Below are 115,343 nucleotides of genomic sequence, written 5' to 3'. Positions count from 1 at the left end.
ATCACCATGGCGTTCAATGCCATCGCCGGGTCGAACTACGGTTTCCTCAACCAGAAACCGGCAACCAAAAGTCTTCTCGACGTGATGGGACCGTGGCCGTGGTACATCGTTACGGCGACTGTGCTGGTGCTTACGGTCTGGGCGTTGATGACCTGGCCATGGGAACGTTCGGCGATGGAGTCTCAGACAACGCCGAGATAGGCATTGCGAATGCTCTCGTCCTGCAACAGTTCTCGGCCGGAACCGGATCGGACGACCGATCCCGTCTCCAGAATGTAGGCGTGATCGGAACGACTCAGCGCCTGCTGCGCATTCTGCTCGACCAGCACCACCGTCGTCCCAGCGGCGTTGATCTCTTCGATGATGTTGAAGATCTTCGTGATCAACAGCGGTGCCAATCCCATCGACGGCTCATCGAGCAACAGGATCTTGGGCCTCGCCATCAGCGCACGTCCGATGGACAGCATCTGCTGCTCGCCGCCGGAGAGCGTGCCGCCCTCTTGGCCACGGCGTTCGGCGAGCCGTGGAAACAAAGCGTTGATCCAGTCGAGACGTTCCCGGCGCTCCGCCCGCGATTTGAATGTTCTTCCATAACAACCCATTTCGAGGTTGTCCGCGACGGTCATGCCGGGGAAGATTCCCCGTCCTTCGGGCGCCTGGACGATCCCGGCTTTGACGCGTTTGTGGGCCTTCATCTTGGAGATGTCCTGACCTTCAAAGAAGATCGAACCGGAGCTGAGCGGGCACAATCCGGAAATGGCGCGCATCGTGGTGGACTTCCCGGCGCCGTTGGAACCGAGCAGGGTGACCAGCTCACCCTCGCGGACGTCGAGCGATAACGTACTGACCGCCTGGATTGGTCCGTAATGGACCCCGATGTTGTTGAGTTTCAGCTGTACAGGAGGCACTTACCCCTCGCTTTCCCTGTCAGGAACAGCAGAGTCGAGCCAACCGGGTCCATGGAACTCCTCCTCGGCCACTCCTAGGTACGCCTCGATCACTGCGGGGTCATTCCGGACCTCGACGGGCAGGCCGTCGGCGATCTTCCTGCCGAATTCGAGCACAACGATGCGGTCGGTGACCCCCATGACCAGCTTCATATCGTGTTCGATGAGCAGCACGGTGTACCCATAATCGCGGATGCGCTGGATGAGCTCGATGAGCGAATCCTTCTCGCTGGGGGTGAAGCCGGCGGCCGGCTCATCCAGGCACAGCAGCTTGGGTTCGGTAGCCAACGCCCGCGCGATCTCGAGTCTGCGCTGACTGCCGTACGGAAGGTTCTTCGCCTTGATGTCGGCGACATCACCTATGCCGACGAAGTCGAGCAGGCCCATCCCCACGTCGACGGCATAGTGTTCCTCGCGTCGGTGCCGAGGTATGCGCAACAGAGCGCCCAGGACCGAAGTCTTATGGCGGGCATCGGTTCCCACTGCAACGTTTTCCAACGCCGTCATCTCACCGAAGAGCCGAATGTTCTGGAAGGTCCGGGCGATCCCGCGGCGGGTGATCTGGTGCCGCCGCAATCTGCGTAAGGGCTTCCCGTCGAACACGATGCTGCCCGATGTCGGCTTATACACACCGGTGATGGCGTTGAAGCAGGTGGTCTTGCCCGCACCGTTCGGGCCGACGAGGCCGAGGATCTCCCCGCGACGAATGTCGAAGCTGACCCCATCGAGCGCCTGTAGACCGCCGAATTTCAGCGTAAGTTCCTTGACCTCAAGCAGTACCTCGGGCTCGGCGGCGCCGGTCTCGCCATCGACGGCCTCGGTCAGTTCGACGGCGGCGGACTTCTCTTCGGAGGTGGTGTCCACGCGTTCGGTCATGCCGGTGCCTCGGCTTCCTCTGACTTCTTGGCGCCGATACGCTCAGATGCCTTGCGCCAGTAAGCCATCAGCTTCTGTTGCGCCGGGAATAGGCCCTGCGGGCGGAAGACCATCAGCACGACCAGCGCCAACCCGAAGAACAGATACTTCAGATTGCCCAGGTCGACGCCCTGCACCTGCACGCCGAGAAGCCGGTTCGGCAGGTAGACGATGATGAACGCGCCGAAGATCACACCGAGCTTGTTGCCTTGGCCACCCAACACGACGGCACATAGGAACAACATCGAGTTGATGATGTTGAAGGTCGGCGATGCCACGTATTGGACCTGACCTGCATACAGGGCACCGGACAGCCCTCCGATGCCCGCGCCAATTACGAAGGCCCACAGCTTGAACCGAAAGGTCGGGACGCCCATCATCTCGGCGGCGTCCTCATCCTCGCGAATGGCCACCCACGAGCGGCCCACCCGGCTGCGCTCGAGATTGCCCATCAAAACCAGCACCACGGCGATCAGACACAGCCCCAGCCAGTACCACCACACGCCATAGTTCAGATGACCGCCCGCATTGCCGCTGGAGAAGACTCCGCCATGTACGTACTGCTCCCCCACATGCGGGTAAGCGATCTTGTGCAGACCGCGGGGACCGTTCGTGACTTCCAGGTTGTCTGCGAGCAATCGGATGATCTCGCCGAATCCCAGCGTGACGATGGCCAGATAGTCACCCCGAAGCCGCAGCGTGGGCGTGCCGAGCACGAGACCGAAGAAGGCTGTGATCGCGACGGCGATCGGCAAGCAGGACAACCATGCCCAGCTCGAACTGAAGAATGCCGAGGTGCCCATCCGGTTCCACGGACTGTCGGGGCTGGTGAGCAAGGCCACCGTGTACGCGCCGATCGCATAGAACCCGACATATCCCAGATCGAGTAACCCCGCTTGCCCCACAACGACATTGAGGCCGACCGCAATGAGGGCCACCATTGCGAACTGGGCCATCACTCCGCCGAAGCTCGTGTTGGGAGTGTCCAGGAACGGAATCTTCCACACCGGCAGCAGCGCCATGAGCGCAAACCCGATGATTCCGTAGACCCATTGCACAGGACGGGCAAGCTCCGACCACCACCGGCGCACCGAATCGCCGGGCGCCAACGCGCGCGCGGCGGTCACGCCTTCGCCCTTCCCAGACTTTCGCCGAGAATGCCGGTGGGCCGGAACATGAGCACCAGCACGAGCAGTACGAATGCCACGACATCGCGCCATTGGGTGCCGAATACCGCTTGGCCGTAGTTCTCCATCACTCCGAGGAGCAGACCGCCCAGCAGTGCGCCGCGAAGATTACCGATACCGCCGAGCACCGCGGCCGAGAATGCCTTGATACCCAAAAGGAATCCGCCGGAGTAGATGATGCCCTGTGGCACCTTCAGCGTGTACAGCAGCGCCGCCGCCCCAGCGAGGAGCCCGCCGATGACGAACGTGGTCATGATGATGCGCTCGCGAGACACGCCCATCAGCGTCGCCGTCGTCGGATCCTGCGCCACCGCCCGAATACCGCGTCCGAACTTGGTGTGATTGATCGCGATATCCGTTATGAAGGCCAGCACCAACGCCGCCGCCACGACGACGATGGTGACATTGGTGAGCGTGGCCTGGAACGGGATTCGGTGACCGCCCACGTCGAAAGGACCGAAGCTCCACACCGGTCTGGGCGTCACCAGCCGGATCGGCTGCTGTGCATTGCTGCCCCCGTAGCCCTTCAGGATCTTCGGCAGTACGAAGTGCACGAATTCCTGGATGACGAAGGACATCCCGATGGCGGTGATGAGGAAGGTCAGTGGACGTGCGCCGCGACGGCGCAGCGGGCGATACGCCACCGTTTCAAGTCCCAGCGCCGTGGCGGCCGACACCGCCATGGCGATGAGCATCGCAACGCCGAGATACAGCACCGTCAGCGATACGCCCTTGTTGTAGGCATTACCGCCGGGCGCAAAGCCGAGCACCACGTCCAGAGCGAAGTACGCCCCGAACATGCCCAACATGAAGACCTCGGAGTGCGCGAAGTTGATGAGTCGCAACACCCCGAAGACCAGCGTGTATCCAACCGCGACCAACGCATAGATGGCGCCCCACGCCAAACCGTCGATCGTCAGCTGACCGATGCTGCTCCACAGTCCATGCAGATCGAATGAAATTGTGCTGGCCTGCACACCAGTCTGTGCCATCCACCCCGAAACCATTTGCGGCTGAGCCTAGTCCCTCGCTTGTTCCTTGTGATCTTTTACGTGACCTTATATACCCAGATAAGTGTTGACGTTAGCTCACCGGTCTCGGTCCACTTGTATTCGCGCGCAACGCCCTGCCCCTGGTAGGTCCGAACCCAATCGAGCAATCCGGCCCGCGTGGTCTTTCCCGCGTCAATCCCCTTGACCAGGATCGTCCCTAGGTCATACCCCTCGGTGCTGTACGTCCCGGGTTCCTGATTGAACTTGGCTGTGTACTCCTTGGCGAAGGTATCCGAGGCAGGACCGCACGGGCAGGACAACAGCGCGTCCTTCGAGGAATCGCCCGCCTGCTTGACGAACTCGATGTCCTTGGTGCCGTCCGCGGATACGAACGTCGCGTTCACTCCGGCGTTGCGGAGCTGCTGCACCAGGGGCGCAGCCTCGGCGTAGTAGCCGCCGAAGAACACCGCGTCCGGAGTGGCGTTCTTGAGTTGTGTGACCGCCGCCGAAAAGTCCTTGTCGCCCTTCTTGACCGAGGCGTTGCAGTCGTTTCCGAGCGTCCCGCGTACCGCGTTGGCCAACCCCGAGCCGTAGTCGGTGCTGTCGTCGACGACACAGACCTTGTGGTACCCGAGGGTTTTCTTGAGGTAGTTGGCGACGGCGGGGCCCTGTACCCCGTCGTTGGCCAGGCCGCGGAAGAAGGTTTTCCAGCCCTGCTGCGTGAGCGTCACGTTCGTGGCCGAGGCGGTCGTGGAAACCAATCCGGCCTCGCTGAAGATCTGCCCGGTCGATTTGGTTTCCCCAGAGAATCCCGGACCGATGAGCCCGATGATGGCCGGGTCCCCGATGATCTGTGGGGCGATATTGCTCGCGTTCTGCGGCAGCCCCTCGGTGTCGAACTCGCGGAGTCTGATCTGGCATCCGGGATTGGCGGCGTTGTGCTTGTCGACGGCCAGCTTCGCCCCGTTGAGGATATTGATTCCCAGGGCCGCGTCGGGACCGTTGAGCGCACCGGCCATGGCCAGAGAAACGTTGTCGCACTGCGCTTTTCCGTCGCCAGCGGGATCGGCCGGCGATTTCGCGTTGGACGCGGGTACCTCGGTCCCGTCCTGAGCGATCTGCACCAACGGCGAGATCTTCAGGTTGGTCTGATTGGACTCGTCCGACTGAGAGCCGTTATGACAACCGGCGAGGGCGAGGGTTACCGCGCCCAGCATGATCACACTCGCGCGTACACGCACGATTACCTCCGGATGAGTTGGGCGAACCAGGTTGATCAGAAAACATAGCCAACTGGGAGGCAACGCGCAGTGCTTACCCGACTTTCAACTCGTAGTGTCGGTATCGAGTGTTTCCAGTACCACTTCGGCAACGCGTTTCATGGTGGTGCGACGGTCCATCGCGGCCCGCTGAATCCACTTGAACGCGTCGGGTTCGGTGAGTCCCTGGGTGGACTGCAGGACACCCTTGGCGCGCTCGACGAGCTTGCGGGTCTCCAGCCGGTCGGACAGGGTCTGCACTTCCTTCTCCAGCGCTGCGAGCTCGCCGAACCGGCTGACCGCCACCTCGATGGCCGGGACGAGGTCGGTCTTGGAGAACGGCTTGACCAGGTAGGCCATGGCACCGGCATCGCGGGCCTTCTCCACCAGATCACGCTGGCTGAAAGCGGTGAGGATGACGATCGGGGCGATGCGCTTGGCGGCGATCTCGGACGCGGCGTCGATACCGTCACGGCGCGGCATCTTGACGTCCATGATCACGAGATCGGGTTTGAGCTGCACGGCGAGATCCACAGCCTCCTGCCCGTCCCCGGCCTGACCCACCACGTCGTAGCCCTCCTCCTGGAGCATTTCCACCAGGTCGAGGCGGATCAGGGCTTCGTCTTCGGCGACGAGCACGCGGTGCGCGTGCGCCGCCGGTTCGGGGTTCTGTGGGCCGGTCATGGCGACCATTGTGACGTATGAGGTGGTGTGAACGGCGTTACCCTGGTGAAAGTGACGGATGTGATCCTTTAAGGTAGGAATCCGACGGCAGGCCCCGGGCCGCCGAAACGCCAGGCCCTCGTATCCCAACTGGCAGAGGAAACGGATTCAAAACCCGTGCAGTGTGAGTTCGAATCTCACCGAGGGCACCACGTACCAGCCTCCCGTCGACGGTGAGGCGTGTTTCTATCTACGGATGACTCGAACCTGTACGGGTGCATTGGCGCTCATGGCATGCGCCGTGGTCGTGGCCGGCTGCCAGAGTGGTCCAGGCATCACCCGGATCTCAGAGACATCCGCCGCCGCGTCGAGTTCGCGTCCGTCGACGTCGCGGTCCACCGCGGCGAACACGCCCCCCCCCACATCGAAGCCCAGTAGTGCCGACTCATCAGCGGGGTCTGAGGACGCGGTCACGCGCCTACATGACGGCCTCGGCGCCCTCAAGGATCCCGTTGTCGCCGCCACCAAGGACGGCACCGGAAGGTATGAGGTGAAGGTGCCGCCGCAGCCGAAGACGACCGTTCACGGCGGGTTCATTGCGGCGCTCTGCACCGGCGGTCCCGACCTGCCGATGGACCTTGACGGGCACACCGTGAAATACACGGCCATATGTGGGGACACTCCGGGAAAACCGGGGATCATTGTCGCCCTGCTGCCGTTCAACGTCGATCCCGCTGTTGAGCACACCTTGAAGATCAACGGTGCCGACGGCCAGCACAGTTGGGTGTCACTGGCATACGGCGAGATGTATTAACCGACGTCGGTGCAGGTGACTCCGGGGTTCTCGCAGTCGGCACCGGTCTCACCGGGTGCGCTGACCCAGCCACCAGCATCATCATGTCCGGGGGCGATGTTGGATTCGGGTGGGTTGTTATCGGAACCGCAGACCACCCAGGCGTTCTCACACTGAGAGCCCGCACCGCCCGGCAGGTAGCCCCAGCCGCTGTTGCCGTCGTTGCTCGGCTGATCGACCAAGGATCCATGCGAAGGCGAGTTCGGGGCACCCGGGACAGGAGGCGGCGGGGTCGGCTCAGCGGAGGCCACCACTCCTCCGAATCCGACGAAGGCAGCCGCTACGACGCCAACGGCGGGCGCCACGACAAGACGAGTGATTGTGTTCATGGGGCACCTTTTCGGCAGCGGCGGACAATACCGGACAAATGTACTCCCACGTACAGCATCCTCGGATGATCTTGAAAGGAAGCGCGCATGTTCTGCGCGTGCACATTTGGCAACACCGCGCGGGCGACGTGCTAACAATGGCTTCATGGAACGCCCCACCCCCGCCACCCTCGTCGACATCCACGAAATCACCGAGCTCAAGTACCGCTACGCACGCACCCTCGACAACAAATTGTGGGATGAGTTCGCCGACACCCTCACCGAAGACGTCCAGGCGACATACGGCACCGCGGTGCACGGTGCACCGCTTGAGTTCACCTCGCGCGCAGGCGTGGTCGACTACATGCGGTCGTCACTGACGACCGATATCACCAGCGTGCACACCATGAGCCATCCGGAGATCCAGGTCGATGGTGATACGGCGACCGGCAGCTGGGCCATGAGCGATGTCGTGATCGTGCCCGCGCACAGCGTCCTGATCACCGGAACGTCCTACTACACGGACCGGTACCGCCGAGATGCGGACGGAAAATGGCGTATCAGCTACATCTCGTACTACCGCCTGTATGAGGCCATGCAGAACACCAAGGACATCGGTTTGAACCTGATCGCCAACCGCTGGTCGCAGTAGACGTCAGAACCGGGTAGCCTATCGCCGGGTTTGGGGAACACATGTCTCCACATAGCTGGCCAAGGAGTATCCGGTGCGCTGTCGACTATGTCACGCAACACAGCTGTTCAGCGTGGTCGACCTGGGTGCGACGCCACCCTGCCAGAAGTTTCTCCGTGCGGACGAGCTCGATCTGCCGGAGGCCACGTATCCCCTGCACCTGAGGCTCTGCCAGAGTTGCATGTTGCTGCAGATTCCGGCGCTGATTAGCCCCGAAGACAACTTCACCGAGTACGCATACTTTTCGTCGTATTCGGACAGCTGGGTAGATCACGCTCGTGAGTACATCAGCGATTCCGTTGCGCGACTCGGGCTTTCCCCGGACAACCCCGAGGACTTCATCGTGGAGGTGGCCAGCAACGACGGCTACCTGCTCCAGCACGCCGTCGCCGCAGGTATCCGCTGCCTCGGCATCGAACCGTCGGTGAATGTCGGACAAGCCGCCCGCGACAAGGGAGTTCCGACCCTGACGGCCTTCCTCGACGAGGACACCGCCGCCCGCGTCCGAGCGGAGCACGGTCCCGCGCGTTTGGTCGCCGCGAACAACGTGTACGCCCACATCCCCGACCTACGCGGGTTCACGCATGCGCTTCGGGAGCTGGTCTCCGATGACGGCTGGGTGAGCATCGAGGTGCATCACGCACTCAACCTCATCGAGCTCGGCCAGTTCGACACCATTTACCACGAACATTTCCAGTACTACACCGTGCTGGCAGCTCAAAAAGCCCTCGCCGTAGGTGATCTGGAGGTTGTCGACGTCGAGCTCCTTGAGACGCACGGTGGCTCGATCAGGCTTTGGGCACGACCACGGGAATGCCGGCCCGAGATCGCGCACTCGGTGGCCGAGGTCTTGGAACTGGAACGACGCGCAGGTTTGCACGAACTCTCCGGATACGAAAGATTCCGCGCGAAGACCGAACGAATCCGCTTGGAACTCCTACAGTTTCTGCTCACCTGCAAGGCAGAGGGCAAGACCGTCGTCGGCTACGGCGCGCCCGGCAAGGGCAATACCCTGCTGAACTACTGCGGTATCCGTACCGACCTGATGGCGTACACCGTCGATCGGAATCCCTACAAACAGGGCATGTTCAGCCCGGGCACCAGGATTCCGGTGCACTCTCCCGACCGCATCGACGAGGACAAACCCGATGTGGTGCTGGTGTTGCCATGGAACCTGGAAACCGAGATCACGCAGCAATTGCGGCATATCGGAGAGTGGGGCGGCAGGCTCGTCTATCCCCTCCCGCGGCTGCATGTCGTTGAACCTCACGTTGAGCCCGAAGGAGCATCGGTATGAAGGTCGTGCTGTTCTGCGGGGGCTTCGGCATGCGCATGCGCAATGATGCCGGCGATGTGATCCCCAAACCCCTACAGATGGTCGGACCACGTCCGCTCATCTGGCACGTGATGAAATACTATGCGTACCACGGTCATAAGGAGTTCATCCTGTGTCTGGGCTACGGTGCCGAAGCCATCAAGGACTTCTTTCTCAGCTACAACGAGGCGCAGTCCAATGATTTCATCCTGGCCGACGGCAAGGTGCGGTTGTTGAAATCCGATATTGCCGATTGGACCATCACTTTTGCGGACACCGGGACCGAATCGCCCATCGGCGAGCGGTTGCGTCGCGTCCGCCACCATCTCGGAGACGACCCCCACTTCCTGGCCAACTACGCCGACGTTCTCACCAACGCTCCCCTGGACGATCTGGTGACCAAGTTCCACGATTCCGGCGCCGCCGCGTCCATGCTGCTGGTTCCTCCGCAATCGTCGTTCCACACGGTGGACGTGGACGACGGCGGGTCCGTTACCGAGATCACCGCGGTCTCCAAACTCGATATGTGGGAGAACGGCGGCTATTTCGTGCTCTCCCAAGACGTATTCGACTATCTGCCCGCCGGAGGGGACCTCGTCGAGGATGCCTGCGGCTCATTGGCCAAGGAGGGCAGGATGTTCGGCTACAAGTTCAGCGGATTCTGGAAGCCCGCCGACACCTTTAAGGAACGCGCCGAGCTCGATGAGGGTTACCGCAAGGGCGTGCGCCCGTGGATGGTCTGGGAGCAGGAGTCGGTCACCACGTGATTGAGCTAGGCACCGGATCCGTCGACGAAATCGCGCTGCTGGCAGCACATTGCGACGATATCGCCATCGGCATGGGTGGCACACTGCTGACCATAGCCCGCGGCCGACCCGGTCTGCGAGTGCGAGCACTCGTGCTCAGCGGCGGTGGTACCGAACGTGAGGCCGAGGAGCGAGCGGCGTTGGCAGCCCTGTGCCCCGGAGCTGACCTCGCTGTCGACGTCCTCGACTTCCCCGACGGACGGGCACCCGCACACTGGAACGAGATCAAGGAAGCGCTGGTGGCCTTTCGTCGTGATTCGGCGGCCACCGTGGTGTTCGGCCCTCAGCGCCACGACGCTCATCAAGACCACCGAATGCTGGCGACGTTGGCGCCCACCGAGTTTCGCGATCACCTGATCCTCGGCTACGAGATTGTCAAATGGGAGACCGACACCCCGACCCCCACTGTCTTTCAGCCACTAGGCGATGACATCGCCTGCAGCAAGGCCGATCTCATCTACACGCATTATCCGTCGCAGCAGGCGCACGATTGGTTCGACAAGGAGACCTTTCTCGCCTTGGCGCGGGTGCGCGGTGTGCAATGCCGTCACCGGTACGCGGAGGCATTCGTGCTGGAAAAGGCCACCATCGCTCTCGGAGCCGCACCGTCGGCGACATCGCATCTAGGAGCAACGCAGTGAAGGTTCTGATCACCGGCCATCAGGGGTATCTCGGCACTGTGATGTCCCAGATGGCAGCGGAGGCCGGCCACGAGGTCGTGGGTCTGGACTCGGGTCTATTCGCCGACTGCGTCCTGGGTCCGCCGCTTGTGGATCCCCCGTCGATTGCCGTCGACCTTCGTGACGTGACGATCGATCAGCTGGCCGGATTCGATGCGGTGATCCACTTGGCGGCCTTGTCAAATGACCCGCTCGGCGCGCTGGCGCCCGATCTCACCTACGACATCAATCACCACGCCTCCGTACGGTTGGCTCAGCTGGCCAAGGATGCAGGAGTAAGCCGGTACCTGTACGCCTCGACATGCTCTGTGTACGGGTCCGCGGGCGAAGACCTGGTCAGCGAGAGCGCTCCACTCAAACCCTTGACCCCGTACGCGGAAAGCAAGGTTCGCGTCGAGGACGATGTCGCGGCCATCGCCGACTCCGGGTTCTCGCCGGTCTTCCTGCGTAACGCCACTGCATTCGGATACTCGCCCCGGCTCCGCGCCGATATCGTGCTGAACAACCTTGTCGGCCACGCGGTTCTCACCGGAGAGGTCCGGGTTCTCTCCGACGGAACGCCGTGGCGCCCATTGGTGCACGCCCGGGATATCGCGGGCGCCTTCCTCGAATGTCTCACGGCACCACAGGAGGTGATTCATTGCGCGGCGTTCAACGTCGGCACCGAGGAGAACAACCAGACGGTGGCACAGATCGCAGAGTCCGCCGTAGCCGCGGTTCCCGACTCCACCCTGACCATCACCGGGGAAACGGGTGCCGATCCACGCTCCTACCGGGTCGACTTTTCCGCGATCCGTGAAGCACTACCGGGATACCGCGCCGAATGGTCGATCGCGGCGGGCGCCAAGGAGCTCTACGAGCAGTGCGTCGCCGGAAGTCTCACCGAATCGATGTTCCGCCAATCCTTCACCCGGCTCGCCCACCTGAAGAAACTGCGCGAATCCGGGGCCGTAGACGACAGTCTGCGACCGGTCGCGCGGTGAGCCCGTCACCGTCCGGTCAACGCCGCCCAACTGCCCGCGGCGGCGTCCTTGGCACTGATGGCGGCGACCGCAAGCGGCCAGTCGATACCGAGATCGGGATCGTCATGGGCGACCGAGACATCCTCGGCGGGGTCGTGGGGCCGGTCGATGCGGTAGCAGAGGTCGGCCCACTCTGTCAGCGCTTGATGGCCATGCAGTATGCCGGCCGGTACGAATAGGTGCCCAAAGGTGGAATCGTCGAGAGTGAAGCTCTGCCAACGCCCAAAGGTCGGTGATCCGGGGCGCGCGTCGACCAGCACATCGAAGACGGAGCCGCGCGCACACCTGATGAGCTTGCTTTCGCCGCGCCCCGAACGGCCGTGCAGACCGCGCAATACGCCCTGGCGCGACCGCGATTGGGAGTCCTGCAGGAAGTCGGCGGCGCGCACCGCACCGTCCGCTGTGCGGTGGTACTCGTCGAATAGCGCGGAATCGAATGTCCGGGTGAAGAACCCACGGTCGTCATGGTGTGGTGTGGGTTCCATCAACAGCACGCCGTCGATTTCGGTGGTGTGGATGCGCACGACGCCATCCTGCCGTACCGCGGAACGATTGGGGCGCCAACGGTGATCACATGCCGGTATTGCCGTGGCCACAGGTTGTCTCGGGTGCTGGATCTGGGCGCCGTACCCGCGGCCGATCACTTCCCCACCGCTGGCGGCCCGCCCACCGCGGATGCGGTGCACCCCCTGGCGATGACGGTATGTGCGGACTGTGCGCTTGCGCAGCTCGAGGTCGACGACACCGAGACCGACGAGCCGCGCGCGGTGGAGCCGCAGGCCCTGCGCGACCAGGCCGCCGATGCGGTTGCCCGAGTGGAAGGTGCCGGGCTCCTCATCGGACGCACCGTGTACGAGTTCACCAGTCCGCACGGTGGCAGCTGGCTGAACCTCGTTGTTTCCAAGGGTTTTCAGAGTACTGAGCAGACCCTGGACGCTCCCGCGGACCTGGTACTGGACAGCTTCGGCATGATGCACGACCCTGATCAGGCCGAAGCGATCAGGACACGCGCCCGCCGCACCGCTGCCGACGGGGTACTACTTCTTCAATTCCACTCGATCGCAACGATCCTGGCGCTGGGCCAGTGGAACTCGCTGCGGCATGGGCATTTTGCCTACTATTCCCTGACGGCTTTGCGTCGAATGCTCGCCGATGTGGGTATGTCCGTGGTCGCGGTATGGGAGTTCGACCTCTACGGTGGCACCCTGCTTCTCGCCGCACGCCATGGTGATCACCCCGAGCCGCCGCCGGTGGAGCAGCTGATCGAACGTGAGAAGGCAAGCGGCGCCGTGGATGCCGAAGGATTCGTGCGGCTGCAGCATGCGGTGGACGAGCAGGTGCAGCGCCTCACCCAATGGCTGAGCGACAGGCGTTCATCCGGACAAACCGTGTACGCCTACGGCGCACCCTCGCGCGCAGTGGCACTGTTCGCCCGCGCGGGGCTGACGACGGAATCGGTGGTGGCCGTCGCCGATGCCTCTCCCGCCAAACAGGGCCGACGCATGCCCGGCACAGATATCCCTATCATCGCGCCTGCCGATCTCGTGACCGCCGACCCGGACCAGGTTCTGCTCACCCTGCCCGATCTGTACCCGGAGGTTCGTCAACGCTTTCCGGAGTTGGAAGGTCGTTGGATGACGGGGCTCTGCTAACGCAGGAGCGCGGTCGCGAGAGCTGGGCTGAACTCTCCACCGGGCGCATCGGGGGCGACGCCACAGGGGCCGTTGGAGGCGCCCGGCGCAAGAATCCACAGGTTCATATCCAGCCCGTCGGACTGGCCCAGTACGGTAGGCGGCATACCGAGCATGCGCCCCGAGGGGTTGCACCAGTCGAAGTTCCATGTCGGGCTGCCGTTCTGCGACGTATCGACGATGTAGCGAGGATCGGATACGCCGAACCACTGTTGCAATGACGCCCTGATGCGTTGGGCGTACGCGGTGATCTCGTAAGTCGGGGCGAACGACGACACGTTGACGGCGTATCCCACTCGATCGGACACACCCGCCATGGCAAGGAGCGCCGCCATCCGCTCGGGAGTCACCGAGCCGGACGAGGTTCCGGCCTCGAGGTAAACGCGGGCATTGACGTTCCGCGCCGAGAAGGTGTCCACCGCGTAGCGAATAGATCCGATGCGACCGTCGAAATCAGTGCCCTCCAAGGATTGCCGGTCGGCGAACCACAAGGCGTCGGGTTCGACGATCACCACCATCCGGGTGTCCCCCACCAGTGCTGACACCCGGTCGATCCACGCTCGGTACACGGCGGGGGTGACCACGTGGTTGGGCCCGGAGAAACCGTCGTCCCGGTCCGGAACGTTGTACAGCACCAACTGCGCGGTGCCGTCGGCGCGCCGCGCCCGCTGGACGATATCGGAGATATTGCGGCTGTCGTCCTCATCGCTACCGGTGGCCCACATCGCAATCGGGTACCGCGCGATCTGGTCCCGGATGGCTGCCGCGCGTGGGTCATCGGGGTGATCTCGCACCCACCACTCGACGACAAGGGCACCGGCTACCAGCGGCCCGGTGTCGAGCCGGTGCGATGCGGTCTCTGCGGCATGGAGGTGGACGAACTTGCTGGAGTCGCGTGCCAGCACCATCGCAGCTATCAACGCCAGCCCGGCGAGCGCTATCGCACCTACCACCGCCGGATGACGCTGTCTCACGGCTTGCGCACCGGTCACAGCGCGCAACGATACCCAGCCACTGAGCTCTACACTTGGCGCGTGCCCCACTCCGTCCCCACGCCGACGCCTGTGCGCGTGTTGGCGATAGGACCGGCCCCGGCAGGTCCCGAAAGCCGCGGCGGCATGGCAACCGTCATGTCGCATATGGCGGCGTTGACTGACTCGTCCGTGACAGTGCATGTGGTGCCCACCTATGTGGACGCCTCCCGGTGGCGCTGGTTGTGGGTCGGCGTCCGCGGAATGCTGGTGTCGTCGTGGTTGGTCCTCGCGGGACGGGTCGACGTCCTGCACGTCCATCTTGGTCACGGTGGGAGCGTGGCCCGCAAGGCGCTGCCCTTATGGGCTGCGCGCATCCGCGGGGTGCCCGCACTTATCCATGCCCACAGCTTCGATTTCGCCGGGTGGTACCGGGAACAGCGGCCCACAGTGCAGCGCGGTGTGCGGTGGGGATTGCGTGCCAACCGGTGGATCATCTTGGGGCGCAACCTCGCCGACGAGTACATCGTCTGTCTGCGACTCGACCCGAATCGGGTGGCGGTGCTGCAGAATCCGGTTCGCATCCCCGAGCGGACGGCTTCCTCTCATGGCGACACCCTTACGGTGATCAGCCTGGGCCGGCTCGGACGCCGCAAGGGCACATACGACATCATCCGGGCGGCATCCGCACTCACACCGGAGATTCGCACGATGCTGCATATCCACCTTGCCGGTGATGGCGAGGTGGAACAGGCACGCGCCGCCGTCGTTTCGGCCGACGTCGCCGATGTGATCACCGTGCACGGTTGGCTGGATGCGGCCGCAAGTTCCCAATTGCTCAGCGGTGCAGATATTTTCGTGCTCCCAAGCTACGCCGAGGGCCTTCCGATGGCACTACTGGAGGCCATGGCCTCGGCGGTCGCGGTGATCACCGCACCCGTCGGGTCCATCGCCGAGGTGGTGCGTGACGGCGAGAACGGTGTGTTGATCGCACCCGGCGATATCGACGCGCTGGTAGCGGCCCTTACCCGGCTGACCACCGATCACGACGAACGCCGCCGACTGGGGACCGCCGGACGGGAGACGGTGCGCGGCCTTGACATCGCCGAGTGGGAGGCACAGCTAGTGCGGACGTGGAAGTCGCTCGCAGATCGTTAGCAGCCGGCCGGCTGCGTGATCGGCGGTGAAGTTCTGCAGATAATGCTCGCGTGCCACCGCACCGAAGCTCGCCGCGGCGACGGGGTCGGCATGCCGATCGAAAGCCGCGGTCAGCCCAGCCACATCGTCGCGGCCCAAGGCGATCTCCCCGTGCGGCTGAAACTCCGGCAATGCCCCCTCGGTTGAGACGATGACGTTCACCCCGAGCTGCATCGACAATGTCTGTACGCCGCTCTGCGAGGCCTGCCGGTAATGCACGACTGAGGCCTTGGCGGTGGAAAGTGGTTGCAGCACGTCGTCATAGCTGTATGGCCCACGAATCCACCGCACCGACTCCGGCAGTGCACCCCTGAATTCGCCGCTACCGATGAGCACCAGATGGTCTCCGTGCCAGGCCGGACCCGCAACGTGCGCCTCCCACGCACGCAGGATGACGTCAACGTTCTTGTAGCCGTTGAGTCGCCCGACCAGGACGAAGTCACGACGACCGCTTGCGGGCACGAAGGGCGGCACCCGCTGCGGGTCGAGGTCACTCGTCAGCGGAACCACTCCGACCGGCGATAACGCGTGCGGGGCGATCTGTCGCGCGACGTAATCGCTGAACGCCACGCGTTGAACTGCGCCCGACTCCCATCGACGGAACGCGATGTCTTTCCACCGCGGCCGTTCTTCGGAGGCGTCGTGCGGTCGATCATCGTGGACGAGCAGCACGCGCGGACGGCCCGCCCCGAATGCCTGCCAACGCGGATCGCGGACCAGCTCGGTGATCACCACATCGGGCCGGAACGCACGGACTTTCGGTACAGCACGTGCCCATGACGCCCAACCGGCAGGATGTTTGAGCGAGGGCTCCAGGACCAGCTCATGGTCCCGTGCCGGACCAGACTCGGGGTGCTGGTCGGTGGTCACTAACAACACCGAAGCGCCTCGGCCCATCAATGCTTCGGTGTGCACGCGAGCAAGCGGACGCATCCAGGGTGACAACCAGAGAATTCTCATCGCAGACATCAGCCCTTGAGCACCGCGGTGAAGGCTTCCTCGTACGAGTCCGCCATCGTCTCGATCGTATAGAGATCACGCATCCGCTTAAACCCATTGCACCCCAAAGCCGTCAAGCGCTCAGGGGCGAACAGGGCATCCTTGAGCGCGTCGCGCCAGGACTGCACATCTATCGGATCCACCACGACACCGCTGCCGTCGTCGAGCATGTCCGGTACCGAGCAGACCGCCGACCCGATGACCGGTACGGCACGTGCCATCGCCTCGAGGATCACCAGCGGGAAGGCCTCGCTGCGGCTCGGCACACAGAGCACATCGCAGTCGGCCAGCGCATGATCCGGACCGGGCGACCAACCGCGCCAGTGCACCCGGTCACGCACCGAATCGGGCGTAAGAGCCTCCAGTCGTTGGCGGTCGGGCCCGTCTCCGAAGATGGAGAGCCGCCAGTCGTATTCGGCCAATCCGCTCAGCGCTTCCACCAGCAGATGTGGATTCTTGTGCTCGACAATGCGCGACAGCATCACGAAATGCAATGGGCCACTCTGATCACGGCGGCGCGGCACAGTCTCGGGTAGATCGCGTCGGCTCACCACCCCATTAGGGGCGGTGAAGAATCGTGTGCCGACGCGCTGATGCGCCGAAACCTCGTCCCAGTGGCGTCGCGATAGCGCAATAAAGCCGTCGGCCCGGCTCATCGCCGCCGCGAGCGGCGCCGAGTAGGTTCCCGTGTTCAGTTCGGGTGGGATATGTGCCGCCACCAGCCATCTGCGATGTCGTCCGGATGCGCGCCACAGTGTCCCGCAACCGGTCTCGGTGTTGGTGTCCCCCGACACGAGGATTGTGGGACCGTCGCCGATTTCGAATGTGGGGCACCACCAGGGCTGACGCACCACCCGCACCGTCGCGGGGATCTCGGCAACCAACGGGCCGAAACGCTGCATGCACGCGATGGTCACGGCATATCCGCGCCGATCCAATTCGGTTGCCAACAAGACGTGTTGGCGTTCGGCACCCCCGTACACCAGCCGGTTGGTGGTCAGGATTATCTGTGGGCGCCCGGTGCCCGGCCTGAGTCGCGTCTTGCGGACGCGGCGAGCCGAACGCTGCACGCGGTCCAGCGCGGATGTCCCGGCCAGATAGAGGTCGGCGGTGCGCGCACCTTTCGAATGTTCGAGGGTGAGGGCGATATTGGCTCTCAGTAGATCGTCGGAGCGGATAGCGCGCTGGTGATCTCCGGTGACAGTCCCCTTGGCACTGTGCGCGACACCGGGCTCGTCGATGAAAACCAGCCGCCGGCCCGCCGCCCGGGCACGCAGCTGCCAGTCGGCTTCCTCGCCGTACAGGAAGAACTCCTCGTCGAAACCACCGATCTCATTCCAGACCTGCCGGTTGATCAATAGGCAGGCGCCGGTGAGGTACCCGTCCACTTCGGTGGGCGCTGTCCGGTACAGCTCCGAGATCGCGCGGCCGCGTAGCGCAGGCGCGTAGCCCGCGTGCGACACCAGCGCCCGGAGCATATTCGGGGCGCGATGTCCGTTGTCCCAGGGGAGCTCGCCGGGATGCGGTGTGGCCGGGTCTATCTGTGGCGCCGCCGCGGCCACCATGGGATCGATAGCCATCTGGGCGCGTGTCCGCGTGAGTGGGCTCTTCACGATCGCATCGGGGTTCACGAGCAGCAGGTGCGCACCCGCCACGAGATCCGCCAATCTGTTGACGGCCGCGGCGAATCCGAGATTGTCCCCCGTACCGTGCCAGCTCACGTCAGGAAATGACGCTCGAACTGCGCCCATCCCCGGATAGTCCGGTCCCGAGTTGTCCCACACGTGTACCGGCAGATCGCCGAGGTGCTCGTGGCACGACCGCAGACAGTCGGCGAGCAGATCCGGACGTCCGTACGCGACGACGAACACCGCGATACCCCCATGTACCTCACCGCCCTGAGGTGACGGGAGATAGGCCCTGTTCAGCTCCTTGAGCCTATTGCTACCCACCAGAATCCTCCTTGCGGAGTACGTCCCGGACGTCCCGCAGATGCACCGGGCCCGCCCAAAGATTCACCCCCACATACACACCGGCAGCGATCGCCGCCGCCATCAACTGCGGCATCCACTGTTCGGCAAGAAGGAGCGCGCCGACAGCCGCCAATGTCGGTATGGCCAAGCGCAGGAGGAACATCCAGGGCGTGCGATAGGCGCTACAGGTGGTCAACTTGGTGGCGGCGATGGTCAAGCCCACCACCTCGCTGGCCACCAGCGCGATCGCCGCGCCCAGTGCGCCCAGGTGCGGGATCAGCAGTACGTTGAGAACGATATTGCCGACGAGATTGCACACATTGAGCCGCAACAGAAATACCTGGCGATGCGCGGCAAACAGAGCCTGGCTCACGATGCCGGTCAGGAAGGTGAGGCCAACCGCGACGAGCAGCAACGGCATCACCAGGTTCGACTTGTCCACGAACTCTTCGGAACCCAAAAGCGCGATGAGATCGCGGCCCACAAAGAAGCCGACCACGGAGATCGGTACTGCCACCGCGAGCATGAGCCCGACGGATCGCTGAATGAAGTAGCCGAACCGCGCTGAATCGGTGGCATAAAGCGTCGACATGGTGGACAGCGTCGCCCACAGGAAGAAGCTGCCCATGACCGACAAGGTGAATGCCGTCTGATACGCCAGCCCATAATGGCCGACCTCGACCGGTGTGCTCAGCAGACTCAGGATCACGCCGTCGATTCGCCAGTACAAAACACCGACTACCAGAACCGCTGTCTGCGGCAGGCTTTCGCGTACCAGGTCCCATGACTCGCGTGTGGACATCACGATGCGTAGCGGAATGATCCGATGTGCGGCAATACCTTGCACGAGAAGCAATACCGCCGGCGGTATGAGCTGCGCCACCGCGTACCAGACCGGTGTGGCATCGACCGTGACGAGAATCCACGTGAAGCCCAGAACCGCCACGCGCGACATGACGTCCGCGATCGCCACCGCCGGGAAGCGGACCGATTGGACGAACACAGGGCCAAGGCAGCTCGCCAAAGTGCTCAGCGTGAGGCTCCCGCTCATGATAAGCAACATCGAGTCGACTTCAGGCTGGTCGCGATAGACCAACAAACCCGACACCGCGGCGAGCACGGTGAGGGGCACGCAATAGGCAATGGAGAGACCAAGGTTGACCCCGACCAACCGTTCGAGACTGCCGCTGCCGCTGGAGACGCGTCTGACGATGACCGCGCCGATGCCGAGTTCGGTCAAACTCGTCCACAGCCCGATGAAGAAGAGCGCGGTATTGAGATGCCCGTAGGCCAGCGGACCGACAGCACGTGTGGTCAGCGCGATCGCCGCTATGGAAGCGACTACTCCCAGGACACGACCGCCTAGTTGCCAGGCCACGGCGTTGGCAATCCGTCGTCCGGATGCCGGTTGGGCACCCGCGGAACCGTCGGCACGCTCCGAGGTCATGTGCTACCTTGCGCCGATATGGGATGGGAATAATGCAACCGAGTCAACAACTGCACGCGTATGTGGCCTTGCCGCATGGCGTTTCGGCCTCGCAATGGGAGATCAGGAACCGCGCTGATGAGGTGCCGGATCGGGCACCCTACGGTCTGCATCGGTTGTCGCGCTACGGCGTGACACCCGCATTCAGCGAGTTTTCGTTCGGCCGCCGCGCTGCGCGAATCGCCGGTCACATTCGTTATCGCACGGGGGATCTCGAAATTCTGGAGACCGTTGCTGACAGAGCGGCTCGACGCGCGAGCGATATCGTGTTCTGCTACGACGAACGCACTGGAGTGCCGGCAGCGGTTGCGACGGCAATCCGGATGAGTCCGCCGGTGGTGACCGGAATCGGTTGGCTTACCGAGCCCGCCGAGTCTCCCCCGGTGCCGCGCGGACTCGCCCGCTACGCATTGGCCCGCAGCGCAGCGGTCTTTTCGCAGTCCCCTCCCCAGGTCGAACTGCTGTCGCGCGCCTGGGGTGTCGAGGACTCGCGGCTGCATTTCGCTCCGGTGGGAATCGATACCGATTTCTACCGGGTGCAGCCGTGGGCGAATGCTGGCACTCCGTTGGTGGTCAGCGCCGGCGAGGATGTCCACCGGGACCACGCGCTTCTCGTCCAGGCCGTTCTTACCGCCCGCGAACAATGCCACGGCCTCACACTCGAACTGGCTACTGCGCTGCCGGTCAGCTCGCCACCCGGTGTTGTCACCCTGCACACTGAACGGCTCTACGGACGAATGCGGGATCTGTATCGCCGATCCACGCTCGTGGCGATCGCGGTGCGCCCCAACGTAATTACCGGTTCGGGACTTACGGTCGCGCTGGAGGCAATGGCCAGTGGGCGCCCGGTGGTCATGACCGACAATCCGGGGATTGCGCACTACATCCGCCATGATGTCGACGGCGTGTTGGTTCCACCCGGCGACCCCGACGCCTTCGCCCGCGCGATCGCCGAGCTGGCGCGCGACCCCGATCGCGCCCGCGCCCTCGGACAGTCTGGGGCGCAGCGGGTGCGGGCGGAGTTCAGCTCCGAACGAATGGCTGAGCATTTCGCGAGCATTATGCATGGGGTTTAGCTGACTGTGCCGGCCCAACCTCGGCCTTACGTAACCGCGCCAGGGACGCCGGCCCCTGTATCAGGTACCGCCGGGCCATTCGCCGCGGTTCGCGACCCAATCGGTACGACCATTCCAGTCCGCTGCGTTGCATCCATTCCGGAGCGCGCGTTGCGGCACCGGCAAGGAAGTCGGCGGACGCACCGAAAGCCAGCAGCACCATGGCGCCGGTAGCGACCCCGTGGCGCGCAATCCATAACTCCTGTAATGGTTTTCCTAGGCCAACTACCAGAATATGGGCGCCGGCGGCGGCAATCTCGCGTGCGAGGGCATCGCTGCGGGTCGGGTCGGTGATATCGCTACGATCGGGCGCCCACAGACCGACGACCTGCAGGCCGGGATAGCGTTCGCCGAGAATCGTGCGCAGCTGGTCATGCACCTTCGGCAGTCCGCCCAAGAACCCGACCCGGCGACCGGTCCTGGTTGCCAGCTCGAGAACCTGCGGTAGCAGGTCCGCGCCGGTGATCCGTGGCCAGTTTTGCCGCGTCTTGAGCCGGGCACGCGCCGCGATCGGCGCCCCGTCGGCGAGCATCAACCAATCCAGCTGTGGCCCCAGCTCGGCGCAGTCCCGATACGCGCGCCCCTTGCCGAAATGGTGCAAATGGTCCAAGTTCACCGAGCCGATAACAAGCGGGCACTCATCGGCCGCTGCCGGGCGCCGCGCGACCGCATCGAGCACGTCCTGCACGCAGCAAAGGTCAACCACCACCTGGGAGATCGTCACCCGAACCGGCGGGCCCAGCGATTCTGTCGACACGGCGGTTAGCCTAGCCATCGTTCATTCTCTGGGGCGAGCAAGTGTGGGTTATGCTCGTGACCAATAAGGCTGGTTATGGGACGGCGCGCCTATCGCGAATAGTCCGGACGATAGCAAGAGTCGGAGCACCCGTGAACGTCAACGACCTGGTCAAGCGGATCTTGAACCGGCGGATTGCGCTTGTCCTCGTGGCCCTGATGGTGTGCAGCGCAGGCGCATACGGCTACACCAAGGGTGTCACCATCCGGGCATCTACGGCCTCTGCAGTGGTTGTCCCACCTCCCACTTTCTCCTCGACCGGTGACACGCTGGGCGCCAACCCGATGTTGAACTTGTCGCCGCAAATGGCGCAGCTCGTCGGCATCCTCGCCACCTCGATATCCAGCCAGCCCGCACAGACTTCGATTGCCGCGGCCGCGCCCGGTGTGGACTACACGGTCTCCAACAGCATTGACCTGGGACCCAACAATCAACAACCGTCCTCTCAGCTGTCGATTCTGGTGCTCTGCGGCGAGACTTCGGACTGCAAGGCAGGAGCGGCAGCAGTCCTTGACGTCGCACGCGACAACCTGGTGAAACTGCAGGTGGGGGCCTCGGTAGCACCCGAGAACTGGGCAACTCTCACTATCCTCCAGGAACCCACAGCCCCCGTCGTAATGTCCAACAGCGCGGTGAAATCCGCGGGTTCCATGGCCGTCGCGGCGCTGCTGGCCGCGACCATCCTGCTGCTGGCCTACGACGCACTCGCGATGCGGCGCCGCAAAGAAAGGCGCGCCGATCGACAGCCTGGGAACAAGGTCAAGGCTAAAACCGAGACTCCACGCGTAGCCAATGAGCCATCGGCGGCCGCCGAGGCCCCCACCGATCCGGTTGAGGCAGACGCGGGCGGCAATGGCCAGATCCTGGCAAAGAATTCGGCAACCAATGGACGCCAAGCCTCCGGTGCCGCGGACGCTCCCACCATCGTCGACGACGACCTGGACAATCTCGAGATCGACGACGAGGCGCTGGCCCAAGCGGTATTGAACTGGACCCCGCCCCGCCTGACCGATTTCCGTACCTGGCCTGGCGACAAGCCTGCTCCAGACCGGTAGTCGGGCACTGTGATGACCGACCGCGGTCTGGGTACCGTCAAGTTCGCCGCGCTCGCATGCATCGTGCTGTTGAGCACCCGGCAGGTCTACGCGGTGTATGCCCTGAAAGGGCTCAGCCCCGCTCAGGTCGCCTTGATCATCGTCGGTGTGCTGGGCGGATATTGGGTGCTGTCGGGGCACCGGCTCTCGCTCGGAGCGCGCGGAGTCACCCTCGTGATCCTCGCCTCTGTGCTGGCAACCGTGGTGTCCTTCAATGCCGTCACCACCCGTCTCCTGCCGCATATCGCCGTGGTGCAGGCCGGGCAGGGCATGTCCGCATACGCGGTGACGGTGGCCGCGCTCATCGGATTCGTCTTTCTGTTCGCCGCCCATCCCGAAAGCTCCGCGCGAATCATTGAGATCTTCTTGAAGGCGCTTCTCATTGGCGGTGCCATCACAGCGATCCTCGCCCTGGCGCAATTCGCCACCGGCGTCGACATCGCGGCGATGATCCGGATTCCCGGGCTCATGAAATTCGGCGATACGGGTGTCGCTCATGGGATTGTTCGTGAAGGCGTCGTCCGAGCACAGGGCGCCGCAGCGCATGCCCTGGAACTGAGCGCGGTATTGACCACGATCGCACCTATCGGCGTCGCGCTCGTGTACAACGCCAAGGCCTCGAATAGCGGGGCCGACGCGACTGCCAGAAAGATATGGCCATGGGCAGTGCTGACCGGCATTGTGATGGCGGGCTCGGTGGTGACTGTTTCTCGATCGGCGTTCGTGGGATTCGCGGCGGCAATCCTCGTGATGTCGTGGCGCTGGCCGGTGCGTCGGCTTGCCGGGTTGTTATGCGCCGCGCTCGGTGCTGCGGCAGTCGCCGCGGTGAGTGGACTGGGTGTTTTCGAGGCGATCATCAAAACCTTTATGGGTAGCTCGGACGACCCGTCGCTGCAATCCCGTGCGCGTGGAATCGACTACGTGATGTCGCATTGGACCGAGAACTTTTGGTTGGGGCAGGGATCATTCACCTATCCACTAGGACCGGAACAGCCGGTTCTCGACAACGAATACCTCAGCCGCCTCATCGAAGGCGGCATCGTGGGCCTGTTGACCTTGGTGGTCCTGATGATCACAGCGATCGTGTACGCGGGTAACGCGCGCAATCGCTGCGAGGATGCGGCCACCACGGAGCTGATCAATGGCGTGCTCGGCGGGCTCGTCGCGCTCACCGTCGTCAGTTCTGTGCTGGATGTCTCCGCTTTCCAACAGATTTCGATGATTCGGTGGCTCTTGATCGTGCTTGCGGGTGCGGCGTGGGCACTGGTCAGACGCGACCAGAACCCGTCACCTGCCGCAGCTCCGCTCCTTCGTGAGGAAGCGCGAACATGACACATCGGGGTTTTGAACAGTCGAATACCTGGCAGGCCCGGCTCCACGACGCGGTGCCCGGCGGGGCGCATACCTACGCGCGCGGCGCCGACCAGTACCCGCTAGGCATGGCGCCGGTGCTGACGCACGGGTCGGGCGCGCGGGTGTGGGATGTTGACGACAACTGCTATGTGGAATACGGCATGGGGCTGCGTGCGATTACCCTCGGCCATGCATACGGGCCCGTCGTCGAGGCCGTCCGCGACACGCTGGGCCGAGGGGTAAGTTTCAGTCGCCCAACGGTATTAGAAGCCGAAGCCGCCGAGGATTTCCTGCGGACCGTGCCGACCGCCGAGATGGTCAAGTTCGCCAAGAACGGATCGGATGTCACCACCGCCGCCATTCGCCTCGCCCGCGCCGTGACCGGACGCACGATGGTCGCGGCCTGTCGGCAGCCGTTCTTCTCCACCGACGACTGGTTCATCGGCACCACCGAGATGAACGCGGGTATCCCGAAAACCGCAACCGAGGACGTGGCCAGGTTCAACTACAACGATCTCCATTCTCTGACAACGCTTTTTGATCATTACCCCGGCGAAATCGCTTGTGTCATCATGGAGGTCGCCAGCGCGGCCGCCGAGCCCGAATCCGGATTCCTCGAATCCGTGAGGGCGCTGTGCACCCGTCATGGTGCGCTACTGGTTTTCGACGAGATCATCACCGGATTTCGGTGGTCCTGCGCGGGTGCCCAGGCCGTGTACGGGGTGACCCCGGATCTGTCGTGCTGGGGCAAGGCGATGGGCAATGGTTTCGCGATCGCCGCGCTTGCGGGCAAGCGGGACTACATGGAACGCGGCGGCCTGCGCACCGACGATCCGCGGACGTTTCTGCTGTCCACCACAAACGGGCCGGAAGCGGTGGGATTGGCGGCCTTCCGCGCAGTGGTGCAGGCCTATCGAGATGATGCCCCGGTACGGGCCATGGAGGCCTCGGGCCGGGATCTCGCCGACGGCATTGCCGCCATTACCGCGGAACTAGGCGTGGGCGAACATATCCAGACCATAGGCCGACCATCGTGTCTCACCTTTACCAGTCTCGGCCCAGACGGGCAGCCCTCGCAGGCCTACCGTGCACTGCTGCTGCAGGAACTGCTGCGTCGCGGTGTGCTGGGACAGTCTTTCGTGATCTCCGCGGCACACACGCCCACCGATATCGAATTGACCATCGACGCACTGCGAGGTGCCGCCGAGGTATACCGACGCGCCATCGACGCCGGAACCACCGACGGATTCCTCACGGGCCCTCCCGTCGCGCCGGCACTGCGCTCGTCGGCCGCGCCCCGACGCATCCCCTGACGCGGTCCACTTTCTGGGTTCACGCGTTTACCGCGCCACGTTCGCACTGTTGGCGTATTAGTAAATGTGGCCCGTATCGCGTTGAACTTAGCGTGCAACTACTACTACGCTGCGTCGTAGGAGGTGGCGATGAACGCCCTGGACGTATCTCGTTGGCAATTCGGGATCACCACCGTGTACCACTTCGTCCTGGTGCCGTTGACCATTGGGCTAGCACCTCTGCTGGCCATCATGCAGACGGCCTGGGTCATCACCGGAAACAACTCCTGGTACCGGCTCACCCGATTCTTCGGAAAGCTCTTTCTCATCAATTTCGCACTGGGCGTGGCCACCGGCATCGTGCAGGAATTCCAGTTCGGGATGAACTGGAGCGAATACTCCCGGTTCGTCGGCGACGTGTTCGGCGCTCCCCTGGCTCTCGAAGGGCTTGTAGCGTTCTTCCTGGAGTCAACCTTCCTGGGCCTGTGGATATTTGGGTGGACCCGTCTGCACAAGCTGGTGCACCTGGCGTGCATCTGGGTGGTCGCGATCGGTGTCAATGCCTCGGCCTTCTTCATCGTCGCCGCCAACTCGTTCATGCAGCACCCGGTCGGTGCCATCTACAACCCGGAAAACGGCCGCGCAGAGCTGACCAGCATCACCGAGCTCCTCACCAACAACACGGCATTGGCCGCCTTCCCGCACACCGTTGCCGGATCCTTGCTCACTGCAGGCACATTCGTTGCCGGTATCTGCGGCTGGTGGATGGTCCGCTCTCACAAACTTGGCACCCTCGAAGACGCGCGCACGATGTATCGCCCGGCCGCCATCGGCGCCTGCGCCGTGATGATCCTCGCCGGGGGCGCCCTGGCGGCGACTGGTGACGTTCAGGGCAAGCTGATGTTTCAGCAACAGCCGATGAAAATGGCGTCGGCCGAATCCCTGTGTCATACCGAGAAAGACCCCAAGTTCTCGGTGCTGACGGTGGGGACCCACAATGACTGCGGCAGCGTCACGCATGCGATTTCGGTGCCCTATGTGCTGCCCTTCCTGGCCGAGGGCAAGTTCACCGATGTCACCCTCAAGGGCGTCGAGGACCTCCAGAAGGAGTACGAGCAGAAGTTCGGTCCGCGTAACTACCGGCCCAACCTCTTCGTCACCTACTGGTCCTTTCGCGCCATGATCGGACTCGCCGCTGGATCTGCCCTGCTGGCGTTGGCGGGGCTGTGGGTGACACGGCGCGGACGAATTCCTTCTCGGCGCTGGTTCGCCTGGCTCTCAATCCTGGCCATCCCCACGCCCTTCCTGGCGAACAGCGCCGGGTGGGTGTTCACCGAGATGGGCCGACAACCCTGGGTGGTTGCCCCCAATCCCACAGGAGTGGAACAGATTCGGCTCTCCGTGGACATGGCGGTCTCGCACCACTCCGCCGCAACGGTATGGGTGTCGCTCATCACCTTCACGCTGCTGTACGGCGCGCTGGGCGTGGTGTGGTTCTGGCTCATCCGCCGCTACACCATCGAAGGGCCTCTCGAACACGACACCGAACCCGCACCAGTTCTCACCGATGAGGACAGCCCCAAGCCGCTGTCCTTCGCCTACTAATAGCCCTATCTATCAGCCTGCAAGGAGGTCCGAACATGAATCCGACGACATTGCAACAGCTCTGGTTCATCGTCGTAGCGGCGCTGTTCCTCGGCTTCCTCGTGCTCGAAGGCTTCGACTTCGGTGTCGGGATGCTGATGCATCCACTCGGCCGCGGCGACGACCGCAGGCGACGAGCGGTGCTCAACACCATCGGGCCCGTATGGGACGGCAACGAGGTCTGGCTCATCACCGCGGGCGGCGCCATGTTCGCGGCATTCCCCCACTGGTATGCCACGGTGTTTTCCGGCCTATACCTTCCGCTGCTACTGATCCTGGTCGCCATGATCCTGCGGATCGTGGCCATTGAGTGGCGCGGCAAGATCAACGACCCCCGCTGGCGTGCCCGCTGCGATCTGGGAATCGGCATCGGATCCTGGATTCCCGCGCTGCTGTGGGGTGTGGCGTTCTCGTCGCTCTTGGCCGGGCTCCCGGTCGATTCCGCCAAACAGCTCAGTCTGGGTATCGGGGATGTGCTGCGACCGTACGTACTTCTTGGCGGCGTGGTCTTCGTGGGACTCTTCGCATTCCACGGTGCACTGTTCATCGCTCTGAAGACCGCGGGAGTGGTCCGCGAGGACGCCGTCTCGATAGCGCACAAGCTGGCGATTCCGGTCATCATCGCTGCCGGCGGATACGGACTGTGGACGCAGCTTGCCTATGGCAAGGGATGGACCTGGATCGCGCTCGCGGTGGCCGCTTTGTCCTTGGTCGGTGCCGCCGCCGCGTCACGGATATCCCGTGACGGATGGGCATTTGCCTGCACCTGTCTGACGGTGGTCGCCGTGGTGGCCCTGCTGTTCGGCTCCCTGTATCCCAATCTGGTTGTGTCCAGCTTGAATCCGGCCTACAACTTGACGATTGTCAACGCCTCATCCAGTCCCTACACACTACGCATCATGAGCTGGGCCGCGGCGATTACCGCCCCGCTGGTGCTGCTCTACCAGGGCTGGACGTATTGGGTATTCCGGCAACGCATCTCGGCCGATCAGATCCCCGAACCCGTCGGGCTGCCCGTGCGATGACACGATCGCGCAGCGCCCCGGTCGATCCGCGGTTGTGGCGCCGCAGCGCACCCGCCCGTCGCTACTTGATGCTGACAGTGCTCTGCGAGTTGGTGATCACGGCGGCCACACTGCTTATCGCCATAGTGCTGGCGCATACACTCGCCCGGCTCATCACCGATCCGGCCGCACGCGACATTGTCCATATGGGACAGCCGCTGGCTGTTCTTGCCGCGCTCTGGATTGTTCGGGCGGGTGCCCAAGGTGTGCAGGTCCGCTTCAGTGAGCGCGGCGCGACAGGAGTCATCGCCGACCTCGACGACCAACTGTTGTCGACCATCGCGCAGGCACAGCCTCGCGACCTTGCACAGAGTCGGGAATCGGCCACGACGATATTGACCCGGGGACTGGACGACCTGCGCCCCTACTTCGCCGGGTATCTGCCCGCGGTGCTCAGTGCCGCGATCGTGACACCTACCGCGGCCTTGGTGATCGCGGTATCCGATATCCGATCGGCCGTGATCGTCGTGGCAACCCTGCCACTGATACCCATCTTCATGATCCTCATCGGTCTTCTCACCCGGGATCGCGCGGCGGCCGCATTGAATGCCTCGACCGTGGTCACCGGTCAGATTCTCGATTTGATCGCGGGTATTCCCACCCTCCGCGCGCTGGGACGTACCGCGACACCGCTTCGTCGGATAACCGAACTCGGGACCGCCCAGCGGCGTTCGGTCATGGCCACGCTGCGGGTCGCGTTCCTGTCGGCCATGGTGCTGGAAATGATCGCAACGCTCAGTGTCGCGCTCATCGCGGTGAGTATCGGTATGCGGCTGGTGTTCGGGCACCTCGATCTCATCACCGCACTGACGGTCCTGATTCTGGCCCCTGAGGTCTATTGGCCGTTGCGTCGCGTCGGGATTCAGTTCCACAGCGCCGCCGATGGAAAAGCGGCTGCGGACAAGGCCTTCGAACTCCTCGACGCCATCAGCGCTCAAGCAGCCCCCACCGCCGTCGGTGGGACGCTACCTCCGCCCCGACAGCCGACGATCCAGCTGGACGCGATCAGCGTGCCGGATCGAAGCGGTTACGCACCATGGGAATTGACGGCGACAATCCGGCCCGGCGCAGTCACCGTGCTCACCGGCCACAACGGTGCAGGGAAGTCGACGGCACTGCACGCGATAACCGGCCTCACCACGCCAACGGAAGGCCTGGTTCTCGTGGACGGGGTGGGTCTGGACCAGATCCACCGCGACAGTTGGTGGTCAATGATCGGATGGCTGCCCCAACGACCTGTATTGGTGCCGGGCACCATCCGCGAGAACCTCGAAATGTTCGGGCCGCTGGACGATCTCGAAGCGGCGCTGGCCGAGAGCCAGTTCGATAGTACGGTGTCGACGTTGCAGGACGGGTTGGATACCCGCCTCGGTGCCGGTGGCGCCGGGCTTTCACTGGGTGAAAGGCAGCGACTGTGCCTGGCACGTGTGCTCGCTACCAATCGCCCGATCTTGCTTCTCGACGAGCCCACGGCACACCTCGATGGCGATACCGAGGCCGCCGCGCTGGCCGCACTGGTCACGCGGGCCCGTCGTGGCGCCACGGTGGTGCTGGTGGGGCACCGTGCCCCGGTACTGGCTGCCGCCGACGCGATATTCACCGTTGAGGCCAGACATGCTGCGCACTTCTGACCCGCTGCAGCACTGGCTGATCGCGCTTCGTGTGCGGCCGGCACGGCTGGCTTTGGCCGTGGCGTGTGGAGTGCTGGCATTGGGAAGTGCACTGGCGTTGGCCGGTCTGTCGGCGTGGCTCATCACCCGGGCCTGGCAGATGCCACCGGTTCTCGATCTGTCCGTTGCCGTGGTTGCCGTACGCGCACTGGGTATTTCGCGCGGCATCTGGCGGTACTGCGAACGGCTCGCCAGTCACGAAATCGCACTACGCGGGGCTGCCGCCGTCCGTGCGCAGGTGTACGCACGTCTGGTCGGCGGCTCGGTCGGAGCGCTCCGCAGGGGCGCGGTGCTGGATCGCATCGGAACAGACATTGACGAGCTCGCCGAGACCGTCGTACGCAGCGTCATTCCCGCTGCGGTCGCCGCGGTGCTCGGGGTCGCGGCCACGGTGACCATCGCGCTGATATCGCTACCTGCCGCAGCCATGCTGGCGTGTGCGTTGCTGGTTGCCGATGTGCTGGCGCCCGTGTTGGCGGCCCGCGCATCCAGGTCGCGGGAGACGCACGGCGCGCAGGCGCGCGCCCTGCAAGCGGAAACGGCCGTTGAGATCCTCGACCACGCTCCGGAGCTCCGGGTGGGAGGCTGTCTACCGCATCAGCTCGAGATGGCGCGGCGACGACGCCGTGACTGGGCGCTGGCTCAGGACGCTGCCGCCGGTCCCGCCGCATGGGCGGCCGCGGCCCCCACCTTGGCGGTAGGAGCCGCGGTGGTCGGCGCCTTGGCAGCCGCTGTCGAGCTCGCCGGACATATCGCACCCACGACCCTTGCCGTCCTGGTGTTGTTGCCGCTTGCCGCCTTCGAGGCCTCCACAGCTCTGCCCGCTGCGGCCATCGGCATCGCCCGCTCACGGGCATCGGCGCGGCACTTGGAGCAGCTTGCGGGCGGAGGTGTCGAAGTTCCCGCTCCGGCCGACGTGATGCCGAACGGCGAGGTTTCCGCCGTGACGCTCGAATGTTCCGAACTGTATTGGCGGACCGGCCGTTCGATATCGGGTCCGCTGTCGTTCCGGCTGCCGGCGGGTGCACGGATGGCCATTACCGGTGCCAGTGGTATAGGCAAGACATCACTGCTGATGGCGCTCGCCGGGCTCGCACCACCGGTCGCCGGCAGCATCCGACTCGACGATGACGCACCCGCCGAGAACCAGACCGCCGAGATGACTTCACCCATCAGGTTTTTCGCCGAGGACGCACACCTATTCGCCACCACGGTGCGCGACAACCTTCTTGTCGCGCGGGGTGACGCCACCGATGGCAAACTGGCCGACGCGTTATCGGAAGTCGGTCTCGGTCCTTGGATCGAATCGCTACCGCAGGGGCTGGACACGGTGTTGACCGCGGGTGCGGCCTCGGTATCGGGCGGCCAGCGCCGACGGCTCCTGCTTGCGCGAGCGCTGCTGTCCGAGGTACCCGTGTTACTGCTCGACGAGCCGACCGAACACCTCGATGGCCACGCTGCGGAGACGATCCTTCGGGAATTGTTGGACAGCAACAGTCCACTGTTGGCTGGGCGAACTGTTCTGGTGGCGACCCACCATCTGCCGGAATCGGTGAACTGCCTTCGCGTCCAACTCGGCGATACAGTGCAGGTATGACGGAAACACCCCCGCCGTACCAACCGCCCGGCGGGTACCCGGCCTACCCCGCTTACCCATACCCGTACGGCGCTCCCGGCGCCCCACTTCCTCCGCCGGTCCGAAAGAACGGCGTCGGCGTGGGCGCGCTTATCGTCGGAATCATTGCGATTCTGTTGTCGTGCACAGTCTTTGGTGGATTTATCGGCGGCATCGTGGCGATCATCCTCGGTGTCGTGGGCTTGCGCAGGGCCAAGCGAGCCGAGGCCGACAATCGTGGCGTGGCGATCTCGGGCATCGCGCTCGGCGGCTTGGCCGTGCTGCTGTCCACGCTCATTCTCGTGTTCATGCTGGTTTTCATGAAGTCAGCCGGTTTGACCGATTTCATCACCTGCATGTCCGATGTCAAGGGTGATCAAGCCAAGGCCACCCAATGCCAGAACGATTTCGAGAAGCGGATGAACGAGAAGGCCGGTAACCCCGCGCCCTGATCCCTACCGAGTGGGCGGGTCGGCGGGCAACACGTGCTCACCGGTCCGGTCGGTTGCCAGGCTGAGCGATGAGATGTACTGCTTCTCACCGTCGGGACCGGGCTTGGCCGAGGCGATCATGTCGGGACGCTCGAACTCGATTCCACTGACCGCGCACCGAAGCAACTCATCCGACGGGTTTCCGTACTCGTCGTACATGGGCAGATCGATACCGTCATCGGTGCGGCGCAGGTAGTACTTGCCACGAGTGGCCACGGCCAGGATCGGCGGCATCACAAACGCAATGGCGACGGCCACGATCGGCGAGTAGGGGCGGAGAGCCTCCCCGAACACTCCGAAGAACACCAGGATCGAGATGCCCGCCGAAAGCAGCATCGAGACGAATCCGACCGGGTTGACGTTGTAGAGCATGCCGCGGCGGAATTCGGGTTCCATGGGCGACAGTTTGAGCAGGTACTTGTTGACCGCGATATCGGTCGCCACCGTCACCACCCATGCCATACCGCAGTTGGCGTAGAACCCCAGGATCGTGTTCAGGAAGTCGAACATGTTGGCTTCCATGAGCACAAGCGCGATCAGCAGATTGAACAGCACGAAGATCAAACGGCCCGGGTAGTGCGTGGTGATGCGGGTGAAGGAGTTGGTCCACGCCAACGAGCCCGAGTAGGCATTGGTGACGTTGATCTTGATTTGGCTGATCACCACCAGGATCACGGCCAAGGTGATGGCCAGCCAATGCGGCATCATGTTCTGGTAGATCTCCAGGAACTGGTGCACCGGTTGGTTGGCCACCGCGGCACCGTCTGCCACATTGGCGATGAGATACACCGCCAGGAAGAGCCCGATAACCTGTTTGATGGCTCCGAACAGCACCCAGCCGGGCCCCGCCAGCAGCATCGCGGTCCACCAGCGGCGGCTGTTCTCGGGGGTCTTGGGCGGCATGAACCGCAGGTAGTCGATCTGCTCGGCGATCTGTGCGATCAACGACAGACACACACCCGCGGCGAGCATGATCGACCCGAGGTTTACGCCCTGCGCGTCCTTGCCTCCGTAGGCAAAGAAGGTTCCTATTGAATCGGGATGGCGCACAACCAGATAGACGAACGGGATGACCATCATGACGAGCCACAACGGGGTGGTCCACACCTGGAGCACCGATAACGCCTTCATCCCGTAGATGACCAACGGAATGATGATGATGGTGGATGCCGCATATCCGATGGGTACGGGTACGCCGAGCCCGAGTTTAAGTCCCTGGGCCATGATTGAGCCCTCGAGCGCAAAGAATATGAACGTGAACGTCGCGTAGATGATGTTCGTGACGATGCTGCCGTAATACCCGAATCCACTACCGCGCGTGATCAAGTCCAGATCGATGTTGTAGCGGGCCGCGTAGTAGGACAACGGGATTCCGGTGAGGATAATGATGACTGCGAAAACCGCTATACCCCAGAGCGCATTTCCGGTGCCGTAGGAGATACCGATATTCGCTCCGATTGCGAAGTCCGCGAGGTAGGCGATACCGCCCAGTGCAGTCACACCGACGACAGCGGGACTCCACCGCCGAAAACGCCTGGGGGCGAATCGGAGGGTGTAGTCCTCCAGCGTCTCCCGCAGTGCCGCGCTCTCCGTGGCATCGTGTGCGGATGGGTCGACGGGAACGCGCGCGGCAGCAGTTGTGTCGAGGGTGTCGGTCACGCCCACAGACTGGCGAGCGCCCAATTCGTGCGCGTTTTCCCGACGTTAATGTCCTGTTACGCAGCTGCTCCAGTAGGTAGTTTGGGGCGCAGCCGGGGTGTGAATTCCAGGCTTAGCAACGCGACCGCGACCAGCGGCACGGCCGACATCTGCACGAGAACATAGCGCCTATCGCTCAGCGCGTGGAATTTGCGTAGATACCGGTACAAAGACTCCAGAGCAATCAGCGGATCGAGCGTGTGAATCGCCGAGTAGCAGATCTCCTGCACCAGGGTGCGATCCTTCTCGGCGAAGATCTCCGGGAACGCCGCGAACGCCAGTGACAGCCGGCGGGCCCCCTCGGTCTTCGCCAGCGTGATCATGTCAATCGCCAGTCGCTCGTCGATCCCGTTGGGTGCACCGGGGCGCCGCCAGGGAACGTCGAGAGAGATATCGGTCCCCCGCCCGGTGCTGGCGTATCGGTGAAATCCTTGAACCACACCGGATTTGTCTCGGGCGATGATCAGCCGGATACCGGGGTAGCGGCCGAGTAGCGCGCCGTCGAGAATCATCGAGAACCCGCGTTCGAATCGACCTCCGTGCGAAAGTTCCATCACCTGTTGGAGTTCGGCACGCAACGCATCGTCTAGACCTCGTTCGTCGACGACCTCGGTGGTGACCCCCGAGTTGTGGGTGCGTTGCATCCCCTGGCGCAGGTTCCGGTATTTGCGGCCCACCAGGTCGAAGGTTTGTACGTCGACGATGACGTCGCGGCCCACCGCGATCGCGTGCAGCGGGTGACCGATGACGCGGGGGTCACTCCAGAGCAGCAGACGGCGTTCACTGCAGCCCAGGATCGCGATGCGCCAACCATGGGAACGGCACATGGCTGCGAAGCCCCGGACCAGGGATGGGAAACGGGTTTCGTCACCGATCGGGTCTCCCCCGACCACGGCGAAACCCGCCCGAGTGCGATACGCGATTGCCGCCGTCCGGTCGGCATTGAAGTAATAGGACTTCAGTGAGTGCATGGCGAAGGCCGCCAGCGGATCGTCGCTGGTCTTGCCCACTAGGGCACCGACTTCAGCCAGCGCCTCGGGCTGCGCCGGCGACGACTTCGGCCACATCAGGATGAGCCCGGCAGCCACCACCAGCACGTCGCTGATGTGCTCGAACTGCAGCACACCGACACCCAACGCCACCACGATGGCGACCCCTGCCCACGCCGAGTGACCGTATGTCACCGGCCGACCCAGGAAGATGCCGCGGGCAATGAACCCTACGGATAGCAGAACAGTGAGCGGCCAAAGGATTTCATCGAAATCCGGTCGTAGCGGGTAACCGGAGTGGGCGACCAACAGCACCACCCACCCTGCCGCCAGCAATACGGCGGCAGCGGTCATGAAACGCGCGAGTCGCGAATCGCTATGGACCACAACGCGTTCGGCAATGCGTACATGAGCGGTAGCCGCTGACGGCTCCAGCATTCAGCCACCTCCACAGTCGCCGAAACGTTTCCTCGATCTCTACTGCAGGATACTCCCGCAGCTACCAGCGGTCGGCAGGACCGCTCTTCCCGATGGCAAACCAAAGAATAGGGCCGAAGATCGGGAAGACCAACACGATGACGGCCCACGGCAGCTTCTCGCCGTTCGGCTTCACTGGGTCCTGAATGATGGAAATGATGGTGATCACGGTAAGAACCACCACCAGCAGAGAAAGAATACGAATCATGACCGCCCCGGGAAGTATTTGACAATGCCTTCCTGGATAGTACTTGCCAGCAACGTTCCTTCGCGGTCAAAAAAGCGTCCGGCCCCCGTGCCGCGCCCCGCGGACGCAACCGGCGACTCGGTGGCATAGAGCACCCAGTCATCGAACCGCAGCGGACGGTGGAACCAGACGCTGTGGTTGATGGTGGCGGCGAAAATCCGGTCGTAACCCCAGGACAGCCCGTGGGTGGTGATGATCGAATCCAGCACTGTGGTGTCCGATGAGTAAACCAGTGCCGCACTGTGCAGCACCGGGTCATCGGGCAGCGGCCCGTGGCTCTTCATCCACACCCGATTATGTTCCAGCCGTTGAGATTTCGCCTTGAGAACCCATGCCGGGTCGTTGTCGTAACGCCATTCGATGGGCTTGAGGGCGGCCACGAACATCGGCACGGTCTCCTCGTAGCCGACTAGATGCTCATCGATGGTCGGCAGTGTTTCCGGATCGGCCACCGCCGGCGGCCGCACTGCATGTTCGAGACCTGGGGAGTCCTTCAGGTACGACACCAGCGCCGAGGACAGCAGCAGGTCGCCCTGGACCGCGTCGACCCGGCGATTGGCGAAGCTGCGCTCATCCCGCAATCGCAGTACCCGAAATTCGATGTCCTGCTCGGGGTTGCCGCCGTTAATGAAATGGGTCGAGACGGCCGCGAGCGAGAGCTTCTCAGACACGGTACGGCCGGAGGCCACCACGGACTGCGCCATCAGCTGACCGCCGAATGTGCGGGGCGGGTTAACCGTGGGATGGCCGCCGATGAACAGGTCGGTCTCGGGATTCTTCAGCTCCAGCAGCGCGAGTAGCTGTGCAAAATCAGGTGCGTTGCTGATGCTGGATCCTCCGTTTAGTGGTCGTCCTCGCCGATCCGGTGCACGTGGATCAGATTGGTCGAGCCTACTGTCCCCGGCGGCGCGCCCGCGACGATGATCACGAGGTCGCCCCGCTGGTAGCGCTCCATAGCCAGCAACGAGGCGTCGACCTGCTGAATCATCCCGTCGGTGCTGTCCATCTGCGGGACGATGAAAGTCTCGGTACCCCAGGTCAGCGCCAGCTGGCTACGCACCTCGGGCAGGGCGGTGAAGGCCAGCAGCGGCAGCGGAGTGTGCAGGCGAGCCAAGCGGCGCACCGTGTCGCCGGACTGGGTGAACGCCACCAGGGCTTTGGCGTCCAGCCGCTCTCCGATATCCCGCGCGGCATACGAAATCACGCCGCGCTTGGTGCGCGGCACATGCGTCAACGGCGGTGCACTCACCGAGTGACCCTCCACCGCCGACACGATGCGGGCCATCGTCCGCACCGCCTCCAACGGGTACTTGCCGACCGAGGTCTCCCCCGACAGCATCACGGCATCGGCACCGTCCAAAACGGCATTGGCGACATCGGAGGCCTCGGCGCGGGTGGGCCGGGAGTTCTCGATCATCGATTCGAGCATCTGGGTGGCGACGATGACCGGCCGGGCGTTCTCGCGAGCGATCTGGATGGCCCGCTTCTGGACCAGCGGCACCTCTTCGAGCGGCAGCTCCACGCCGAGGTCACCGCGGGCGACCATGATCGCATCGAAGGCCAGCACGATGGCTTCGAGGTTGGCGACCGCTTCGGGCTTCTCCAGCTTGGCGATAACCGGTACGCGGCGTCCGACCCGGTCCATTATCGCGCGCACCAGCTCGACATCGGCGGGTGAACGCACGAACGACAGCGCAATCAGGTCCACCCCGATCCGCAGCGCGAATTCGAGGTCGGCGATGTCCTTTTCGGACAGGGCGGGGACCGAGACGTTCATTCCCGGCAACGACAAACCCTTGTTATTGCTGACCGGACCACCCTCGGTGACCAGGCAGACCACATCGTTGCCCTCGATGGCCTCTACCGTTAGACCCACCTTGCCGTCGTCGACAAGGAGCCTGTCCCCGACGGACGCATCGGCGGCCAGCTGCTTGTATGTGGTGGAAACCCGGTCAGGGGTGCCCACCACATCGTCGACGGTGATCCTGACCTTTTCGCCCGTCGCCCACTCGGTGGAGCCGGTGGCGAACCGGCCCAGTCGGATCTTGGGGCCCTGCAGGTCGGCGAGAATGCCGACCGCGCGCCCGGTCTCGTCGGAGGCCCGACGCACCCAGCGATAGTTCTGTTCGTGATCGGCATGGTCGCCGTGGCTGAAGTTGAGCCGCGCCACGTCCATCCCGGATTCGACGAGCTCACGCACAAGCTCGGCAGAACCGGTCGCAGGACCGAGGGTGCAAACAATCTTTCCGCGTCTCGTCACGGCTCTGAGCATAGTCGGGGTGACCTGTACTCACGAGTCAGTCGCACACGCGTAACCGCCCGCTTACCTCGATTTTCGTTGTCAGGACGCCAGTTTCAGCCCGATGATGCCGGCGAGAATCAACCCCAAGCTGAGCAGTCGCCAGACGTTGGCCGAATCGCCGAACAGCACGATGCCCAGGATCGCCGTGCCGACGGCACCAATACCCACCCAGATCGCGTACGCGGTACCGACTGGCAGGCTCTTCATCGCGATGCCGAGCAGCGCGATGCTGATGATCATCGATCCGATGGTGCCAACGGTCGGCCACAGGCGGGTGAAACCTTCGGTGTATTTGAGACCGATGGCCCAACCCACCTCAAGCAGACCCGCGAAGATGAGAACCAGCCAAACCATGAGAGATACCTCCGAAATTCGGTGAGGCCGTCCCCTGGCGAAGAATGACCGGGCCGTCCCGGTCATCTCGATTCTCTCACATCCGGCGAAGGGCCGTCTCAGCCTCGAGATCAGTCACGCAGTGCCCTGCCCGCTTTGTCATCGACCTTCCCGCCGAAAATCAGAACAGCGTCGACGATCGCCCAAATGACCGCGACGATTCCGAACGTCACCAAGCCAACCACCAGCTGAATGACACCCAGCAGCGTCTGGCCCAGATAGATGCGGCCGAAGCCCAGGAATCCGACCAGGCCCAGGAGTTGCAACAGACCCGCGACAAGCTTCGATTTGTCCGAGTACGGCTGGCCGGTGGCCGGATTCCGTCCAAAAGGCGCGGCAGGGTCGACATATCCGGGCGGCGGGTACAGCGCGCCTCCCGGCGGCGGATACGGAGCGCCGGGGGGCGGCGTTCCGAAGGGAGGCGGAGTGCTCTCGGTCATTTCTCCACCATGCCAGATCTACGGGGACGCCGTGGGATCCGGAGACCCCGGGTCCTTCTCGGGTTCCTTCTCTGCGGCCTGCTCGGTATCGGGCTGCTCGGTATCGGGCTGCTCGGAAGTGTCGTCTGTCTCCACCGGAGCGTCATCGGTCCCGGCTTCGCTCGTATCCGCGTCTGCGCCCTCCACAAGGGCCGCAGTGCCACCCAGCGTCGCCGGATCCTCACGCCCCTTGGGAGCCAGCAGGATGTAGGCGACCGCGCCAAGGAACACCAGTGTCGACGTGAAGGAGTTGACGCGAATCCCGCCGAACTGAGTGGCCGGGTCCACGCGCATCAACTCGACCCAGAAGCGTCCCAGGCAATACCCGGCGACGTACAACGCGAACAGCCGCCCATGCCCGATCTTGAAGCGCCGATCCACCAGGATCAGTACCGCGAAAATCAGGACGTTCCATAGCAATTCGTACAGAAAGGTCGGGTGGACGACCTGCGCCACCTCGCCGGTGGATACTCCGTTGAGGTTGAGGACGTCGACTGTGCCATCGGCAGAGCGACGGTAGAACAGCTCCAGCCCCCACGGCAGCGTGGTGGGCCCACCGGTGAGCTCCTGGTTGAAGTAATTACCCAGCCGACCGATCGCCTGGGCCAGCACGAGGCCGGGAGCGATCGCGTCGCCGAAGGCGGGAAGGGGGATTCCCCGACGGCGACAGGCGATCCAGGCTCCGACCGCGCCGAGGGCGACGGCACCCCAGATGCCGAGACCGCCTTCCCAGACTGCGATGGCCTTGGCGATGCCTTTACCGTGCGGGCCAAAGTAGGTCTGCCAGTCGGTCATCACGTGGTAGAGCCGACCGCCGACCAGTCCGAAAGGCACCGCCCACAACGCGATGTCGTAGATAACGCCGCGCTCGCCGCCGCGTTCCTCCCATCGGCGATCACCGATGACCAGCGCGACGATGATGCCCGCGATGATGCACAGCGCGTAGGCGCGGATCGGGATAGGTCCCAAATGCCAGACCCCTTGGGGCGGGCTGGGGATGTACGCCAGATTCACGACTGTCACAGTGTTTTCCTTGTTGTCCCCGAGGTTGTCCTCGAGCTGATGCCCTTCCGCACGCCGGTAGCCAACTCTTCAGTCAGGGTACGCACGGCGGCTGCGCCTTGCGGGGCGGCCGCAACCAATGCCGAGCCGACGATGACACCGTCGGCGTACGCCGCGATCTCGGCGGCCTGCGCGCCGGATCGCACACCAAGGCCGACACCCACCGCGATATCGGAGACTTCGCGAACCCTGCTCACCAGGGCCGGGGCGGCGTTCGATACCGCATCACGTGCACCGGTGACGCCCATGGTGGATGCCGCATATACGAATCCCCGGCAGGCGCCGACGGTCATCTCCAGCCGTTCCGGCGTGGATGAGGGCGCGACAAGGAAGATACGGTCCAGGTCGTGAGCGTCGGAGGCGGCGATCCAGTCTTCTGCCTCGTCGGGGATCAGGTCGGGGGTGATGATGCCAAGGCCTCCGGCCGCGGCGAGGTCACGCGCGAAGGCGTCAACTCCATACCGCAGCACCGGATTCCAGTAGGACATGACGACAGCATGTCCGCCAGCATCGGTGATGGCGCGGACCGTGGTGAAGACGTCGGCCACCCGAACTCCGTTGGCGAGCGCCGTCTCCGCTGCGGCGGCGATCGTGGGGCCGTCCATCATCGGATCCGAGTAGGCGATCCCGACCTCGATGATGTCGCATCCGCCCTGCACCAGGGTGGTCATGAGCTCGAGTGAGGTGTCGAGGTCCGGGTATCCGTTGGGCAGGTATCCGATCAGCGCGGCACGTTCTTCGCTCCGACACTTGTCGAAAACCTCGGTGAGACGACCGGGCTGGGTCATGACTGCACGCCGCTCTTGTCCAGCAGGTCGAACCACTTGGCAGCGGTTTCGACGTCCTTGTCTCCGCGGCCCGACAGGTTCACCACCATGACGGCGCCCTCACCCAACTCAACTCCGAGTTTGAGCGCGCCCGCGACGGCGTGTGCCGATTCGATGGCTGGGATGATCCCCTCGGCGCGGGACAGCAGCAGGAAGGCGTCCATGGCCTCGGTGTCGGTGATGGGCCGGTAATCGGCACGCCCGGATTCGCGCAGCCAGGCATGCTCGGGACCCACTCCCGGATAATCCAAACCCGCTGAGATCGAGTGGGATTCGATGGTCTGACCGTCCTCGTCCTGCAAGAGATAGGAGTAGGAACCCTGGAAGGCGCCGGGTGTCCCGCCGGTGAATGTGGCCGCATGCCTTCCGGTTTCGACACCGTCGCCAGCAGCCTCGTATCCGACCAACCGCACCGCCGGATCGTCGATAAAGGCATGGAAAAGACCGATCGCGTTCGAACCGCCGCCGACGCACGCGACGGCCGCATCCGGCAGCTTGCCCACCTGATCGAGCACCTGAGCCCGCGCTTCCATGCCGATGATGCGCTGAAAATCGCGCACCATCACCGGGAAAGGATGGGGGCCGGCCGCGGTACCAAAGCAGTAGTAGGTGTTGTGCGCATTGGTCACCCAGTCGCGCATGGCGTCGTTGATGGCGTCCTTGAGAGTTTTCGACCCCGACTCCACAGACACGACCGTCGATCCGAGCAGCCGCATTCTGGCGACATTGAGCGCTTGGCGCGCGGTGTCGACTGCACCCATGTAGATCACGCATTCGATACCCAGGAGTGCGCACGCGGTGGCGGTGGCAACCCCGTGCTGCCCCGCGCCGGTCTCGGCGATGACCCGGGTCTTCCCCATCTTCTTGGCCAGGAGTACCTGACCGAGAACATTGTTGATCTTGTGAGAACCCGTGTGGTTCAGGTCTTCTCGCTTGAGAAAGACTCGTGCCCCACCGGCATGGGAGCTGAGCCGCTCGGCCTCATACAGCGGGGACGGGCGGCCTACATAGTGCGTCTGCAGCCGGTCGAGCTCGGCGAGAAACGAATGATCGGATCTGATCTTCTCGTAGGCGGCGGTCACTTCCTCGATGACCGCCATGAGCGCCTCGGCGACGTAGCGACCCCCGTACGGACCGAAATGCCCACGGGCATCCGGATCGTGCGCGGTGGCCTCGGCGATGGCAGCGCTCATCTGCGGGAGGCCGGTGTTCTTCATGGATGAGCCGCTTGTGTGAAGACCGTCGGACATCGTCGTCTAGCGAGCCGGTTTGGGGCAGGACGGATGCGTACCCGCCGTCACCAAATCGGCGACAGCTCCCCGCGGATCGCCGCTGGTGACCAGCCCCTCGCCGACCAGTACGCCATCGGCTCCGGCACCGGCATAGGCCAGCAGATCGGCAGTGCCGCGAATACCGGATTCGGCGATACGGATCACGCCGCTGGGCAGCCCGGGCGCGATACGGGAGAAGCAATCCCGGTCGATCTCAAGAGTTTTCAGGTCGCGGGCGTTGACTCCGATGACCGATGCACCGGCGGACAGCGCGCGGTCGGCTTCTTCCTCGGTGTGTACCTCTACCAACGCGGTCATGCCAAGCGATTCGGTGCGATCGAGCAGCGATACCAGCGCGGTCTGTTCGAGCGCCGCGACGATCAGCAGGACGAGGTCGGCGCCATGCGCACGTGCCTCGTGAATCTGGTACGGACCGACCACAAAGTCCTTGCGCAGCACCGGAACTGACACAGCTGCGCGGACCGAGTCCAGATCGTCGAGACTTCCGTTAAATCGCCTGCCCTCGGTGAGCACGCTGATGATCCGTGCTCCCCCATCCTCATAGGCCTTCGCGAGCTTGGCGGGATCACTGATATCGGCAAGCTCGCCACGCGACGGGCTGGCCCGCTTGACCTCGGCGATCACGGCGATACCTGGCTCGCGCAGCGCGGCCATGACATTGAGTGGCTTGGGTGCTGCTTTGGCGGCCGCTTTCACGGTGGCGAGATCGACAACGGCTTCGCGCGCAGCGACATCAGCGCGCACGCCATCGAGGATCGAATCGAGTACGGTTCCCGAACTCATGACCTCGACGATTCCCTTCTTGCGGCGCCCCCGCGCCTGCGCACTCGAACTTCTGAGAAGGGTAGCCGTTCACGGGTCAAGTGAGAAAACCGGGTCAGGTAGGGCCGGACTGAGGCTGAGTCGGACCGATGGTGGGGTCGTGCCCGTCGTCCAAGCTGTCCCACATAACCCGCTCGCTCTGGTTCTTATCGGCCGCATCTGTGCCGTCAGACCGTCGCGCGGCCGGGGTCTGGTATTTGGTGGCGGCGGAGCCCCGTGCGGCCCTCAGCAGCGTTATCGCGGCCAATACCGCCAGTGCCGCGGCGATGACCGTGGCCGCGGCACCACCGGAGAGCCGGTCGGCGCCAACCAGGGTGGATATCGGGATGTTCTTGACATCCGCGGCGCGGGGTCCGATATCGCGGACCGCCCAGAGACTGACGCCTAGATAGGCCGCGCCGGCGCCGATCACCGCCGCCAGTCCGGCCAAGACCCGCAGCGCCCATCCGCGGATCGCGAGGGTGGCGATGGCGGCGGCGACCAAGGTAACAGCCATCGGAACCAGGGCCGCCGACCAGTCGGTGCCAGATACCACGATCGTTCTGGGCTCACCAAGACCGTCAAAGGAGCGCAGGCGTACCCAGGTGAACTTCGAGGCCGCCCACAGTCCGCCCGCTGCAATCACGAGTAACCCGGCACCCACGAGGAGCTGTTTTCGGCCCGGATTCCTCTGGGCCGGATCAGACATCCGCGGCGCCCGTGAGGGTTTCGGCGGCGGCGATGGCATTGAGCACCGCGGTGGCCTTGTTCCGAGCCTCGTTGTATTCGTATTCGCCCGTGGAGTCGGCCACCACACCCCCGCCTGCCTGCACATAGGCACGACCGTCCTTGAACAGTGCGGTGCGGATCGCGATGGCGAAATCGGCGTTCCCGGCGAAATCCAGGTATCCCAGGACTCCCCCGTACAGTCCGCGGCGGGTGAGCTCGACCTCTTCGATGAGTTCCATGGCGCGCACCTTCGGTGCCCCCGACAGCGTTCCGGCGGGGAAACACGCGGTGATGGCATCCAATGCCGTCTTGCCGTCCGCGAGCGACCCGGACACGGTCGACACCAGGTGCATGACGTGGCTGTAGCGCTCGATATGGCTGTAGTCGCTGACCTTCACGGTGCCCGGGGTGCAGACACGCCCGAGATCGTTGCGGCCCAGGTCGACCAGCATGAGGTGCTCGGAAAGCTCTTTTTCGTCGGCGAGTAGATCCTTGGCGAGCAGGATGTCTTCCTCGTCGGTCACGCCACGCCAGCGGGTTCCTGCGATCGGATGCGTGGTTGCCACCCCGTCCTTGACGGTGACGAGCGCCTCCGGACTCGATCCGACGATCGAAAACGCCGTTCCACCATCGGCATCCGGAGCGTGCAGCAGATACATGTACGGGCTCGGGTTGGTAACCCGCAGGATTCGGTACACGTCCAGCGGGTCGACATCGGTCTCCATTTCGAAGCGCATGCTCGGCACCACCTGGAATGCCTCGCCTGCTTCGATATCGCCGACCAGCTTGTCGACGATCGCGCTGTACTCCTCCACGGTGCGCTGGCTGCGATAGCTGGGCTTCGGACGATCGAAGTGCGCCACCGTGGAGGGCAGCGGCTGGCTCAGCGCCGCCGTCATCACGTCCAGCCGTTCGACCGCGCCGTCGTAGGCCTCAGCCACGCGTTCCGGGGTGTCATCCCAGTTCACCGCGTTGGCGATGAGCGTGATGGTGCCCTCATGGTGGTCGACGGCCGCCATATCGGTGGCGAGCAATAGCAGCAGATCCGGCAGGCCGAGGTCATCGGTGGCTTTCTCGGGCAACCGCTCCAGACGTCGCACGATGTCGTAGGCCAGGAAGCCCACCATCCCTCCCGACAGCGGCGGGAGATCCGAGAGCGACTCGCCAGCGAGCAGGTCCATGGTGGCCCGCAGCGCGGCGAGAGGGTCGCCTCCGACGGGCGCGCCCTCCGGGGTGGCGCCCAGCCAGGCGGCATGACCGTCCCGGACCGTCAACGCCGAGGGTGAACCCGCACCGATGAACGACCAACGGGACCATGACCGGCCATTCTCCGCCGATTCGAGCAGGAATGTACCCGGGCGATTGGCACCCAATTTGCGATAGGCAGAGACGGGAGTCTCGCTATCCGCCAGTACCTTTCGCGTCACCGGCACGACCCGGTGCACTGCCGCCAGGGCATTGAACTCTTCCCTGGTCGTGGTGGCGGCGCCGCTGACGGTGCTATTCATGACCACCATTCTCCCAGACCCCCGCCAGCCGATTTGGCTATGCCACCAGCGGAGGGGCGGTCGAATAGTGTGTTACCCCGGTCGGGGTGATGTATCTGACTGTGTGGCAATCGGTTCCATCGACGAGGTGGACGGTCCAACCGTTGGCCTCTTTGATGAAGTTGCAGCGTTCACACAGGCCCAACGCGTTTCGAAGACTGGTCGCGCCACCACGGGCATGGCTCATCGCGTGGTCATGATGGCGAATAGGCGCATCGCTATATGGGGTTCGGCAGGTTTGATCTCGTAGGTCGATGAGCTCGGCCAGCCCCTTGGGAAACGCCCGGCTCCGGGACTCCAATGCCACCAGCGCGCCGGTGCCCATCTTTCGGTATATCCGTTGCGCCGTGGCCTGCGCTCCCGCGCTAACCGCTCTGGAGATCAGATTGCGGCCTACTGCCGCGGGAATGGGGCCATAGCCCGCCACTGTCGCCGGCTCGTCGCCCTCACCTAGCAGCGCCGAGTCGGAAATCATGATGTTCACGCCAATCGGCACCGACTCGGCCGTCGCCACTCCTGTCAGCCGCTCCACGAGGGTGTCGGCCATGATCTGCCCGCGGCCGCGCTTGGGATCGGCCGAGATGTCGGCGGCTCGCTTCAGGGCCGCATATGCGGCCACGCCCTGTTTCACCGGCAGCAGTGCCTTCAGATAGGTCATGGTGTCCGGGGCGGGACGGATCGTGACCCGCCGATCGTTCTCTGCCCGACGCGCACGGTGCACCACAGCCTGGGGGTCGAGGCGGTACGCCAGTTTCTTGGCCTCCGCCGCGAGTCGCTGGTCGCCGAGTCCGTGATGCCGCGCCGGATCGGCGCACATCTCGACGTCGATCTACCGGCGATCCTCCAGGGCGAGGTAGGCAGTCTCGCGAACCAGGATGGTCGCGCGCCATTCGGAGAGAGCTCCGCATTCCAAGGCAGCCAGGGTATGCGGCATTTCATTGACAAGCGCCTTAGCGAACCCCAGGTGCCGGGAGCCGCGCGCCGGAGAATCCTGGCGCGCCAGTGCAACTTCCAATGCAATTCCAACACCGCGCCGCCTGGCAGGAACACCGTCACGTTCTTCGATGGCACGCCGCACCTCATCAAGTCGAACCGATATGCGGGCCTGTTCGGCCGCATCGTGAGCCTTGTGCCGCTCCAGCTCGGACAGACGCGTCACCAGTGACGCCGCCTCCCCGTCGAGGTCTGCCATGAATTGATGGTATCGAACACCTGTTCGAAAAACAAGAAGTCTGGCTTCGGGTGTCGCCCTCCGCCTAACCTTCGTATGCCCTGAGAGACGCAACGAGGCGCTCCAGGCTTGCGACCACTGCCGCCCGCTCGCCACCCAGACCGGCAAGCGCTTCACGTTCGATTCGCAGCTGCTCGGGGAAGAATTCGTCCACCACGGCGCGCCCACTGTCGGTCATGCTGATGATGGCGGCCCGCCTGTCGTTGGCATTGGCCTGCCGCTGCACATATCCGCGCTCCTCCAGCCGGCGGAGCGTTCTACTCACCCAGGCTTGCGATACGCCGAGTTCTTCGGCGACGTGGCGAGCGATCACCGGACCCTTGCGGTGGCGCAGCACAACCAGAATGTCGTGCTCGGGTTCGGCGATGGGTGCAGTCGCATAAAGAGGCTCGAGCGCCCGTGCGAGCAATCCGGTCGCCCGCTTCAACGAGCCGATCACTTCCATTGCGGATGTATCGAGCTCTGGCCTGCTCAGCGTCCAGTCACGTGTGGTAATCGAGCTCTCGTGGACGGCCATCGTGCCTCTCGATCCGGGAATGACAGGTAAACGCGTGTCGCGCCCAGGCTATCGAAACCTTGACGCCACCACCGGGAGCTCGACGATTTGTTTGCCAAACCCCCGCGCCACTCCCCTGAGACGAGCATCTCACCGGAGAGATCGACACCTAATACATAACTTGTATAGTATCTGTCACGCATGACTCGCGCCTCGATCGCCGCAAACCTCCGAAGGGTTGGAGTGAATCGAAGAGCGGGCTCGACCGCCGTCAATGGTGACGATCACGTTTCGCATCGCCCGGTAAGCAACAAAGCCAGCCGGTGCCGCAACCCGGACATCGCGGGTCCCGCAGGCCTTGAACCTCGAAAGGTACAGCCATGAGCGTCTCCAGAAGCCGTCGCCTGGTCAACAAGATCTGGTTGCCGGCCATATTTGTCGCGGTACTGCTCACTGCGGGGCTGGCCATCAAGTTCGCGCACGGGGTTTTCGGCTCGCAGGACCGAACACATAGCCCTGGAGGCAATTTCGCCGTCGTCCAATTCAATCCCAAGAGCATCGTTTACGAGATCTATGGCGACTACGGCGGCTGGGCGCGCGTGAGCTACTGGGATACCAACAACAAACCGGTCGACGTCGAGCCCACCGCATTGCCCTGGTCGCACACGGAGACGACCGTCCTGACGACCGCGACCGGGGACATCACGGCACAAGTGGCGGGCCAAAATGTTGGCTGCCGCATCACCGTTGACGGATTGGTGCGCTCAGAGCACACCGCAACCGGCGAGCACGCGGGTGTCTGGTGCCAGGTGCTGTCCGCATGAGCAGGCACGACACGGGAAAGCCCTTCTTCGCGAAGACAATTCGGAAGTTCTCGATACTGGTAGTCCTGGTGTGGGTTGCGTTCACCATTCTTGTCAACACCATCGTTCCGCAGCTCGAACCCGTCACCGACGCGAACCAGGGCCCGCTGGTGCCGCTCGACGCCCCCTCCTCGAAAGCCCTTATTCACATTGGCGAATCGTTCAAGGAATCCGACAGCAACAGCTTGGTGATGGTCATTCTCGAAGGTGACCACGCACTCAACGATGCCGATCACAAGTTCTATGACGAGCTGGCGGGCAAGCTAGAGAACGACAAAAAGCACGTTCAGTACGTGATGAACCTGTGGGGTCAGGGGACGACTGCCGCAGGCGTACAGAGTGCAGATGGAAAGGCCGCGTACACGCTTGTGCGTGTCGCGGGTGATCAAGGTTCGACTGTCTCCGATGAATCCATCAAAGCGATTCGCGAGCTCGTCGCCGAGGTCCAACCCTCCAATGGCGTCAAGGTGTACGTCTCGGGCTCGGCACCACTGTCCACGGACATGCTCCAAGTGGGCAACCAAAGCATGATCCGCTTGATGTACGTGACGATCGCCATCATCACCGTGATGCTGCTCATCGTCTACCGGTCCGTCGCCACGGCGTTCCTGACGTTACTCATGGTGATGGTGGAATTGTCCTGCGGGCGAGGCGTTGTCGCGTTCCTCGCTTATCACAAGATAATCGGTATCTCCGTCTTCGCCTCGAACATCCTGGTCTCGTTGATTCTCGGCGCGGGCACCGACTATGCGATCTTCTTGATCGGCAGATACCAAGAGGCCCGGCATGCGGGCGAAGACCGGGAATCCGCGTATTACTCTGCGGTGAAAGGCGTCTCCCACGTCATCCTCGGGTCGGGTCTGGCCATCGCGGGCGCCACATTCTGCCTTCAGTTCACTCGCCTCAACTATTTCAACACGATGGGCGTGCCGTGCGCGGCGGCAACGCTTGTTGCAGTCGCGGCATCCCTCACCTTCGGGCCCGCCGTACTGGCACTGGGTAGCCGCTTCGGGGTATTTGAGCCGAAAGTCAAGGCAAGCGCCGGTATTTGGCGCAAGGTCGGCACCGTTACCGTGCGTTGGCCCGGGCGAATTCTTGTGGTGAGCAGTGTCGTGGTGTTGATCGGTTCGATCACGCTCCCGTCATACCGCCCGCAATATGATGATCGAATCTTTGTATCCGCCGATACTCCGGCGAATCAGGGATATGCCGCAGCAGACAGGCATTTCCCGGTGAGCAAGCTCAATAGCGACATGCTCATGGTCGAATCCGAGCACGATATGCGTAATTCCACGGACATGATCGCTCTGGACAAGGTGGCACGCAGCGTGTTCCACACACCAGGCGTCGCGATGATTCAGAGCGTCACCAGACCGCTGGGCACCCCGCTGGAACATTCTTCGTTCACCTACACCATGGGAACTATGGGAACCAAGATCAACGAATTGATCCCATTCCTCACGGATCTCACCGATCGGTTCACCCAAATGGCCGATATCACCGAGCGGATGTCTGGCCTGATGCGCCAACAACAAGAGCTCACCGGGCAGCAGGCGGGCGCCGCGCATATCACCGTCAAGGGTGCACAGGAGCTCAAAGACGTCACGGTCACCATGCGGGACACCCTCGGCAATTTCGACGACCAGTTCCGGCCGCTCCGGAATTACTTTTACTGGGAACCCCACTGCGCCGACATCCCTATGTGCTGGGCACTGAGATCGCTGTTCGATATGACCGACCAGATCGACTCGATGACCGATGCCGTGGATGACACCCTCAAGGCCGCGCTGATACAGGACGCTGTCACACCGCAACTGGTCGAGGTCATCGGGAAAAGCGCCAACGAACTGGACAGTATGAGAAAAGTGATCCTCACCGAGCAGAGCACCATGCGGCCGCTGCTGACCCAGCTGAACGAGCTGGGCCGCCAAATGATGGACCTCGGATACGCATTCGACAGTTCCAAGAACGACGAGTTCTTCTACCTGCCGCCCGAGGCCTTCGACAATCCGTACTTCCAGATCGACCTGAAGTACTTCATCTCACCGGACGGGAAATCCGCGCGCTACATGATCTACCACGACGGAGAGGCGTTGAGCCCGGAAGGCATTGCGCACGCCCAGGCCTACCTGCCCGCGGCCAAGGAAGCGCTGAAGGGCACGACGCTAGCGGGGGCGCGGGTCTACCTCGGCGGTGCCGCAGCAACATACTGGGACATCCAGGACGCCACGAAGACAGATCTCCTGATCGCGGCAATCGCGGCATTTGCCCTGATTTTCCTGGTGATGCTGCTCATCACCAGGAGCGTGGTGGCAGCACTGGTCATCGTCGGCACCGTGGCGTTCTCTTACTCGGGCGCCTTCGGATTATCGGTGCTGGTTTGGCAGCACTTCCTTGGGATACCGCTGAGCTGGCTAAACCTGCCCATCACCTTCATCATCCTGGTGGCGGTGGGCTCGGACTACAACCTGCTGCTCATTTCCCGCTATCTGGAGGAAAGCAAGGCGGGGCTGAACACGGGCTTGATCAGGGCGGTAGCCAATTCCGGAAAGGTTGTCACTACTGCGGGCATCGTCTTCGCCACCACGATGATGGCCATGCTGTCGAGCGACCTACTCTCGGTCGGCCAATTGGGGTCCATCATCGGTCTCGGCCTCCTGCTCGACACACTCGTCGTGCGTTCGTTCATCACGCCGGCGATCGCCCGCCTCCTCGGGCCGCTGTTCTGGTGGCCTCGGCTCATCCGTTCACGCCCGGCGCGCGCGGTGCACACATGAGGCCCGGTGCCGGAGACGCGGCGCTGCGGGTAGCGTTCGACTCATGAAACCTGGTGATCGCGTCGCCGACTTCGAGCTCCCGGATCAGACCGGATCCGCCCGCAGTCTCTCCGCACTCCTGGCCGACGGACCCGTCGTGCTGTTCTTCTATCCGGCCGCCAACACCCCAGGCTGCACCGCCGAGGCTTGCCATTTTCGGGATCTGGCAACCGAATTCAAGGAAGCCGGCGCCTCGCGGGTGGGTATCAGCGTCGACTCGGTGGAGAAGCAGGCCGACTTCGCCGACAAGCGCAAGTTCGACTACCCACTGCTCTCGGATACCGGCGGGAAGGTTTCGTCAGCCTTCGGCGTCAAGCGCGGTCTGTTGGGCAAGCTGGCTCCGGTCAAGCGGACCACGTTCATCATCGGCACCGATAAGACGATCCTGGAGGTCTTCGCGAGCGAGCTCAACATGAACGCGCACGCCGACAAGGCCCTAGAGTTCCTCCGCGCCCGCAAGTAGCACATCGGCATCGAAGCAGCTGTGCGCGCCGGTGTGGCATGCCGGTCCGGTCTGGTCGACTTCGAGAACCAGCGTGTCACCGTCGCAGTCCAACCGCACCGAATGCACATATTGGGTGTGACCTGACGTCTCACCCTTGACCCACAGACGCTGACGCGAACGTGAGAAGTAAGTCCCGCGCCGCGTCTCGAGGGTCTGCGCCAAGGCCTCGTCGTTCATCCACGCCACCATCAGCACCGTGCCGGTGCCGTGCTCCTGTACGACCGCGGTTACCAGGCCTGCGGCGTCACGCTTCAAACGATCGGCGATCGCCGGATCCAGCTCAGTCATCGCACGGTGATCCCTTCTGCCGCCATCGCCGCTTTAACCTCACCGATGGTCAGCTCTCGGAAATGGAAGACGCTGGCGGCCAGCACCGCATCGGCACCGGCCTGGACCGCCGGGGCGAAATGCTCCACAGCACCGGCTCCGCCGCTGGCGATCACCGGGACATCGACCGCGGCGCGTGCGGCCGCGATCATCGGAAGGTCGAATCCCGCTTTGGTGCCGTCGGCGTCCATCGAATTGAGCAGGATCTCCCCCACCCCCAATTCGGCTCCACGCCTTGCCCATTCGATTGCATCGAGCCCGGTGCCCGTACGCCCGCCGTGTGTGGTGACCTCCCATCCGGACGGGGTGGGCGCGTCCGGTTCGCGGACCCGGCGCGCATCGACGCTCAGTACGATGCACTGCGATCCGAACCGCTGTGCCAACTCGGCTAGCAGCTCCGGGCGAGCGATCGCCGCGGTGTTGACGCCCACCTTGTCCGCACCGGCCCGCAGCAGCACGTTGACGTCTTCCACCGACCGCACACCGCCTCCCACAGTCAACGGAATGAAGACCTGCTCGGCGGTACGCCGCACAACATCCAGCATGGTGGCCCGGCCCGAGGAGGACGCCGTGACATCAAGGAAGGTCAGCTCGTCCACACCCTCGGCGTCATAGGCGGCGGCGAGCTCCACCGGATCGCCGGCGTCACGCAGGTTTTCGAAGTTCACACCTTTGACCACTCGGCCGTCGTCGACGTCGAGGCAGGCGATGACCCTTGTCGCAACACTCATCGGTAGTCCTCCGGGTCTCCCACTTCAGCCAGCACTTCCAGGATCTGTTCGTGCACACCCGGCGCGGCCACCAGCACCGACGGCGATTCGGGCGTCCACGGATTGCCGCGGAGATCCGTCGCGTGCCCGCCCGCCGACTGAACCAACGCGATACCGGCCGCGTGATCCCACACGTGCGCGCCGAAACTCACCGCACCGCCGAGTATCCCGCCCGCAGTGAAGGCCAAATCGATCCCGGTGCTGCCATGCATCCGCAGACGGGACGTGATGCGGCTCAGGTTCTCCAGCACCGCCAACCGATAACGGCCCGGCACTCGCCCCTTCCAGTCGACGTTGAAGGTGCCCAGACCCACCGCAACATCGGCGAGGTCGGCTCGTGGCAGCGGGGGCATCGCCACACCGTTACGCATCAGCGGGCCACCAGTGACTGCGGTGTACTTCTCCCCCATAAACGGTAACCAAGTCAACCCCGCTACCGGCACTCCGTCGGAGAGCAGCCCCAGAAGGATGGCGGCCATCGGGGACCCTGCCGCGTAGTTCACCGTGCCGTCGATAGGGTCGACAACCCATACCAGACCGGAATCCACTGCCGGGCCGCCGAATTCCTCACCGTGCACGGCGATACCGGTGCGCTCGGTGAGCGCCGCGACCACCATCCGCTCGATGGCCAGATCTTCCTCGGTGGCGAAGTCCTTGCCACCCTTGAACACCACGCCATCGGCCCCGTGCCCGGCCACGAAGCGCTGAGCCGCGACGTCCAGAATCGCGGACGCCTCAGAAACCAGAGTTACGAGCTCCGCAGTCGTGGGCATGTCAGGAAACGGCAGCCAGTGCGTCGGGCAGGGTGAATCGGCCTGCGTAGAGGGCCTTTCCGACGATCGCACCCTCGATACCGGCCCCGGTCAGCTCCGCGATGGCGCGCAAGTCATCGAGGCTCGATACCCCGCCCGAGGCGATTACGGGAGCATTGGCCACACCCGCAACCTGTGCGAGCAGTTCCAGGTTCGGTCCCGTGAGGGTGCCATCCTTTGTCACGTCGGTGACGACGTAGCGCGAACATCCTTGTGCGCGCAGTCGTTCCATTACCTCCCAGAGGTCGCCGCCGTCGCTGACCCAGCCGCGGCCGCGCAGCCGGTGTGCGCCGTCGACGATTTCCACGTCGAGCCCCACGGCAACCCGCTCGCCGTGTCGGGCGATGGCCGAGGCACACCACTCCGGGTCCTCGAGTGCTGCGGTCCCGAGATTGACTCGAGCGCAACCGGTTGCGAGCGCAGCCTTCAACGAATCGTCATCGCGGATGCCGCCGGAGAGCTCAACCTTGACATCGAGCTCGCCAACCACCTGAGCGAGCAGCTCGCGATTGGAGCCACGACCGAAGGCTGCGTCCAGATCCACCAGGTGCACCCATTCGGCACCGTCGTTCTGCCATGCCAGGGCGGCGTCACGCGGTGAGCCGTAAGTGGTTTCGCTGCCTGCCTTGCCCTGTACGAGGCGGACGGCCTGACCGTCGGCGACATCGACCGCCGGTAATAGAACGAGACTCACGAGATTCCCTTCACCCAATTGCTCAACAACACGGCCCCCGCATCGCCACTTTTCTCCGGATGGAACTGAGTGGCTGCCAATGGACCATTCTCCACCGCTGCCACGAACGGCACATGATGGGTAGCCCAGGTCACCAGCGGCCGCACGATTGGCGACTCGCTCAGTGTTTCCAGCTCCCACTTCTGCACCGCGTACGAGTGCACGAAATAGAAGCGGGTCTCGGCGTCCAGTCCGGCGAACAATTCGGATCCGGTCGCGGCATCGACCGTATTCCAACCCATATGCGGGATCACCGGTGCCTCGAGCCGACTGACCACACCGGGCCACTGACCGCATCCGTCGGTATCGACACCGAATTCGACGCCGTGGCTGAACAGAATTTGCATACCAACGCAGACGCCAAGCACCGGACGCCCGCCCGCCAGGCGCACGTCGATGATGCGCTCGCCGCCGATACTCCGCAGTCCCTCCATACACGCAGCGAACGCACCCACCCCCGGTACCACCAGCCCATCGGCATTAAGGGCCGCATCGGCGTCGGAGGTCACTGTGACGTCGGCGCCGACCCGTTCCAGCGCGCGCTGAGCGGATCTAAGATTGCCCGAACCATAATCGAGGACAACAACTTTCGCCTTAGCCGTCACAGACTGCCTTTAGTAGAGGGCACTCCGGTGACGCGCGGGTCAGGTTCGACGGCCTGACGCAGCGCCCTGGCCACGGCCTTGTACTGGGCCTCGGTGATGTGGTGGGGGTCGCGGCCGTACAGGGTGCGTACATGCAGCGCGATACGCGCGTTGAGTGCCAACGACTCGAACACGTGCGCATTGATGACGGTGTGGTAGGGCACAGAGCTGCCCGCAATCGTGGTGTGCAGCAGATGCTCCGGCTCGCCGGTGTGCACACAGTACGGACGGCCCGAGACGTCCACCGCGGCGTGCGCCAGGGTTTCGTCCATCGGAATGAACGCGTCGCCGAACCGGCGAATACCCTTCTTGTCCCCAAGAGCCTCAGCCAGCGCTTGCCCCAGGGTGATTGCGGTGTCCTCCACCGTGTGGTGTGCCTCGATCTCGGTGTCGCCCTTGGCCGTGATCTTCAGATCGAAACTGGCATGGGTGCCCAATGCGGTGAGCATGTGGTCGTAGAACGGCACACCGGTGTCGATGCGCACCTGACCGGTGCCGTCGAGGTTCAGTTCGACCACGATGTCCGACTCACGGGTAGCCCGCGCCACCCGGGCAATGCGTGGCTGAATGGGATCCGTCATGATTCCGCACCCTTCTCGAGGTCGGTTGCAGCGAGGCTGTCGCTGACTTTCAAGAACATGTCATTCTCACTCGCCAACCCGATGGTGACACGCAAATAACCCGGGATTCCGACATCCCGGATGAGCACGCCCGCATCGAGATACCGCTGCCAGCTCGCCGCCGAATCGGCGAACCTGCCGAACAGTATGAAATTGGCATCGCTGGGGATCACCCGGAATCCGCTGGCCGACAACGTCTCCGATACCCGGATGCGTTCGGCAACCAATGTCGCGACGCTGCCGAGGGTCTCTACGCGGTGTTTCACCGCGGCTCGGGCCGCCGCCTGGGTGAGCACCGAGAGGTGATATGGAAGGCGCACCAACAGCAGCGCCTCTACGACCGCCGGCGCGGCCACCAGATAGCCGAGCCGTCCACCCGCGAAGGCGAAGGCCTTGCTCATGGTGCGGCTCACGATCAGCTTCGTCGGATACTCGTCGATCAGACCGATACCACTGGGGCCCGTCGAGAACTCCGCATATGCCTCATCCAGGATCACCACTCCCGGAGCCGCATCGAGGATCCTGCGCAGATCCTGCAGCGGAACCGACTGACCCGTCGGGTTGTTGGGACTCGTCACGAAGATGACGTCGGGGCGACGATCGCGTACCGCCGCGACGGCGGCGTCCGCATCCAGCGAAAAGTCTTCTAAACGCTGCGCCTGCATCCATTCGGTCTGCGTCCCATCGGAGATGATGGGGTGCATCGAGTAGGACGGCGTGAACCCCAATGCGGTACGCCCCGGCCCGCCGAAGGCCTGCAGCAGCTGCTGCAATACCTCGTTGGAACCGTTTGCCGCCCAAACGTTCTCCGTGGCGACAGGCACGCCCGTTTGTTCCGTCAGGTACCCGGCCAGATCGGCGCGCAGAGCCACCGCGTCCCGGTCGGGATACCGGTGCAGTTCCGCCGCCACCTCGCGGACGGCGACCGCGATGTCCGCGACGAGACCCTCAGTGGGGCCGTGCGGGTTCTCGTTGGTGTTCAGCCGTACCGGGACAACCAATTGCGGTGCACCATAAGGAATCTTACCGCGCAAGCTATCCCGCATCGGCAGGTCTTCAAGACGTGCGGAAGCGCCAGGCACGGATGCACCGCTTGCACGAACACCGTTAGGCGCGATGGAGCTCATGATCGCTCGAATCGGCGTCGGACCGCCTCGCCGTGAGCGGGCAGGTTCTCGGCGTTTGCCAGCGTAATCACGTGTCCAGACACCTCTTTAAGAGCAGCCTCCGTGTAATCCACGATATGGATCCCGCGCAGGAACGTCTGCACCGAGAGCCCACTGGAATGCCGCGCGCATCCCGCAGTGGGGAGCACGTGATTGGATCCGGCGCAATAGTCACCCAGGCTCACCGGCGACCACGGTCCCAGGAAGATCGCACCGGCACTGCGTACGCGCGCGGCTACTGCGGTGGGAGCATGCGTCTGAATTTCCAAGTGCTCAGCCGCATAGGCATTCACGACCTTGATTCCCGCACTGATGTCATCGACGAGGACGATCCCGGACTGGGTACCGGTCAGCGCGGCGGTGACCCGCTCGGCATGCACAGTCGTCTCAAGCTGTGCGACAGTCTCTTTCACCACGGCATCGGCCAGCGCCACACTGGTGGTGACAAGCACACTCGCCGCTAACACGTCGTGCTCGGCCTGGCTGATCAGGTCGGCCGCCACGTGCACCGGATCGGCCGTCTCATCGGCGAGGATCGCGATTTCGGTCGGACCGGCCTCGGCGTCGATGCCCACCAGCGAGCGGCACATCCGCTTGGCTGCGGTCACGTAGATATTGCCGGGCCCGGTGATCATGTCCACCGCCGCGAGCTCGGCACCATCGGTATCGATGCCGCCATGCGCCAGCAGGGCCACACCTTGTGCTCCACCGACCGCCCAGATTTCCTCGACGCCCAGCATCCGTGCCGCAGCGAGAATCGTCGGGTGCGGCAGCCCGCCGAACTGAGCCTGTGGCGGCGAGGCAATCACGAGAGATCCCACCCCGGCCGTCTGCGCGGGTACGACGTTCATGACGACGCTCGACGGATAGACGGCGTTGCCGCCCGGAACGTACAAACCCACCCGCTCGACGGGTACCCACCGCTCAGTGACGGTGGCGCCGTCCGCAACGGTGGTCACGGTGTCCTGACGGCGCTGATCCGCGTGCACGGCGCGCGCCCGCAGAATGGCCACCTCGAGCGCGTCGCGTACCGCCGGGTCAAGTTCAGCGAGGGCGCGTTCCAGCTCCGCGGTGGGCACCCGCACGGTTTCGGGGCGAACACCGTCGAACTCGGCGCAGAACTCCAGCGCGGCCTCCGCGCCACGGTCCCGGACGGCCTCCACGACGGGCCGCACCCTGGGCAGCACGGCGTCAACGTCGGTGCCGCCGCGCGGCAGTGCCGAACGCAGATGGGACGGGGACAAGCTCGCACCACGCATGTCGATACGGCGAAGCAGAACAGGTCCGGCGTCATTCACATGTGCCATTGTCCCAGAGCTGTTCAAGGGCATTTACCTCGCAGTGGCCGGTTGCATGTGACGCCAGTCTCATTAGACTCCCGTCCAGTAGACCCCACTGCCACGCGACGATCGGAAACCCCATGTCAGCAAATCATCAGCCCGGTGTGCCCATGCTCATGCCCGATTGGCTCGAACGGGCGCAGATCAAATACATGAATCCGCTGATGGCGCCCATCGCACGCTTCCTGCCGTCCTTCGCCACCGTCACGCACTATGGCCGCACATCGGGCACCAAGTACGAAACCACCGTGAACGCGTTCCGCAAGGGCAATGCCATCTCCATCGGCCTGATCCACGGCAAGACCAATTGGACCAAGAATGTGATCGCCGCCGGCCGCGCCGACATCACGCTGTTCCGCGGAAAGCAGATCCACGTCATCAACCCGCGCATCGTGGAGCAGGGCCAGGGTGATCCGGCGCTGACCAGGTCCACCCGCGTCGCCAACAAGCGTGCCGGGGTCTTCGTCGCCGATATTGCGAACTAGTTATTCATCAGCTGTTGAAATCCTAGGTTGATGATGCCCATACCGTGGCGTGACTGATTTCGAACAGCTGGTCCGCGACCGATCCTCGATCCGTGATTTCCTGCAGACGCCGGTCCCCCGCGACGCCCTAAACGCCGCTCTGGAGACCGCACAGCACGCGCCATCGAACTCGAATATCCAGCCGTCGCGGGTTGTCATCGCCGAGGGGGTGACGCGGGAGCACCTGAGTGACGCACCGATGAATGCGGTACGCGCCCCACGCGACCCGGTCAGCGCCAACGTCACTTTTCTGGGATAAGAAACTCCTGCTCGGGACGGCCGGTGGTGCCATACCGCAACCGCATCTCCAACTCCGAGCTGCCAACCAGTGAGGCTAGATAGCGTTGCGCCGTCGCGCGGGAAATCCCCACCGCCACCGCGACTTCCGCAGAGGACATGGGGGACGACGTATTCCCGATGGCCTGCAGGACGATCTGCTTGGTCGGCGACGACGGAGCGGCCGAACGTAGCGCACTTGCGACCGGGCGCAAGGAGTCCAACGCCGAATCCACCTCGGCGGAGCTGAGCTCGTCGCTGCGCAGGATGCTGCGATAACGCGCATAAGCGGTCAGCCGAGCGACCAGCGCGGCATTCCCGAACGGCTTCACCAGGTAGCTCAGCGCGCCCGCGGCCAGCGCCCGCCGGACGACCTCTCCCTCGACCGCGGCCGACACGACCATTGCATCACAACGTAATTCGCGCACGAAGTCGACACCAGAGCCGTCAGGCAAATACACGTCGACCAGCGCCAGATCGATATCGGTAGATATCACCGCATCACGCGCCGCTCCCACGGTGTGCGCGATCGCCGCCACCGTGAAACCGGGTATCGCACCGACGATCCCGGCGTGCAGGTTGGCTACTCGAAAGTCGTCGTCGACGATCAGAACCCGCAGCTCGGATTCACTCATTTCGGCTCATTCCCTTCGCCTTCCACCATTACCGACGGTATCCGCGCGATGAACTCCGCTCCGAGGAGCCCTGGGCCGGCCGCCGTTGCCGTGGCCAACCACACGTCACCGCCGAGACCCCGAGCGATCTGACGGGTCAACGCCAGACCCACCCCTCGACCGCCCGGGGCACCACCATCGTCCTTGGTCGAGACGCCCTCGACGAACAGCCCGTCCGCCATGGATTCCGCGACCCCATCCCCACTGTCGGCGACGGTGATATGCAGTGTTGTGCCGTCCTGAACCACCCCGACCTCGACCCTGCGCTGCGAATCCGATCCGGTTCGTGCCGCGTCGATAGCGTTGTCGATCAGGTTGCCCAGCACCGTTGTGACGTCCACCGGTTGCACGAGGGTGCCGGAAACCCAGGTGTTGTCCCCGAGCGTTAGCGTCACACCCGCTTCTCGGGCATTCGCCATTTTCGCAGCGACGAAGGCCTGAAGATATGGATCGCCCAGCGTCTCGATCTCCGGAAGCGCGGCACCCAACGGGCCCGTGCCGAGCAGCTCGTCCAGGTAGTGCGCGGCCTCCTGCGTCCGGTCTCCGTGTACCAATCCACTCAACAGGTGCAGACGGTTCGCGAATTCATGCCGCTGGGCCCGCAGCACGGTGCTCATCGACTGCACCGCGTCCAGTTGTCGGGTCAGCAGTTCCACATCCGTTCGATCGCGCACAGTGAGCACCGCGCCCAACGCACGGCCTGCCCGTGTCACCGCACGCGCCGTGACCACAACGACTCGGTCACCCACTGTCGCCAGGACAGGCGCCGCGGACATTTCGTGAAGCAGCGAGAGAACCCTTGGCGTCAAACCGATATCACCTACCTGCCGCCCTGTTGCATCATCCAAACCCAACAGGCGTGCCGCTTCGTCGTTGACGACGGTGGTTCTTCCTTCGACGTCGATGGCCAGTACCCCCTCCCCGATGCCATGCAGAACCGCCGCCTGTTCCCGCACCAGCTCGGTCAGCTCCGCAGGTTCTAGGCCGAGGGTGAGGCGTCTCCACCGGCGCGCAAGCAGTACCGAACCCGCGATTCCAAACAGGAATGCGGCGCCCACGATCCATCCGGCGACCCGCAGATCTAGGAACAAGCGGTCGCGCACCGCCGTCGTAGAGACCCCGACGCTGACCTCTCCCACCGCCGCCGATGTACCAGGTTGCCGTACAGGAACTTTGGCGCGTACGGAATCTCCCAAGGTGCCGGCTTCCTCGACAACGACATCGCGCCCGGCCAGGGCGGCCGAAGGGTCGGTGCTTACCGGGTATCCCAGCCGGTCCTCGGTGGGATGGGCCAACCGGATCCCATGCTCGTCGGTGATCACCACGAACAACGCGTCGCTACGCTTTTGCACCGCGCTGGCGATGTGTTGCAACTGGCCGTCCGAAAGCTCATCGGTGAGAACGGAGCCCGATGTGAGCGTGCCCTGTGCATATTCGGTCACCCGGGCACGCACCTCAGGCATCGCGGCGACCGTTCGCGCGATCGCCATTGCCCGCTGCCCGTACTCGGCGGAAAGCCGCCGGTCACCCACCACGGCGAGGACGGCGAACGCCACACCCAGCGCGAGGAAGACGACGGCAACCTGCAGCAGAAGCACTTGCGTACCCAATCGCAGCACGGTGCGCTTCCCGGAACCCATGCGTCAGAGCGTAGGCAGGTCCGTGCGCAGAATGCGCAAAACTGACGAAAAGTGCGATTTGCGCGGGTAGTGCGTACAAGCGGAAAACTGTGACACCCACCACTTATCGTCGGACTCCGGCGGCTAGCGAAGGAGATCTGCAATGGCGCATCCACTCATCGAACTTCGGGGAGCAACCAAACGGTTCCCCTCCAATCGCGGTGACGGCATCCACACCGCGGTCCGCGATCTCGACATCAATATCGACACCGGGGAATTCGTCGCCGTCGTCGGCCCCACCGGGTGTGGCAAGTCCACCACCCTGTCACTGGTTTCCGGGCTGGAGCCGCCCTCGGCGGGACGTGTCCTGGTGCGCGGCAAGGACGTATCGGGGATTCCTGCAGGAGTCGGCTATATGTTCCAGCAGGATGCCGTGCTGCCTTGGAAGAACGTCATCGATAATGTTGCCCTGGGTCCCCTCTACCGCGGCGTACCAAAGTACGAGGCCCACGAGAAGGCCGCCGCCTGGGTCCGCACCGTCGGCCTCGGCGGGTTCGAGAAGTACTACCCCCACCAACTATCGGGTGGCATGCGCAAGCGTGTGGCGCTGGCACAGACCCTGGTCAACGAGCCCGAAATCCTGCTCATGGATGAGCCATTCAGCGCCCTGGACGTACAGACCCGCCAGCTCATGCAGGACGAACTGCTGCGGGTGTGGTCCGGTACCGGTGCCGCTGCCATCTTCGTCACCCATGACCTTGAAGAGGCGATCGCACTGGCCGACCGAGTGGTGGTGATGACCGCCAGCCCCGCCACGGTGTGCGGAGACTTCCCTATCACGCTGCCGCGCCCCCGGGATGTCGAGGAAGTCCGACTCACCGATGAATTCCGCAGCATCTACCGCGAGATCTGGGAAACACTGCGCGATCAGGTGGAGGCCGCCCGCGCGAAGGGAGAAGCCAATGTCGCATAGCCTGCTTGACCTGCCGGTTCTCGAGACCGACGAGTCGATCCTCCAACGTGCACGTAAGAACAAGCGCCGCAGCATGCTACGTATCTGGGGATTGCGAACCCTGCTTGTGGTGATCTGGTTGGCTTCGTGGGAGCTCGCGGCCACGGTATGGCTGGACCCGTTCTTCTACTCGAAGCCCTCGCTGATCTGGGCACGATTGGTCGAGTGGTTCACCATCGGAACCCAGTTCGGTTCGGTATGGCTGCAGATCTTCACCACCGTCGAAGAGGCCGTCCTGGGCTTCCTCATCGGCACCGTCGCGGGTGTGACGTTGGGCGTGTTGCTGGGCCGCAGCCGTTACTGGTCGGAGGTACTGGCACCGTTCATCAAGGCGCTCAACGCCGTTCCACGCATCGTCCTTGCCTCCTTGTTCATCATCTGGTTCGGCCTGGGACTGAGCTCCAAGGTCGCCACCGTGGTGGTGCTGGTGTTCTTCGCGGTGTTCTTCAACGCATTCACCGGGGCGCGTGAGGTCGACGGCAATGTGATCAACAATGCCCGAATCCTCGGCGCCAGCCCTACCCGCATCCTGACCTCGATCGTGCTGCCCAGCGCGACAAGTTGGATCCTGTCGAGTCTGCACACCGCATTCGGGTTCGCACTCATCGGCGCAGTCGTCGGTGAATATGCAGGCGCAAGCAAGGGATTGGGCCTGTTGATCAGCAATGCTCAAGGCACGTTCGACTCCGCGGGAATCTATGCGGGCATGATCATCATCACGGTCGTCGCCCTACTCGCCGAATGGCTCATCGGTATCGCCGAATCCCGGTTGCTCAAATGGCGTCCTTCGCAGTCGAACTCGGGCCACGGGGTGTGAGGATGAGAAAACCTGCACTTGTGCTGATTCTCGTCGCCGCGGTGTTCCTCGGTGCCGGATGCCGCGACTCCCGACACATCCCCATGGCCAATGGCAGACCGCAGGTCACCATCATGGTGGGCGGGCTGGAGAAGATCATCTACCTACCGGCGATGCTCACCCAGCAGCTCGGTTACTTCAAGAGCAACGATATCGACGTCACACTGCTCAGCGAGCAGTCCGGGGCCACCGCCGAGACCGCGCTCCTGACCGGTGATGTGCAGGCGGTGGTCGGGTTCTACGACCACACCATCGACCTGCAGGCCAAGGAGCAGTGCATCACCTCGGTGGTTCAGATGGCGGACGTTCCGGGCGAGGTGGAGCTGGTGTCTGCCAAGGACGCCGCCGTCATCACCTCGCCCGCCGACTTCCGCGGCAAGAACCTCGGCGTCACCTCGCTGGGATCTTCCACCGACTTCTTGACGCAGGCCCTGGCCGGACAGGCAGCACTGAACACCGCCGACTACAACCGCGTGAAGGTGGGCGCCGGCCAGACATTCATCGCCGGTATGAATCACGACGGAATCGATGCGGGAATGACCACCGATCCAACGGTGGCGCAGATGGTGAACTCGGGCCAGGCGAAGGTCCTCGTCGACATGCGCACCGAAGCTGGGACCCGTAAGGCCCTCGGCGGCCTGTACCCGTCGACTTCCCTCTACATGCGGTGCGACACGGTGCAGGCGCATCCGGAGATCGTGCAGAAGCTGGTGACGTCGTTCGTCCAGACGCTGAGGTGGATCAAACAGCATTCGCCCGCGCAGATCGCGGACAACATGCCACGTCAGTACGCTAGCGCAAACAGGGACCTGTATCTCCAGTCGATCGCCGATTCCATCGGCATGTTCAACGGCGACGGGATGATGAAATCCGAAGGCGCACAAAACGCACTGCGTATTCTTGGCATGTACTCCAAGAACGTGGCTCCCGTGAAGCACCGGATCGACATCAAGGCGACCTACACGACGAAGTTCGCGGAAGCCGCACCCCGAGACTGAGGCTTACATATCCAAACCGATGTCGAGGACTCGCGCGGAGTGCGTCAACGCACCCACCGCCAGGTAGTCGACACCCGTCTTGGCGTACGCGGCAGCGGTTTCCAACGAAAGCCCGCCGGAGGACTCCAACCTGAGCTGTGGTGCGTAAGCATCCCGGCGCTGCGCCGCCACCTGGGTCTGCCAGACGGGAAAGTTGTCAAGAAGCACCAACTCCGCACCCTCGGTCATCACCTCGTCGAGCTGTTCCAACGAGTCGACCTCGACCTCGACCTCGATATTCGGTGCGACCGCGCGCACGGCCCGCAACGCGGCCACCACCGAGCCTGCGGCTGCCACGTGGTTGTCTTTGATGAGTGCCGCATCACCGAGGCCCATCCGGTGGTTCACCCCACCTCCGGTGCGGACAGCGTATTTCTGTAGGAGGCGCAGTCCCGGAAGGGTTTTGCGAGTGTCGCGGATCTGCGCAGCCGTACCGTCGACCGCATCAACCCAGGCCGCGGTGGTGGTGGCGATACCCGAGAGGTGGCACACCAGGTTGAGCATGGTGCGCTCGGCAGTCAACAGATCGCGTGTGGGCGCGGTGACTGTGAGCAGTGCCGTTCCGGTACCGACGCGCGCGCCATCCGAGAGACGGCTCTCGACCCGGTAATTCCCCGTGCCGATAACCTCGTCCAGCACGATGAGGGCGATATCAACTCCGGCGATGACCCCGCCTTCACGTGTCACCATCGCTGCGGTGCATTCGGCGTCGACGGGCACAGTCGCCTGGCTCGTGATATCCGGTCCGTAACGCAGATCCTCCACCAGAGCGCGCTCTACTATCGAACGCGCTTCGGCGAGTTCGTGTTCCGTCAAATTTCCGATCAGCATGGCACCCCAGACGGTAGCGCAACTTCACAGCCGTCGGCGTCACGCCGCACCGAAAGGCTCACCGCAAAAGCGGGATCGGGGTCCGGCCAGTCCGAGCGGGCGTGGCACCCACGAGATTCCGTGCGCGCCGAGGCGGCGGCGACCACAGCCTGCGCGGTGAGGGTCAGCGCGGCATCCTCCACCTCACGCGGTGTCGAGGTCGACGCCGCGGCACAGGAGCGTAGTTCGGCGTCAAGCATTCTGAGACCGTCGCCATCGCGGAGCACCGACGCCCACCGGGTCATCGCCGCCTGGAGCCGCCGACGATCGAGGCGCGGCTGTGCGCGATGGCCTTCCGCGGCAATGGCTGACCGACCAGCCACCTGTGCAGCGGCCTCACCCGCACGCCTGCCCACCACAAGGCCTTCCAATAAGCTGTTGGAAGCCAACCTATTTGCGCCGTGCATGCCGGTGCGCGCGACCTCCCCCGCGGCGAACAAGCCGGGCACCGCGGTCTGGCCGTACGCATCGGTGACGACCCCACCGCAGCTGTAATGCGCCCCCGGCACCACAGGGATCCGCTGGACGGCCGGATCGATCCCGGCGGCCGCACACGCAGCGGTGATGGTCGGGAATCGGCCGGCGAAGTTGTCGATGGTGCGCGCGTCGAGATAGACGCAACGATCTCCGGTCTCACGCAGCCGCCGGGCGATCGCACCGGCCACCACATCACGGGGAGCCAGGTCGCCCATCGGATGTACCCCGCCGGTTATCGAATCCCCGCGCGCATCAACCAGAATGGCACCCTCCCCGCGGACCGCCTCACTAATGAGCGGCCGGCATCCGGTGGCCTGCGGGGTATGCAGCATGGTCGGATGGAATTGGATGAACTCAATATCGGCCACCGGCACACCCGCACGCAACGCCAGCGCGATCCCGTCCCCGGTTGATCCGTCGGGGTTGGTGGTTGCCGAATACAGATGCCCGAGACCACCAGTGGCAAGCACCACGGCGCCGGTACGGATCAGACCCAGCCCATCGCCGTTGCCGACAATCACACCGCCCACCCCGCTAGGCCCGGTAAGGACGTCGTACACCACATGACTGCGCCGGATGTCCAGCGTGGCTGCGGCGTGATCGAGTGCCCGCTGCACTTCCGCACCGGTCGCATCGCCGCCCGCATGGATGATCCGACGGGTGCTGTGCCCACCCTCGCGCGTCAACGCCCACTGGCCCAAACGCGTTTCGTCGAATCGGGCGCCGTCAGCCACCAGGTCGCGCACCGCCCGGTAACCATCCGACACGATCGACCGCACCACATCTGCGTCGCAGAGACCGGCTCCGGCCGCTAGCGTGTCGCGGACATGAGCCTCCACCGAATCGTCGGTATCGGGTAGCACCACCGCGATACCACCCTGCGCGAAATGCGTGGCGGTTGAACCGATTTTACTCAGCACCACGACGGTCCGGCCGCGTCGGTGCGCAGCCAGCGCGGCCGCCAACCCGGCTACACCCGCACCGACGACGACCACATCGGCATCAGCACTCCAAGTGGTCCCCGCCGGCATCGTCACTCTCCGCCGCCAGGCTGTCCGATCTCGATCATCCGCTGAACACTGCGCCGCGCCAACCGTGCGGTATCCGGATCGACGTGCACCTCATCGCGACCTTCGACGAGGCAGCGCAGCATCGCCGCCGGGGTGATCATCTTCATGTACTTGCATGAGGCCCGGTCGTTGACCGCCAGAAAATTCACGTCGGGTGCCGCCTTACGCAGCTGATGCAGCATGCCAACCTCGGTGGCCACCAGCACTTCTCGTGCACTCGTCGCGCGGGCGGCGTCGAGCATTCCGCCCGTCGAGAGGATCTTCACCCGGTCCTCGGGCACGGCACCCTCACCAGCGAGGTACAGAGCAGATGTCGCGCAACCGCATTCGGGGTGCACGAACAGCTCGGCGTCCGGGTGTGCGCGTGCCTGTCCCGCAAGTTCGTCACCGTTGATTCCAGCGTGCACGTGGCATTCGCCCGCCCAGATGTGCAGGTTTTGACGGCCGGTCACCCGCCTGACGTGTGCACCCAGGAACTGGTCCGGGCAGAACAGCACCTCGCGGTCCGGGTCGATCGACGCAACCACGTCGACCGCGTTCGAGGAGGTGCAGCAGATATCGGTGAGCGCCTTCACGGCCGCTGTGGTGTTGACGTACGAGACCACGACAGCGTCGGGAAATTCGGCCTTCCAGTCCCGCAGCTCGTCAGCGGTAATGGAGTCGGCAAGCGAGCACCCGGCGCGTTGATCCGGGATGAGCACCGTCTTATCCGGGCTGAGGATCTTGGCCGTCTCGGCCATGAAATGAACACCGCAGAACACGATGGTGTCTTCGGGCGCCTCCGCGGCGATGCGCGAGAGCGCCAGCGAGTCGCCGACATGGTCCGCCACGTCCTGGATTTCCGGGAGCTGGTAGTTGTGCGCAAGCAATGTGGCACCGCGCTGATCGGCCAGCCGGCGCACCTGCTCGGCCCAGCGTGCATCGCCTTCCACGCCGGTGTATCCACCGGGGCCGTCGATCACACCGTCAAGTACCACGTCAGCTGCCGTCATGGCCGCCTCCTCGCGTTCTCGGGTCTCGGTCCGCCGTCGGGCTGGGTTTGGTCGACCGAGGTTTTCGACTTATGATCGAAAACATGGTCCATACTAGCACCGAACACGAAGTGTTAGCCGTGGTGTTCCAAGTACGTCACTTCAGAGACAACACAGCCAGCACAGACAATCCCGAGCTCGCCGTGCTGCTGTGGCAACGTGCACGCGAACCGCACCGCGGTGCCTGGGCACTCCCCGGCGGCCAGGTCCGCACCGACGAGGACCTTCCCTCATCGATTCGGCGACAACTGGCCGAGAAGGTGGACGTGCGTGAGTTAGCACACCTCGAACAACTGGCCGTGTTTTCTGAACCGAACCGCGTGCCCGGTCCACGCACGATTGCCTCGACATTCCTCGGGCTTGTCCCCTTCCCCGCCACCCCCGAGCTGCCCGCCGATACCCAGTGGCATCGAGTGAGCAATCTGCCCGAGATGGCCTTCGATCACCACGTGATGGTCGCGCACGCGCATACCCGCCTGGCGGCCAAAATGTCCTACACGAACATCGGATTTACGTTGGCACCACAGGAATTCACGCTTTCGACACTTCGTGACATCTACTGCGCCACGCTGGGATATCCGGTGGACGCCACCAACCTGCAACGCGTGCTGGTGCGACGCGGGGTGCTCACCCCCACCGGGACCACCGCGCGATCGGGGCGCAGCGGAGGTCGTCCGGCCGCCCTCTATCGATTCACCGATGACCGGTACCGAGTCACCGATGAGTTTGCTGCACTACGCCCTCCCAGCTGACCCGACTAGCCTCTTAAAGTCTCCTTAGGGTATGAATGCCGAGGACCTTGAAGGGAGCGCAGGCATGGCACCCCATGAACTGGCGACATCCGGTGACGTCAAGTGGATCGGCGAGCCGCCCCACCAGGTGATCGAGCGCAGCGGGCGCCCTCTCCTGCCCACTGAGGACCCGTTCTATCTCCCGCCGCGCGGATTCGAGCACGCCGCCCCGGGCACGGTGCTGCGCACTCGTGAAGTCGAAATCGCATTTCTCGGCGTGATTCCCCAGCGGTTCACCGCAACACAGCTGCTGTACCGCAGCAATGACCTCAATCGGCGCGCGGATGCCGCAGTCACCACCGTGCTCACACCGACTGGCGCCGATCCGATGACACCAGTGCCGATCGTGTCGTACCAATGCGCCATCGATGCCGTCACCGACCGCTGTTTTCCCTCGTATGCCTTGCGCCGCGGCGCGCACGCTCTGGGCTCCTTCGCGCAGTTCGAACTGCTACTGATCGCGGCGATCCTCGATCGAGGCTGGGCGGTATCGGTGCCCGATCACGAAGGCGTCGACGGAATCTGGGGTGCACCTGAAGAACCCGGATACCGGACCCTCGACGGAATTCGGGCAGCCCTGAACTGCGACCGGCTCGGCCTGTCCCGACAGGCGCCCATCGGACTGTGGGGCTATTCCGGCGGAGGGCTCGCCACTGCCTGGGCAGCGGAGGTCAGCGCCGATTACGCACCCGAGCTCGACATCGTCGGCGCGGTGCTCGGCTCACCCGTGGGCGACTTGGGACATACCTTTCGCCGACTCAACGGTGGACTTTTCGCCGCGCTGCCGGGCCTCGTGGTCACGGCGCTATCGCATGTCTACCCCGGCCTCGAGCGAGTGATCGAGGAGCACGCGACACCCCAGGGCAAGGAGTTCCTCGCGCGACTCGAGGAAATGCCGACTTTGAAGGCCATCGTCGCCATGGCCTTCAAAGACATGGACGATCTGGTGGACCAGCCGCTGGACCAGCTCCTCGAGACACCCGAGGTGCAGCATGTCTTCGAGAGCATCAAGCTCGGTAAGACGGTGCCCACCCCGCCTGTGCTCATCATTCAGGCAGCGCATGACGAGATCATCTCGGCGTCGTGCATCGACGAGCTCGCCGATACCTACTGCGGCGGCGGCGCCAACGTCACCTACCACCGCGATCTGCTCAATGAGCACATGCTGCTGCATCCCATGTCCGCGCCCATGTCGCTGGCGTGGTTAGGTGCACGGTTCACCGGTGAAACTCTGCCCTCGGGCCCGCGCCGGACGAGCTGGCCGCTGGCGTTCAAGCCCTCGACCTACTTCGGCCTACTCAAGCTCGGCTGGCTCAGCGCCAAGGTGATCAGCGGACGTTCTCTCTAACGCCCGTTCAGCTTTCCAGCGCGGCAATGGCCGCGTCCACCGCAGCCTTCTTGACCTGCCGATGCGACCGGTCCGCGTACTCGATGGTGCAATCGGATAAGCCGCCGAGCGCAACGGTGGCGCGGATCATCTGCACCACCGACGGCTTACTGCCCGCAAGCAGCGCGATCAGCTTGCGTCGCCATTCGATCATCCACTCGCCCAGTTCGAACTGCCCCATGGTGGCCAAATCACGAACGATGATGCCCATGACCACTCGATGCGCCCACAACACGTCGAAGTAGTCCTCAAGCAGTTGGCGCGTGTCCCCGGAACCACTGGTGGCCAGAAAGGCATCCAGATCATCCACCATGGGCTGAACGATGCTCCTGACCAGCTCGTCCCGTGATGAGAAGTGGTAGTACAGAGCGGGTTTGGTGATCTCCAGACATGCCGCGATGTCCTGCAGGCTGGTATTGCGCAATCCGCGTTCGGCGAAGAGATCTCGCGCGACCTCCTGGATGCGCTCCCGGGTGTTTGTCGCCACGGATGCTTCTGGGGCCATCTCCCGATGATAGCCCCTGACTTTCCGGTCGGTAAGCAGTATGCTCGATTTTACTTACCGATCGTTAAGTAAGGAGAAGCCATGCGGATACTCATTTCGGGGGCTAGCGTCGCCGGCCCCACACTGGCCTTTTGGCTGGCGCGCTATGGATTTGACGTAGCGGTCGTCGAACGTGCGCCAACGCTCCGGAAGACCGGTGGGCACGCCGTTGATCTCTTCAAGCCGGCCATGGACATTGTCGAGAAGATGGGCGTCCTCGAATCGATTATGGCCCACGAGACAGGCGCCGCGATCATCGCGATGCACCGGGAAGGTCACCCAGGTGTGGTTGAGATCCCCCAAGGAGGGATCTTCGCGTCGGTGTCGCAACGTCACGTGGAAATCATGCGCGACGAACTCAGCGAGATCCTGTACAACGCTAGCCTTTCCACTGCGGAGTACATTTTCGATGACTCAATAACCTCGCTATCGCAGGACGGTACCGGAGTCGACGTCACCTTCGAGAAGGGATCCGATCGTCGGTTCGACCTTGTCATCGGCGCAGATGGCTTGCACTCGAACGTTCGGAGCTTGGTCTTTGGCCCCGAATCCACCTACGCACATTGGCTTGGCGAGTACCTGGCAGTCGCATCGATACCCAACTACCTCGGCCTACGCGACCGTTCGTTAATGTCCTTGCAGGTCAACCGGATTGCAGGCATGTATAGCGCCGCCCAGCTTCCCGATGCCCGAGCGATCTTCCTTTTCCGGCCACCCGAACCACTGGAGTACCACCACCGCGATTTCGATCGACAAAAGACGCTCCTACATGCGGTTTACCAGAACTTTGGCTGGGAAGTGCCACGGCTACTCGCCGCGGTCAGCGAGTCCGAAATGTTCTACATGGACTCCATCACCCAGCTCCGAATGGACACCTGGTCAAAGGGTCGAGTGACACTCGTCGGCGATGCCGGTTACTGCCCCGGCCCTGCGGTGGGTGGCAGCACCAGCCTCGCGGTCGTCGGTGCATATGTGCTGGCTGGAGAAATCGCCACCGCCGCAGGCGATCACACACTGGCCTATCCAGCGTATGAAGCCGCGTTGGCCGAATACGTACGGGGCAGTCGCCGAATGGCACTCACCGCAGCCAAGACCATAGTCCCAAGCAGCCGGTTTGGTGTGTGGGCAGTTATACAGGGCGCCCGAGCTATCGGACATTTGCCAGAATCCGTGGCCCACATGCTTTCCCGGGCAGGCTCCACGACGCGATTCAGCATCCACGATAACGTTCATACCAAGGACTATCAGGGCATGCTGCGAAGGTAGCGACGAAAATCGCACCAGCTACACAGCCCTGCAACGCAATTGGACACCATCGTTGTCACATTGCTGGCCGACACCGGGTCACACGGGTTCGCGATTCGTCCGCCGCTGCCACGTACGCTGCTTCGATACCTACAGAGGAGTGAGATGGACCGGACTGCCAATCCATTGTTCAAGGCGGGCATGGCCGCTATCGCCGTTACTACCTTGGTCGTCGCACCGACGGTCATCCGGCCCGCACCGCACGCAATCTCACTGCCCGATATCCGATCCGCTTCGATTCGGCTGAGCTCGTTCGCATTCACGCCGCGGGTCGCCGACACCTCACCGAGCGCGGTCAGGGCGCTGAGATTCGCGCTGCCACCCGTCGCCTCCGAGGCGGCGAACGTGTCGACAAACCCACATGGGCTTGCCCCGATCACCCAGCTCGCACCCTCGGTGTCGCCGCGTACAGCAGCGGCCCAGTCCCCTGCCGCCATCGGTGCGCCGTCGCGATCCGGCATTTCTGCCGCGGTCGCGCCCGTACCCGGTGTCGCGAACTCGATCACCAACGGCATCGATCAGGCCTACCAGTTCATCCAATACTGGGTGGATTACGGCGTAGACCTGGCGCAGTGGGGCGCCGGATTTGTTCCCGTGATCGGCGGACTGGTCAGTGCACAGATCGGCATCGTCTACGACAATCTCGTTCGCCCCATCGCGAACAGCTTCGTCTACAACCTCGTCAACCCGATCATCAACGACCCCAGCTTCTCCAACATCGTCAATTCGTTCGGGCAGTTCGGCGGCGCCATCGTCAACTCCGTCATCAATTTCGCGTGGGCAGAAGCGCGTTATTTCCTGCCGCCACTGCCACCGCTTCCCGGTCTCGCCGCCCAGGCAGCGCCGAACGCCGTCAGCGCTCTGCCCGCCGACATTCATGAGGCATTGGCGCCGATCACCAAGGCCATCAAGGATGCGCAGGCACACTTCGCCGATGCACTGGGTCTGCCCAAAATCGAGCACGCGCTGGTGAGCGCCGAAAAGCCCGCTACCGAAGCAGAAACCACTACAGAACCGGGCACGGAATCTGCGAAGGATTCAACCAAAGAAGACGTTAAGAACACCGCAACGAGTGTCGCTTCCGACACCAGGACACCCTCAGACACTCAGGCCGCGAAGGATTCCGCCGAGGCCACGGCACACGTCAAGGACAAGAACACAGGTGCCGTCGCCAACGAAGAGAAGACCAAAGAGGCGGACAAAGAGGACGTCAAGGATGCCGCTGCCGACGGTACACAGAACTCCCCCAAAGACGGCGCACCATCCGGAGCGGTGATTGGCGCGAAGGGATCGCCCGGCGAAACGACCAAGGGCACCACGCCGACGAAAGACACCGGGGATGCTAAGGATTCAGGGAAGGACGCCAAGCCTCCCGCCGGAGTCGTGACCAAGGTCAAGCCGAAGGTCCCCGCCCCTAGCACCACTGAGCATGGCACCGTCAGCGCGCAGGGCACCGTCCGCGGTTCAGCGTCACAATCGACGACCGGGCAATCCACTACGGGCAAGAGTGACTCACCCGGGACCACATCGTCCGGGCCCTCTTCGTCAGCGTCCAAATCTTCGGCGGCCACGACGCCGGATACCACGACAAAGGTTTCCGACACGAAGACCTCAGATACGAAGTCAGCGGGCACCACATCAACGCACGACTCTACGAGCAAGCCCTCGGGCGCCGCGAGTAGCTCGCCCAAATCCGGTGGCGACGGTTCCAAGTCGGGAGCGGGCAGCCACGATTAGTCGTTGGTTGTCACTACATTGTTGACGGCGCTCGGCGAGAAGTGTTGGAGTAGAAAGTCGTTCAGTCGACAGGTGGATGCTGCGCGGGTGGTTGTTCCCCACGCCAGAGCGATAGAACGGCGATAACCACTGCCGGCGAGCGGTACTTCGGTAATACCGGGTGGAGTGCGGTCGTCATGAGGCAACAGCGCAATACCAAGGCCACGACTGATGAGTTCACGGATGGTGCCGAATTCGCTGACTTCGATGGCGATATTCGGGGTGTATCCCGCTTCACGGCACCATGTTTCGGTGAGTTGGCGAAGGTTGTAGCTGGGCGGGTTGGCGATGAAGGTTTCGCCCACCAACTCGTCCAGATGTAGTTCGGTGGCGACGGCAAGTCGGTGGTCTGCGGGCACCGCGACATGGATGTGTTGGGTGCCGATTGTGGTGTGGTGCAGGCGCTCGGGTGCCGGAATCACGATGGCCAGGTCGAGGTGGCCGGTCAGCAGCTCTGCGCCGAGTTCGGTGCCGTGTGCCTGCTTGAGGCGTACTCGGATGCCTGGGTGTCGATGCCGGAAGGCGGCGAGAAGGTCGGGGACGTGACCCGAGCCCATCGTGAGGGGGAACCCGAAGCGCACAGTGCCGTGCTCCGGATCCGCGTCGCCGCTGAGCTCGGCAAGTGTCTGGTCTAGTTCGGCAAGTGGTTCACGCGCACGCAAAGCCAGACGTTGCGCCTCGGGTGTGAGGCGCACTGTTCTGCCGTCATGAATGAGCAGTGGCACTCCCAGAGCCGTCTGCAACGCGTGAATCCGTCGACTCATCGATGACTGCGGAATATCGAGTGCGACCGCCGCCTGAGTCATATGCCCGTCATGGGCAGCCAGCTCAACCAGGGCCCGCAACTGTGGTGCGAGCTGCGATGTCCAACTATCCATTATCGGATGCTACTCCTCCAATCATTCATTGGACGGAACGAATGTCGGCGGTAGATGGTGGCTGTATGACCAGATCCCGGAAGGCTCCCCGCGTATCTCACGAAGATGCCGATGTCGTGCTGATCGGCGGCGGCATCATGTCTGCCACCTTGGGCTCGATGCTGTCGATACTGGCACCCGAGTGGCGAATTGTGCTGTTGGAGAGGGCCGATGCGCTGGCCACCGAAAGCAGCGATCCCTGGAACAATGCGGGCACCGGGCACACCGGATTCTGCGAGCTCAACTACATGCCAGATCCCGCAGACGGTGCGAAGCCCACGGCGATCGCTCGACAATTTCATCTCAGCCGCCAGTGGTGGTCCTACCTTGCCGAGAACGCACTGCTGGATCCGGATGCGTACATTCACTCCGCCGCGCATATGGCGGTGGTCTTCGGACGCGACGATGTCGACTATCTGCGACGACGATACGAAACGCTGTCCGCTGATCCGATGTTCACCGGCATGCAGTTCACCGAGGATCCCACCACCATCGACCAATGGGCACCACTGGTGATGCGCGGACGCGTACCGGGTGAGCCCATCGCCGCCACCCACCACCCCGACGGGACTGATATCGACTTCGGTGCGCTCACCCGGGGACTTACTCGGATCATCACCGACCGCGGCGGTCACGTACACCTGGGCCATGAGGTCCGCGCCCTCAACCGGACCGGCAACGGTTCCTGGATGGTGACTGGTCGAAACTGCGACGGCGACTACATGATCCGTGGGCGCATGGTGTTCGTCGGCGCTGGCGGACAGGCGCTGCGATTACTACAACGAGCACGCCTTCCCGAGGTGCGCGGATACGCGGTTTTGCCCGTCGGCGCCGCATTCCTGCGGTGCGAGGACCTCACCGTTGCCGGCCAGCACCGGACCAAGGTGTACGGGCAAGCCCCCGTCGGGGCACCACCGATGTCGGTACCGCACCTAGACAAACGCATTGTCGAGGGTCTGCCGTATCTCATGTTCGGGCCATATGCGACGTTCAGCACCAGGCTGCTGAAACACGGGCGATGGACCGAGTTCTTCACGACCGTGCGCTGGCACAACGTGCACGTAATCGCGGCCGCACTCATCCAGAATCTGGCACTGATCAGATATCTCATCGCCCAACTCGCGGCGGGCTCACGACAACGGCTAGCGCAGTTGCGTCGGTACTACCCGGACGCCAATCCTGGCGATTGGGAACTTATCCCAGCAGGTCAACGAGCGCAGCTCATTACCCCCGACCCCCGACGTGTCGGAGTGCTTCAACAAGGCACCGAACTCGTCGTCGGCGCCGATGACACCATCGCGGGACTACTCGGTGCATCTCCGGGCGCATCCACTGCAGTCCCCATCATGCTTAACCTCCTGCAACGCTGCTTTCCCGATCAATGGCGGACGTCGTGGCAGACCACGATGATCAAGGCAATCCCCAGCATCGGAGATGTCGACTGGGATACAGCGGCGGTTAGTGATTCAGTTCGGGCGACCGCGCGCTCACTGCACCTCGAAACAACCTAGGCCGTCGAGTTAGCGCCTTCCACGGGCGGCAAGGGCACCGGGGCCCGATAGAGGGGCGTCGGTGCGGGTGGCCAGGCGTCGAGATCGTCACGCGCACAGGCGGCTACACAGAACATGTAGATGACCGCCGCGAGGCACGGGGCCAGCGCGAGCGTGACGGCAATTTGGGTCGGCGTGTGACCGTAGAACACCGCGGGAGCTTCCACGACGTACTTGATCCGGTGCCCCTCTTCGAGCTGAGCGGCTGCGATATCGAATGCGCCATAACGCAATCGGACCAGTGCGGCGCCGACTCCCGCCGCCACCGCCGAGGATGCCAAGGCACCCAAGGTAATCGCACACGCCATCATCGGGCCGCGATGCGCCCTCCATTGCCAGGCGGCAGCCGACACGATCACGGCCACCACCGCGGACATCCCGGTCAGCATGGTGGTGGCAATAAAGAAATTGTCTGCCTGGTTGCCCAGATGCACAAACACCCGGCCGTTATCACGGGTGTCGGCGATGGCTCCGTGTGCGCCCGGAGCGATTACGCTCCACAACGCCCCCACCAACGCGCCGGCAGCGGTAAGTCCGCCGAAGACGAGTGCTGCCGCGCGAAGATGCGAAAGGCGCGGAGCGGCAGCCTGATCCACGACGCTCATCGGGACCTGATGCTCTTCGCTCGCGCTCATCGCTGCTCGAGCTGCTTGGAGTCCGCCTCGCCGTGACGCGAACATTTGGCGCGCCAGCCGTCGGGACGAACCTGCACGATCATCCGTCGTCCGCATGCCGCACAGAACCGAGGAGGCTCCAAGCCCAACTGTGCGGCCGTCGGCATGGACAACCCGGTCGAGCCCTCGATTTTCGCCCCGGTGTACACGTTGTACTCACCGGCGTCCACCGGTTCAGTACCCATCACATAGAGAGTATTGGTCACAGGCTGCTGTTGAGTGCCTTGATCGGCATCTGCAGATCAACGAGCAGCTCCAGGTCCGCCTCGGCCGGACGGCCCAGTGTCGTCAGGTAGTTGCCGACGATGACGGCGTTGATACCGCCCAGAATGCCCTGCTTGGCGCCCAGATCACCCAGGGTGATCTCACGCCCGCCGGCGAACCGCAGTATGGTTCGCGGCAGCGCCAGACGGAATGCGGCGACTGCACGCAACGCGTCCGAGGCCGGGAGCACCTCCAGATCGCCGAAAGGCGTTCCGGGGCGCGGGTTCAGGAAGTTCAGCGGAACCTCGTCGGGTTCCAGCTCCGCCAGGTTCGCGGCGAATTCGGCGCGCTGCTCCAAGGTTTCACCCATGCCGAGAATGCCGCCGCAGCAGACCTCCATGCCGGCTTCGCGGACCATCCTGAGGGTGTCCCAGCGCTCCTCCCAGCTGTGGGTGGTCACCACGTTCGGGAAGTGCGACTTGGCGGTTTCAAGGTTGTGGTTGTACCGGTGCACGCCCATCGCCGACAGGCGGTCTACCTGCTCCTGGGTAAGCATGCCCAGCGAGCAGGCGATCTGGATGTCGACCTCGTTGCGAATGGCTTCGATACCGGCCGCAACCTGAGCGAGCAGCCGCTCGTCGGGTCCGCGGACGGCCGCCACGATGCAGAACTCGGTCGCGCCGGACTTCGCGGTCTGCTTGGCGGCCTCGACCAGGCTCGGAATATCGAGCCAGGCACTGCGTACAGGGGATGCGAATAGACCGGACTGCGAACAGAAATGGCAGTCCTCGGGGCAACCACCGGTTTTGAGGCTGATGATGCCCTCGACCTCGACCTCCGGGCCGCACCACTGCATCCGGACGTCGTGAGCGAGAGCGAGTAGCTCTTCCAGCCGGTCGTCGGGAAGCTGGAGCACCCTCAGCACCTGGTCCTGGGTCAGGCCAACGCCTTGCTCGAGGACCTGCTCACGGGCGATCGCCAGTATGTCGCGGTCGGTACCCTCCGCCACGGTGCCTACTTCGGCTGCTTGCGTCACGCAGCGCTCCTCACGTCGATCTCATCCTGAACGGTGTTCAGGTTAGAGTATGGCCATCAGTGAGCCAAACAAGGCGGGGCGTTCGTCCCCGCTGAACCGACACGACCTGGTCCACAGGGCGACCGCGATCCTCGACGATTACGGGATCGCGGACCTGACCATGCGCCGACTGGCCCGCGAGCTCGATATCGCGCCCAGCGCCCTGTACTGGCATTTCGCGAATAAGCAGCAGTTGCTCGGCGCGGTCGCCGACCACGTGCTGGCGCCACTGGCCGAAACAGATCGCCGTGACTCGGCCTGGCAGCTGCGCATTGAGTTTCTATGCACCGCGCTGCGCGATGCGCTGCTCTCGCACAAGGACGGGGCCGAACTGGTGTCGGCGAGTTTCGCCTCCGGGCAGACGTCCCACATGATCACGGTGCTCGGACGCCTTGCCGATGCCGCCGTGACCGCGGGGCTGGAAGTGATTCCTGCCAAACTCGCCGCCCGCAGCATCACCTACTACGTGCTGGGGTATGTCGCCGACGAACAGTCCAGACTGCAATGGGACTCGGCCGGGGCGCTCGAAGACGGCCAATCATTTCTCGCGGACGGCACAGGCCTCGCCGACCCCACCGCACAGTTCGGTTTCGGGGTCCGCCTTCTGGTCGACGGAATCGGTCAACTGGCCCGTCAGTCCAGCACGATCAGTTAGAGGCCACGAGCTCGGCCACCCACTGAGGATCGAAGAGCGCAACGCTCATCTCGCTAAACACCGCAGGCATCAAACGTGATGCCCCCTCCGGAACCACGGCGCGCACAGGCGTCTTGAAGTGGCTCGCCAAGTCGTCACGATTGAGCCGTTGCGCCAAATCGGGCTCCGCCGGGAAACTCCCCACCACCAGCCCCGCACAAGGAACCGACTGTGCCGCAAGGGCTTCCATTGTCAAGGCGGTGTGGTTGAGGGTGCCGAGATCTGCCGTAGTGACCACCAGTACCGGCGCGTCGAGATGAATCGCCAGATCGCGCAGGGTCACCCCGTCGGCGCCCAGCTCGACCAACAGTCCCCCGGCGCCCTCGACGAGCGTGAGTGCACCCGGACGATCCAACCGATAGATCGCCTGCGCCATCTCCACCCGATCCAGCAGCCGCATACCGGCCCGATTAGCCGCAACGACCGGCGTGAGCGGCTCGGGATAGGACGCGAACGTCTCGACCCGGGTCACACCCGACAATCGGGCAACCTCGTCGGCGTCACGGTCGTCGCCGGTCTGAACCGGCTTGCAGACCGTCACCGTGATTCCCTGGCTCACCGCCGCAGCGGCCAACGCCGCCGTCGCCACGGTCTTCCCCACCCCGGTCGATGTCCCGGTGACCAGCAGGACGGTCACTGTCGGGCCAGTGCCAGCACGTCGGCGAGCACCTCGCGCACGCGGTCCATATCGGCCTCGGTGAGCGAGGCACGGGCCGTCAGGCGCAGCAGCGACTGCCCCTCGGGAACTGATGGCGGGCGGAAGCAGCCCACCCGAACACCTTGCTCAAGACATGCTTTGGCCGCGTTGAACGCGATCTCGGGATCACCGAGAATCACCGGCACCACTGCCGATTCCGGCCGATGCGCCAACCCGCACCAATCGCCCAACGTGGCGGCGTGATCGAGGACGGCTTGCACTCGCTCGGGTTCCACAGCCATCAACCGCAGAGCCGCCAGTGCCGCTCCGGCCGCGGCCGGAGCCAGCCCGGTATCAAATATGAACGGGCGAGCAGCGTCGATGAGGTGGGCACGAATCGCCTCAGGTCCCAGGACTGCCCCGCCCTGGCTGCCCAGCGCCTTGGAGAGTGTGACGGTCACGACGAGATCGTCGGCACCTGAAAGACCGGCCTCGGCCACCAGGCCACGTCCCCCGACTCCGCGCACCCCCAGCCCGTGCGCCTCGTCAACCAGTAGCACCGCGCCATGGCTGTGGCTCACCGCGTGAAGCTCGTTTAACGGCGCCAGCGCACCGTCCGCACTGAAGACCGAGTCGGTGAGCACCAACGCACGCTTCTCGGGGCGCTGCGCCAGGGCTTGAGCGACCGCCTGCACGTCGCGGTGCGGGGTCACGACCACCCGCGCCCGCGACAGCCGACACGCGTCGATCAACGAGGCGTGGGTGCGCGCGTCGGAAACAATGAGCGTTCCAGGTCCTGAAAGTGCCACCACCGCACCGAGATTGGCGGTGTATCCGGATGAGAACACCAGCGCAGACTCGGCGCCCATGAAGGTCGCCAGTTCGTGCTCGAGCTCCTCGTGCAGCTCGGTATTGCCGGTGACCAGGCGCGATCCTGTGGATCCGGCGCCCCACAGCCGCAATGCCTCGATGCCGGCGTCGATGACCTGCGGGTGTCGCGCCAGGCCCAGGTAATCATTGGATGCCAGGTCAATCTCGGGCTCGGCCGCACTGCGGGTACGGAGCCGTCGACGCAATCCCGCGGCTTCACGCTGACGCTCGACCTCGGCCAGCCAGGCAAGCGGTGATGTCGGACCCACCGGGCCTCCTCTCCTGAACGGTGTTCAGGTTAGCGCACGGGGTTCATTTTCCCGCCACTGCGCTCGGCCCCGGCGATGCAACCTCGACAGCGGTCGCCGCGCTCACCATCGCATCGGTGATACGGCGGATCTCGTCATCACCGCAGATGTAGGGCGGCATGGTGTAGATCAAGGTCCGGAAGGGGCGCAGCCACACCCCCGCATCCAGCGCCGCGTCCGTAGCGATCTGCATGCCGCGCGTCCCCAACGGGAGCTCCATGTCGATGACGCCGATCGCCCCGCAGACCCGCACATCGGCGACACCCTCGAGATCGGCGGCAGGTGCCAGGCCCTCACGTAGTCCCGCGGAGATCTCCGCGATTCGTGACTTCCAGTCCCCGGACAGCAGCAGCTCGATCGATGCGACCGCCACCGAACACGCCAAGGGGTTGGCCATGAAAGTCGGGCCGTGCATGAGCGCGCCCACCGGGCCGTCGCTGATAGTGCGTGCGATCTTGCCGGTACACAGCGTGGCGGCCAAGGTGAGATAACCGCCGGTCATCGCCTTGCCGACGCACATGATGTCGGGGCTTACGTCCGCGTGATCGGCGGCGAACAGCTCGCCGGTGCGCCCGAATCCGGTCGCGATCTCATCGAAAATGAGCAGTACGCCGTGCCTGTCACAGATGGCGCGCAGGTCCGACAGATAGCGCGGATCGTGGAACCGCATGCCACCGGCGCCCTGGACCACCGGTTCCACGATGACGGCGGCAAGTTCTGCGGCGTGCTCCGACAGCTCCGCTTCGAAGCGCGTCATGTACACGTCGTCGTATGCACTGGGAACCTGGTCGGCGAAGATCTGCTTGGCCAGCACCGAATACTCGCCGGACCACAGCGAATGCATACCGCCGTCTGGGTCGCACACGCTCATCGGGGTGAAGGTGTCGCCGTGATAACCCCCACGCCAGGTCATCAGACGGTGTTTGGCGGGCAGTCCCAGGCTGCGCCAGTACTGCAGCGCCATCTTGATCGCCACTTCCACTGACACGGATCCGGAGTCACTGAAGAACACCGTTTCCAGGCCGGGCGGCGTGAGCTCCACGAGCAGCTGCGCCAGCCGCGCGGCAGGTTCGTGGGTGAGCCCACCGAACATGACATGACTCATCGAGGCCAACTGCGCGGTCACCGCCTGGTCCAGTGCCGGGTGTCCGTGGCCATGGATACACGCCCACCATGAGCTCATCCCGTCGAGCACCTCGACCTGTTCGCCGGCGCGCACCACGGTGATGTTCGGCCCGCGTGCGCCGGTCACCACCAGCGGTCGCATCGGGTCGCCAATCCTGCTGTACGGATGCCATACATGCGCAGCATCGACGGCTCCGACCTCATCTGGTGTCAACCTCGGCACAGTTGTCGAGCCTGTCACAGGCGAGCGATATGCAGCCATCCGCCTCGGGGCGCACACGCCGTAAGTGCACAACTGACGAGACTCTCGGCAACCATGGGTACATTGGGGGCGAAAATGTTCTTCGTCTCAGCAACCAAACCAATGACCGATCCCGAGGTGCCACCCGCCGCGGCGATAGACGCCACCCCAAAACCCAAGGTCAACAAGGCATTTCATCGCTACGACCTTGACGGCCTGCGCGGCGTGGCAATCTTCTTAGTCGCGGTATTTCACGTGTGGTTCGGCCGGGTATCAGGTGGAGTTGACGTTTTCTTAACCCTCTCCGGCTTTTTTTACGGCAGCAAGCTACTTCGCACAGCGACCACACAGGGAGCGTCACTCAACCCGGTGCCGGTCTTGAAACGACTGGTCCGGCGCCTGCTCCCGGCTCTCATCCTGGTGCTGGCGGCCTGCGCCGTACTCACCGTCCTGGTGCAACCGGAAACCAGATGGGAGACGTTCGCCGAACAGAGTTTGGCCAGTCTCGGCTACTACCAGAACTGGGAGCTCGCCAACACCGCCGCCGACTATCTGGCGGCCAGCGAGTCGGTGAGCCCGCTGCAACACCTCTGGTCGATGTCGGTGCAGGGACAGTTCTACGTCGGCTTTCTGGCGGTGGTGTATCTGCTGGCCGTCATTCTGCGCAAACCGCTCGGCCGATTCATCCGCCCGGTGCTCATCACTGTGATCGCGGGTCTGGCCGTCGCATCCTTCGCGTACGCGATCTACGCCCATATCGACTTTCAGTCGCTCGCCTACTACAACACGTTCGCGCGGGCTTGGGAGTTGCTGCTGGGCGTGCTGGTTGGCGCGTTGGTAGCGGGTACGCGCTGGCCGATGTGGCTTCGCCAGGTCCTCAGCATCGCGGCCCTCGCGGCGATCCTGTCCTGCGGCGCGTTCATCAACGGCGTCCGCGAATTCCCGGGCCCACTAGCGCTGGTGCCCGTCGTCGCCACGCTGATCCTCATCTTGTCGGCGGCGAACTTGCCGGCCGACACCTCTCCACCGGTGATCAATCGATTCCTCGCCACCCGGCCACCGGTCGAGCTGGGCTCGCTGGCCTACTCGCTGTACCTGTGGCACTGGCCACTGCTGGTGTACTGGATGGTCTTCAGCGGCGAACCCAAGGTGTCGCTGTGGGAGGGTGCGGCCATTCTCGGTGTGTCGCTGGCGCTGGCATATCTGACGAACAAGTTCGTCGAGACGCCCCTGCGCTACCCGAGGGTCTCGCCCAAATCCTCGACGGTGTGGGTCCGATTGCGTCGCCCCACGCTGGCGCTCGGCACGTCGATCGTCCTGATGGCTGTCGCACTCACCGCGACCTCGTTCACGTGGCTCGAACACGTCACGGTGCAACGCTCGAACGGCAAGGAACTCTCCGGTCTACGCCCGCGCGACTATCCGGGCGCGGGGGCGCTGCTATACGGCGACCGTGTGCCCGATCTGCCGATGCGGCCTACCACGCTGGAAGCCTCCGACGACTTGCCGATCACCACCGAGCAGGACTGCATCAGCGATTTCCGAAACCGTGCGGTAATCAGCTGTACCTACGGCAATCCGCATGCCACCCGAACCATCGCTCTTGCCGGTGGATCACACGCCGAACACTGGATCACCGCGTTAGACGTCTTGGGGCGGCAACACAACTTCAAGGTCACCACCTATCTCAAGATGGGCTGCCCGCTCAGCACCGAAGAGGTCCCCCGTATCGCCGGATCCAACGATCCCTACCCCGATTGCAAGAAGTGGGTCGACGAGGTCATGTCGCGGCTGATCAAGGAACACCCCGCGTACGTCTTCACCACCACTACCCGTCCGCGCTCGGCATTCGGCGACGGTGACGTGATGCCCGATAGCTACTTAGGTATCTGGTCGGCCTTCGACGAGGCCGGGATCCCGGTTCTCGGCATGCGCGACACCCCCTGGCTCATCGACAAGGACGGCACCACCTACGCCGCCGCAGACTGCATTTCCGCGGGTGGAAACTCTGATTCATGTGCCATGGATCGCAACCGCGCGCTCGACGACGTGAATCCGACGCTCGCCATCGCGAACCAGTTCCCGCTGCTGAAGATCCTCGACATGACCCGCGCCGTGTGCCGACCCGACAAGTGCCGGGTTGTAGAGGGAAACGTGTTGGTATATCACGATTCTCACCACATCTCGGCCACCTATATGCGCACCATGACCAAAGAGCTGGGGCGGCAGATCGCCATCGCCACCGGGTGGTGGCGGCCGATTCCGCCGGGCCAGTGAGCCGCGCGATCCCGGCGGGCGACCGATAGGGTCTATGAGTATGACCCTGCCACCACTTCAGGTATGGCCGGGCAACCCCTATCCGCTGGGTGCCACCTATGACGGAGCAGGCACCAACTTCTCCTTGTTCTCCGAGGTCGCGAGCGCCGTCGAGCTGTGCCTAGTCGCCAAGGACGGCACCGAAACCCGAATATCCCTCGACGAGGTCGACGGGTACGTCTGGCACTGCTACCTGCCGACCATCTCCCCCGGCCAGCGTTACGGATTCCGGGTACACGGCCCCTGGGATCCTACGAGCGGGCACCGCTGCGACCCGAGCAAGCTGCTGCTCGACCCCTACGGCAAGGCCTTCCACGGCGAATTCGACTATGCGCCCGCCGTCTCGCCGCCACTAATCTCCTACCAGACCGAACCGCTCGACACCGAGGTACTTCTCGCGCGAAATTCCCTGGGTCACACCATGACCACCGTGGTCATCAACCCGTACTTCGACTGGGGTTCTGATCGCCGCCCCCGTACTCCCTACCACGAGACAGTCATCTACGAGGCCCACGTCAAGGGCATGACGCAGACGCATCCCGGCGTTCCCGAAGAGCTCAGAGGCACCTACGCCGGTCTGGCACATCCGGTGGTAATCGACCATCTGCATTCCCTCGGCATTACTGCCATCGAGCTGATGCCCGTGCACCAGTTCTTCCACGACAGCCGACTGATCGCTCTCGGGCTGCGAAACTACTGGGGGTACAACACCTTCGGATTCCTGGCCCCGCATGCCGGATACGCGTCCTCACCGCACGCCGGTGGCTCCGTCGCGGAGTTCAAGGCGATGGTGCGCGCACTGCACGAGGCGGATATCGAGGTCATTCTCGACGTTGTCTACAACCACACCGCCGAGGGCGACCATATCGGCCCGACACTGGGCTTCCGGGGCATCGACAATCGCGCCTATTACAAGCTCAACGATGACAACCTCGCCCGGTACACCGACTACACCGGCACCGGTAACAGCCTCAATGCCCGCAATCCACACACGCTGCAGCTCATCATGGACTCGCTGCGCTACTGGGTCACCGAGATGCATGTCGACGGGTTTCGCTTTGATCTGGCCTCCACCCTGGCCCGCGAGCTACACGATGTCGACCGGCTCTCGGCGTTCTTCGATCTGGTGCAGCAGGATCCGATCGTCAGTCAGGTCAAGTTGATCGCCGAGCCCTGGGATATCGGCGAGGGCGGATACCAGGTCGGGAACTTCCCCGGGCTGTGGACCGAATGGAACGGCAAGTTCCGCGATACCGTCCGCGACTATTGGCGTGGGCAGCCCGCCACCCTCGGGGAGTTCGCCTCCCGGCTCACCGGCTCGTCCGACCTGTACGAGGCCACCGGGCGCCGACCCAGCGCGAGCATCAACTTCGTCACCGCGCACGATGGTTTCCCGCTGCGGGACTTGGTGTCCTACAACGAGAAACATAACGAGGCCAACGGCGAGAACAATAAGGACGGGGAAACCTACAACCGCTCATGGAACTGCGGTGTGGAGGGGCCCACCGATGACCCGCAAGTCCTCGCACTGCGGGCCCGCCAGATGCGCAACATCCTGGCGACCCTGGTGCTGAGCCAGGGCACACCCATGCTCTCGCACGGCGATGAGATCGGCCGGACCCAGCTGGGCAACAACAACGTCTACTGCCAGGACTCCCCGCTGTCCTGGATGGATTGGGAACTAGCCCAGACCAACGCCGACCTCCTGCAATTCGCCACGTCGGTGATCGCGCTGCGCAAACAACACCCAGTGTTCCGGCGCCGCCGGTTCTTCGCGGGTCGACCGATTCGGGAGGGCGAGGAAGTACGCGATATCGCCTGGCTGACACCCGCCGGCGAGGAAATGACCACCGCCGATTGGGACAGCGGCTTCGGCAAGAGCCTCGCCGTCTTCCTCAACGGCGAGGCCATTCCCGAACCCAACGCGCGCGGTGAGCGCGTGTCCGGCGACTCTTTCTTGTTGTGTTTCAACGCCTATGACGAACCGTTGGATTTTGTGACGCCCGACGGCGACTACGCCAACCAATGGACCGCGGTACTGGACACCGCCGAACCGACCGGCAAGTGCTCTGCCCTCATCGACGCGGGCCAGGCCGTGCGGGTGCAGGATCGCGCCCTCATCGTGCTGCGTAAAAGCGGGTAGTCGGTCCCGCTACGTCAGGTAGCGGAAAGCCGGCGAATCGGGTTCCAGCCGTTCGATATCCAAATCGGAATCGCTCATCCGCGCCACCAGGCCCGGCAGGTCGTCGGCGTTACTGAGCTCGATGCCCACCAGCGCGGCACCCATCTCGCGGTTGTTCCGCTTGACGTACTCGAACAGTGTGATGTCGTCATTCGGACCGAGTATCTCTCCCAGGAAACGCCGCAGCGCACCGGGCTCCTGCGGGAAATCAACCAGGAAGTAATGCTTGAGCCCCAGGTGCACCAGCGAGCGTTCCAGGATCTCGCCGTACCGCGAAACATCGTTGTTACCACCGGAAATCAGGCACACCACAGTGGATCCCGGCTCGATCGACATCTCCGACAGCGCGGCAACCGACAGCGCACCGGCGGGCTCAGCGATGATCCCCTCGTTCTGATAGAGCTCCAGCATCGCGGTGCAGGCCGCACCTTCGTCGACGGTCATCAACGTGAGCGCCTCCCCCGCCGAGGCCAGCAACCGATACGGAACCGTCCCGGCCACCTTTACCGCACAGCCGTCGACGAAGGGGTCCACATGCTCGAGTGGAACCGGCCCGCCCGCATGCATGGCCGCAGCCATACACGCGGCACCCGCCGGTTCAACGCCCACGACCCGCACCTGTGGTGCCCGCTCGCGCAAGTACGTGACGATCCCGGAGATACACCCGCCACCGCCTACCGGGACCACCACAACATCCGGTTGGACATCAAGCTGGTCGAGGATCTCCGCAGCGATGGTGCCCTGCCCTGCGATGGTCCGCACGTCGTCAAATGCCGGTACCAAGGTGGCCCCGGTACGTTCGGCATCGGCCTTGGCCGCGGCGGCCGCTTCGTCATAGCCGTGGCCGACCGCGATCAGATCCACGAATCCGTTGCCGTGGTAAATGATTCGTTGCCGCTTCTGCTTGGGCGTCTTGCTCGGGATATAGACGCGCCCGTGCACGCCCATCGACTTGCACGCCAGCGCGAAGCCCTGGGCATGGTTACCGGCACTGGAGCACACCACGCCGGCGGCCTTCTCCTCGTCGCTGAGCTGCATCAGGAGATTGAAAGCTCCGCGCAATTTGTACGACCGAACCGATTGCAAGTCTTCGCGTTTGAGATACACGTTGGCGCCCGTGAGCATCGAGAGCCGATCGGCATGTTGAACGGGAGTCGGGTGCACCACTTCATCGATGCGCTTGGCCGCGGCGTCGATATCGGCGGCGGTCACCATCTGGTTGGCACTCAAGAGACAGGCGTCAGCACGAAAACCGGGATCTGACGGTCGGTCTTGGTCTGGTATTCGGCGTAGGGCGGGTAGGCCTCGACGGCACGATCCCACCACTGCGTCTTCTCGTCGCCGGACACCTCGTGTGCTTGGTAGTCCTTCGTGGTGCTGCCGTCCTGCAACTCGACGAGCGGGTTTTCCTTCACGTTGTAGTACCAGACGGGGTTCTTGGGGGCGCCGCCGAGCGAGGCGACGATGGCGTACTCGCCGTCGTGTTCCACCCGCATCAGCGCGATCTTGCGCAGCTTGCCCGACTTGGCACCGAGCGTGGTCAGGAGGATCACCGGCATGTCCGCAATGGTGATGCCGTCGGTCGTCCCGCTCTCGAGAATCTTGGCCACCTGCTTCTGCGACCAATCGAGTCCACTGGGTTCGTATTCACCGGTTACTGGCATGCGGACAACTGTATCGCTCTACCTATCGGGAATTCACGCCGATAACGCCGAACACCGGGGACGCGACCTGCGTCGAACCTACCCAAGGACTTTGTTTCATAACCCACGATGTGCGTGTTCGGTTGACCAAACTTCCCGATAAGGCTTATCCTTTATTCATGACAACCTTCGAGCGCGCGGCACATGAGGTGCGGTCGGTGGACGTCGCCGGGGTGGCGTGGCCCGTCTACAAGCTGTCCGCACTCGGAGCCGGTGCGATGGTCTTCGTGATCGGCCTGTTGCTCATGGCCTCGATGTCGACCGCGGTGCTCTCCGCCGCCGCCGTAGCCAGCATCGTCTGGCTCACAGGCTCGCTCATTCACTGAACGGATTCTCACCGCGGGGTGTATTACATCCCCATGTCTTCGCCAAGCGAACCGGCCGCCGAATATCCCGGAGGGCACCGTGTGGAGCGGCTTGCCCACGAGGTGACCGACGACGTGCTTGCCGCCGAACAGCGCCTGCCATCTTGGCTGCGTCCTGGTGCGCCCGAAAGTCGGATACCAGTTCTCATCGCGCTCCTTGCGGCGATCGGGCTCCAACTGTCCATACCCCCGCAGTTCAACCTGACACCACGTTGGCCATTACCCGCGCTTGAATTCGCACTCCTGGTGGTGCTGGTGATCCTGAACCCCGTAAGGCTCACCCGTTCGACAACCATCGGGCGATGGGCCACGTACTTGCTGATTGCCGCGATTACCGCCGACAACACCATCTCGGCGGCACTGCTGAACTACAAGATCGTCAGCGGGCAGATGGGCGATAACCCACGGGTGCTCCTCGGCAGCGGGCTGGCAATCTTCATCACCAACGTGATCGTGTTCGGCATGTGGTACTGGGAGTTCGATCGCGGCGGGCCGTTCGCACGCCACACCACCAAACGGCCATACCCGGACTTCATGTTTCCGCAGATGGCCAATCCTGAACTCGCACCGCCCGATTGGCGCCCAAAATTCCCCGATTACCTGTACGTGAGCTTCACCAACGTCGTCGCGTTCTCCCCTACCGACACCATGCCACTGTCACGCTGGGCCAAGATGCTGATGACCTTGCAATCCATGGTGGCCCTCTCCACAGTCGCGCTGGTGCTCGCCCGTGCGGTGAACATACTGAGCTAGCGGTGGCCCCACATAACGATGTCCCGACGTTAGACGACCCCGGGACCATGAATCGGATCCTTCATCTGGTCACGATGATCGCGGTCAATGCCATTCCTCTGGCCGGCTGGTTCGTCGGTGGGTGGTCGCCGGGCACCACGCTCGCGGTGTACTGGTTCGAAACCGTCGCCGCCTCCCTGTTCGTCGGGCTCCGGGCCGTCCTCCACAAACGGTGGAGCCCGCGTCGCGGACATTTCAAGTACGAGGCGCCGGGTCCGGACCGGAGTTACTCCCGAACCTCCTTCATCAAGGGGTTCCTCTTCACCACCCTCGTCTTCTCTGCGGCGCACGGATTCTTCCTCGCGGTCATCCTGCTCTTGCTCACCCACAACGGCCAAGCAGCCATGATCGGTATCGACTGGCGCAGCGTGGGATTCGGGTGTCTGCAGGTGCTGATAGCCCTGGCGGTCGACTTTCTGGTGGATCTTCCCGGCCTGCGTCGATGGTCGTTCTGGCAGCTCGAGGTTATGGCCAGTCGCGGGTTCATGCGAGTGGGCGTCGTGCACCTCACCTTGATTTTCGGCATGCTCGCCGTCGCGGTGACCGATGCACCCTCAGCGTTGTTCGGGGTCTTCGTCGTCCTCAAAACCATGTACTCACTAAGCACCACATTCCCGCAATGGGAGCCGAGCACGCCGCCGCGCTGGCTCAGCCGCGCGATGAATCGCGTCCCGAGCGCGCGCCCCGGACTGACATTCGAGGAACAGTGGGCCAAGGACCGCATCGATGAAGCCAAGCGACGCAAGGAAAACGAACAGCCGTGGAAAGGGACGCGGCGGTAGCCACACGCCCACCCGATCAGCCGCCCAGGCAGCCAGGCCCGAGCAGCGCCTTGAGATCCCCCATCAGCGCCGAGGACGGTGTCACCCGAAGCGACTGATCGAGCTCCAGCGTGGTGACGCGTTCCCCACTGATCAACCGCAGATGTACCTGATTGGTACCGGGGTGCCTCGCCAATACCTGCTTGAGCGCGGTGACCTTGTCGATGGTGCACTGCCTCGTCGGGAGCGTCACGGCAACCGGACGGTCGTCGGAGGCTTGCGAGAAGTCAGGCACCACAAGGTCATTGGCGATCAGTGATATTCGGTCGTCACGAATCGCCACCTTCGCGTTCACCAGAACCACCGCGTCGTCGGCTATCTCGGCGCCGTAGACCGAGTAGGCCTGCGGGAAGAAGAGCACCTCGATGCCACCCGTGAGGTCCTCGAGCTGTGCCGAGGCCCACGGCATCCCGTTCTTGTTCACGCGACGGTTGACGGAGGCCAAGATGCCACCCACACGTACCTGGGTGTCGTTGGCGATATCGCCTTCGAGGATCGTGGGGATCTGGGTGTCGGTCTGACGGCCCAGTAGGTGTGCCACCCCATTGAGCGGATGCCCGGATACATACAGGCCCAGCATTTCTCGCTCGAGGGCGAGCTTGTGCTTCTCTTCCCACTCATCGTCGGGCACCTTGATGGCGAAAACATTGACGGCATCGGCATCGTCGTCCCCCGCGCCGCCGAACAGGTCGAACTGCCCCATCGCCTCGGCCTTCTTGGTGCCCAGCACCGAGTCGACGGCATCGGACTGGACCAAGAACAGCCCCTTGCGGGAATGCCCAAGGGAGTCAAAGGCTCCCGCCTTCACCAGCGATTCGGTGACCTTCTTGTTGCAGGCCGCGATATCGATCTTGTGCAGATAATCGGAGAAGTCGGTGAACGCGCCCTTCGCCTCACGGGTCGCAATGAGCGACTGGACCACATTGGCGCCGACATTGCGGACACCGCCAAGCCCATAACGGATGTCCACGCCCACGGACGCGAAGTTATGCACCGACTCGTTGACGTCCGGCGGCAACACCGTGATGCCCAGACGGCGGCAATCGGCAAGGTAGACGGCGGCCTTGTCCTTGTCGTCACCCACGGACGTGAGCAGGCCTGCCATGTATTCGCCCGGGTAGTTGGCCTTGAGGTAGGCGGTCCAGAAAGACACCAAACCGTAGCCGGCGGCGTGCGACTTGTTGAACGCGTACCCGGCGAACGGAAGAATGGTGTCCCACAACGCCTTCACGGCCTTTTCGGAGAAGCCGTTATTGGTCATGCCTTCGTAGAAGCCCTTGTACTCGGCTTCCAGTACTTCGAGCTTCTTCTTGCCCATGGCCTTGCGGAGCGCATCGGCCTTACCCATTGAGTACGAGGCGACCTTCTGCGCGATGAGCATGATCTGCTCTTGGTAGACGATCAGGCCGTAGGTCTCGGAAAGGATCTCCTTGAGCGGCTCCTCCAGCTCGGGATGGATCGGCTTGATCGGCTGGCGGCCGTTCTTACGGTCTGCGTAGTCGTTATGCGCGTTCATGCCCATCGGACCGGGGCGGTACAGCGCCAGCACCGCGACGATGTCGTTGAATCCGGTGGGCTGCATGCGGCGCAGCAGATCCCGCATCGGTCCACCATCAAGCTGGAAGACGCCGAGAGTGTCACCGCGGGAAAGCAATTCGTAGGTCGGGGTGTCTTCCAGAGGCAGGTGATCCAAATCGAGGTCGATGCCGCGGTTGGCCTTGATGTTGTCCAGCGCGTCACCGATGACGGTGAGGTTGCGCAGCCCCAGGAAGTCCATCTTCAGCAGGCCGATGGCCTCACAGGACGGGTAGTCCCAGCCGGTGATGATGGCGCCGTCCTGCGGCCGCCGCCACAACGGGATCGCGTCGGTCAGTGGCTCCGAGCTCATGATGACCGCACAGGCGTGCACGCCCGCGTTGCGGATCAAGCCCTCCAGACCACGCGCGGTCTGGTAGATGGTCCGCACATCCGGATCGGTATCGATGAGGGTGCGAACCTCGGCGGCTTCCTTGTACCGCTCATGTTGGGGGTCGGTGATACCCGAGAGCGGGATGTCCTTGGCCATGATCGGCGGCGGTAGCGCCTTGGTGATGCGGTCCGCCATCGCGAACCCGGGCTGCCCGTAGTGGATACGCGCCGAGTCCTTCAGTGCCGCTTTGGTCTTAATGGTGCCGAAGGTGATGACCTGCGCCACCCGGTCGCTGCCCCACTTGTCGGTGGCGTACCGAACCATTTCGCCGCGGCGACGATCGTCGAAGTCGATATCGATATCTGGCGCTGACGGCCGTTCCGGATTGAGGAAGCGCTCGAACAGCAGTCCGTGCGGGATCGGGTCGATATTCGTGATGCCCAGTGAATAGGCGACCAGCGAACCGGCGGCCGAACCGCGGCCCGGGCCCACCCGGATGCCGACCTCCTTGGCGTGTGTGATGAGGTCACCGACAACGAGAAAGTATGCGGGAAAACCTTTTTGCTTGATGACGTCCAACTCGTAGTGCGCGCGGGTGAAGTACTCGTCGGGCACTCCGCCTGGAACACCGTGGAACCGGTTCGCTAGTCCGCGATCGACTTCCTTGCGCAGCCAGGAGTCCTGGTCTTCGCCCTCCGGCACCGGAAACACCGGCATCCGGTCCTTGAAGCTCCAGACATCGTCATAGGACTGCACACGCTCGGCGATGAGCAGCGTGTTGTCACACGCTCCAGGCACCGAGTCGTCCCACAAGTCCCGCATCTCGGACGCCGGCTTCAGGAAGTAGCCGTCGCCGTCGAACTTGAAGCGCGTGGGGTCCGACATGGTCTTGCCGGTCTGCACGCACAGCAGTGCCTCGTGGTTGTGCGAGTGGTCCTTGGTGACGTAGTGGCAGTCGTTGGTTGCCAGTGGCGGAATCCCGAGCTCGCGGCCCACCTCAAGCAACCCATCGCGCACGCGCCGTTCGATGGACAGTCCATGGTCCATCAGCTCCAGGAAGAAGTTGTCCTTACCGAAGATCTCCTGCCATTTGGCGGCGGCAGCAATTGCCTCGTCCTTCTGCCCCAGCCGCAGCCGGGTCTGCACCTCACCGGACGGACAGCCCGTGGTGGCGATGATGCCGCTGGAGTGTTCGGCGATGAGCTCCGCATCCATCCGTGCCCACTTGCCCAGCTGGCCCTCGAAGGAAGCCAGCGAAGACAGCTTGAACAGGTTGCGCAGGCCCGTCGCGTTCTCGGCCACCATCGTCATATGGGTGTAGGAACCCGAACCGGACACGTCGTCTGACTTCTGGCCGGGATCACCCCAGAACACGCGCTTGGTGTCGAATCGCGACGCCGGGGCGATGTAGGCCTCGATACCGATGATCGGCTTGACCCCGGTGGCGCTGGCGACGTTGTAGAACTCGCTGGCGCCGTACATGTTTCCGTGGTCGGTCATGCCGACCGCGGTCATGCCCAGGCGCTCGACCTCGGCGAGCATCGGCTTGATCTTCGCCGCACCATCGAGCATCGAGTACTCGGTGTGGTTGTGCAGATGCACGAACGAAGAATTCGAGGAGCTCACACGTGCCTTTCGTACTGACCCATGACGGTCATCAATCACTAGAGGGGTCAGTTTATTGCGAGGGTCCGACAGACCCGGGCGTGTCGGGGGTGTGTCGCCAGCCTCATCCAGCTATCGGCTTCACAGCGGCCACAACCGCCCCGCCAGCAACGGCTACGAACCGCTCCCGCGTGTTGCCGGGCACGTGGCGTCGACCGTGAAGGGCACCTCGTTGATACCGGCCTCGATGTCCCTCATGTCGACTTTTTGTGCGGCGCCTGTGATCAGGTAGTTCGCCCGCCTCGGCGGCAATCCGCCGGGGCAATGTTCAGTGTGTGTCAGGTCGCACTGAGCGGCTAGAGCGGAAGACGCTCGGCAGGTTCGACCGGAGTGCCACTGCGGGCACGGCGCGCCCTCAAGACGGTATCGACGGTGAAGATCGCCAGCGCCACCCAGATCAGCACGAAACCCACCCACCGCTCCGACGGCATCGCCTCATGCTTGACCAGCACACCCCAGAGCATTTGCAACGTCGGTGTCAGATACTGCAACAGCCCGAGGGTTACCAGCGGAATGCGCTGTGCCGCAATGCCGAACAACAACAGCGGCAATGCGGTCACCACACCGCTCAGCACCATCAGCGCGGTGTGGCCGTGGGCGTAGCCGAAGAAATGCTGCTGACCGGTCGCCCCGAGGAAGACCAGGTAGGCGATCGCGAACGGCGCCGCGACGATTCCCTCAGCGGTCAGGCTCACGCGTGGATCGACGGTCACGGTCTTCTTGATAGCCCCGTATCCGGCGAACGAGACCGCCAGTATCAGCGTGATCACCGGGAGCTGCCCGTAGTTGATCGTCAACACCGCCACCGCGGTGAAGGCCAGCACAAGAGCCAGCAGCTGCCATCGGCTGAGCGGCTCCCGGAAAATCAGTACACCCAGCAGCACCGTGACCAACGGATTGATGAAGTACCCGAGCGCCGCGTCGAGCACATGTCCGGAGTTGACGGCGTAAATGTAGACACCCCAGTTGAGGGCGATAAGCACCGAGGCGCCGACGAGGAGGCCCCAGTTGCGCAGTCCCATGGTGATGAGGTCTCGCATCCGTCGAGAGACGGCGACGACGACCGCCATCAGCAGTAACGTCCAGACCATCCGGTGGGCGAGAATCTCCAGCGCACTCGCGGGTTCCAGCAAGGGAAAGAAGGCCGGAAACATCCCCCACATCAGATAGGCGGCAGCGCCGAACAGGTATCCGGACCTCAGGCGGTTCTGTTCAGGAGCCGTGACGGCGCCACTCATCGCAAAACGTCGAGGGCATGCGCCAGATCCTTGGGGTATTCGCTGGTGATTTCCATCCAGCGACCGTCCCCCGGGTGCGCGAAGGCCAGCGATTTCGCATGCAGCCATTGACGTTCCAGCCCTAGCTTGGCCGCCAGCGTCGGATCGGCGCCATAGGTGAGATCACCACAGCATGGGTGTTTGATCGCCGAGAAATGCACCCTGATCTGATGCGTGCGACCGGTTTCCAGGTGTACGTCCAGCAGACTGGCCGCCACGAACGCCTCAAGGGTGTCGTAGTGGGTAATGGAATGACGTCCGTCCTCAACGACGGCGAACTTCCAGTCATGCCCGCGGTGCCTGCCGATAGGCGCGTCGATAGTGCCGCTGGATGGATCCGGATGTCCTTGCACGAGAGCGTGATAGCGCTTCTCGATGCGACGATACTTGAAGGCGCGTTTGAGCTCGGTGTAGGCCTTCTCCGACAGCGCCACGACCATCACCCCGGAGGTTCCGACATCGAGGCGGTGCACGATGCCCTTGCGTTCCGGCACGCCGGATGTGGTCATGCGGAACCCGGCGGCGGCGAGCCCGCCGAGCACGGTGGGACCGGTCCAACCAACAGAGGCGTGTGCCGCGACGCCCACCGGTTTGTCGACGGCGACCAGGTCGTCGTCGGCGTAGAGGATCGTCATGCCCTCAACGGTCTCGACCCGATTCTCCGGCGGCGCCTTAGGTTCGGGGAGCGTGACTTCCAGCCAGGTGCCGGCGATGAGTTTCTCGGATTTGGCGACGGCGACCCCATCAAGCAGTACCGCGCCCTCCTCGGCGAGGGTGGCCGCGGCGGTCCGAGACAGTCCGAGCAAGCGTGCAAGTCCGGCGTCGACTCGCAAGCCCGACAAGCCCTCGGGCACCGGCAGTGAACGCGAGGTCATGCCGGCTTGGTCTGGGACGTCTGCGCGTCCGCGCTTTCTGTGTCCTCTTTGTCGCTCCCCGAGGGTTCCTGGTCGTCCTGGTCCCCGGCTGCTCCTCGGGTCGAGCGTTCGTCGCTGTCGTAGTCGTAACCGAATACCGACAGCGCCACCAGCGTGATCGCCCCACCCACCACCGCTGGGTCGGCAACGTTGAAGACCGGCCACCATCCCACCGACAGAAAGTCGACCACATGGCCGCGCAGCGGTCCGGGTCCGCGGAAAAATCTGTCGACGAGATTGCCCAGTGCGCCGCCGAGAATCATGCCCAAGCCGATTGCCCACCATGTCGAAACCAACCGACGGCCGATGAGCAGGATTCCCACCACCACCGATATCGCGATGAGGGTCAGCACCCAGGTGTAGCCGGTGGCGAACGAGAACGCGGCACCAGAGTTGCGCACCAATGTCCAGGTGACAGTGTCGCCGATGATGGGAACGGGTTTGCCCGGCTGCAGCAGTTTGACGGCCAGGACCTTGGTGACGATGTCCAGCACGAGCACCACTGCCGCCACGATGAGCAGCAGTTTTATCCGCCGTTGGGGCTTCGGGGCGGTTACGGGCTCGTCACTCACGCCCCCCATCATCCCTTACCGGGCGGGGCGCTTTGCGCAGCGCGTCTGCGATGATCGCGGCTGTGCCCGATGTTCTTCGCCCAAATGGCTCATCACCGACCCTCGTGCTGCTGACCACCGGCGGAACCATTGCCACCGCGGTGGGCAGTGATGGCATCGCCCGGCACGCCAGTTCCGGCGATGCCCTGCTCGCAGCCTCCGGGCACGGAGACGTCGCGGTCGACGATCTGATGACGGTCGACAGCTCCGATATGACCCCGCGGCGCTGGCAGCAGATCGCCGCCTCGATCCGCGGACATGTCGCGGCCGGCGCCACCGGGATCGTCATCGCGCACGGTACGGACACCTTGGAGGAGACGGCGCTCTGGCTCGCGCTCACCTGCGCGGTACCGGTACCTGTCGTGCTCACGGGGGCACAACGCAGTGGGGACCACCCTGAATCCGACGGTCCGGTCAATCTGCACGATGCGTTGACCGTGGCCGCGGGCGGCGATGCCCTGGGTGTCGTGGTGTGCTTCGCGGGGCAGGTGTACCCGGCGGCCGGGATTCGCAAGGTCGACCTGGTCGCACCGGCGGGATTCGCCGGTGTCGCACCTATCGGGCATGTGCGCGACGGAGTATTTACTCGAAGCGGCGACGCGCACTCACCATTTCTCGGCACCGTGACGCACGCTGCGCTGCCACGCGTCGACGTCGTCAGCCTTTACCCGGGTGCCGACGCGGCAGCTCTCGACGCTTACGTGCGGGCCGGCGCACAAGGGCTCGTGCTGGAGTCGATGGGGGCCGGCAACGCCAATGACGTTGTCATCGAATCTGTTTCCCGCCACATCGACAACGGTATTCGGGTCCTGGTCACCACCCGGGTGCCGTGTGGAGTGCTGGCGCCCGGGTACCCACCGGGCCAGAAGCTGGTGGACGCCGGCGCAGTGATGGTGCCCAGGCTTCGTTCCGGGCAGGCCCGCGTGCTGTTGATGGCGGCCCTGGCCACCGGCTCAGACCTCGTCGCCGTCGTCAAGCGGCTCGGCTGACTCCTCGGGCCAGTCCAGACTCGCCAATGGGTCGGCGCGGCTGATACCCGGATCGTCGACGCCGAAGGTGCGTGCGATTCCCGGTCCGCTGCTTCGCGTCTCGAATCTGACGGTCATGACGCCGTGGCCCGTGCCCTGAATCCACCCGTGGCCGAAGTCAAGATGGTTGACGTCGTCACCGACATGCCAGCTCGCGGTCTCTGGAGCACGCTCGGCGCTGGACGGAGTCTCGTCGGTTTCAGCGACGTGTTCTGCCTGATCCAGGTCAGGGAAGAGCGAGGTCTGCTGGACATCGGAGAATCCGGAGAATCCCACACCGACAAGCCGAATGGGACCGATCTCGACAGGGTCGAGTAGCAGCCGTCGGGCCGCCGACATCAGCACGGCGCGCTCTGTGGTGGCATAGGGCAGCGTCGCCGACCTGGTCAGGATGCTCATATCCGAGCGCCGCAGCTTCACGGTGACGGTGCGTACGCCGCGACCGTGCTTGATGAGCCGCCGATGGGCGTGCGCGCCAATGGGTTCGATGGCCTCGCGAAGTTGGCCAAGGGTCGTGAGGTCGTCGGCGAAGGTGGACTCTGCACTGATCTGCTTCGTTTCGGCGCGTTCGGCTACCGGCCGCTCGTCGATACCGCGTGCAAGCTGGTGCAAGGCGGGCCCGATGGTGCCCCCGAGTACCGAGGCCACCTCACTGGTCTGCAGTGCCGCGAACTGGCCAATAGTGTTGATTCCCAGACGGTTCAGCCGTTCTTCGGCAACAGGCCCTATCCCCCACAGTTTACGCACCGGGAGATCGTCGAGCATCCCCCGTTCCGCATCGGGTGCGATGATTTGCACCCCGTCAGGTTTGGCGAGTCCCGATGCGATCTTGGCGATCTGTTTCCCGGATCCCGCGCCGACTGATGCGATGAGCCCTGTCTCGGCGAGCACCCGAGCGCGAAGCTCGTCGATGTATCTGGCGACTGATTCAGATTCGGCTCCTGCCAATTCGACGGGTTCACCGAACGCTTCGTCAAAGGACAGCTGTTCGAGAACCGGGATCATCGACCGCACGGTGGCGAATACGCGACGGCTGGCGACTCCGTATACGGCACCGCGGGGAGGCAGGACAACGGCATTGATGCCGACCAGGCGTCGAGCCTGATGCATCGGCATCGCCGAGCGGGCGCCGAAAACCCTGGCCTCATAACTTGCGCCGGCAACGACGCCTCGGCCCCCGGCGCCGCCGACGAGGACCGGCCGCTCACGCAGGGTTGGCCGGGTCAGCTGCTCGACCGAGGCGAAGAAGGCATCCATGTCGAGGTGCAAGACCCATCGACCGGCAGCGCACACGCGATCATCGTATTGCGGAGGGCAGACGTCCTCGTACCGTGAACACCGAGCCGCGGGTGGCTGAACCCCGACAGGAATTGGCGGAATCACGGTACTCGGACAGCCGGCCCGCCCCTAGCCTGGTGATATGGCAATGAATTTGGTGCATCGCTGGTGTTGTAGCTCGGAGCTGTGGGCGCGCAAGACCGAGTCGCAGCTCCTCCCGTGGGCGTTGCAGGGCGTCGAGCTCGGTGAGGACGCCCTGGAGATTGGGCCCGGCTACGGCGCGAACCTGCGGGTGCTGACCAAGCGAACACCCAAGCTCACCGCTGTAGAGATCGACGAGCCCATGGCATCACGCCTGCAGCGGCTCTACGGCGACGAGGCCACCGTCATCCAGGGCGATGGCACTCGACTGGTGTTCGACGACGACCGGTTCAGCTCCGTCGTGTGCTTCACGATGCTGCATCACGTCCCCACCCCGGATCTGCAGGACGCGCTGTTCGCCCAAGCACATCGAGTGCTGGCCCCGGGCGGTGTCTTCGCGGGCAGCGACGGTGTCCATTCCACCGTGTTCCGGCTGCTGCACATCGGCGACACCTATAACCCAGTACCGACAGCATCGCTACCGGATCGCTTGCGGGCAGCGGGTTTCACCGATATCGAGCATCATCTGGATGGTGGAAACCAACGCTGGCGCGCCGTAAAGGCCGCCTAATCCGCCGTCTTCTTCAAGGACACCCGGACCCCATCTCGACTGGCGCCCTTCGAATCGAGTGTGCGGATACGGTCGGTTTTCCAACGAATTTCGACTAGATCCGCACACTCGATCGGCGGCGTCATTCACCCACTACGGTCATGCGCACACGGTAGCCGGGCCCAACCTCGCCGCCCATGACACCGTCAGCGCCGATTTTCCGTACGCCTCGCTGCATATCGACGTCTGGAAAATCCCGACCAAGCTGGATATTCGGGTCAACTTCGACCTGAAAGCCCCCAACTGCCAATACTTCCCTCGCGATGAGCTGGTCGAACTCAGGACGCCAACTTGCCGGCAGTTCCGGAACGGAGACCGTTAGGTGGATCCGGTCGCCGACGTTCAGATCCCACTGCCGGCGATACTCCTGCAGCTCACGGATCAGGTCGCGGGCCCAGCCCTCGGCCTCCAGCTCCTCGGTAAGGGTGTCATCGAGGATGACCAGCCCGCCGCCCTCGGGAAGCGCCGCGGTGGAATCCGGTTCCGCGGCTACCAGTTTCGAATCAAACTCACCCTCGTGCAGGATGATCCCGGCGGCTGTAATGACACCGTCGGCGCTCTGCTCCCAGTCGCCGGCCTTGACCGCACGAATGACCGTCTGCACGTCCTTGCCCAACCGCGGGCCTGCGGCACGCGCGTTGACGGACAGCTCGAACTTTCCGTATGCGGCGATATCATCGGTCAGTTCAACGGATTTGACGTTGAGCTCATCGGCGATGAGTGCCGTGTACGGCTCCAGCCGCTTAGGGTCGGGCACCGCCACCGTCAGCTTGAGTAGCGGCAGACGCACCCGCAGCTTCTTGGCCTTGCGCAGGGAAGACCCCGTGGAGGCCACCTTTCGCACCTCGTCCATGGCCGCCACCAAATCCGGATCGGCGGGCAGCGCCGAGTCGGACACCCAATCGGTCAGGTGCACCGACCGCTCCCCCGTCAATCCCCGCCAGATGACCTCGGTGGTCAGCGGTAGCAGCGGCGCCGCCAGGCGACACGTCGTCTCCAGGACTGTGTGCAGGGTGTCGATCGCGTCCGCGTCCTCATCCCAGAACCGCGAACGTGACCGCCGCACATACCAGTTGGTGAGCGCGTCGGTGAACTGCCGCAGCTGATCGCAAGCTCCCGAGACATCGCAGTCGTCCATGGACTTGGTGAGGTCGTCACGCAGCTGCGCCAGTTTGGCCAGGATGTACTTGTCGAGCACCTGGGTGGAATCGGTGCGCCAGGTGCCGGGTGTGGGCGCGTACAGCTGCAGGAAGCTCCATGCATTCCACAGCGGCAGGATGACCTGCCGTACGCCTTCACGGATGCCCTGCTCGGTGACGATCAGGTTGCCACCGCGCAGGATCGGTGAGGCCATCAGGAACCAGCGCATCGCGTCGGAGCCATCACGGTCGAAGACCTCGTTGACATCCGGGTAGTTCCGCAGCGATTTGCTCATCTTCTGGCCGTCATTGCCCAGCACGATGCCGTGCGATATGCACGTCCTGAACGCCGGGCGATCGAATAGCGCGGTGGCCAGCACGTGCATCACGTAGAACCAGCCGCGGGTCTGGCCGATGTACTCGACGATGAAATCTGCCGGGAAGTGGTTCTCGAACCATTCGGAGTTTTCGAACGGGTAGTGCACCTGCGCGTAAGGCATTGAGCCCGAGTCGAACCAGACGTCGAAGATGTCGGAGATGCGGCGCATGGTGGACTTGCCGGTCGGGTCGTCAGGGTTGGGCCGGGTCAGCTCGTCGATGTACGGCCGGTGCAGGTTCGCGGGCCGGACACCGAAGTCGCGTTCCAGCTCGTCGAGGCTTCCGTATACATCGATGCGCGGATACGCCGGGTCGTCGGACTTCCACACCGGAATGGGGCTGCCCCAGTATCGGTTTCGAGAAACCGACCAGTCACGTGCGCCTTCCAGCCACTTGCCGAACTGACCGTGCTTGACATGCTCTGGATACCAGGTGATCTGCTCGTTGAGCTCAACCATCCGGTCCCGGATGTCGGTCACCTTGATGAACCAGGACGACACGGCGCGGTAGATCAACGGGTTTCGGCAGCGCCAGCAGTGCGGGTACGAGTGGTCATACGTCTCGTGACGCAACAGAACGGCACCGTTCGCGGCCGCGGGGCCGGTGCCGTTCTTGAGGTCCTTGATGATCTGCGCGTTGGCGTCGAAGACCTGCTGGCCCTCGTAATCGGGCACGGTGGCGTCGAAGCGGCCCTTGGAGTCGACGGGCGTGACCGGAGTGATCCCGGCCTTATCGGTGACGTTTTTGTCCTCTTCACCGTAGGCGGGTGCCATGTGCACGATGCCGGTGCCGTCTTCGGTGGTGACGTAATCGGCGGGCAGCACAGTAAAAGCGGTGGACGCGTTGCCTTCCTGGAAGTACGGGAAGGGCGGGACATACCGCATGCCCAGCAGATCGGCGCCGGTGTAGGTATCCAGCACGGTGGGTTCTTCACCCAGCTCCCGGGCATAGGCACCCAACCTCGCCTGCGCCAGCAGATAACGGTCCTCGGAACCTTCGCCCTTCACAACGGCGTAGGTCACCTCGGGATTGACCGCGACGGCCAGGTTCGATGGCAGCGTCCAGGGCGTGGTGGTCCAGATCAGCAGCCGAGCCCCTTCGAGGACCGCCCACTGCGTGTCTTCGTTCCCGGCGATCCGATAGCCGACGGTGACGGCGGGATCCTGCCGGTTCTGGTACACATCGTCGTCCATGCGCAGCTCGTGGTTGGACAGCGGCGTCTCATCACGCCAGCAGTACGGCAGCACGCGATAGCCCTCGTACGCCAAACCCTTGTCCCACAACTGTTTGAACGCCCAGATGACCGATTCCATGAAGGTCAAGTCGAGCGTCTTGTAATCGTTGTCGAAGTCCACCCAGCGCGCCTGCCGGGTCACGTAGTCGCGCCATTCCTTGGTGTATCGCAGTACCGATTCGCGGCAGACGTCGTTGAATTCGGCAATGCCCATATCGTCGATCTGGGACTTGTCGGTGATACCGAGCTGCCGTTCTGCTTCCAGCTCTGCGGGCAGGCCGTGGGTGTCCCAACCGAATCGGCGGTCCACCTGGTATCCGCGCATGGTCTGATAGCGCGGCACGAGGTCCTTGACGTATCCGGTGAGCAGATGCCCGTAATGCGGGAGCCCGTTCGCGAACGGTGGCCCGTCGTAGAAGACGTATTCCGGGGAGCCCTCACGATTCGCGATGCTGGCGCGGAACGTGTCGTCCTCGTCCCAGTAGCGCAGCACCTGCTCTTCGAGCGCAGGAAGATTCGGCGATCCGCTGCGCTGATCGGCACCTAGATCGGTGCGTGGGTACGCGTCCATCAACACTCCCTGTGCTCGCCGGCACGGGGACGATGAGACGCCGTCGGCGTACCTCCGCGGTACCACCCCGCTTGCCCTGCGATGTACAGCGGGGCCGCTTGTTCTGGCTGTGACGGGCCTACCCGTCCGGTTCTACTGGGTTATCCGCGCTCGGCACGGAACTTTTCTTCCGGAGACTCCCCGGTGATGGCCGGATCGATGTCTGTGGTGGCAATTCTATTCGGGTGTGTTGATATGGCCAAACCGGTTTCGAAGCACCATTACCGCCGCCAGGACCAGGGCAAGCGTCAACAAGGCACCGACGAAGGCCACCGTCATCGGCCATCCCCCGGCTTGGTACGCCAGTCCGCCCGCGGCACCCGCCACTGAGCTGCCCAGGTAGTAGCTGAACAGGTAGAGCGCCGATGCCTCGGCACGATCGCGCTGCGCGACGGCGCCGACCCACCCGCTGGCGACAGTATGGGCACCGAAAAACCCTGCCGTGAAGATGCCAACCCCGATGATCACCGTGATCAACGAGTTCGGAATCGTCAGCGCAAGCCCCACGGCGGTGACGGCGACCGCACCGATCAAGACCAGTCCACGACCCCGCCGGTCCGCCAGCCGTCCGGCCATCGCCGACGACACCGTTCCGGCGAGGTACAGCAGGAACAACAGCCCTGCGATCGCCGTAGGAAGCCCGAACGGAGCCGCAACAAGCCGATAGCCCAGGTAGTTGTACACGGTGACGAACCCACCCATGAGCAGGAATCCGAGACCGAACATGATGAGCAGGACCGGGTTTCGCAGGTGTGTACCGAGAATCCGCACCGTGGTACCCACCCTGACGCTCTTGGGCACGAAGAACTGCGACCGCGGAAGCAGCACGGCGAAAAGCACCGTGCACACCAAAGTCATTACCCCGCTGCCCAGTAACGCAATGCGCCAGTTGCTCACGTCTAGCACCGAGGACGCCACCAGCCGCCCGGCGAGCCCGCCCACCGTGGTTCCTGCGACATATCTGCCCATCGCCGAGCCGAGCGAACCCGGATGCACCTCCTCTGCCAGGAACGCCATGGCTACTGCCGGAATCCCAGCGAGTGCAACACCTTCGGCGGCACGCCCCACCAGCAGCACCGTGAAGTTGGGGCTCGCGGGCAGCAACAGCCCGATGATCGTGGTGGCGATCGCCGAAACCAGCATCACCCGCGTACGCCCGAACCGTTCCGAGAGCGCACTTGCCGGAATGATCGACAGCGCGAGCATCCCGGTGGTCACCGAGACCGTCAGCGCGGCGGCCGCAGGGGCGACTCCCAGATCCGCAGAAAGCGCCGGGAGCACAGCCTGCGCCCCGTAGAGAGCCGCGAAGGTCGCCAACCCGGCGGCGAAGAGCGCCCCGGTGAGACGTCGATATCCAGGAGTCCCCGTCAGGTGAGGCGTGGGACGTGCACCGGAGATCGCCGGGGTGCTCGTCCTTATCGCCATGGATTGAGATGCTGCCCCGAACAGGCATATTGCGGAAATGAGTATTCTATCGATTTATAATTCATCTAACACATAAAGCGAGGTGACAGCATGACCGACGGCGACTACGAGTGGTACATCACACTCGCCGAGCGACAAAACGTCACCGCGGCCGCCGAGCAGCTCCAACTCGCCCAGCCCACGCTCACCCGAATGCTGGCCAGATTGGAGCGTCGGCTTGGCGTTCAACTCTTCGACCGGCACGGTAAGCGGCTCACGTTGAACCCGTCCGGGCGGATCTTCTATCAGCACGCCCGGCGCGCCCAGATGGAACTGGACTCAGCTCGTCGAACCATCAACGACCTCGCCAACCCCGCCGAGGGTGAGATTCGGCTCGGGTTCCTGCACACCTTCGGGCCCACGCTGGTCGCCGGTCTGATCGCGGGGTTCGCCACGACGTCGCCACACGTGCGGTTCGTCCTGGAGCAGGGCGCGGCGGGCAGCCTCGACGACCTCGTCGTGAACGGCGATCTCGATGTCGCGATCGTCTCACCCCGTCCTCGTCGCCCGAATCTTGGCTGGCGCAACCTCTTCCGGCAACGTCTCGGGGTCGCCGTACCGGCCGATCATCGGCTGTCACGCGCCGAAGAGGTATCGATGCTCGATCTTGCCGATGAGTCGTTCATCGGCATGCATCCCGGTTTCGGTATGCGTCGGATCCTCGAAGAGCTTTGCGCCGCTGCTCAATTCCAGCCGCGCATCGTTCTCGAATCGAGCAATCTAACGACGGTGGCAGGCCTGGTCGCGGCCGGGCTCGGCATCACTGTGCTCCCTGTCGACGACAGCGCCTACCCGCCAGAGCTCAGGATGCTGCGCCTCCTGGATGCCGACGCCCACCGGGATGTCGGCATCATCTGGAGTTCCGGGCAGCCGCTCTCGCGCCCGGTCCGGGATTTCATATCCCACGCCATTGCGTCGACATAAGTAAGAATCATCTCCATGCCCGCCGACGTGCCGCCCGAGAACGGGATCGCCGAGGTCATTGCGCAGATCGATACGGCTGATGACGAAGCGGCGTTCTGCACGGCGTTGGGGGCGGCGCGGATGGTGATTGCGCTTGAGGTGCGGGCACGCACACCCGAACTTGCCCTTGCGGCCGCCTGGTCTGAGGCGTTGCGGCACAGTGTTCGCACGGCGGCCCGACTGGTCACCGATGGGATGAACCCAGGCTGGACCTGGTTCGTATCCGGAAGTGTGGCGCGCGGTGAGGCGGCACCCGGCTCCGATATCGAAACGCTGATCGCCGTCGACGACTCGGTGGACGCCGACGGCAAGACCCACATCATGGATCTGGCTGCGCGCGTGCACGCCATGCTCGAACGCGGCGGCGTCGGCAGCGATTCCAACGGAGTCCTGGCCAGCCGAGGTCGATTCTGCCGCCGGACCACCAGCTGGTCCGAAGGAATCGAGCGCTGGTGCGCCAACCCGCCTGAAGACCGCGGGGTTGTGATGGCGGGGCTGATGGCCGACTCCCAAGGAGTCGGCAATGAATCATCGATATCGGACAACGCCCTTCGTGCCGAAAATGCCCGCTGCGCACACCGCCACTACCCCATCCGGCTGGCCATGCTCCAAGATGCGGTGGCCGTGCGTGCCGGATTCCCCTCGCGGCTAAGGATATTCGCCACCCAATCCGATACCGTCGACCTCAAGGTCGCCGCGATCGACCCGGTGGTCAAGATGGCCCGCTGGGCGGCACTGTCCGCGGGATCGGAGGCGCTCTCAACGCTGGACCGTCTCGATACCGCCTCTGCTGCCAATGTTCTGGACACCGATGACGCCTCGACACTGCGGGAATGCTTCAGCTGGCTGCTGCGATTCCGGTGGCGGTCACGTGCCACGGCGTGGCAGGACGGACAGCACATGTCCGATACCGTCTCGCTGTCAGCCCTGGCGCCGCAGGAACGTGCCGTGCTGCGCAACATCGCCCGCGAGATCGCCGGGATCCGACGCAAGCTGATCTACCTGTCGTCGACATCCTCGTTCCAGTAATCGGGTGGTCCGTTACATGTCGCTGACGGCGATCCGGTTTCCTTCGCTGTCGGAAAATTCGGCGACAACCTGGCCATCCGCCAACTTCGTCGGGGGATACAACTCTCGTGAGCCATTCTCGATAGCGCGCGCCAGCGCACCTTCGACACTCGGCACCGAAATGTAAACCCGGATGCCGTCTACGGAAGGCACATACGAGGCGCCCTGCATCAGCGCGATGACGGCGCCCTCTGCTTCTGCCGTGTCATCGAGAAGGCACGCCGGGTGGCCATCGATCACGGTATGCCTGCTCGTCACATCGAAGACGTTCGTGTAGAAGGCAGCTGCTCGGTGGATATCTGTAACGGGTACCTCAACGTATGTCACCCGCGCCCGCATCGCACCCACGGCCCTAACTTAGTCCCGGCCGGCTTGTCGATCGAATAACCGGTCATACCAACGCATTGCCCAGCGAGCATCGCCGACTGCCGTATGCCGTTGACCCGCGCCCGGAAGTTTCACACCGTATTGGACAGAGAGGTTGGAGTAGTCGGCGTCGGGCACCAATCCGCGCTCGCGGATCCGTGCTGTGGTGAGGGCGACCACATCGACAAGAGCAGGCTGCCACGTGGGGCTGACTTCCTGGCGGAGAAACATCTGCGTCAAACACTCAGCATCAAACTGAGGTATTACCCCGACAATGGTCGCTCCCGCCGTCCATTCCCGGACCAGCGACACCGCCTCGTCCGCGCGAAAGACGCGCGGGAACTGCAGGGGCCTAAGCCGAACTTGCGGATGACGCTTGTGGAAACCGCTGATCTGAAGCCCCGCCGGATCCGCGGAAGCCAGATCTAAATCCCGGACGTCTACACACAAGTGCAACTGCCGTTGTCCAGCATCCGTGCGACGGATAATCGCTATTTCCCATGGCTCGCGCTCTCGGTGCAGCCCGGTGGTCTCGGTGTCGAGAAAGACCAACGGGCTTGAAGATTCACCTCGTTCACGTGCATCACCAGCCATACGGAACGTAGTGTCGCACATCGGGTGATCGGATTAGGCGTGTCCTTCGAGGATCCGGACGGCACATTCGTGGTCCTCAACTATGGGTCTGCAGAGGCATTGGAGACTGGAGTCCTGCTCGCCGTTGAGCATTGGGACAAAATCTCCGGATACGCCTGCCGCGGACCGGCAAATGGGTTCCGCATCGCCTTCCATGCCGCCGACGTCCCTGCCGCGTATGAAAATGCGATCGCAGCAGGCGCAGCCGGCGTGCTAGATCCGGTATACCGTTCGTGGAATCAATGGGTTGCCGCAGTTCGAGACCCTAACGGCGCGATTATCGAGATCGCTGGCCCCACCGAGTACAAATAAACGCGGGCGCCCGGTTGAGCGATGCGCTTACGGACCGAGCGACAGAATCCGCTCGGCGGCCAGCACGGGCGTCAACGTGCCATCGCGAACTTGTTGTTCGATGTCGGCCCGCATCGTCTTGACGCCTGGTGCGTTGAGCACCCGGTCGAGCACCGCGTGCCGCACCATCGCCCACATCCAGTCCACCTGCTGCCGGCGCCGTTTGGCCTCGAACTCCCCTGCCTCCGCCAACACATCCCGGTGCCGCAGCACGGTGTCCCACATCTCGGACACCCCGGCGTTCTCCAGCGCACTCATGGTGAGAACCGGTGGGCGCCACAAGGTGTCGTGCGGGTAGATCAGACGGAGTGCCCCCGACAGTTCCCGCGCGGCCTTCTGGGCCTCGATGGTGTGCGCACCATCGGCCTTGTTCACCACGACGATATCGGCGAGCTCCAGCACGCCCTTCTTGATGCCTTGTAACTGATCACCGGTGCGTGCCAACGTCAGAAACACAAAGGTGTCAACCATGTTGGCGACCGTGACCTCGGACTGCCCAACGCCCACGGTTTCGATGAGGATGACATCGAACCCGGCCGCCTCCAGCAATACCACCGTCTCGCGGGTCGCCTTGGCCACGCCGCCCAGCGTCCCCGAGGTAGGCGATGGCCGGATGTACGCATCGGGATGCACCGAGAGCCGACCCATCCGGGTCTTATCACCGAGGATCGATCCGCCGGTGCGGGTGGACGACGGGTCAACCGCCAGTACGGCCACCCGGTGCCCCTGTTCGATGAGGTACATACCGAGGGCTTCGATCGTGGTCGACTTCCCCACGCCCGGCACGCCGGTGATCCCTACGCGCAGCGCTTCCCCGGCATCGGGAGACATTGCCAGCAGTAACTGCTGGGCCTGCGCGCGGTGGTCCGGGCGGGTCGATTCGACCAAGGTGATAGCCCGGGCGAGCCCCGAGCGGTCGCCCGAACGAATCGCCGCGGCTAGATCATCAGGTGCTGACATCAGGCCAGCCTCAACGGTCTTCGTGCAAGCGGCTCATCAAAGGTCGTACCCGAGCCGATCAGCAAGCTTGTGTAACAAGCCAATTGCCGCCTCGGAGATAACGGTGCCCGGTGGGAAGATGGCCGCGGCGCCGGCCGCGTACAGCTCGTCGAAATCACCGGGCGGGATGACGCCGCCGACAACGATCATGATGTCCGGGCGCCCCACCTCTGCCAGCGCCTCACGCAGTGCCGGTACGAGGGTGAGGTGGCCCGCCGCCAGCGAGGACACACCAACCACGTGCACGTCGTTATCGGCCGCCTGGCGCGCAACTTCCTCGGGCGTCTGGAACAGCGGACCCACGTCGACATCGAAACCGATATCGGCAAAGGCCGTTGCGATCACCTTCTGCCCGCGGTCATGCCCGTCCTGCCCCATCTTGGCGACCAGCACACGGGGCCGGCGGCCATCGGCGTCGGCGAACTTTTGCACCAGCTCGGTCGCTTGCGTCACGCTGCTAACGGCGCCGCCCCTTCCCACCTCGTCGCGGTATACCCCGCTGATGGTACGGATTTCGGCCTGGTGCCGCCCATAGACCTTCTCCAGCGCGTCGGAGATCTCCCCGACGGTCGCTTTGTGGCGGGCGGCGTTGATGGCCAGCGCCATCAGGTTGTTACCCATTCCGTCTTCGCCGGCATGACCGGAATCGTCTGCCGCCCGGGTCAACTCCGCCAGGGCAGCCTGTACGGCATCGTTGTCGCGCTCGGCGCGCAGCTGCTGCAACTTGGCAAGCTGCTCGGTGCGCACGCGCGAGTTCTCGACCTTGAGGACCTCGATCTGCTGGTCCTCGGCCACCTGGTACTTGTTGACGCCGATCACCGGCTGGCGGCCCGAGTCGATACGCGCCTGGGTACGCGCGGCGGCCTCTTCAATGCGAAGTTTCGGGATGCCCTGATCGATGGCCTGCGCCATACCGCCGGCCTCGGTGACCTCCCGAATGTGCTCACGCGCACGGGAAGCGAGCTGGTGCGTCAGCCATTCCACGTAATACGAGCCACCCCAGGGGTCGATCGGACGACACGTACCGGACTCTTGCTGGATGAGTAGCTGAGTGTTGCGGGCGATGCGCGCCGAGAAGTCGGTGGGCAACGCCAGCGCCTCGTCGAGTGCATTGGTATGCAGCGACTGGGTGTGTCCCTGGGTCGCGGCCATCGCTTCGATGCACGTGCGTGCCACGTTGTTGAATACATCCTGCGCGGTGAGCGACCAGCCGGAGGTCTGTGAATGTGTGCGCAGGGACTGCGATTTGGCGCTCTTCGGATCAAACTGCGCGACCAGCTCGCTCCACAGCAAGCGCCCGGCACGCAGCTTGGCCACCTCCATGAAGAAGTTCATGCCGATAGCCCAGAAGAACGACAGACGCGGGGCGAAGACGTCGATGCCCAGGCCCCCCTCCAACCCGGCCTTGATGTACTCGACACCGTCGGCGAGGGTATACGCCAGCTCCAGATCTGCTGTGGCACCGGCTTCTTGGATGTGATAACCCGAGATCGAGATCGAGTTGAACTTCGGCATCTTGGCACTGGTGTAGGAGAAGATGTCCGAGATGATCCGCATCGACGGCTTCGGCGGGTAGATGTAGGTGTTGCGAACCATGAACTCTTTGAGGATGTCGTTCTGGATGGTCCCGGCCAGCTGTTGTGGCGAGACACCTTGTTCCTCGGCAGCCACCACATAGAGCGCCAGAATCGGCAGTACCGCGCCGTTCATGGTCATCGACACCGACACCGAGCCCAAATCGATACCGTCGAAGAGCTGACGCATATCGAGGATGGAATCGATGGCCACACCGGCCATTCCGACGTCGCCCTGCACGCGCGGATGATCCGAGTCGTATCCACGGTGAGTCGCCAGATCGAACGCCACCGAGAGACCCTTCTGGCCCGCGGCAAGGTTTCGGCGGTAAAACGCGTTGGATTCGGCGGCGGTCGAGAAACCCGCGTACTGGCGGATGGTCCACGGCTGATTGACGTACATAGTCGGGTACGGACCGCGCAGGAACGGCACCTGGCCCGGGAAGGTATCCAATGGATATCCCTCGGCGCGCACGGCTTCTCGGTCCGCGGCGGTATAGATCGGTTTGACGGTGATCGCCTCGGGCGTCTCCCAGTCCAACTGTTCCGGTGTGTACCCGTGAGCATCGGCGGCAGCCGCCACCGCGGCATCGACGGCGCCGGTATCTGGCACCGTGGGCGCGCCGTCACCGTGCAATGGCACGTCGGCGAAGCTGCCCAAAATATCAGCGGATGCAGCGAGGTCAGTCATGTCACGCTCCCAACTTGGCCAGCATGGCCGAAAGCACTTCGACAGCATTGATTTTCATGGTCAGATAGCCATCGGGTCGCGACGCCTCTGCCACCTCCGCGACGGCCTTCTCCGGCCCCGCGAGATAGATGTCCGTGACGCCGGCCACCTTGGCCGCGTCGACGACAGCACCTGCTTCGGTGGCGTATCGGGCATCGGTTCCGCAGATGACCGCGATGCTCGCCTGCGTCTCGGCGACCGCCTTCGCCACCGACCCGACATCCAGGGTGCCGGGGTTAACGGCCTCGATACCTCCCGACGCCAACAGGTTCGACGCGAACGTAGTCCGCACATTGTGCTCAGCCAAGGGGCCCACCGGAAGCAGCAGTGCCACGGGACGCGCACCCGAAGAGGCCAAGAACGCGTCCGAGCGATCGCGTAGTGCCTCGAAGTCGGCCGCGTAGCGGAACGTTGAGTCGGTTGCGCGAAGAGCATTAGACGAGCCGGCGGCAGAATGCTGCGGCAGCGGCTCCTCTGCCAGGTTCGGGAACTCGTTCACACCCGTGACCGCGCTACGCCGATGCGCGATATCGTCGGCGCGCTGGGCGCGCGTCGCGGCGACGCGTTCCCGAATCAAGTCGGCGGCCGCCTGGAAACCGCCCACACCCTCGATCTCGGTGAACAGCGACCATGCCTGCTGTGCAAGGGTTTCCGTGAGGTCTTCGATGTACCAGGAGCCGCCGCCGGGGTCAAGAACCCGTCCGACATGGGACTCCTCGATGAGCAGCAGCTGGGTGTTTCGGGCAATCCGCGCGGCGAACGCCGGAGATGCCGAGGCCAGTCCACCGGCGATTGCGTCGTCGAACTGCCGGACCCGCACACTGTCCGCGCCACCCACCCCGGCCCCGAAGGCCGCAAGGGTGGTGCGCAGCATGTTCACCCACGGGTCGCGTTGAGCCATCATCGGTTCGGAGGTCACCGCGTGCATGACGGCGCCACCGTGCTCCGGCGCGCCCGCCACCTCGGCGACCCTGGCCCAGAGCACCCGGGCGGCGCGGAATTTCGCGATCGACAGGAACTGGTCGTCGGTCGCGGCGAAGCGGAAGCTGATCTGCCGCAGTGCTTCCGCGATGTTTAGACCGGCGTTCTGCAGCAGACGCAAGTACGCGACCCCGGCGGCCACCGCGACCGCGAGTTCCTGGCTGTCGCTTGCTCCCAATTCGTGCGCGATCGTCCCGTCGACGGTGATCGCACGAATCTGCTCGGCCCGTGCACTTCCCTGCCGGGCCAGCGCCACCGCCTCATCGACCGATACGCCGGAACGGCCGGAGAACGAATCACCGAGCGGATCGGCCCCGAGGTCGATAACAACCCCGTCGGCATTTCCCTCATGGGCATCCAGGACCGCAAAGATCGCCTCGGCCACCCCGGCCAGCTCGGCGCCGGCCTCCACCTGAATGGGCGCCAAGTCGAGGTATACCTCCTGCAGCGCACGTCCCACCGCCTCGGGCCGAAGGCCGGCCAGCACGATCGCGCTGGCGCCCTGCCCCAGCGCATCGAGAATGGCCTCGTTGACGGCGGCCGCATCGATGCTGCCTGAACCGTCAAAGCGTTCGGCGACCTTCCACCCGCTGGTCACATCGCGACGTGGATCGCCACCGCGTACAAACGGCCACTGTCCGGGCAACGAGGGCTCGGGACGCTCATCCAATGCCGTGTACAGCGGACGGATCGCGATCCCGTCATACGTGGGCGAGTCGAGCAGGCGCTCGGGGTCGGCGGGCAGATCCTCGACCGCCTTGCGGGTGGTCTTGGCCAAAACCCCGGCGACGTTCTTCTGCCATCGCGCGAAGTCGCGCTGGATCTCGGGTACCTCAACAGCGCTCGACCCTCTTCGCGCAAGCGGCTCATCGGTCACAAAACTGCTCCCTGCTGCTCGTCGACGAGCCACATATATGGCACTCCATGCCGAAATGCCTATCACACTTACTCATCAGGCTAAATGACGCCATCTGCTACTGCCCAGTACGGGGGCGTGGACACCGCTGCCCCCGTGTCCTACCCCCCGTCGTTCATCGGGGCTCCGTAGGCTTGATGATCATGGGATACCGGCAGGTCTTGCGCGCAGGCGTCGCGGCGGTGCGACGGATCCCGCGACGCCAGTTGCTCTGGACCGGTGTGGCCATTCTTATTGTGGCCGCAACCCTGCTGTTCCTTCCGCTGCCCACCGCCCTACAGATGCGGGATTGGGCCCGCCAGCTGGGCCCGTGGTTCCCACTCGCCTTCCTCGGAGCGCACACGATCGTGACGGTGCTGCCATTCCCGCGCACTGCCTTCACTCTGGCCGCCGGACTGCTGTTCGGAACGCAGCTCGGCGTCCTGCTTGCCGTCGTCGCCAGTACCGCGAGCGCGGTACTGGCGCTGTGGGGCGTGCGGGCGCTGGGATGGAAGCTCAGCGCGCTGCATCACCGTCCGGCGGTGAAGAATGTGGACGACCAATTGCGCCTCCGCGGATGGATCGCGGTGATGTCGATGCGGCTCATTCCGGCCGTACCGTTCTCGGTTCTCAATTACGCGGCCGGCGCCTCCGCGGTGCGGGTGGTGCCGTACACGCTGGCCAGCTTCATCGGCCTGCTCCCGGGCACTCTCGCAGTCGTCGTACTCGGCGACGCGCTCACCGGCCACATCAGTCCGACGCTCTTCGCGGTCTCGCTGGCCACTTCCATGATCGGCGTGCTGGGCATCCTCTACGAGATCCGTCGGTACAAGCGCACTCATATCGAGATCCCCAGTGCCGAAACCTCCGACGAACCAGAACGGGTCGGCGGCTAGGCCCGCGTCGAGTCCCGCTCTTTAAATCCCTTGCCGGCAAGGACCGCGAACCACATCAGTAGTCCCGCCGCTGGAAGGGCGTTGAGCACCTTGTCGCGGACACGGATATGTGCGCCGACCGCCAGCGTGAAATACACGGCCAGCATGAACGCCGTCAGTCGGCCCAACGCAGGCCACCGGATGCCGCCGACGAGCCCCACCGCCGAGGCCGACTTAACGACCGGCAGGACCCACCAGATCCGTTGTGGCAGACCCACTTTCTCCAAGGATTGTTTGATGGGCCCGCTCGGGCGGACGCACACCGCAGCATCCGCGGCTTGGATGGCCGCCAGCGCGGCCAGTACCTTGGGATTCGCCAAAAGCCGCTCCGTCATGATGATTTCGCCGCCAACCCCTTGGCCCCCTTGGCCGCCAACACGCCGTAGGTGGCGAGCAGCGTCGACGCCGACACCGCGTTTAAGCCGATATCGCGCACCCGCAGGTGCGCACCGACGGCCAGGCTGAAATAGATGGTGAGCATGACCAGTGTCAGCTTGGCCAGCCATGGGACCCGGATACCACCCAGCAGCCCGACCGCGGATGCGGCCTTGATCGGCGCGAAGATCCAGCGGTTCCGCTGTGGGTAACGCACGTCATCGAGGCATTTGGCCACATAAGGAACCGGCTGAACACATATGGCGGCATCGACAGCCTGAAATGCGGCCAGCAGCGCTAAGACCCGGGGAGATGCAAAAGCGTCATTGCTCATCACTCCAGTGAACCACTACTACACCACGTAGTCGATGGGTTGACCGATTCTCGCTAGCGAGGCGCGTGGGCGCCGAGGGACGCGGAGATGACGGCCAATGGTGACAGGGCCAGCTGCATGTTGGCACGCTCCTGCGGAGTCAATTGACGCCGTTCCCAGAAGCGACGTAACGCGCGAATACTCATGCATCCATGAGACGCGGTCGCGCCGACGGAATCCAGCGCGACCGCGTCTTCTAGACACTTTCATTACGAGCTCGAGGCCTGCCTTAACGCGGCGGATGCGCGCCGAGAGAAGCCGAGACCACAGCCAACGGCGAGTAGGTCAGTTGCATGTTGGCCCGCTCCTGCGGGGTCAGCCGGCGCCGGCCCCAAAAACGACGTACTGCTCCAATGGTCAAGCTCATGATCGGACTCCTTTTCGTGGGAGCCGCCGACCCGGCACACGCCAAATGAATTGGTTACGTGAAGAATTCACCGATAAGGGATGGCAGGGTGGGCGGCATCGATTGTCTAGCCGGACTATCGCCAGGTTTCACTTCGTGCCTCACCTCCTTGCCTCCAGGACGCACGCGGGCGTCATCAATCGGCGCAACGACCATGTGTGAGAGAGACTGCCCGAACGGTGATATCCGTTGGGCGCGCACCTCTCTCGACAGGGCTTCGGCACTGCGCGACGTGTCCGTATCCGGAAGCCACTTTGGGTCATCCCTTAGTCCGGGAAGACCTGTCCTAACCTTGGGCGTCTCTCGACGTCGTCAGATCAGTGGCCTGTGTTCGCGCAGGAGCCTCACCTAGCAAGGTGCTGAACCGACTGCCATCATACCCCGGGAAGCCCATGGCGGCTTGCGGGGTCGATCACTGGATCCACCGCCGCGATTTCCTTGGCCGCGGATTGCGCCGCGGCAACTGCTGCAGCGACTTCGGGGGTAGTCCTGGAATCGAACCACCCGGCGACCTCGTCGGAGTCATCCTCGGGGCGCTCGTTTGGTTCGGCGTCAGCCGGCGACGGCTGATAGCGGAATACGCCGTCCTCCCCCGGCGCACCCAACAGCTTGGTGAATCCCTGTAGCGCGGAACCGAAGTCGCTGGGGATAAGCCATACCTTGTTGGCTTCACCCTGGGCCATCTTCGGCAGTGTCTGTATGTACTGGTACGCCAACAACTCTGGCGTGGGCTTACCAGATTTTACTGCGGCAAAGACCTTTTCGATGGCCTTGGCCTGACCCTGCGCCTGCAGATACTGGGCGGCACGCTCACCTTCGGCACGCAGAATGCGGGACTGGCGTTCACCTTCGGCGGCCAGGATCACGGATTGTCGGGCACCTTCAGCGGCGAGGATCTGTGACTGCTTCTGCCCCTCAGCCGACAGGATCGCCGCTTGTCGGGCACCTTCGGCAGAGAGAATCATCGCCCGCTTCTCACGGTCGGCCTTCATCTGCTTTTCCATCGATTCCTGCACCGACGGCGGCGGATCGATGGATCGCAGCTCGACCCGCGCCACCCGCAGGCCCCAGCGGCCGGTGGCTTCGTCGAGCACACCACGCAGCTGACCGTTGATCTGATCGCGTGAGGTCAGCGTCTGCTCCAGGGTCATACCACCGACCACGTTGCGCAGGGTGGTAGTGGTGAGCTGCTCGACGCCGACGATGTAGTTACTGATCTCGTACACCGCGGCCTGCGGGTTGGTGACCTGGAAATAGACCACAGTGTCAATATTCACCGTCAGGTTGTCCTCGGTAATCACCGGTTGCGGCGGGAAGGACACCACCCGTTCGCGCAGATCAACCTTGGCCCGGATCCGGTCGACGAACGGCACCAAGATGGTCAACTGCCCGCTCACGGTCTTCGAATACCGCCCTAGACGCTCGACAACCGCGGCCTCGGCCTGCGGGACGAGTGCC

Annotated in this window: 110 protein-coding genes, 1 tRNA gene, 1 pseudogene and 1 riboswitch (2 of these 113 cut by a window edge); of the genes and pseudogenes, 44 read left to right on the top strand and 68 right to left on the bottom strand. The window is 63.8% G+C overall.

Annotated features, from left to right (window positions below; translation table 11 throughout):
* Positions 1-201, top strand: partial view of a TIGR02206 family membrane protein gene (locus tag AB0H22_RS21240; protein WP_358148743.1) — the end only. Its footprint begins 498 nt before the window's first position; the window shows 201 of its 699 coding nt (coding positions 499-699); the start codon falls outside the window, past its left edge; it ends in the stop codon at positions 199-201.
* Here the strand turns inward: AB0H22_RS21240 and AB0H22_RS21235 are convergent.
* From AB0H22_RS21235 to AB0H22_RS21210, 6 genes are all read right to left on the bottom strand, one after another.
* The gene (locus tag AB0H22_RS21235) at positions 183-908 is read right to left on the bottom strand and encodes an ABC transporter ATP-binding protein (protein ID WP_180750020.1); all 726 of its coding nucleotides are present in this window, start codon (positions 906-908) and stop codon (positions 183-185) included. The genes AB0H22_RS21240 and AB0H22_RS21235 overlap by 19 nt on opposite strands.
* Entirely contained in the window at positions 909-1,823 is a 915-nt protein-coding gene (locus AB0H22_RS21230; RefSeq protein WP_358148741.1) for an ABC transporter ATP-binding protein, read from the bottom strand. It lies immediately after the preceding gene.
* Complete coding sequence (locus AB0H22_RS21225; protein ID WP_180750018.1) at positions 1,820-2,989, bottom strand: branched-chain amino acid ABC transporter permease; 1,170 nt, start codon at positions 2,987-2,989, stop codon at positions 1,820-1,822. Before AB0H22_RS21225 ends, AB0H22_RS21230 begins: the two co-directional genes overlap by 4 nt.
* Positions 2,986-4,056, bottom strand: a complete 1,071-nt coding sequence (locus tag AB0H22_RS21220) for a branched-chain amino acid ABC transporter permease (protein ID WP_180750017.1) — start codon at positions 4,054-4,056, stop codon at positions 2,986-2,988. Before AB0H22_RS21220 ends, AB0H22_RS21225 begins: the two co-directional genes overlap by 4 nt.
* Before the next feature lie 41 nt (positions 4,057-4,097).
* Positions 4,098-5,282, bottom strand: coding sequence for a branched-chain amino acid ABC transporter substrate-binding protein (locus tag AB0H22_RS21215; protein ID WP_180750016.1), 1,185 nt, complete (start codon positions 5,280-5,282; stop codon positions 4,098-4,100).
* An 84-nt stretch (positions 5,283-5,366) separates the two neighbouring features.
* Positions 5,367-5,984, bottom strand: coding sequence for an ANTAR domain-containing response regulator (locus AB0H22_RS21210; RefSeq protein ID WP_180750015.1), 618 nt, complete (start codon positions 5,982-5,984; stop codon positions 5,367-5,369).
* Positions 5,985-6,098: 114 nt separating this feature from the next.
* On the opposite strand from AB0H22_RS21210, the gene AB0H22_RS21205 reads away from it, so the two are divergent.
* Positions 6,099-6,175: transfer RNA gene (locus AB0H22_RS21205), tRNA-Leu, on the top strand.
* Positions 6,148-6,777, top strand: a complete 630-nt coding sequence (locus tag AB0H22_RS21200; protein WP_358148738.1) for a hypothetical protein — start codon at positions 6,148-6,150, stop codon at positions 6,775-6,777. The genes AB0H22_RS21205 and AB0H22_RS21200 overlap by 28 nt, the downstream gene beginning before the upstream one ends.
* Here the strand turns inward: AB0H22_RS21200 and AB0H22_RS21195 are convergent.
* Positions 6,774-7,145: a hypothetical protein gene (locus AB0H22_RS21195; RefSeq protein WP_180750013.1), complete on the bottom strand. Its 372-nt coding sequence runs from the start codon at positions 7,143-7,145 to the stop codon at positions 6,774-6,776. The two genes, AB0H22_RS21200 and AB0H22_RS21195, sit on opposite strands and share 4 nt — an antisense overlap.
* Before the next feature lie 145 nt (positions 7,146-7,290).
* Here AB0H22_RS21195 and AB0H22_RS21190 point away from each other — a divergent pair, with 145 nt between their 5' ends.
* From AB0H22_RS21190 to AB0H22_RS21170, 5 genes are all read left to right on the top strand, one after another.
* Positions 7,291-7,776 carry a nuclear transport factor 2 family protein gene (locus AB0H22_RS21190; protein ID WP_358148736.1) on the top strand — a complete coding sequence of 162 codons (486 nt, stop codon included), beginning with the start codon at positions 7,291-7,293 and terminating at the stop codon, positions 7,774-7,776.
* Positions 7,777-7,849: 73 nt separating this feature from the next.
* Entirely contained in the window at positions 7,850-9,112 is a 1,263-nt protein-coding gene (locus AB0H22_RS21185; RefSeq protein WP_358148734.1) for a class I SAM-dependent methyltransferase, read from the top strand.
* Positions 9,109-9,897 carry a glucose-1-phosphate cytidylyltransferase gene (locus AB0H22_RS21180; RefSeq protein ID WP_180750010.1) on the top strand — a complete coding sequence of 263 codons (789 nt, stop codon included), beginning with the start codon at positions 9,109-9,111 and terminating at the stop codon, positions 9,895-9,897. The genes AB0H22_RS21185 and AB0H22_RS21180 overlap by 4 nt, the downstream gene beginning before the upstream one ends.
* Positions 9,894-10,577 (top strand): PIG-L family deacetylase, encoded by a 684-nt coding sequence (locus AB0H22_RS21175; RefSeq protein WP_180750009.1) that lies wholly within the window; start codon positions 9,894-9,896, stop codon positions 10,575-10,577. The genes AB0H22_RS21180 and AB0H22_RS21175 overlap by 4 nt, the downstream gene beginning before the upstream one ends.
* Positions 10,574-11,599: an SDR family oxidoreductase gene (locus AB0H22_RS21170; RefSeq protein ID WP_358148731.1), complete on the top strand. Its 1,026-nt coding sequence runs from the start codon at positions 10,574-10,576 to the stop codon at positions 11,597-11,599. The genes AB0H22_RS21175 and AB0H22_RS21170 overlap by 4 nt, the downstream gene beginning before the upstream one ends.
* Positions 11,600-11,604: 5 nt before the next feature.
* Here AB0H22_RS21170 and AB0H22_RS21165 read toward each other — a convergent pair whose 3' ends face one another.
* Entirely contained in the window at positions 11,605-12,162 is a 558-nt protein-coding gene (locus tag AB0H22_RS21165; protein ID WP_180750007.1) for a dTDP-4-dehydrorhamnose 3,5-epimerase family protein, read from the bottom strand.
* Here AB0H22_RS21165 and AB0H22_RS21160 point away from each other — a divergent pair.
* Positions 12,151-13,290 (top strand): methyltransferase domain-containing protein, encoded by a 1,140-nt coding sequence (locus AB0H22_RS21160; RefSeq protein WP_358148729.1) that lies wholly within the window; start codon positions 12,151-12,153, stop codon positions 13,288-13,290. The genes AB0H22_RS21165 and AB0H22_RS21160 overlap by 12 nt on opposite strands.
* Here AB0H22_RS21160 and AB0H22_RS21155 read toward each other — a convergent pair.
* Positions 13,287-14,321 (bottom strand): glycoside hydrolase family 6 protein, encoded by a 1,035-nt coding sequence (locus AB0H22_RS21155; RefSeq protein WP_180750005.1) that lies wholly within the window; start codon positions 14,319-14,321, stop codon positions 13,287-13,289. The genes AB0H22_RS21160 and AB0H22_RS21155 overlap by 4 nt on opposite strands.
* 42 nt (positions 14,322-14,363) lie before the next feature.
* Between AB0H22_RS21155 and AB0H22_RS21150 the strand changes: the two genes are divergently transcribed.
* Complete coding sequence (locus tag AB0H22_RS21150; RefSeq protein ID WP_358148726.1) at positions 14,364-15,458, top strand: glycosyltransferase family 4 protein; 1,095 nt, start codon at positions 14,364-14,366, stop codon at positions 15,456-15,458.
* On the opposite strand, the gene AB0H22_RS21145 is transcribed toward AB0H22_RS21150, so the two are convergent.
* Genes AB0H22_RS21145 through AB0H22_RS21135 form a run of 3 tightly spaced genes read right to left on the bottom strand, consistent with a single transcriptional unit; the run spans position 15,423 to position 19,916 of the window.
* A complete protein-coding gene (locus AB0H22_RS21145) occupies positions 15,423-16,466 on the bottom strand; it encodes a glycosyltransferase family 4 protein (protein WP_358148724.1) in 1,044 nt (347 codons plus the stop codon). The genes AB0H22_RS21150 and AB0H22_RS21145 overlap by 36 nt on opposite strands.
* Positions 16,466-18,448 carry a glycosyltransferase gene (locus AB0H22_RS21140; RefSeq protein ID WP_358148722.1) on the bottom strand — a complete coding sequence of 661 codons (1,983 nt, stop codon included), beginning with the start codon at positions 18,446-18,448 and terminating at the stop codon, positions 16,466-16,468. Before AB0H22_RS21140 ends, AB0H22_RS21145 begins: the two co-directional genes overlap by 1 nt.
* Entirely contained in the window at positions 18,441-19,916 is a 1,476-nt protein-coding gene (locus AB0H22_RS21135; RefSeq protein ID WP_180750002.1) for a flippase, read from the bottom strand. Before AB0H22_RS21135 ends, AB0H22_RS21140 begins: the two co-directional genes overlap by 8 nt.
* Positions 19,917-19,948: 32 nt before the next feature.
* Here AB0H22_RS21135 and AB0H22_RS21130 point away from each other — a divergent pair, with 32 nt between their 5' ends.
* On the top strand, positions 19,949-21,031 hold the full coding sequence (locus tag AB0H22_RS21130) for a glycosyltransferase family 4 protein (protein WP_358148720.1): 1,083 nt from the start codon (positions 19,949-19,951) through the stop codon (positions 21,029-21,031).
* Here the strand turns inward: AB0H22_RS21130 and AB0H22_RS21125 are convergent.
* Positions 21,015-21,827 carry a WecB/TagA/CpsF family glycosyltransferase gene (locus tag AB0H22_RS21125; protein WP_358148718.1) on the bottom strand — a complete coding sequence of 271 codons (813 nt, stop codon included), beginning with the start codon at positions 21,825-21,827 and terminating at the stop codon, positions 21,015-21,017. The genes AB0H22_RS21130 and AB0H22_RS21125 overlap by 17 nt on opposite strands.
* A gap of 131 nt (positions 21,828-21,958) precedes the next feature.
* Here AB0H22_RS21125 and AB0H22_RS21120 point away from each other — a divergent pair, with 131 nt between their 5' ends.
* The 8 genes from AB0H22_RS21120 to AB0H22_RS21085 all read left to right on the top strand — a co-directional run bounded on the left by AB0H22_RS21120 (position 21,959) and on the right by AB0H22_RS21085 (position 32,050).
* Positions 21,959-22,921 (top strand): hypothetical protein, encoded by a 963-nt coding sequence (locus AB0H22_RS21120; RefSeq protein WP_358148716.1) that lies wholly within the window; start codon positions 21,959-21,961, stop codon positions 22,919-22,921.
* Between the two features lie 12 nt (positions 22,922-22,933).
* Entirely contained in the window at positions 22,934-24,292 is a 1,359-nt protein-coding gene (locus AB0H22_RS21115; RefSeq protein WP_358148714.1) for an O-antigen ligase family protein, read from the top strand.
* The gene (locus tag AB0H22_RS21110) at positions 24,289-25,626 is read left to right on the top strand and encodes a glutamate-1-semialdehyde 2,1-aminomutase (RefSeq protein ID WP_358148711.1); all 1,338 of its coding nucleotides are present in this window, start codon (positions 24,289-24,291) and stop codon (positions 25,624-25,626) included. The genes AB0H22_RS21115 and AB0H22_RS21110 overlap by 4 nt, the downstream gene beginning before the upstream one ends.
* Positions 25,627-25,755: 129 nt before the next feature.
* On the top strand, positions 25,756-27,210 hold the full coding sequence (locus AB0H22_RS21105) for a cytochrome ubiquinol oxidase subunit I (protein WP_358148709.1): 1,455 nt from the start codon (positions 25,756-25,758) through the stop codon (positions 27,208-27,210).
* Between the two features lie 35 nt (positions 27,211-27,245).
* Positions 27,246-28,274 (top strand): cytochrome d ubiquinol oxidase subunit II, encoded by a 1,029-nt coding sequence (gene cydB, locus AB0H22_RS21100; RefSeq protein ID WP_358148707.1) that lies wholly within the window; start codon positions 27,246-27,248, stop codon positions 28,272-28,274.
* Positions 28,271-29,944: a thiol reductant ABC exporter subunit CydD gene (gene cydD, locus AB0H22_RS21095; protein ID WP_358148705.1), complete on the top strand. Its 1,674-nt coding sequence runs from the start codon at positions 28,271-28,273 to the stop codon at positions 29,942-29,944. The genes cydB and cydD overlap by 4 nt, the downstream gene beginning before the upstream one ends.
* Positions 29,928-31,580 (top strand): thiol reductant ABC exporter subunit CydC, encoded by a 1,653-nt coding sequence (cydC, locus tag AB0H22_RS21090; RefSeq protein WP_358148703.1) that lies wholly within the window; start codon positions 29,928-29,930, stop codon positions 31,578-31,580. The genes cydD and cydC overlap by 17 nt, the downstream gene beginning before the upstream one ends.
* Positions 31,577-32,050, top strand: coding sequence for a DUF4190 domain-containing protein (locus AB0H22_RS21085; protein WP_358148701.1), 474 nt, complete (start codon positions 31,577-31,579; stop codon positions 32,048-32,050). The genes cydC and AB0H22_RS21085 overlap by 4 nt, the downstream gene beginning before the upstream one ends.
* 3 nt (positions 32,051-32,053) lie before the next feature.
* On the opposite strand, the gene AB0H22_RS21080 is transcribed toward AB0H22_RS21085, so the two are convergent.
* From AB0H22_RS21080 to AB0H22_RS21010, 15 genes and pseudogenes are all read right to left on the bottom strand, one after another.
* Positions 32,054-33,748 carry a hypothetical protein gene (locus tag AB0H22_RS21080; protein ID WP_358148698.1) on the bottom strand — a complete coding sequence of 565 codons (1,695 nt, stop codon included), beginning with the start codon at positions 33,746-33,748 and terminating at the stop codon, positions 32,054-32,056.
* Between the two features lie 56 nt (positions 33,749-33,804).
* Positions 33,805-35,214 carry a phosphatidylglycerol lysyltransferase domain-containing protein gene (locus tag AB0H22_RS21075; protein WP_358148696.1) on the bottom strand — a complete coding sequence of 470 codons (1,410 nt, stop codon included), beginning with the start codon at positions 35,212-35,214 and terminating at the stop codon, positions 33,805-33,807.
* A 61-nt stretch (positions 35,215-35,275) separates the two neighbouring features.
* Positions 35,276-35,461, bottom strand: coding sequence for a PLD nuclease N-terminal domain-containing protein (locus AB0H22_RS21070; RefSeq protein WP_180749989.1), 186 nt, complete (start codon positions 35,459-35,461; stop codon positions 35,276-35,278).
* Complete coding sequence (locus AB0H22_RS21065) at positions 35,458-36,327, bottom strand: acyl-CoA thioesterase II (RefSeq protein ID WP_180750350.1); 870 nt, start codon at positions 36,325-36,327, stop codon at positions 35,458-35,460. Before AB0H22_RS21065 ends, AB0H22_RS21070 begins: the two co-directional genes overlap by 4 nt.
* A gap of 14 nt (positions 36,328-36,341) precedes the next feature.
* The gene (gene pyk, locus AB0H22_RS21060) at positions 36,342-37,760 is read right to left on the bottom strand and encodes a pyruvate kinase (protein ID WP_180749988.1); all 1,419 of its coding nucleotides are present in this window, start codon (positions 37,758-37,760) and stop codon (positions 36,342-36,344) included.
* A gap of 81 nt (positions 37,761-37,841) precedes the next feature.
* Positions 37,842-38,156 (bottom strand): quaternary ammonium compound efflux SMR transporter SugE, encoded by a 315-nt coding sequence (gene sugE / locus AB0H22_RS21055; RefSeq protein WP_180749987.1) that lies wholly within the window; start codon positions 38,154-38,156, stop codon positions 37,842-37,844.
* Positions 38,157-38,266: 110 nt separating this feature from the next.
* Positions 38,267-38,635, bottom strand: coding sequence for an NINE protein (locus tag AB0H22_RS21050; protein WP_358148692.1), 369 nt, complete (start codon positions 38,633-38,635; stop codon positions 38,267-38,269).
* An 18-nt stretch (positions 38,636-38,653) separates the two neighbouring features.
* Positions 38,654-39,697, bottom strand: a complete 1,044-nt coding sequence (gene lgt, locus AB0H22_RS21045; RefSeq protein ID WP_358148689.1) for a prolipoprotein diacylglyceryl transferase — start codon at positions 39,695-39,697, stop codon at positions 38,654-38,656.
* On the bottom strand, positions 39,694-40,524 hold the full coding sequence (gene trpA, locus AB0H22_RS21040) for a tryptophan synthase subunit alpha (RefSeq protein WP_358148686.1): 831 nt from the start codon (positions 40,522-40,524) through the stop codon (positions 39,694-39,696). Before trpA ends, lgt begins: the two co-directional genes overlap by 4 nt.
* The gene (gene trpB, locus AB0H22_RS21035; RefSeq protein ID WP_358148684.1) at positions 40,521-41,780 is read right to left on the bottom strand and encodes a tryptophan synthase subunit beta; all 1,260 of its coding nucleotides are present in this window, start codon (positions 41,778-41,780) and stop codon (positions 40,521-40,523) included. Before trpB ends, trpA begins: the two co-directional genes overlap by 4 nt.
* A 39-nt stretch (positions 41,781-41,819) precedes the next feature.
* Positions 41,820-42,638 (bottom strand): indole-3-glycerol phosphate synthase TrpC, encoded by an 819-nt coding sequence (trpC, locus tag AB0H22_RS21030; RefSeq protein WP_180749983.1) that lies wholly within the window; start codon positions 42,636-42,638, stop codon positions 41,820-41,822.
* 94 nt (positions 42,639-42,732) lie between these two features.
* Positions 42,733-43,365: a TIGR02234 family membrane protein gene (locus tag AB0H22_RS21025; protein WP_358148682.1), complete on the bottom strand. Its 633-nt coding sequence runs from the start codon at positions 43,363-43,365 to the stop codon at positions 42,733-42,735.
* Positions 43,358-44,893 carry an anthranilate synthase component I gene (locus AB0H22_RS21020; protein ID WP_358148679.1) on the bottom strand — a complete coding sequence of 512 codons (1,536 nt, stop codon included), beginning with the start codon at positions 44,891-44,893 and terminating at the stop codon, positions 43,358-43,360. The genes AB0H22_RS21025 and AB0H22_RS21020 overlap by 8 nt, the downstream gene beginning before the upstream one ends.
* A 37-nt stretch (positions 44,894-44,930) precedes the next feature.
* A pseudogene (locus AB0H22_RS21015) lies at positions 44,931-46,124 on the bottom strand (DUF222 domain-containing protein).
* A gap of 64 nt (positions 46,125-46,188) precedes the next feature.
* Entirely contained in the window at positions 46,189-46,680 is a 492-nt protein-coding gene (locus AB0H22_RS21010; protein ID WP_358148677.1) for a MarR family transcriptional regulator, read from the bottom strand.
* A 359-nt stretch (positions 46,681-47,039) separates the two neighbouring features.
* On the opposite strand from AB0H22_RS21010, the gene AB0H22_RS21005 reads away from it, so the two are divergent.
* Genes AB0H22_RS21005 through AB0H22_RS20995 form a run of 3 tightly spaced genes read left to right on the top strand, consistent with a single transcriptional unit; the run spans position 47,040 to position 50,801 of the window.
* The gene (locus AB0H22_RS21005) at positions 47,040-47,483 is read left to right on the top strand and encodes an MmpS family transport accessory protein (RefSeq protein WP_180749980.1); all 444 of its coding nucleotides are present in this window, start codon (positions 47,040-47,042) and stop codon (positions 47,481-47,483) included.
* Positions 47,480-50,299 carry an MMPL family transporter gene (locus AB0H22_RS21000; protein ID WP_358148674.1) on the top strand — a complete coding sequence of 940 codons (2,820 nt, stop codon included), beginning with the start codon at positions 47,480-47,482 and terminating at the stop codon, positions 50,297-50,299. Before AB0H22_RS21005 ends, AB0H22_RS21000 begins: the two co-directional genes overlap by 4 nt.
* Positions 50,300-50,342: 43 nt before the next feature.
* Positions 50,343-50,801 (top strand): peroxiredoxin, encoded by a 459-nt coding sequence (locus AB0H22_RS20995; RefSeq protein WP_358148672.1) that lies wholly within the window; start codon positions 50,343-50,345, stop codon positions 50,799-50,801.
* Here AB0H22_RS20995 and hisI read toward each other — a convergent pair.
* From hisI to hisD, 8 genes are read right to left on the bottom strand one after another with little or no spacing between them, the layout of a single operon-like run.
* Positions 50,775-51,131 (bottom strand): phosphoribosyl-AMP cyclohydrolase, encoded by a 357-nt coding sequence (gene hisI, locus AB0H22_RS20990; RefSeq protein WP_358148669.1) that lies wholly within the window; start codon positions 51,129-51,131, stop codon positions 50,775-50,777. The genes AB0H22_RS20995 and hisI overlap by 27 nt on opposite strands.
* Positions 51,128-51,901, bottom strand: coding sequence for an imidazole glycerol phosphate synthase subunit HisF (gene hisF, locus AB0H22_RS20985; RefSeq protein WP_180749976.1), 774 nt, complete (start codon positions 51,899-51,901; stop codon positions 51,128-51,130). Before hisF ends, hisI begins: the two co-directional genes overlap by 4 nt.
* Positions 51,898-52,713 carry an inositol monophosphatase gene (locus tag AB0H22_RS20980; RefSeq protein WP_358148667.1) on the bottom strand — a complete coding sequence of 272 codons (816 nt, stop codon included), beginning with the start codon at positions 52,711-52,713 and terminating at the stop codon, positions 51,898-51,900. The genes hisF and AB0H22_RS20980 overlap by 4 nt, the downstream gene beginning before the upstream one ends.
* Position 52,714: 1 nt before the next feature.
* Entirely contained in the window at positions 52,715-53,446 is a 732-nt protein-coding gene (gene priA / locus AB0H22_RS20975; RefSeq protein WP_180749974.1) for a bifunctional 1-(5-phosphoribosyl)-5-((5-phosphoribosylamino)methylideneamino)imidazole-4-carboxamide isomerase/phosphoribosylanthranilate isomerase PriA, read from the bottom strand.
* Positions 53,443-54,090 carry an imidazole glycerol phosphate synthase subunit HisH gene (gene hisH, locus AB0H22_RS20970; RefSeq protein WP_358148663.1) on the bottom strand — a complete coding sequence of 216 codons (648 nt, stop codon included), beginning with the start codon at positions 54,088-54,090 and terminating at the stop codon, positions 53,443-53,445. The genes priA and hisH overlap by 4 nt, the downstream gene beginning before the upstream one ends.
* Positions 54,087-54,710, bottom strand: a complete 624-nt coding sequence (gene hisB / locus AB0H22_RS20965; protein WP_180749972.1) for an imidazoleglycerol-phosphate dehydratase HisB — start codon at positions 54,708-54,710, stop codon at positions 54,087-54,089. Before hisB ends, hisH begins: the two co-directional genes overlap by 4 nt.
* Complete coding sequence (locus AB0H22_RS20960) at positions 54,707-55,876, bottom strand: histidinol-phosphate transaminase (protein WP_358148661.1); 1,170 nt, start codon at positions 55,874-55,876, stop codon at positions 54,707-54,709. Before AB0H22_RS20960 ends, hisB begins: the two co-directional genes overlap by 4 nt.
* Positions 55,873-57,192, bottom strand: a complete 1,320-nt coding sequence (hisD, locus tag AB0H22_RS20955; RefSeq protein ID WP_358148789.1) for a histidinol dehydrogenase — start codon at positions 57,190-57,192, stop codon at positions 55,873-55,875. Before hisD ends, AB0H22_RS20960 begins: the two co-directional genes overlap by 4 nt.
* Positions 57,193-57,365: 173 nt before the next feature.
* Between hisD and AB0H22_RS20950 the strand changes: the two genes are divergently transcribed.
* Together AB0H22_RS20950 and AB0H22_RS20945 are read left to right on the top strand one after the other, a co-directional pair.
* Positions 57,366-57,740, top strand: coding sequence for a nitroreductase family deazaflavin-dependent oxidoreductase (locus AB0H22_RS20950; protein WP_180750348.1), 375 nt, complete (start codon positions 57,366-57,368; stop codon positions 57,738-57,740).
* Positions 57,741-57,789: 49 nt separating this feature from the next.
* Positions 57,790-58,038 carry a nitroreductase family protein gene (locus AB0H22_RS20945; RefSeq protein ID WP_358148659.1) on the top strand — a complete coding sequence of 83 codons (249 nt, stop codon included), beginning with the start codon at positions 57,790-57,792 and terminating at the stop codon, positions 58,036-58,038.
* Here AB0H22_RS20945 and AB0H22_RS20940 read toward each other — a convergent pair.
* On the bottom strand, positions 58,022-58,690 hold the full coding sequence (locus AB0H22_RS20940; RefSeq protein WP_358148657.1) for a response regulator: 669 nt from the start codon (positions 58,688-58,690) through the stop codon (positions 58,022-58,024). The genes AB0H22_RS20945 and AB0H22_RS20940 overlap by 17 nt on opposite strands.
* On the bottom strand, positions 58,687-60,369 hold the full coding sequence (locus AB0H22_RS20935; RefSeq protein WP_358148655.1) for a sensor histidine kinase: 1,683 nt from the start codon (positions 60,367-60,369) through the stop codon (positions 58,687-58,689). Before AB0H22_RS20935 ends, AB0H22_RS20940 begins: the two co-directional genes overlap by 4 nt.
* Positions 60,370-60,511: 142 nt before the next feature.
* Here AB0H22_RS20935 and AB0H22_RS20930 point away from each other — a divergent pair, with 142 nt between their 5' ends.
* From AB0H22_RS20930 to AB0H22_RS20920, 3 genes are read left to right on the top strand one after another with little or no spacing between them, the layout of a single operon-like run.
* Positions 60,512-61,321, top strand: coding sequence for an ABC transporter ATP-binding protein (locus AB0H22_RS20930; protein ID WP_358148653.1), 810 nt, complete (start codon positions 60,512-60,514; stop codon positions 61,319-61,321).
* Positions 61,311-62,177: an ABC transporter permease gene (locus tag AB0H22_RS20925; protein WP_358148651.1), complete on the top strand. Its 867-nt coding sequence runs from the start codon at positions 61,311-61,313 to the stop codon at positions 62,175-62,177. The genes AB0H22_RS20930 and AB0H22_RS20925 overlap by 11 nt, the downstream gene beginning before the upstream one ends.
* A 2-nt stretch (positions 62,178-62,179) precedes the next feature.
* Positions 62,180-63,214, top strand: coding sequence for an ABC transporter substrate-binding protein (locus AB0H22_RS20920; RefSeq protein WP_358148649.1), 1,035 nt, complete (start codon positions 62,180-62,182; stop codon positions 63,212-63,214).
* 3 nt (positions 63,215-63,217) lie between these two features.
* Here the strand turns inward: AB0H22_RS20920 and nadC are convergent, their stop codons facing one another.
* Genes nadC through nadA form a run of 3 tightly spaced genes read right to left on the bottom strand, consistent with a single transcriptional unit; the run spans position 63,218 to position 66,662 of the window.
* The gene (gene nadC / locus AB0H22_RS20915) at positions 63,218-64,084 is read right to left on the bottom strand and encodes a carboxylating nicotinate-nucleotide diphosphorylase (protein ID WP_358148647.1); all 867 of its coding nucleotides are present in this window, start codon (positions 64,082-64,084) and stop codon (positions 63,218-63,220) included.
* Positions 64,078-65,631: an L-aspartate oxidase gene (locus tag AB0H22_RS20910; protein WP_358148644.1), complete on the bottom strand. Its 1,554-nt coding sequence runs from the start codon at positions 65,629-65,631 to the stop codon at positions 64,078-64,080. Before AB0H22_RS20910 ends, nadC begins: the two co-directional genes overlap by 7 nt.
* A 2-nt stretch (positions 65,632-65,633) precedes the next feature.
* Entirely contained in the window at positions 65,634-66,662 is a 1,029-nt protein-coding gene (gene nadA / locus AB0H22_RS20905; RefSeq protein WP_180749962.1) for a quinolinate synthase NadA, read from the bottom strand.
* 83 nt (positions 66,663-66,745) lie between these two features.
* Here nadA and AB0H22_RS20900 point away from each other — a divergent pair, with 83 nt between their 5' ends.
* On the top strand, positions 66,746-67,453 hold the full coding sequence (locus AB0H22_RS20900) for an NUDIX domain-containing protein (protein WP_180749961.1): 708 nt from the start codon (positions 66,746-66,748) through the stop codon (positions 67,451-67,453).
* Between the two features lie 64 nt (positions 67,454-67,517).
* A complete protein-coding gene (locus AB0H22_RS20895) occupies positions 67,518-68,840 on the top strand; it encodes a lipase family protein (protein WP_358148641.1) in 1,323 nt (440 codons plus the stop codon).
* 7 nt (positions 68,841-68,847) lie between these two features.
* On the opposite strand, the gene AB0H22_RS20890 is transcribed toward AB0H22_RS20895, so the two are convergent.
* Positions 68,848-69,384: a TetR/AcrR family transcriptional regulator gene (locus AB0H22_RS20890; protein ID WP_358148639.1), complete on the bottom strand. Its 537-nt coding sequence runs from the start codon at positions 69,382-69,384 to the stop codon at positions 68,848-68,850.
* Between the two features lie 81 nt (positions 69,385-69,465).
* Between AB0H22_RS20890 and AB0H22_RS20885 the strand changes: the two genes are divergently transcribed.
* Both AB0H22_RS20885 and AB0H22_RS20880 read left to right on the top strand, forming a co-directional pair.
* Entirely contained in the window at positions 69,466-70,689 is a 1,224-nt protein-coding gene (locus AB0H22_RS20885; RefSeq protein WP_358148637.1) for an FAD-dependent monooxygenase, read from the top strand.
* Positions 70,690-70,833: 144 nt separating this feature from the next.
* The gene (locus AB0H22_RS20880) at positions 70,834-72,465 is read left to right on the top strand and encodes a hypothetical protein (RefSeq protein WP_358148635.1); all 1,632 of its coding nucleotides are present in this window, start codon (positions 70,834-70,836) and stop codon (positions 72,463-72,465) included.
* On the opposite strand, the gene AB0H22_RS20875 is transcribed toward AB0H22_RS20880, so the two are convergent.
* The gene (locus tag AB0H22_RS20875; protein WP_180749956.1) at positions 72,462-73,382 is read right to left on the bottom strand and encodes a LysR family transcriptional regulator; all 921 of its coding nucleotides are present in this window, start codon (positions 73,380-73,382) and stop codon (positions 72,462-72,464) included. The genes AB0H22_RS20880 and AB0H22_RS20875 overlap by 4 nt on opposite strands.
* Before the next feature lie 65 nt (positions 73,383-73,447).
* Between AB0H22_RS20875 and AB0H22_RS20870 the strand changes: the two genes are divergently transcribed.
* Positions 73,448-74,932 (top strand): malate:quinone oxidoreductase, encoded by a 1,485-nt coding sequence (locus AB0H22_RS20870; RefSeq protein ID WP_358148633.1) that lies wholly within the window; start codon positions 73,448-73,450, stop codon positions 74,930-74,932.
* On the opposite strand, the gene AB0H22_RS20865 is transcribed toward AB0H22_RS20870, so the two are convergent.
* From AB0H22_RS20865 to bioB, 3 genes are read right to left on the bottom strand one after another with little or no spacing between them, the layout of a single operon-like run.
* Positions 74,929-75,606 (bottom strand): DUF2567 domain-containing protein, encoded by a 678-nt coding sequence (locus tag AB0H22_RS20865; protein ID WP_358148630.1) that lies wholly within the window; start codon positions 75,604-75,606, stop codon positions 74,929-74,931. The genes AB0H22_RS20870 and AB0H22_RS20865 overlap by 4 nt on opposite strands.
* Positions 75,603-75,830: a hypothetical protein gene (locus AB0H22_RS20860; RefSeq protein ID WP_358148627.1), complete on the bottom strand. Its 228-nt coding sequence runs from the start codon at positions 75,828-75,830 to the stop codon at positions 75,603-75,605. Before AB0H22_RS20860 ends, AB0H22_RS20865 begins: the two co-directional genes overlap by 4 nt.
* A gap of 17 nt (positions 75,831-75,847) precedes the next feature.
* Positions 75,848-76,858, bottom strand: a complete 1,011-nt coding sequence (gene bioB / locus AB0H22_RS20855; RefSeq protein WP_180750346.1) for a biotin synthase BioB — start codon at positions 76,856-76,858, stop codon at positions 75,848-75,850.
* A gap of 76 nt (positions 76,859-76,934) precedes the next feature.
* Here bioB and AB0H22_RS20850 point away from each other — a divergent pair, with 76 nt between their 5' ends.
* Positions 76,935-77,579 (top strand): TetR family transcriptional regulator, encoded by a 645-nt coding sequence (locus AB0H22_RS20850; protein WP_180749952.1) that lies wholly within the window; start codon positions 76,935-76,937, stop codon positions 77,577-77,579.
* On the opposite strand, the gene bioD is transcribed toward AB0H22_RS20850, so the two are convergent.
* The 3 genes from bioD to AB0H22_RS20835 are packed head-to-tail and all read right to left on the bottom strand — an operon-like array spanning position 77,572 to position 80,772.
* Positions 77,572-78,255 (bottom strand): dethiobiotin synthase, encoded by a 684-nt coding sequence (bioD, locus tag AB0H22_RS20845; protein WP_358148625.1) that lies wholly within the window; start codon positions 78,253-78,255, stop codon positions 77,572-77,574. The genes AB0H22_RS20850 and bioD overlap by 8 nt on opposite strands.
* The gene (locus AB0H22_RS20840) at positions 78,252-79,394 is read right to left on the bottom strand and encodes an 8-amino-7-oxononanoate synthase (RefSeq protein ID WP_180749950.1); all 1,143 of its coding nucleotides are present in this window, start codon (positions 79,392-79,394) and stop codon (positions 78,252-78,254) included. The genes bioD and AB0H22_RS20840 overlap by 4 nt, the downstream gene beginning before the upstream one ends.
* A gap of 43 nt (positions 79,395-79,437) precedes the next feature.
* The gene (locus AB0H22_RS20835) at positions 79,438-80,772 is read right to left on the bottom strand and encodes an adenosylmethionine--8-amino-7-oxononanoate transaminase (protein ID WP_358148788.1); all 1,335 of its coding nucleotides are present in this window, start codon (positions 80,770-80,772) and stop codon (positions 79,438-79,440) included.
* A gap of 123 nt (positions 80,773-80,895) precedes the next feature.
* On the opposite strand from AB0H22_RS20835, the gene AB0H22_RS20830 reads away from it, so the two are divergent.
* Positions 80,896-83,076 (top strand): acyltransferase family protein, encoded by a 2,181-nt coding sequence (locus AB0H22_RS20830; protein ID WP_180750344.1) that lies wholly within the window; start codon positions 80,896-80,898, stop codon positions 83,074-83,076.
* Between the two features lie 40 nt (positions 83,077-83,116).
* Positions 83,117-85,258, top strand: coding sequence for a glycogen debranching protein GlgX (gene glgX / locus AB0H22_RS20825; protein WP_358148622.1), 2,142 nt, complete (start codon positions 83,117-83,119; stop codon positions 85,256-85,258).
* Positions 85,259-85,267: 9 nt separating this feature from the next.
* Here glgX and ilvA read toward each other — a convergent pair whose 3' ends face one another.
* Together ilvA and AB0H22_RS20815 are read right to left on the bottom strand one after the other, a co-directional pair.
* A complete protein-coding gene (ilvA, locus tag AB0H22_RS20820; RefSeq protein ID WP_358148787.1) occupies positions 85,268-86,512 on the bottom strand; it encodes a threonine ammonia-lyase IlvA in 1,245 nt (414 codons plus the stop codon).
* Between the two features lie 11 nt (positions 86,513-86,523).
* Positions 86,524-86,961 carry a nitroreductase family deazaflavin-dependent oxidoreductase gene (locus tag AB0H22_RS20815; RefSeq protein ID WP_180749948.1) on the bottom strand — a complete coding sequence of 146 codons (438 nt, stop codon included), beginning with the start codon at positions 86,959-86,961 and terminating at the stop codon, positions 86,524-86,526.
* 158 nt (positions 86,962-87,119) lie between these two features.
* On the opposite strand from AB0H22_RS20815, the gene AB0H22_RS20810 reads away from it, so the two are divergent.
* Genes AB0H22_RS20810 through AB0H22_RS20800 form a run of 3 tightly spaced genes read left to right on the top strand, consistent with a single transcriptional unit; the run spans position 87,120 to position 88,939 of the window.
* Positions 87,120-87,326: a hypothetical protein gene (locus AB0H22_RS20810; protein ID WP_180749947.1), complete on the top strand. Its 207-nt coding sequence runs from the start codon at positions 87,120-87,122 to the stop codon at positions 87,324-87,326.
* A gap of 33 nt (positions 87,327-87,359) precedes the next feature.
* On the top strand, positions 87,360-88,118 hold the full coding sequence (locus tag AB0H22_RS20805) for a hypothetical protein (protein ID WP_358148619.1): 759 nt from the start codon (positions 87,360-87,362) through the stop codon (positions 88,116-88,118).
* Positions 88,119-88,165: 47 nt separating this feature from the next.
* Complete coding sequence (locus AB0H22_RS20800) at positions 88,166-88,939, top strand: DUF6498-containing protein (protein WP_358148616.1); 774 nt, start codon at positions 88,166-88,168, stop codon at positions 88,937-88,939.
* 16 nt (positions 88,940-88,955) lie between these two features.
* On the opposite strand, the gene dnaE is transcribed toward AB0H22_RS20800, so the two are convergent.
* From dnaE to lspA, 4 genes are all read right to left on the bottom strand, one after another.
* A complete protein-coding gene (dnaE, locus tag AB0H22_RS20795) occupies positions 88,956-92,513 on the bottom strand; it encodes a DNA polymerase III subunit alpha (RefSeq protein WP_358148614.1) in 3,558 nt (1,185 codons plus the stop codon).
* A 335-nt stretch (positions 92,514-92,848) separates the two neighbouring features.
* Positions 92,849-93,790 (bottom strand): EamA family transporter RarD, encoded by a 942-nt coding sequence (gene rarD / locus AB0H22_RS20790; protein WP_180749943.1) that lies wholly within the window; start codon positions 93,788-93,790, stop codon positions 92,849-92,851.
* The gene (locus AB0H22_RS20785; RefSeq protein WP_180749942.1) at positions 93,787-94,704 is read right to left on the bottom strand and encodes an RluA family pseudouridine synthase; all 918 of its coding nucleotides are present in this window, start codon (positions 94,702-94,704) and stop codon (positions 93,787-93,789) included. Before AB0H22_RS20785 ends, rarD begins: the two co-directional genes overlap by 4 nt.
* Positions 94,701-95,327, bottom strand: coding sequence for a signal peptidase II (gene lspA / locus AB0H22_RS20780; RefSeq protein ID WP_358148611.1), 627 nt, complete (start codon positions 95,325-95,327; stop codon positions 94,701-94,703). Before lspA ends, AB0H22_RS20785 begins: the two co-directional genes overlap by 4 nt.
* Before the next feature lie 98 nt (positions 95,328-95,425).
* Between lspA and AB0H22_RS20775 the strand changes: the two genes are divergently transcribed.
* A complete protein-coding gene (locus AB0H22_RS20775; RefSeq protein ID WP_358148786.1) occupies positions 95,426-96,343 on the top strand; it encodes an asparaginase in 918 nt (305 codons plus the stop codon).
* Here AB0H22_RS20775 and AB0H22_RS20770 read toward each other — a convergent pair.
* Positions 96,308-97,675 carry a DNA polymerase IV gene (locus tag AB0H22_RS20770; protein ID WP_358148609.1) on the bottom strand — a complete coding sequence of 456 codons (1,368 nt, stop codon included), beginning with the start codon at positions 97,673-97,675 and terminating at the stop codon, positions 96,308-96,310. The two genes, AB0H22_RS20775 and AB0H22_RS20770, sit on opposite strands and share 36 nt — an antisense overlap.
* A 127-nt stretch (positions 97,676-97,802) precedes the next feature.
* Here AB0H22_RS20770 and AB0H22_RS20765 point away from each other — a divergent pair, with 127 nt between their 5' ends.
* Positions 97,803-98,372, top strand: coding sequence for a methyltransferase domain-containing protein (locus AB0H22_RS20765; RefSeq protein ID WP_358148606.1), 570 nt, complete (start codon positions 97,803-97,805; stop codon positions 98,370-98,372).
* A gap of 121 nt (positions 98,373-98,493) precedes the next feature.
* On the opposite strand, the gene ileS is transcribed toward AB0H22_RS20765, so the two are convergent.
* Entirely contained in the window at positions 98,494-101,733 is a 3,240-nt protein-coding gene (gene ileS / locus AB0H22_RS20760) for an isoleucine--tRNA ligase (RefSeq protein WP_358148603.1), read from the bottom strand.
* A 216-nt stretch (positions 101,734-101,949) separates the two neighbouring features.
* A complete protein-coding gene (locus tag AB0H22_RS20755; RefSeq protein WP_358148601.1) occupies positions 101,950-103,197 on the bottom strand; it encodes an MFS transporter in 1,248 nt (415 codons plus the stop codon).
* Positions 103,198-103,287: 90 nt separating this feature from the next.
* Here AB0H22_RS20755 and AB0H22_RS20750 point away from each other — a divergent pair, with 90 nt between their 5' ends.
* Both AB0H22_RS20750 and AB0H22_RS20745 read left to right on the top strand, forming a co-directional pair.
* Positions 103,288-104,160: a LysR family transcriptional regulator gene (locus AB0H22_RS20750; RefSeq protein ID WP_180749936.1), complete on the top strand. Its 873-nt coding sequence runs from the start codon at positions 103,288-103,290 to the stop codon at positions 104,158-104,160.
* Between the two features lie 15 nt (positions 104,161-104,175).
* Positions 104,176-105,228: a putative nucleotidyltransferase substrate binding domain-containing protein gene (locus tag AB0H22_RS20745; RefSeq protein ID WP_180749935.1), complete on the top strand. Its 1,053-nt coding sequence runs from the start codon at positions 104,176-104,178 to the stop codon at positions 105,226-105,228.
* 12 nt (positions 105,229-105,240) lie between these two features.
* Here AB0H22_RS20745 and AB0H22_RS20740 read toward each other — a convergent pair whose 3' ends face one another.
* On the bottom strand, positions 105,241-105,606 hold the full coding sequence (locus AB0H22_RS20740) for a VOC family protein (protein WP_255485902.1): 366 nt from the start codon (positions 105,604-105,606) through the stop codon (positions 105,241-105,243).
* A gap of 18 nt (positions 105,607-105,624) precedes the next feature.
* Positions 105,625-106,227: a hypothetical protein gene (locus tag AB0H22_RS20735; protein WP_358148598.1), complete on the bottom strand. Its 603-nt coding sequence runs from the start codon at positions 106,225-106,227 to the stop codon at positions 105,625-105,627.
* 24 nt (positions 106,228-106,251) lie between these two features.
* Between AB0H22_RS20735 and AB0H22_RS20730 the strand changes: the two genes are divergently transcribed.
* The gene (locus AB0H22_RS20730; RefSeq protein WP_358148595.1) at positions 106,252-106,578 is read left to right on the top strand and encodes a hypothetical protein; all 327 of its coding nucleotides are present in this window, start codon (positions 106,252-106,254) and stop codon (positions 106,576-106,578) included.
* Between the two features lie 27 nt (positions 106,579-106,605).
* Here AB0H22_RS20730 and meaB read toward each other — a convergent pair whose 3' ends face one another.
* The 3 genes from meaB to mutA are packed head-to-tail and all read right to left on the bottom strand — an operon-like array spanning position 106,606 to position 111,778.
* Positions 106,606-107,577, bottom strand: a complete 972-nt coding sequence (gene meaB, locus AB0H22_RS20725; RefSeq protein ID WP_358148593.1) for a methylmalonyl Co-A mutase-associated GTPase MeaB — start codon at positions 107,575-107,577, stop codon at positions 106,606-106,608.
* Between the two features lie 36 nt (positions 107,578-107,613).
* Positions 107,614-109,881 (bottom strand): methylmalonyl-CoA mutase, encoded by a 2,268-nt coding sequence (scpA, locus tag AB0H22_RS20720; protein ID WP_358148590.1) that lies wholly within the window; start codon positions 109,879-109,881, stop codon positions 107,614-107,616.
* Position 109,882: 1 nt separating this feature from the next.
* On the bottom strand, positions 109,883-111,778 hold the full coding sequence (mutA, locus tag AB0H22_RS20715) for a methylmalonyl-CoA mutase small subunit (protein ID WP_358148588.1): 1,896 nt from the start codon (positions 111,776-111,778) through the stop codon (positions 109,883-109,885).
* A gap of 182 nt (positions 111,779-111,960) precedes the next feature.
* Between mutA and AB0H22_RS20710 the strand changes: the two genes are divergently transcribed.
* A complete protein-coding gene (locus AB0H22_RS20710) occupies positions 111,961-112,692 on the top strand; it encodes a TVP38/TMEM64 family protein (protein ID WP_358148586.1) in 732 nt (243 codons plus the stop codon).
* Here AB0H22_RS20710 and AB0H22_RS20705 read toward each other — a convergent pair.
* The 5 genes from AB0H22_RS20705 to AB0H22_RS20685 form a co-directional block, all read right to left on the bottom strand.
* Positions 112,689-113,066, bottom strand: coding sequence for a DoxX family protein (locus AB0H22_RS20705; RefSeq protein WP_180749927.1), 378 nt, complete (start codon positions 113,064-113,066; stop codon positions 112,689-112,691). The two genes, AB0H22_RS20710 and AB0H22_RS20705, sit on opposite strands and share 4 nt — an antisense overlap.
* Entirely contained in the window at positions 113,063-113,440 is a 378-nt protein-coding gene (locus AB0H22_RS20700) for a DoxX family protein (protein WP_358148582.1), read from the bottom strand. The genes AB0H22_RS20705 and AB0H22_RS20700 overlap by 4 nt, the downstream gene beginning before the upstream one ends.
* 53 nt (positions 113,441-113,493) lie before the next feature.
* Positions 113,494-113,625: a hypothetical protein gene (locus AB0H22_RS20695; protein WP_255485825.1), complete on the bottom strand. Its 132-nt coding sequence runs from the start codon at positions 113,623-113,625 to the stop codon at positions 113,494-113,496.
* 83 nt (positions 113,626-113,708) lie between these two features.
* The gene (locus AB0H22_RS20690) at positions 113,709-113,846 is read right to left on the bottom strand and encodes a hypothetical protein (RefSeq protein ID WP_180749925.1); all 138 of its coding nucleotides are present in this window, start codon (positions 113,844-113,846) and stop codon (positions 113,709-113,711) included.
* Between the two features lie 233 nt (positions 113,847-114,079).
* Positions 114,080-114,248, bottom strand: a riboswitch (M-box (ykoK) riboswitch).
* A gap of 11 nt (positions 114,249-114,259) precedes the next feature.
* Positions 114,260-115,343: the 3' portion of an SPFH domain-containing protein gene (locus tag AB0H22_RS20685; RefSeq protein WP_180749924.1), read on the bottom strand. 74 nt of this gene lie beyond the right edge of the window; only the last 1,084 of its 1,158 coding nucleotides appear in the window; the start codon falls outside the window, past its right edge; it ends in the stop codon at positions 114,260-114,262.

Origin of the sequence: Mycobacterium sp. NPDC050853 (assembly GCF_040653875.1) — a bacterium.
Taxonomy (GTDB): domain Bacteria; phylum Actinomycetota; class Actinomycetes; order Mycobacteriales; family Mycobacteriaceae; genus Mycobacterium.
The sequence above is the reverse complement of the archived record's forward strand: the minus strand, read 5'-3'. Positions and strand labels throughout refer to the sequence as shown.

Coding starts and splice junctions, on each gene's coding strand:
- AB0H22_RS20930 (WP_358148653.1), top strand. CDS start 60,512: ATGGCGCATCCACTCATCGAACTTCGGGGAGCAACCAAACGGTTCCCC.
- AB0H22_RS20880 (WP_358148635.1), top strand. CDS start 70,834: ATGGACCGGACTGCCAATCCATTGTTCAAGGCGGGCATGGCCGCTATC.
- AB0H22_RS21070 (WP_180749989.1), bottom strand. CDS start 35,461: ATGATTCGTATTCTTTCTCTGCTGGTGGTGGTTCTTACCGTGATCACC.
- AB0H22_RS20980 (WP_358148667.1), bottom strand. CDS start 52,713: ATGCCCACGACTGCGGAGCTCGTAACTCTGGTTTCTGAGGCGTCCGCG.
- trpA (WP_358148686.1), bottom strand. CDS start 40,524: ATGACCCAGCCCGGTCGTCTCACCGAGGTTTTCGACAAGTGTCGGAGC.
- AB0H22_RS21050 (WP_358148692.1), bottom strand. CDS start 38,635: ATGACCGAGAGCACTCCGCCTCCCTTCGGAACGCCGCCCCCCGGCGCT.
- AB0H22_RS20710 (WP_358148586.1), top strand. CDS start 111,961: ATGGGATACCGGCAGGTCTTGCGCGCAGGCGTCGCGGCGGTGCGACGG.
- AB0H22_RS20740 (WP_255485902.1), bottom strand. CDS start 105,606: ATGCGGGCGCGGGTGACATACGTTGAGGTACCCGTTACAGATATCCAC.
- AB0H22_RS21220 (WP_180750017.1), bottom strand. CDS start 4,056: ATGGTTTCGGGGTGGATGGCACAGACTGGTGTGCAGGCCAGCACAATT.
- AB0H22_RS20785 (WP_180749942.1), bottom strand. CDS start 94,704: ATGACCTCGCGTTCACTGCCGGTGCCCGAGGGCTTGTCGGGCTTGCGA.
- AB0H22_RS20690 (WP_180749925.1), bottom strand. CDS start 113,846: ATGAGCTTGACCATTGGAGCAGTACGTCGTTTTTGGGGCCGGCGCCGG.
- AB0H22_RS21010 (WP_358148677.1), bottom strand. CDS start 46,680: ATGGCCGTCCACGAGAGCTCGATTACCACACGTGACTGGACGCTGAGC.
- cydD (WP_358148705.1), top strand. CDS start 28,271: ATGACACGATCGCGCAGCGCCCCGGTCGATCCGCGGTTGTGGCGCCGC.
- trpC (WP_180749983.1), bottom strand. CDS start 42,638: ATGAGTTCGGGAACCGTACTCGATTCGATCCTCGATGGCGTGCGCGCT.
- AB0H22_RS21085 (WP_358148701.1), top strand. CDS start 31,577: ATGACGGAAACACCCCCGCCGTACCAACCGCCCGGCGGGTACCCGGCC.
- ileS (WP_358148603.1), bottom strand. CDS start 101,733: ATGGACGCGTACCCACGCACCGATCTAGGTGCCGATCAGCGCAGCGGA.
- glgX (WP_358148622.1), top strand. CDS start 83,117: ATGACCCTGCCACCACTTCAGGTATGGCCGGGCAACCCCTATCCGCTG.
- AB0H22_RS20910 (WP_358148644.1), bottom strand. CDS start 65,631: ATGCCGGCGGGGACCACTTGGAGTGCTGATGCCGATGTGGTCGTCGTC.
- cydB (WP_358148707.1), top strand. CDS start 27,246: ATGAATCCGACGACATTGCAACAGCTCTGGTTCATCGTCGTAGCGGCG.
- AB0H22_RS21210 (WP_180750015.1), bottom strand. CDS start 5,984: ATGACCGGCCCACAGAACCCCGAACCGGCGGCGCACGCGCACCGCGTG.
- ilvA (WP_358148787.1), bottom strand. CDS start 86,512: ATGGTGACCGCCGCCGATATCGACGCCGCGGCCAAGCGCATCGATGAA.
- rarD (WP_180749943.1), bottom strand. CDS start 93,790: ATGAGTGGCGCCGTCACGGCTCCTGAACAGAACCGCCTGAGGTCCGGA.
- AB0H22_RS21000 (WP_358148674.1), top strand. CDS start 47,480: ATGAGCAGGCACGACACGGGAAAGCCCTTCTTCGCGAAGACAATTCGG.
- AB0H22_RS20950 (WP_180750348.1), top strand. CDS start 57,366: ATGCTCATGCCCGATTGGCTCGAACGGGCGCAGATCAAATACATGAAT.
- AB0H22_RS21145 (WP_358148724.1), bottom strand. CDS start 16,466: ATGTCTGCGATGAGAATTCTCTGGTTGTCACCCTGGATGCGTCCGCTT.
- AB0H22_RS21005 (WP_180749980.1), top strand. CDS start 47,040: ATGAGCGTCTCCAGAAGCCGTCGCCTGGTCAACAAGATCTGGTTGCCG.
- lspA (WP_358148611.1), bottom strand. CDS start 95,327: ATGATGGGGGGCGTGAGTGACGAGCCCGTAACCGCCCCGAAGCCCCAA.
- AB0H22_RS20865 (WP_358148630.1), bottom strand. CDS start 75,606: ATGAGCGCGAGCGAAGAGCATCAGGTCCCGATGAGCGTCGTGGATCAG.
- AB0H22_RS21190 (WP_358148736.1), top strand. CDS start 7,291: ATGGAACGCCCCACCCCCGCCACCCTCGTCGACATCCACGAAATCACC.
- AB0H22_RS20750 (WP_180749936.1), top strand. CDS start 103,288: ATGACCGACGGCGACTACGAGTGGTACATCACACTCGCCGAGCGACAA.
- AB0H22_RS21230 (WP_358148741.1), bottom strand. CDS start 1,823: ATGACCGAACGCGTGGACACCACCTCCGAAGAGAAGTCCGCCGCCGTC.
- AB0H22_RS21135 (WP_180750002.1), bottom strand. CDS start 19,916: ATGACCTCGGAGCGTGCCGACGGTTCCGCGGGTGCCCAACCGGCATCC.
- AB0H22_RS21105 (WP_358148709.1), top strand. CDS start 25,756: ATGAACGCCCTGGACGTATCTCGTTGGCAATTCGGGATCACCACCGTG.
- AB0H22_RS20695 (WP_255485825.1), bottom strand. CDS start 113,625: ATGAGTATTCGCGCGTTACGTCGCTTCTGGGAACGGCGTCAATTGACT.
- AB0H22_RS20755 (WP_358148601.1), bottom strand. CDS start 103,197: ATGGCGATAAGGACGAGCACCCCGGCGATCTCCGGTGCACGTCCCACG.
- AB0H22_RS20890 (WP_358148639.1), bottom strand. CDS start 69,384: ATGGCCCCAGAAGCATCCGTGGCGACAAACACCCGGGAGCGCATCCAG.
- AB0H22_RS20900 (WP_180749961.1), top strand. CDS start 66,746: ATGGTCCATACTAGCACCGAACACGAAGTGTTAGCCGTGGTGTTCCAA.
- AB0H22_RS20705 (WP_180749927.1), bottom strand. CDS start 113,066: ATGACGGAGCGGCTTTTGGCGAATCCCAAGGTACTGGCCGCGCTGGCG.
- AB0H22_RS20850 (WP_180749952.1), top strand. CDS start 76,935: ATGGCCATCAGTGAGCCAAACAAGGCGGGGCGTTCGTCCCCGCTGAAC.
- AB0H22_RS20735 (WP_358148598.1), bottom strand. CDS start 106,227: ATGGCTGGTGATGCACGTGAACGAGGTGAATCTTCAAGCCCGTTGGTC.
- AB0H22_RS21115 (WP_358148714.1), top strand. CDS start 22,934: ATGACCGACCGCGGTCTGGGTACCGTCAAGTTCGCCGCGCTCGCATGC.
- AB0H22_RS20960 (WP_358148661.1), bottom strand. CDS start 55,876: ATGAGCTCCATCGCGCCTAACGGTGTTCGTGCAAGCGGTGCATCCGTG.
- AB0H22_RS20895 (WP_358148641.1), top strand. CDS start 67,518: ATGGCACCCCATGAACTGGCGACATCCGGTGACGTCAAGTGGATCGGC.
- AB0H22_RS21195 (WP_180750013.1), bottom strand. CDS start 7,145: ATGAACACAATCACTCGTCTTGTCGTGGCGCCCGCCGTTGGCGTCGTA.
- AB0H22_RS20870 (WP_358148633.1), top strand. CDS start 73,448: ATGACCAGATCCCGGAAGGCTCCCCGCGTATCTCACGAAGATGCCGAT.
- meaB (WP_358148593.1), bottom strand. CDS start 107,577: ATGTCAGCACCTGATGATCTAGCCGCGGCGATTCGTTCGGGCGACCGC.
- AB0H22_RS20860 (WP_358148627.1), bottom strand. CDS start 75,830: ATGGGTACTGAACCGGTGGACGCCGGTGAGTACAACGTGTACACCGGG.
- AB0H22_RS20995 (WP_358148672.1), top strand. CDS start 50,343: ATGAAACCTGGTGATCGCGTCGCCGACTTCGAGCTCCCGGATCAGACC.
- AB0H22_RS20830 (WP_180750344.1), top strand. CDS start 80,896: ATGTTCTTCGTCTCAGCAACCAAACCAATGACCGATCCCGAGGTGCCA.
- AB0H22_RS20885 (WP_358148637.1), top strand. CDS start 69,466: ATGCGGATACTCATTTCGGGGGCTAGCGTCGCCGGCCCCACACTGGCC.
- hisF (WP_180749976.1), bottom strand. CDS start 51,901: ATGAGTGTTGCGACAAGGGTCATCGCCTGCCTCGACGTCGACGACGGC.
- AB0H22_RS20940 (WP_358148657.1), bottom strand. CDS start 58,690: ATGAGTGAATCCGAGCTGCGGGTTCTGATCGTCGACGACGACTTTCGA.
- AB0H22_RS20805 (WP_358148619.1), top strand. CDS start 87,360: ATGTCTTCGCCAAGCGAACCGGCCGCCGAATATCCCGGAGGGCACCGT.
- AB0H22_RS21020 (WP_358148679.1), bottom strand. CDS start 44,893: ATGAATAGCACCGTCAGCGGCGCCGCCACCACGACCAGGGAAGAGTTC.
- AB0H22_RS20810 (WP_180749947.1), top strand. CDS start 87,120: ATGACAACCTTCGAGCGCGCGGCACATGAGGTGCGGTCGGTGGACGTC.
- nadC (WP_358148647.1), bottom strand. CDS start 64,084: ATGCTGATCGGAAATTTGACGGAACACGAACTCGCCGAAGCGCGTTCG.
- AB0H22_RS21180 (WP_180750010.1), top strand. CDS start 9,109: ATGAAGGTCGTGCTGTTCTGCGGGGGCTTCGGCATGCGCATGCGCAAT.
- AB0H22_RS20700 (WP_358148582.1), bottom strand. CDS start 113,440: ATGAGCAATGACGCTTTTGCATCTCCCCGGGTCTTAGCGCTGCTGGCC.
- AB0H22_RS21110 (WP_358148711.1), top strand. CDS start 24,289: ATGACACATCGGGGTTTTGAACAGTCGAATACCTGGCAGGCCCGGCTC.
- scpA (WP_358148590.1), bottom strand. CDS start 109,881: ATGACTGACCTCGCTGCATCCGCTGATATTTTGGGCAGCTTCGCCGAC.
- AB0H22_RS20765 (WP_358148606.1), top strand. CDS start 97,803: ATGGCAATGAATTTGGTGCATCGCTGGTGTTGTAGCTCGGAGCTGTGG.
- AB0H22_RS20935 (WP_358148655.1), bottom strand. CDS start 60,369: ATGGGTTCCGGGAAGCGCACCGTGCTGCGATTGGGTACGCAAGTGCTT.
- AB0H22_RS20920 (WP_358148649.1), top strand. CDS start 62,180: ATGAGAAAACCTGCACTTGTGCTGATTCTCGTCGCCGCGGTGTTCCTC.
- AB0H22_RS21025 (WP_358148682.1), bottom strand. CDS start 43,365: ATGTCTGATCCGGCCCAGAGGAATCCGGGCCGAAAACAGCTCCTCGTG.
- nadA (WP_180749962.1), bottom strand. CDS start 66,662: ATGACGGCAGCTGACGTGGTACTTGACGGTGTGATCGACGGCCCCGGT.
- hisI (WP_358148669.1), bottom strand. CDS start 51,131: ATGACTGAGCTGGATCCGGCGATCGCCGATCGTTTGAAGCGTGACGCC.
- cydC (WP_358148703.1), top strand. CDS start 29,928: ATGCTGCGCACTTCTGACCCGCTGCAGCACTGGCTGATCGCGCTTCGT.
- AB0H22_RS20800 (WP_358148616.1), top strand. CDS start 88,166: ATGAATCGGATCCTTCATCTGGTCACGATGATCGCGGTCAATGCCATT.
- AB0H22_RS20875 (WP_180749956.1), bottom strand. CDS start 73,382: ATGGATAGTTGGACATCGCAGCTCGCACCACAGTTGCGGGCCCTGGTT.
- AB0H22_RS20925 (WP_358148651.1), top strand. CDS start 61,311: ATGTCGCATAGCCTGCTTGACCTGCCGGTTCTCGAGACCGACGAGTCG.
- sugE (WP_180749987.1), bottom strand. CDS start 38,156: ATGGTTTGGCTGGTTCTCATCTTCGCGGGTCTGCTTGAGGTGGGTTGG.
- trpB (WP_358148684.1), bottom strand. CDS start 41,780: ATGAAGAACACCGGCCTCCCGCAGATGAGCGCTGCCATCGCCGAGGCC.
- AB0H22_RS20745 (WP_180749935.1), top strand. CDS start 104,176: ATGCCCGCCGACGTGCCGCCCGAGAACGGGATCGCCGAGGTCATTGCG.
- hisB (WP_180749972.1), bottom strand. CDS start 54,710: ATGACGGATCCCATTCAGCCACGCATTGCCCGGGTGGCGCGGGCTACC.
- AB0H22_RS21075 (WP_358148696.1), bottom strand. CDS start 35,214: ATGCTGGAGCCGTCAGCGGCTACCGCTCATGTACGCATTGCCGAACGC.
- AB0H22_RS20815 (WP_180749948.1), bottom strand. CDS start 86,961: ATGCCAGTAACCGGTGAATACGAACCCAGTGGACTCGATTGGTCGCAG.
- AB0H22_RS21130 (WP_358148720.1), top strand. CDS start 19,949: ATGCAACCGAGTCAACAACTGCACGCGTATGTGGCCTTGCCGCATGGC.